Annotated in this window: 108 protein-coding genes, 2 tRNA genes and 4 rRNA genes (1 of these 114 cut by a window edge); 54 read left to right on the top strand and 60 right to left on the bottom strand. The window is 54.8% G+C overall.

Going from position 1 to position 113,917, the window contains the following annotated elements; all coding sequences use genetic code 11:
- The 3 genes in view from HB664_RS01170 to HB664_RS01160 are tightly spaced (at most 57 nt apart) and all read left to right on the top strand, a layout consistent with a single transcriptional unit that may run on beyond the window.
- Positions 1-214, top strand: partial view of a DUF1992 domain-containing protein gene (locus HB664_RS01170; RefSeq protein WP_219940282.1) — the 3' portion only. 155 nt of this gene lie to the left of the window's left edge; 214 of the gene's 369 nt are visible here — the last part of the coding sequence; its start codon lies off the left edge, out of view; the stop codon is at positions 212-214.
- Between the two features lie 2 nt (positions 215-216).
- Positions 217-642 carry a Zn(2+)-responsive transcriptional regulator gene (gene zntR, locus HB664_RS01165; RefSeq protein WP_029740638.1) on the top strand — a complete coding sequence of 142 codons (426 nt, stop codon included), beginning with the start codon at positions 217-219 and terminating at the stop codon, positions 640-642.
- Between the two features lie 57 nt (positions 643-699).
- Positions 700-915 carry an alternative ribosome-rescue factor A gene (locus HB664_RS01160; RefSeq protein WP_023333665.1) on the top strand — a complete coding sequence of 72 codons (216 nt, stop codon included), beginning with the start codon at positions 700-702 and terminating at the stop codon, positions 913-915.
- On the opposite strand, the gene mscL is transcribed toward HB664_RS01160, so the two are convergent.
- From mscL to def, 5 genes are all read right to left on the bottom strand, one after another.
- Positions 916-1,326 carry a large-conductance mechanosensitive channel protein MscL gene (gene mscL, locus HB664_RS01155; protein ID WP_023309449.1) on the bottom strand — a complete coding sequence of 137 codons (411 nt, stop codon included), beginning with the start codon at positions 1,324-1,326 and terminating at the stop codon, positions 916-918.
- Positions 1,327-1,472: 146 nt separating this feature from the next.
- Positions 1,473-2,849: a Trk system potassium transporter TrkA gene (gene trkA / locus HB664_RS01150; RefSeq protein WP_008503482.1), complete on the bottom strand. Its 1,377-nt coding sequence runs from the start codon at positions 2,847-2,849 to the stop codon at positions 1,473-1,475.
- Between the two features lie 22 nt (positions 2,850-2,871).
- Positions 2,872-4,158, bottom strand: coding sequence for a 16S rRNA (cytosine(967)-C(5))-methyltransferase RsmB (rsmB, locus tag HB664_RS01145; RefSeq protein WP_219940281.1), 1,287 nt, complete (start codon positions 4,156-4,158; stop codon positions 2,872-2,874).
- A 52-nt stretch (positions 4,159-4,210) separates the two neighbouring features.
- The gene (fmt, locus tag HB664_RS01140) at positions 4,211-5,158 is read right to left on the bottom strand and encodes a methionyl-tRNA formyltransferase (RefSeq protein WP_048977000.1); all 948 of its coding nucleotides are present in this window, start codon (positions 5,156-5,158) and stop codon (positions 4,211-4,213) included.
- 25 nt (positions 5,159-5,183) lie between these two features.
- The gene (gene def / locus HB664_RS01135; protein WP_006812188.1) at positions 5,184-5,693 is read right to left on the bottom strand and encodes a peptide deformylase; all 510 of its coding nucleotides are present in this window, start codon (positions 5,691-5,693) and stop codon (positions 5,184-5,186) included.
- A 127-nt stretch (positions 5,694-5,820) separates the two neighbouring features.
- Between def and dprA the strand changes: the two genes are divergently transcribed.
- The 6 genes from dprA to HB664_RS01105 are packed head-to-tail and all read left to right on the top strand — an operon-like array spanning position 5,821 to position 9,604.
- Complete coding sequence (gene dprA / locus HB664_RS01130; RefSeq protein ID WP_219940280.1) at positions 5,821-6,945, top strand: DNA-protecting protein DprA; 1,125 nt, start codon at positions 5,821-5,823, stop codon at positions 6,943-6,945.
- Positions 6,917-7,390 (top strand): DUF494 family protein Smg, encoded by a 474-nt coding sequence (gene smg / locus HB664_RS01125; protein WP_008503477.1) that lies wholly within the window; start codon positions 6,917-6,919, stop codon positions 7,388-7,390. Before dprA ends, smg begins: the two co-directional genes overlap by 29 nt.
- Positions 7,391-7,416: 26 nt before the next feature.
- A complete protein-coding gene (locus tag HB664_RS01120; RefSeq protein WP_023309445.1) occupies positions 7,417-7,971 on the top strand; it encodes a type I DNA topoisomerase in 555 nt (184 codons plus the stop codon).
- A complete protein-coding gene (gene tsaC / locus HB664_RS01115; RefSeq protein ID WP_033146781.1) occupies positions 7,964-8,536 on the top strand; it encodes an L-threonylcarbamoyladenylate synthase type 1 TsaC in 573 nt (190 codons plus the stop codon). The genes HB664_RS01120 and tsaC overlap by 8 nt, the downstream gene beginning before the upstream one ends.
- A gap of 4 nt (positions 8,537-8,540) precedes the next feature.
- Positions 8,541-9,359, top strand: coding sequence for a shikimate dehydrogenase (aroE, locus tag HB664_RS01110; RefSeq protein WP_033146780.1), 819 nt, complete (start codon positions 8,541-8,543; stop codon positions 9,357-9,359).
- A complete protein-coding gene (locus HB664_RS01105) occupies positions 9,356-9,604 on the top strand; it encodes a DUF1488 domain-containing protein (RefSeq protein WP_033146779.1) in 249 nt (82 codons plus the stop codon). The genes aroE and HB664_RS01105 overlap by 4 nt, the downstream gene beginning before the upstream one ends.
- Here the strand turns inward: HB664_RS01105 and HB664_RS01100 are convergent.
- A complete protein-coding gene (locus tag HB664_RS01100; RefSeq protein WP_219940279.1) occupies positions 9,580-10,134 on the bottom strand; it encodes a gamma carbonic anhydrase family protein in 555 nt (184 codons plus the stop codon). The two genes, HB664_RS01105 and HB664_RS01100, sit on opposite strands and share 25 nt — an antisense overlap.
- A 471-nt stretch (positions 10,135-10,605) precedes the next feature.
- On the opposite strand from HB664_RS01100, the gene HB664_RS01095 reads away from it, so the two are divergent.
- The 6 genes from HB664_RS01095 (at position 10,606) to rrf (HB664_RS01070) (ending at position 15,821) form a co-directional block, all read left to right on the top strand.
- Positions 10,606-12,143, top strand: a 16S ribosomal RNA gene (locus HB664_RS01095).
- Between the two features lie 85 nt (positions 12,144-12,228).
- Positions 12,229-12,304 (top strand) — tRNA-Glu (locus HB664_RS01090).
- A gap of 182 nt (positions 12,305-12,486) precedes the next feature.
- Positions 12,487-15,387: ribosomal RNA gene (locus HB664_RS01085) — 23S ribosomal RNA — on the top strand.
- Between the two features lie 69 nt (positions 15,388-15,456).
- Positions 15,457-15,572 (top strand): 5S ribosomal RNA (gene rrf, locus HB664_RS01080).
- Positions 15,573-15,586: 14 nt separating this feature from the next.
- Positions 15,587-15,662, top strand: a tRNA-Thr gene (locus tag HB664_RS01075).
- 43 nt (positions 15,663-15,705) lie between these two features.
- Positions 15,706-15,821, top strand: a 5S ribosomal RNA gene (gene rrf / locus HB664_RS01070).
- Together the 16S, 23S and 5S rRNA genes with 2 tRNA genes alongside form the textbook arrangement of a ribosomal RNA operon.
- A gap of 104 nt (positions 15,822-15,925) precedes the next feature.
- Here rrf (HB664_RS01070) and HB664_RS01065 read toward each other — a convergent pair.
- The 7 genes from HB664_RS01065 to HB664_RS01035 form a co-directional block, all read right to left on the bottom strand.
- A complete protein-coding gene (locus HB664_RS01065; RefSeq protein ID WP_219940278.1) occupies positions 15,926-16,684 on the bottom strand; it encodes an amino acid ABC transporter ATP-binding protein in 759 nt (252 codons plus the stop codon).
- Between the two features lie 7 nt (positions 16,685-16,691).
- Complete coding sequence (locus HB664_RS01060; protein ID WP_143347743.1) at positions 16,692-17,795, bottom strand: amino acid ABC transporter permease; 1,104 nt, start codon at positions 17,793-17,795, stop codon at positions 16,692-16,694.
- Between the two features lie 9 nt (positions 17,796-17,804).
- Positions 17,805-18,986: an amino acid ABC transporter permease gene (locus HB664_RS01055; RefSeq protein ID WP_032639774.1), complete on the bottom strand. Its 1,182-nt coding sequence runs from the start codon at positions 18,984-18,986 to the stop codon at positions 17,805-17,807.
- Positions 18,987-19,053: 67 nt separating this feature from the next.
- Positions 19,054-20,079, bottom strand: a complete 1,026-nt coding sequence (locus tag HB664_RS01050; protein WP_023333654.1) for an amino acid ABC transporter substrate-binding protein — start codon at positions 20,077-20,079, stop codon at positions 19,054-19,056.
- 473 nt (positions 20,080-20,552) lie between these two features.
- Positions 20,553-20,774, bottom strand: coding sequence for a lipoprotein (locus HB664_RS01045; protein WP_008502867.1), 222 nt, complete (start codon positions 20,772-20,774; stop codon positions 20,553-20,555).
- Between the two features lie 303 nt (positions 20,775-21,077).
- On the bottom strand, positions 21,078-24,191 hold the full coding sequence (locus HB664_RS01040; RefSeq protein ID WP_219940277.1) for an efflux RND transporter permease subunit: 3,114 nt from the start codon (positions 24,189-24,191) through the stop codon (positions 21,078-21,080).
- A gap of 11 nt (positions 24,192-24,202) precedes the next feature.
- Positions 24,203-25,342, bottom strand: coding sequence for an efflux RND transporter periplasmic adaptor subunit (locus HB664_RS01035; RefSeq protein WP_064673385.1), 1,140 nt, complete (start codon positions 25,340-25,342; stop codon positions 24,203-24,205).
- A gap of 385 nt (positions 25,343-25,727) precedes the next feature.
- Between HB664_RS01035 and envR the strand changes: the two genes are divergently transcribed.
- Positions 25,728-26,447 (top strand): acrEF/envCD operon transcriptional regulator, encoded by a 720-nt coding sequence (gene envR / locus HB664_RS01030; RefSeq protein WP_219940276.1) that lies wholly within the window; start codon positions 25,728-25,730, stop codon positions 26,445-26,447.
- Here the strand turns inward: envR and HB664_RS01025 are convergent.
- From HB664_RS01025 to HB664_RS00960, 14 genes are all read right to left on the bottom strand, one after another.
- The gene (locus tag HB664_RS01025; protein ID WP_047059008.1) at positions 26,363-28,444 is read right to left on the bottom strand and encodes a bifunctional diguanylate cyclase/phosphodiesterase; all 2,082 of its coding nucleotides are present in this window, start codon (positions 28,442-28,444) and stop codon (positions 26,363-26,365) included. The genes envR and HB664_RS01025 overlap by 85 nt on opposite strands.
- Before the next feature lie 139 nt (positions 28,445-28,583).
- Positions 28,584-28,748, bottom strand: a complete 165-nt coding sequence (locus HB664_RS01020) for a DUF2556 family protein (RefSeq protein WP_047059006.1) — start codon at positions 28,746-28,748, stop codon at positions 28,584-28,586.
- A gap of 177 nt (positions 28,749-28,925) precedes the next feature.
- Positions 28,926-29,222: a DNA-binding transcriptional regulator Fis gene (fis, locus tag HB664_RS01015; RefSeq protein WP_000462905.1), complete on the bottom strand. Its 297-nt coding sequence runs from the start codon at positions 29,220-29,222 to the stop codon at positions 28,926-28,928.
- A gap of 23 nt (positions 29,223-29,245) precedes the next feature.
- Entirely contained in the window at positions 29,246-30,211 is a 966-nt protein-coding gene (gene dusB, locus HB664_RS01010) for a tRNA dihydrouridine synthase DusB (protein ID WP_023309409.1), read from the bottom strand.
- A gap of 330 nt (positions 30,212-30,541) precedes the next feature.
- Positions 30,542-31,282 carry a carbonic anhydrase gene (locus HB664_RS01005; RefSeq protein WP_219940804.1) on the bottom strand — a complete coding sequence of 247 codons (741 nt, stop codon included), beginning with the start codon at positions 31,280-31,282 and terminating at the stop codon, positions 30,542-30,544.
- A gap of 128 nt (positions 31,283-31,410) precedes the next feature.
- A complete protein-coding gene (gene prmA, locus HB664_RS01000; protein ID WP_039260393.1) occupies positions 31,411-32,292 on the bottom strand; it encodes a 50S ribosomal protein L11 methyltransferase in 882 nt (293 codons plus the stop codon).
- 11 nt (positions 32,293-32,303) lie between these two features.
- A complete protein-coding gene (gene panF, locus HB664_RS00995; protein WP_143347745.1) occupies positions 32,304-33,755 on the bottom strand; it encodes a sodium/pantothenate symporter in 1,452 nt (483 codons plus the stop codon).
- Entirely contained in the window at positions 33,745-33,987 is a 243-nt protein-coding gene (locus tag HB664_RS00990) for a YhdT family protein (RefSeq protein ID WP_006178860.1), read from the bottom strand. Before HB664_RS00990 ends, panF begins: the two co-directional genes overlap by 11 nt.
- Before the next feature lie 108 nt (positions 33,988-34,095).
- Positions 34,096-35,445, bottom strand: a complete 1,350-nt coding sequence (gene accC / locus HB664_RS00985; RefSeq protein ID WP_023333644.1) for an acetyl-CoA carboxylase biotin carboxylase subunit — start codon at positions 35,443-35,445, stop codon at positions 34,096-34,098.
- A 10-nt stretch (positions 35,446-35,455) separates the two neighbouring features.
- On the bottom strand, positions 35,456-35,917 hold the full coding sequence (accB, locus tag HB664_RS00980; protein WP_010436174.1) for an acetyl-CoA carboxylase biotin carboxyl carrier protein: 462 nt from the start codon (positions 35,915-35,917) through the stop codon (positions 35,456-35,458).
- Between the two features lie 21 nt (positions 35,918-35,938).
- A complete protein-coding gene (gene aroQ / locus HB664_RS00975; RefSeq protein WP_023309405.1) occupies positions 35,939-36,391 on the bottom strand; it encodes a type II 3-dehydroquinate dehydratase in 453 nt (150 codons plus the stop codon).
- A 234-nt stretch (positions 36,392-36,625) separates the two neighbouring features.
- Entirely contained in the window at positions 36,626-37,225 is a 600-nt protein-coding gene (gene msrQ, locus HB664_RS00970; RefSeq protein ID WP_219940275.1) for a protein-methionine-sulfoxide reductase heme-binding subunit MsrQ, read from the bottom strand.
- Positions 37,226-38,227: a protein-methionine-sulfoxide reductase catalytic subunit MsrP gene (gene msrP / locus HB664_RS00965; protein WP_032659657.1), complete on the bottom strand. Its 1,002-nt coding sequence runs from the start codon at positions 38,225-38,227 to the stop codon at positions 37,226-37,228. It abuts the gene before it with no gap.
- A 77-nt stretch (positions 38,228-38,304) separates the two neighbouring features.
- Positions 38,305-39,279, bottom strand: coding sequence for an MDR family oxidoreductase (locus tag HB664_RS00960; RefSeq protein ID WP_032659658.1), 975 nt, complete (start codon positions 39,277-39,279; stop codon positions 38,305-38,307).
- 182 nt (positions 39,280-39,461) lie between these two features.
- Between HB664_RS00960 and csrD the strand changes: the two genes are divergently transcribed.
- From csrD to tldD, 8 genes are all read left to right on the top strand, one after another.
- Entirely contained in the window at positions 39,462-41,402 is a 1,941-nt protein-coding gene (gene csrD, locus HB664_RS00955) for an RNase E specificity factor CsrD (protein ID WP_048981162.1), read from the top strand.
- 282 nt (positions 41,403-41,684) lie between these two features.
- The gene (gene mreB, locus HB664_RS00950; protein WP_000913396.1) at positions 41,685-42,728 is read left to right on the top strand and encodes a rod shape-determining protein MreB; all 1,044 of its coding nucleotides are present in this window, start codon (positions 41,685-41,687) and stop codon (positions 42,726-42,728) included.
- 62 nt (positions 42,729-42,790) lie between these two features.
- Positions 42,791-43,807, top strand: coding sequence for a rod shape-determining protein MreC (mreC, locus tag HB664_RS00945; protein ID WP_033146767.1), 1,017 nt, complete (start codon positions 42,791-42,793; stop codon positions 43,805-43,807).
- The gene (gene mreD, locus HB664_RS00940; protein WP_023309399.1) at positions 43,807-44,295 is read left to right on the top strand and encodes a rod shape-determining protein MreD; all 489 of its coding nucleotides are present in this window, start codon (positions 43,807-43,809) and stop codon (positions 44,293-44,295) included. The genes mreC and mreD overlap by 1 nt, the downstream gene beginning before the upstream one ends.
- Before the next feature lie 9 nt (positions 44,296-44,304).
- Positions 44,305-44,898 carry a nucleoside triphosphate pyrophosphatase gene (locus tag HB664_RS00935; RefSeq protein ID WP_219940274.1) on the top strand — a complete coding sequence of 198 codons (594 nt, stop codon included), beginning with the start codon at positions 44,305-44,307 and terminating at the stop codon, positions 44,896-44,898.
- Positions 44,888-46,357: a ribonuclease G gene (gene rng / locus HB664_RS00930; RefSeq protein WP_010436156.1), complete on the top strand. Its 1,470-nt coding sequence runs from the start codon at positions 44,888-44,890 to the stop codon at positions 46,355-46,357. Before HB664_RS00935 ends, rng begins: the two co-directional genes overlap by 11 nt.
- A gap of 42 nt (positions 46,358-46,399) precedes the next feature.
- A complete protein-coding gene (gene yhdP / locus HB664_RS00925; RefSeq protein WP_219940273.1) occupies positions 46,400-50,203 on the top strand; it encodes an AsmA2 domain-containing protein YhdP in 3,804 nt (1,267 codons plus the stop codon).
- Positions 50,204-50,287: 84 nt separating this feature from the next.
- Positions 50,288-51,733 carry a metalloprotease TldD gene (gene tldD, locus HB664_RS00920; protein WP_029740073.1) on the top strand — a complete coding sequence of 482 codons (1,446 nt, stop codon included), beginning with the start codon at positions 50,288-50,290 and terminating at the stop codon, positions 51,731-51,733.
- 77 nt (positions 51,734-51,810) lie between these two features.
- Here the strand turns inward: tldD and aaeR are convergent, their stop codons facing one another.
- Complete coding sequence (gene aaeR, locus HB664_RS00915; RefSeq protein ID WP_023616809.1) at positions 51,811-52,737, bottom strand: HTH-type transcriptional activator AaeR; 927 nt, start codon at positions 52,735-52,737, stop codon at positions 51,811-51,813.
- Positions 52,738-52,916: 179 nt separating this feature from the next.
- Between aaeR and aaeX the strand changes: the two genes are divergently transcribed.
- The 5 genes from aaeX to HB664_RS00890 all read left to right on the top strand — a co-directional run bounded on the left by aaeX (position 52,917) and on the right by HB664_RS00890 (position 57,896).
- A complete protein-coding gene (gene aaeX, locus HB664_RS00910; protein ID WP_003860416.1) occupies positions 52,917-53,120 on the top strand; it encodes a p-hydroxybenzoic acid efflux pump operon protein AaeX in 204 nt (67 codons plus the stop codon).
- A gap of 7 nt (positions 53,121-53,127) precedes the next feature.
- Positions 53,128-54,060 carry a p-hydroxybenzoic acid efflux pump subunit AaeA gene (gene aaeA, locus HB664_RS00905; protein ID WP_023309394.1) on the top strand — a complete coding sequence of 311 codons (933 nt, stop codon included), beginning with the start codon at positions 53,128-53,130 and terminating at the stop codon, positions 54,058-54,060.
- Positions 54,061-54,065: 5 nt separating this feature from the next.
- A complete protein-coding gene (aaeB, locus tag HB664_RS00900) occupies positions 54,066-56,033 on the top strand; it encodes a p-hydroxybenzoic acid efflux pump subunit AaeB (protein WP_143346425.1) in 1,968 nt (655 codons plus the stop codon).
- Between the two features lie 90 nt (positions 56,034-56,123).
- On the top strand, positions 56,124-57,578 hold the full coding sequence (locus HB664_RS00895) for an NAD-dependent succinate-semialdehyde dehydrogenase (RefSeq protein ID WP_087823135.1): 1,455 nt from the start codon (positions 56,124-56,126) through the stop codon (positions 57,576-57,578).
- Positions 57,579-57,623: 45 nt separating this feature from the next.
- Positions 57,624-57,896 (top strand): barstar family protein, encoded by a 273-nt coding sequence (locus HB664_RS00890; protein ID WP_023309391.1) that lies wholly within the window; start codon positions 57,624-57,626, stop codon positions 57,894-57,896.
- Positions 57,897-57,957: 61 nt separating this feature from the next.
- Here the strand turns inward: HB664_RS00890 and yhcN (HB664_RS00885) are convergent, their stop codons facing one another.
- The 3 genes from yhcN (HB664_RS00885) to argR form a co-directional block, all read right to left on the bottom strand.
- Positions 57,958-58,224 carry a peroxide/acid stress response protein YhcN gene (gene yhcN / locus HB664_RS00885; protein ID WP_032659672.1) on the bottom strand — a complete coding sequence of 89 codons (267 nt, stop codon included), beginning with the start codon at positions 58,222-58,224 and terminating at the stop codon, positions 57,958-57,960.
- Between the two features lie 110 nt (positions 58,225-58,334).
- A complete protein-coding gene (yhcN, locus tag HB664_RS00880; RefSeq protein ID WP_023309389.1) occupies positions 58,335-58,598 on the bottom strand; it encodes a peroxide/acid stress response protein YhcN in 264 nt (87 codons plus the stop codon).
- 375 nt (positions 58,599-58,973) lie between these two features.
- Positions 58,974-59,444, bottom strand: a complete 471-nt coding sequence (gene argR / locus HB664_RS00875) for a transcriptional regulator ArgR (protein WP_023309388.1) — start codon at positions 59,442-59,444, stop codon at positions 58,974-58,976.
- A 397-nt stretch (positions 59,445-59,841) separates the two neighbouring features.
- Here argR and mdh point away from each other — a divergent pair, with 397 nt between their 5' ends.
- Entirely contained in the window at positions 59,842-60,780 is a 939-nt protein-coding gene (mdh, locus tag HB664_RS00870; protein ID WP_023309387.1) for a malate dehydrogenase, read from the top strand.
- Positions 60,781-60,837: 57 nt separating this feature from the next.
- Here the strand turns inward: mdh and degS are convergent, their stop codons facing one another.
- The 3 genes from degS to zapG all read right to left on the bottom strand — a co-directional run bounded on the left by degS (position 60,838) and on the right by zapG (position 63,934).
- Positions 60,838-61,905, bottom strand: coding sequence for an outer membrane-stress sensor serine endopeptidase DegS (degS, locus tag HB664_RS00865; protein WP_023309386.1), 1,068 nt, complete (start codon positions 61,903-61,905; stop codon positions 60,838-60,840).
- A gap of 91 nt (positions 61,906-61,996) precedes the next feature.
- The gene (gene degQ, locus HB664_RS00860) at positions 61,997-63,364 is read right to left on the bottom strand and encodes a serine endoprotease DegQ (protein ID WP_023309385.1); all 1,368 of its coding nucleotides are present in this window, start codon (positions 63,362-63,364) and stop codon (positions 61,997-61,999) included.
- Positions 63,365-63,535: 171 nt separating this feature from the next.
- Positions 63,536-63,934 carry a Z-ring associated protein ZapG gene (gene zapG / locus HB664_RS00855; RefSeq protein WP_008502832.1) on the bottom strand — a complete coding sequence of 133 codons (399 nt, stop codon included), beginning with the start codon at positions 63,932-63,934 and terminating at the stop codon, positions 63,536-63,538.
- Positions 63,935-64,123: 189 nt separating this feature from the next.
- Between zapG and zapE the strand changes: the two genes are divergently transcribed.
- The 3 genes from zapE to rpsI all read left to right on the top strand — a co-directional run bounded on the left by zapE (position 64,124) and on the right by rpsI (position 66,377).
- Positions 64,124-65,248, top strand: coding sequence for a cell division protein ZapE (gene zapE, locus HB664_RS00850; RefSeq protein WP_219940272.1), 1,125 nt, complete (start codon positions 64,124-64,126; stop codon positions 65,246-65,248).
- A 292-nt stretch (positions 65,249-65,540) separates the two neighbouring features.
- Positions 65,541-65,969, top strand: a complete 429-nt coding sequence (gene rplM / locus HB664_RS00845) for a 50S ribosomal protein L13 (protein ID WP_006178824.1) — start codon at positions 65,541-65,543, stop codon at positions 65,967-65,969.
- Positions 65,970-65,984: 15 nt separating this feature from the next.
- Entirely contained in the window at positions 65,985-66,377 is a 393-nt protein-coding gene (rpsI, locus tag HB664_RS00840) for a 30S ribosomal protein S9 (RefSeq protein ID WP_003860436.1), read from the top strand.
- Between the two features lie 10 nt (positions 66,378-66,387).
- Here rpsI and HB664_RS00835 read toward each other — a convergent pair whose 3' ends face one another.
- Complete coding sequence (locus tag HB664_RS00835; RefSeq protein ID WP_219940861.1) at positions 66,388-66,687, bottom strand: hypothetical protein; 300 nt, start codon at positions 66,685-66,687, stop codon at positions 66,388-66,390.
- Here HB664_RS00835 and sspA point away from each other — a divergent pair.
- Both sspA and sspB read left to right on the top strand, forming a co-directional pair.
- The gene (gene sspA, locus HB664_RS00830) at positions 66,686-67,324 is read left to right on the top strand and encodes a stringent starvation protein SspA (protein ID WP_014885418.1); all 639 of its coding nucleotides are present in this window, start codon (positions 66,686-66,688) and stop codon (positions 67,322-67,324) included. The two genes, HB664_RS00835 and sspA, sit on opposite strands and share 2 nt — an antisense overlap.
- A 5-nt stretch (positions 67,325-67,329) precedes the next feature.
- Positions 67,330-67,827, top strand: a complete 498-nt coding sequence (sspB, locus tag HB664_RS00825; protein WP_029740078.1) for a ClpXP protease specificity-enhancing factor — start codon at positions 67,330-67,332, stop codon at positions 67,825-67,827.
- A 30-nt stretch (positions 67,828-67,857) separates the two neighbouring features.
- On the opposite strand, the gene gltD is transcribed toward sspB, so the two are convergent.
- Together gltD and gltB are read right to left on the bottom strand one after the other, a co-directional pair.
- Positions 67,858-69,276, bottom strand: a complete 1,419-nt coding sequence (gltD, locus tag HB664_RS00820; RefSeq protein WP_023309377.1) for a glutamate synthase subunit GltD — start codon at positions 69,274-69,276, stop codon at positions 67,858-67,860.
- Positions 69,277-69,285: 9 nt separating this feature from the next.
- Positions 69,286-73,746: a glutamate synthase large subunit gene (gene gltB / locus HB664_RS00815; RefSeq protein ID WP_094934475.1), complete on the bottom strand. Its 4,461-nt coding sequence runs from the start codon at positions 73,744-73,746 to the stop codon at positions 69,286-69,288.
- 687 nt (positions 73,747-74,433) lie between these two features.
- Here gltB and HB664_RS00810 point away from each other — a divergent pair.
- Positions 74,434-75,375: a TIGR01212 family radical SAM protein gene (locus HB664_RS00810; protein WP_101744690.1), complete on the top strand. Its 942-nt coding sequence runs from the start codon at positions 74,434-74,436 to the stop codon at positions 75,373-75,375.
- Here the strand turns inward: HB664_RS00810 and HB664_RS00805 are convergent.
- Positions 75,355-76,857 carry a helicase HerA-like C-terminal domain-containing protein gene (locus HB664_RS00805; RefSeq protein WP_033146759.1) on the bottom strand — a complete coding sequence of 501 codons (1,503 nt, stop codon included), beginning with the start codon at positions 76,855-76,857 and terminating at the stop codon, positions 75,355-75,357. The two genes, HB664_RS00810 and HB664_RS00805, sit on opposite strands and share 21 nt — an antisense overlap.
- A 138-nt stretch (positions 76,858-76,995) precedes the next feature.
- On the opposite strand from HB664_RS00805, the gene HB664_RS00800 reads away from it, so the two are divergent.
- The gene (locus tag HB664_RS00800; RefSeq protein ID WP_045888044.1) at positions 76,996-78,642 is read left to right on the top strand and encodes a dihydroxyacetone kinase subunit DhaK; all 1,647 of its coding nucleotides are present in this window, start codon (positions 76,996-76,998) and stop codon (positions 78,640-78,642) included.
- 92 nt (positions 78,643-78,734) lie between these two features.
- Here HB664_RS00800 and HB664_RS00795 read toward each other — a convergent pair whose 3' ends face one another.
- The 5 genes from HB664_RS00795 to pepA form a co-directional block, all read right to left on the bottom strand.
- Positions 78,735-79,754, bottom strand: coding sequence for an NAD(P)-dependent alcohol dehydrogenase (locus tag HB664_RS00795; RefSeq protein ID WP_033146757.1), 1,020 nt, complete (start codon positions 79,752-79,754; stop codon positions 78,735-78,737).
- Positions 79,755-79,837: 83 nt separating this feature from the next.
- Complete coding sequence (locus HB664_RS00790) at positions 79,838-80,341, bottom strand: GNAT family N-acetyltransferase (RefSeq protein WP_039260409.1); 504 nt, start codon at positions 80,339-80,341, stop codon at positions 79,838-79,840.
- A 123-nt stretch (positions 80,342-80,464) separates the two neighbouring features.
- Entirely contained in the window at positions 80,465-83,320 is a 2,856-nt protein-coding gene (locus HB664_RS00785) for a valine--tRNA ligase (protein ID WP_033146755.1), read from the bottom strand.
- Positions 83,320-83,763, bottom strand: coding sequence for a DNA polymerase III subunit chi (holC, locus tag HB664_RS00780; RefSeq protein ID WP_008502815.1), 444 nt, complete (start codon positions 83,761-83,763; stop codon positions 83,320-83,322). The genes HB664_RS00785 and holC overlap by 1 nt, the downstream gene beginning before the upstream one ends.
- A gap of 86 nt (positions 83,764-83,849) precedes the next feature.
- Positions 83,850-85,361: a leucyl aminopeptidase gene (gene pepA, locus HB664_RS00775; protein ID WP_023309366.1), complete on the bottom strand. Its 1,512-nt coding sequence runs from the start codon at positions 85,359-85,361 to the stop codon at positions 83,850-83,852.
- Positions 85,362-85,627: 266 nt separating this feature from the next.
- On the opposite strand from pepA, the gene lptF reads away from it, so the two are divergent.
- The 5 genes from lptF to mtgA all read left to right on the top strand — a co-directional run bounded on the left by lptF (position 85,628) and on the right by mtgA (position 91,887).
- The gene (gene lptF / locus HB664_RS00770) at positions 85,628-86,728 is read left to right on the top strand and encodes an LPS export ABC transporter permease LptF (protein ID WP_024906345.1); all 1,101 of its coding nucleotides are present in this window, start codon (positions 85,628-85,630) and stop codon (positions 86,726-86,728) included.
- Complete coding sequence (gene lptG / locus HB664_RS00765) at positions 86,728-87,810, top strand: LPS export ABC transporter permease LptG (protein WP_219940271.1); 1,083 nt, start codon at positions 86,728-86,730, stop codon at positions 87,808-87,810. Before lptF ends, lptG begins: the two co-directional genes overlap by 1 nt.
- A 135-nt stretch (positions 87,811-87,945) precedes the next feature.
- On the top strand, positions 87,946-90,279 hold the full coding sequence (gene arcB / locus HB664_RS00760; protein ID WP_219940270.1) for an aerobic respiration two-component sensor histidine kinase ArcB: 2,334 nt from the start codon (positions 87,946-87,948) through the stop codon (positions 90,277-90,279).
- Between the two features lie 232 nt (positions 90,280-90,511).
- Entirely contained in the window at positions 90,512-91,165 is a 654-nt protein-coding gene (elbB, locus tag HB664_RS00755) for an isoprenoid biosynthesis glyoxalase ElbB (protein WP_033146753.1), read from the top strand.
- Positions 91,162-91,887, top strand: coding sequence for a monofunctional biosynthetic peptidoglycan transglycosylase (mtgA, locus tag HB664_RS00750; protein WP_219940269.1), 726 nt, complete (start codon positions 91,162-91,164; stop codon positions 91,885-91,887). The genes elbB and mtgA overlap by 4 nt, the downstream gene beginning before the upstream one ends.
- A 39-nt stretch (positions 91,888-91,926) precedes the next feature.
- Here the strand turns inward: mtgA and npr are convergent, their stop codons facing one another.
- The 11 genes from npr to HB664_RS00695 form a co-directional block, all read right to left on the bottom strand.
- Positions 91,927-92,199 carry a PTS phosphocarrier protein NPr gene (gene npr, locus HB664_RS00745; RefSeq protein ID WP_003861872.1) on the bottom strand — a complete coding sequence of 91 codons (273 nt, stop codon included), beginning with the start codon at positions 92,197-92,199 and terminating at the stop codon, positions 91,927-91,929.
- Positions 92,196-93,050 carry an RNase adapter RapZ gene (gene rapZ, locus HB664_RS00740; RefSeq protein ID WP_014885397.1) on the bottom strand — a complete coding sequence of 285 codons (855 nt, stop codon included), beginning with the start codon at positions 93,048-93,050 and terminating at the stop codon, positions 92,196-92,198. The genes npr and rapZ overlap by 4 nt, the downstream gene beginning before the upstream one ends.
- 45 nt (positions 93,051-93,095) lie before the next feature.
- Positions 93,096-93,587, bottom strand: coding sequence for a PTS IIA-like nitrogen regulatory protein PtsN (ptsN, locus tag HB664_RS00735; protein ID WP_008501443.1), 492 nt, complete (start codon positions 93,585-93,587; stop codon positions 93,096-93,098).
- Between the two features lie 82 nt (positions 93,588-93,669).
- Positions 93,670-93,957, bottom strand: a complete 288-nt coding sequence (gene hpf / locus HB664_RS00730) for a ribosome hibernation promoting factor (RefSeq protein ID WP_008501444.1) — start codon at positions 93,955-93,957, stop codon at positions 93,670-93,672.
- 22 nt (positions 93,958-93,979) lie between these two features.
- The gene (rpoN, locus tag HB664_RS00725) at positions 93,980-95,413 is read right to left on the bottom strand and encodes an RNA polymerase factor sigma-54 (RefSeq protein WP_032659700.1); all 1,434 of its coding nucleotides are present in this window, start codon (positions 95,411-95,413) and stop codon (positions 93,980-93,982) included.
- A 47-nt stretch (positions 95,414-95,460) separates the two neighbouring features.
- Positions 95,461-96,186, bottom strand: a complete 726-nt coding sequence (gene lptB / locus HB664_RS00720) for an LPS export ABC transporter ATP-binding protein (protein ID WP_033146751.1) — start codon at positions 96,184-96,186, stop codon at positions 95,461-95,463.
- 6 nt (positions 96,187-96,192) lie between these two features.
- Positions 96,193-96,747, bottom strand: coding sequence for a lipopolysaccharide ABC transporter substrate-binding protein LptA (gene lptA, locus HB664_RS00715; RefSeq protein WP_033146750.1), 555 nt, complete (start codon positions 96,745-96,747; stop codon positions 96,193-96,195).
- Positions 96,716-97,291: an LPS export ABC transporter periplasmic protein LptC gene (gene lptC / locus HB664_RS00710; protein WP_033146749.1), complete on the bottom strand. Its 576-nt coding sequence runs from the start codon at positions 97,289-97,291 to the stop codon at positions 96,716-96,718. The genes lptA and lptC overlap by 32 nt, the downstream gene beginning before the upstream one ends.
- Positions 97,288-97,854, bottom strand: a complete 567-nt coding sequence (gene kdsC, locus HB664_RS00705; RefSeq protein WP_023309356.1) for a 3-deoxy-manno-octulosonate-8-phosphatase KdsC — start codon at positions 97,852-97,854, stop codon at positions 97,288-97,290. Before kdsC ends, lptC begins: the two co-directional genes overlap by 4 nt.
- 14 nt (positions 97,855-97,868) lie before the next feature.
- Entirely contained in the window at positions 97,869-98,855 is a 987-nt protein-coding gene (gene kdsD, locus HB664_RS00700) for an arabinose-5-phosphate isomerase KdsD (protein WP_032659705.1), read from the bottom strand.
- Between the two features lie 13 nt (positions 98,856-98,868).
- Entirely contained in the window at positions 98,869-99,846 is a 978-nt protein-coding gene (locus tag HB664_RS00695; RefSeq protein WP_182382750.1) for a calcium/sodium antiporter, read from the bottom strand.
- 227 nt (positions 99,847-100,073) lie between these two features.
- On the opposite strand from HB664_RS00695, the gene mlaF reads away from it, so the two are divergent.
- The 7 genes from mlaF (at position 100,074) to murA (ending at position 104,867) form a co-directional block, all read left to right on the top strand.
- Positions 100,074-100,886 (top strand): phospholipid ABC transporter ATP-binding protein MlaF, encoded by an 813-nt coding sequence (gene mlaF / locus HB664_RS00690; RefSeq protein WP_024906354.1) that lies wholly within the window; start codon positions 100,074-100,076, stop codon positions 100,884-100,886.
- Between the two features lie 7 nt (positions 100,887-100,893).
- On the top strand, positions 100,894-101,676 hold the full coding sequence (gene mlaE, locus HB664_RS00685; RefSeq protein ID WP_010436044.1) for a lipid asymmetry maintenance ABC transporter permease subunit MlaE: 783 nt from the start codon (positions 100,894-100,896) through the stop codon (positions 101,674-101,676).
- Between the two features lie 4 nt (positions 101,677-101,680).
- The gene (mlaD, locus tag HB664_RS00680) at positions 101,681-102,229 is read left to right on the top strand and encodes an outer membrane lipid asymmetry maintenance protein MlaD (protein ID WP_033147081.1); all 549 of its coding nucleotides are present in this window, start codon (positions 101,681-101,683) and stop codon (positions 102,227-102,229) included.
- A gap of 18 nt (positions 102,230-102,247) precedes the next feature.
- The gene (gene mlaC, locus HB664_RS00675) at positions 102,248-102,883 is read left to right on the top strand and encodes a phospholipid-binding protein MlaC (RefSeq protein ID WP_033146748.1); all 636 of its coding nucleotides are present in this window, start codon (positions 102,248-102,250) and stop codon (positions 102,881-102,883) included.
- Complete coding sequence (mlaB, locus tag HB664_RS00670) at positions 102,883-103,176, top strand: lipid asymmetry maintenance protein MlaB (RefSeq protein WP_023309350.1); 294 nt, start codon at positions 102,883-102,885, stop codon at positions 103,174-103,176. The genes mlaC and mlaB overlap by 1 nt, the downstream gene beginning before the upstream one ends.
- A 126-nt stretch (positions 103,177-103,302) precedes the next feature.
- Positions 103,303-103,557, top strand: a complete 255-nt coding sequence (gene ibaG, locus HB664_RS00665; RefSeq protein ID WP_008501458.1) for a BolA family iron metabolism protein IbaG — start codon at positions 103,303-103,305, stop codon at positions 103,555-103,557.
- 50 nt (positions 103,558-103,607) lie between these two features.
- Positions 103,608-104,867: a UDP-N-acetylglucosamine 1-carboxyvinyltransferase gene (gene murA / locus HB664_RS00660; protein WP_023309349.1), complete on the top strand. Its 1,260-nt coding sequence runs from the start codon at positions 103,608-103,610 to the stop codon at positions 104,865-104,867.
- 60 nt (positions 104,868-104,927) lie between these two features.
- Here murA and sfsB read toward each other — a convergent pair whose 3' ends face one another.
- Together sfsB and ispB are read right to left on the bottom strand one after the other, a co-directional pair.
- Positions 104,928-105,215, bottom strand: a complete 288-nt coding sequence (gene sfsB / locus HB664_RS00655; RefSeq protein ID WP_023309348.1) for a DNA-binding transcriptional regulator SfsB — start codon at positions 105,213-105,215, stop codon at positions 104,928-104,930.
- A gap of 229 nt (positions 105,216-105,444) precedes the next feature.
- Complete coding sequence (ispB, locus tag HB664_RS00650) at positions 105,445-106,416, bottom strand: octaprenyl diphosphate synthase (RefSeq protein ID WP_024906360.1); 972 nt, start codon at positions 106,414-106,416, stop codon at positions 105,445-105,447.
- Between the two features lie 257 nt (positions 106,417-106,673).
- Here ispB and rplU point away from each other — a divergent pair, with 257 nt between their 5' ends.
- From rplU to cgtA, 4 genes are all read left to right on the top strand, one after another.
- Positions 106,674-106,985, top strand: coding sequence for a 50S ribosomal protein L21 (rplU, locus tag HB664_RS00645; RefSeq protein WP_003025032.1), 312 nt, complete (start codon positions 106,674-106,676; stop codon positions 106,983-106,985).
- Positions 106,986-107,004: 19 nt separating this feature from the next.
- Entirely contained in the window at positions 107,005-107,262 is a 258-nt protein-coding gene (rpmA, locus tag HB664_RS00640; RefSeq protein WP_004385076.1) for a 50S ribosomal protein L27, read from the top strand.
- Positions 107,263-107,358: 96 nt separating this feature from the next.
- Positions 107,359-108,324, top strand: coding sequence for a DMT family transporter (locus tag HB664_RS00635; RefSeq protein ID WP_023309346.1), 966 nt, complete (start codon positions 107,359-107,361; stop codon positions 108,322-108,324).
- A 15-nt stretch (positions 108,325-108,339) separates the two neighbouring features.
- Positions 108,340-109,515: an Obg family GTPase CgtA gene (gene cgtA / locus HB664_RS00630; RefSeq protein ID WP_023333597.1), complete on the top strand. Its 1,176-nt coding sequence runs from the start codon at positions 108,340-108,342 to the stop codon at positions 109,513-109,515.
- Between the two features lie 34 nt (positions 109,516-109,549).
- On the opposite strand, the gene pmrB is transcribed toward cgtA, so the two are convergent.
- Genes pmrB through dacB form a run of 3 tightly spaced genes read right to left on the bottom strand, consistent with a single transcriptional unit; the run spans position 109,550 to position 112,688 of the window.
- Entirely contained in the window at positions 109,550-110,593 is a 1,044-nt protein-coding gene (pmrB, locus tag HB664_RS00625) for a two-component system sensor histidine kinase PmrB (RefSeq protein WP_219940268.1), read from the bottom strand.
- Positions 110,590-111,252 carry a two-component system response regulator PmrA gene (gene pmrA / locus HB664_RS00620; protein WP_033146744.1) on the bottom strand — a complete coding sequence of 221 codons (663 nt, stop codon included), beginning with the start codon at positions 111,250-111,252 and terminating at the stop codon, positions 110,590-110,592. Before pmrA ends, pmrB begins: the two co-directional genes overlap by 4 nt.
- A 2-nt stretch (positions 111,253-111,254) precedes the next feature.
- On the bottom strand, positions 111,255-112,688 hold the full coding sequence (gene dacB, locus HB664_RS00615; protein ID WP_033146743.1) for a serine-type D-Ala-D-Ala carboxypeptidase: 1,434 nt from the start codon (positions 112,686-112,688) through the stop codon (positions 111,255-111,257).
- 228 nt (positions 112,689-112,916) lie between these two features.
- Here dacB and greA point away from each other — a divergent pair, with 228 nt between their 5' ends.
- Entirely contained in the window at positions 112,917-113,393 is a 477-nt protein-coding gene (gene greA / locus HB664_RS00610; protein WP_014171793.1) for a transcription elongation factor GreA, read from the top strand.
- Positions 113,394-113,544: 151 nt separating this feature from the next.
- Here greA and yhbY read toward each other — a convergent pair whose 3' ends face one another.
- A complete protein-coding gene (gene yhbY, locus HB664_RS00605; protein WP_003861814.1) occupies positions 113,545-113,838 on the bottom strand; it encodes a ribosome assembly RNA-binding protein YhbY in 294 nt (97 codons plus the stop codon).
- Between the last annotated feature and the right edge of the window lie 79 nt (positions 113,839-113,917).

The following is a 113,917-nucleotide window of genomic DNA, read 5'->3' as shown; positions in this document are numbered from 1 at the left end:
TGCGGGCTGTCTCCCCCCGGAGCTCGAACAGCGCAGAGAGGCTGTTGAACTGGCCGATCTTCTCAAAGGGATCCGCCATGACGATCCACGACATTCTGAACTTAGCCGCCGCCTCGCCCTGCTTGAACTCAAGCTGCGCCAGGCTGGGATGAACACTGATTTTCTGCGCGGTGAATACGGTGAAAGATTGATGCAGAAAATAAGCGAGGAGTAGTTATGTACCGCATCGGTGAACTTGCGAAGCTTGCGAACGTCACGCCGGATACTATCCGATATTACGAAAAGCAGCAGATGATCGATCATGAAGTTCGGACTGAAGGAGGCTTTCGCCTTTATACCGATAACGATCTGCAGCGCCTGCGGTTTATTCGTTATGCGCGTCAGCTCGGTTTTACACTGGATTCGATCCGTGAGTTATTATCGATCCGCATCGATCCGGAACATCACACCTGCCAGGAATCTAAAAGCATCGTGCAGGCCCGGCTGGATGAAGTTGAAGCGCGTATACAGGAACTGCAAACCATGCAGCGCTCTCTGCAAAGGCTGAATGATGCCTGCTGCGGTACGGCCCACAGCAGCATTTACTGTTCAATTCTCGAAGCCCTTGAACAGGGAGCGAGTGGAGAAACGCAGGGCTGTTGATTTTTAGTTCAACCGGGTCTAGACTCGCTTCGTCATAAACCCTGCTCTGGAGACGTTATGAGCCGCTATCAGCACACGAAAGGACAAATTAAGGACAATGCCATTGAGGCGTTACTTCACGACCCGTTATTCAGGCAGCGCGTTGAGAAGAATAAAAAAGGGAAAGGAAGTTATCTGCGTAAAGACAAACATGAAAAACGGGGTAACTGGGAGGCCAGTGGCAAGCAAGCGAATCGCTTATTTACCACTGGCCTTCCTGCTTTTATCTGTTGATTAGACGCGGTTATTTTGCTCTTTTAACAGATCGCGGATCTCACTCAACAGCACTTCTTCTTTCGTTGGCGCAGGTGCTGCAGCCGGCTCTTCTTTTTTACGGTTGAGCCTGTTGATCAGCTTGATGGCCATAAATATGGCAAACGCGACAATCACAAAATCAAATACGTTCTGAATAAATACGCCGTAGTGCATCACTACTGCCGGAACATCACCCTGCGCTTCACGCAACGTGAAAGCGAACTGTTTGAAATCAATGCCGCCGATTAACAACCCTAAAGGTGGCATGATAATGTCGGCCACTAATGATGAAACAATCTTGCCGAATGCCGCACCAATAATGACACCCACTGCCAAATCTACCACGTTCCCGCGCATCGCAAATTCGCGAAATTCTTTAATAAAACTCATTGTTCTCTCCTTGTGCCAGCTGACGAGTTTAAGTTTAACAAATGATTAGCCAATTGCCATTCGGGATAATTAAACATTATGAAAAATAAAAGGCACAGAAATGAAAAGGATAAAGTAAGGGTGCTCTTACTCGAGCACCCATTTCTTTAAAGGAAGAATGGACTTGGCTGGAATAAACGTTCGACGTCGGTAATAAACTTTTTATCGGTAAGGAACATAATAACGTGATCGCCTTGCTCAATTCGTAAATTATCATTGGCAATCATGACATCATTCCCGCGCACAACGGCGCCGATAATCGTGCCTGGCGGCAGTTTAATTTCGTCGATCGAACGGCCGACGACGCGCGACGTCGTTTCATCTCCATGAGCCACGGCTTCAATAGCTTCCGCTACGCCACGGCGAAGCGATGACACACCGACAATATCCGCTTTACGAACATGGCTCAGGAGAGCGGAAATTGTCGCCTGCTGAGGGGAAATGGCAATATCAATAACGCTGCCCTGAACCAGATCGACATACGCCTTACGCTGGATAAGCACCATGACTTTTTTAGCCCCCATGCGCTTCGCGAGCATGGCGGACATTATATTCGCCTCGTCGTCGTTGGTGACGGCAATAAAGAGATCAACCTGATCAATATGCTCTTCAGCCAGTAGCTCCTGATCCGACGCATCACCATAAAATACGATCGTATTTTGCAGTTTTTCCGCCAGTTCAGCAGCACGCTGTTGATCGCGCTCGATCAACTTCACGCTGTAATCTTTTTCCAGCCGATGTGCCAGACCGGCACCGATATTGCCACCGCCGACCAGCATAATGCGTTTATAGGGTTTTTCGAGACGCTGAAGTTCACTCATCACCGCACGAATATGCTGTGAGGCCGCAATAAAGAAGACCTCATCACCGGCTTCGACAATCGTGGAGCCTTGCGGGCGAATTGGCCTGTCGTGACGGAAAATCGCTGCGACGCGCGTATCGATATGCGGCATGTGCTCGCGCATGGTAGAAAGCGCATTGCCGATCAATGGTCCGCCGTAATAGGCCTTAACTACTGCCAGGCTCACTTTGCCCTCGGCAAAGTTCACTACCTGCAGGGCGCCCGGATATTCGATCAGGCGATAGATATTGTCGATAACCAGCTGTTCTGGCGCGATGAGGTGGTCAATGGGGACCGCTTCGGAATTAAACAGTTTTTCAGCATCGCGAACATAGTCCGGAGAGCGAATGCGCGCAATTCGGTTTGGCGTGTTGAAAAGCGAGTAGGCCACCTGACAGGCCACCATATTGGTTTCGTCAGAACTGGTTACCGCAACCAGCATGTCGGCATCGTCGGCGCCCGCTTCACGAAGAACACGGGGGTGCGAACCATGACCCTGTACCACGCGCAGGTCAAACTTGTCCTGTAAGACACGCAGACGATCGCCGTTGGTATCAACAATTGTGATGTCGTTGTTTTCGCCAACCAGGTTTTCCGCCAGCGTTCCGCCCACCTGTCCTGCACCCAGAATGATAATCTTCATATCTCGTGACCTGTTCTCAACATCACTCTTTGATTAGCTTAGCGTAAAAGAAGCCATCACCCTCTTCAGCACCCGGCAGGTTCTGCAGACCCGGGGATTCAGGCGTTCCCGTATCGCGCAGCGCGGCGTCCGGCGTACGTTTAAGGAAGGCCGTGATTTGCTGGCTGTTTTCTTCCGGCAGCACGGAGCAGGTTGCATAGACCAGCGTTCCACCAGGCTTAAGATGCGGCCAAATGGCGTCGAGAATGTCGGATTGCAGTTGGGCAAGTTCCTTAATATCACGATCGCGGCGTAGCCACTTGATGTCAGGATGACGACGAATAACACCGGTTGCAGAGCAGGGAGCATCCAGCAAAATGCGATCGAACTGGGTTTCACCACACCATTCTGCGGGTTTGCGTCCATCGCCCTGCTTAACCTGAGCCTTCATGCCGAGACGCTTGAGGTTGTCGTAGACGCGTGAGAGACGCTGTTCATCGACGTCCACTGCCATCACGCTGGCCTGCGGAGCCACTTCAAGAATATGCGTCGTTTTGCCCCCAGGCGCGGCGCAAAGATCGAGGATCTGCTCACCATTTTTGGGTTCAAGCCAGGTCATGCAACCCTGAGCCGAGGCATCCTGTACGGTTACCCAGCCTTCATCAAAACCGGGTAATGCATGTACCGGTGCCGGTGAGGCCAGACGTACAGCATCCGGATAGGCTTGATGCGGGAATCCACTCATTCCAGCTTCTTCAAGTAATGCCAGCCATGCGTCACGAGTGTGGTGATTACGATTCACGCGTAGCCACATTGGCGGGCGCTGGTTGTTGGCATCGGCAATCTCCTCCCACTGCTGTGGATAAGCTTTTTTCAGGCGCCTCAACAGCCAGTCCGGGTGCAGAAAACGTGCTTCGCTTTGGGCAAATTCAGCCAGAAGCTCTTCCTGCTGTCTCTGGAACTGACGCAGTACGCCGTTGATCAGACCTTTCAGCTGAGGGCGTTTAATCGCAACGGCGCCTTCAACCGTCTCAGCCAGCGCGGCATGAGGTGGGATGCGGGTATGAAGAAGCTGATAAAAACCCACAATAATCAAATAGTGTACGGTGCGCTGCTTGCCTGTCATTGGGCGTGACATCAGCTTGTTAATCAGCCACTCAAGCTGAGAAAGCGTGCGCAGAACGCCAAAGCAGAGCTCCTGAAGCAGGGCTTTGTCTTTATCCGATACTTTTTGTTGCAGGGGAGGCAGGACGTTACTTAGTGACTGGCCCTGCTCGATAACCTGCTCAACGGCCTGAGCCGCCATACTGCGTAGATTTTGTTTTTTCATAACCGTAAAAATAAAAATGCCCGGAAACACCGGGCCTTAAGGATAGATTTGCTCAGGCAAGACGATTGCCCGGAATAAACCATTCGCGACGGGAATTTAACAGATCCTGAGCGCTCATGGCCTTCTTACCAGCCGGTTGTAGCGATTCAAGATTGAGGATCCCTTGCCCAGTCGCCACCTGAATTCCGTTCTTGTTGGCGTCAACAATCGTACCGGGTTCAGCCGTGGTAGTACCGCTAATGACGGAAGCTTTCCAGACTTTCACCGGCTGCTCATCAATCTCCATCCAGCTCATTGGCCACGGATTAAAAGCGCGAATGCAGCGTTCAAGCTGCGCGGCTGACAGGGACCAGTCTATCCGCGCTTCTTCTTTGCTCAGTTTTTCGGCATAAGTCACCAGCGCGTCATCCTGAACTTCCGGTTTCGCCGTATTGTCAGCAAGCTGCTGGAGCGTCTCGATAAGCCCTTGTGGGCCAAGGTCTGCCAGTTTGTCATACAGCGTAGCGCTGGTATCGTCTGACGTTATGGGGCACGCCAGTTTATACAGCATATCGCCGGTGTCTAAACCTACGTCCATCTTCATAATGGTAACGCCCGTTTCGGCATCACCTGCCCACAGCGAGCGCTGGATAGGTGCAGCACCACGCCAGCGCGGAAGCAGAGACCCGTGCACGTTGATGCACCCCAGGCGAGGCATATCGAGCACAGCTTTCGGCAGAATTAAACCGTAAGCCACCACCACCATTACGTCGGCATTCAGGTCAGCAACCAGCTGCTGATTTTCCTGTGGGCGTAACGATGCGGGCTGGAAAACGGGTAGCCCATGCTCTTCTGCCAGCACCTTTACCGGGCTCGGCATCAGTTTTTTACCGCGACCTGCCGGACGGTCAGGCTGGGTAAAGACGCCAACAACCTGGTGACCAGAAGATAACAGCGCGTCAAGATGACGCGCTGCAAAATCAGGGGTTCCCGCGAAGATAATACGTAGTGTTTTAGACACGATGATCCTTGTATCCGGGGGGACGTTATGCGCGAGAACGCAAACGATCCAGTTTCTCTACTTTTTGACGAATACGCTGCTGTTTCAGCGGCGAGAGATAATCGATAAACAGTTTACCGACCAGGTGATCCATCTCATGCTGAATACAAATCGCCAGCAGGTCGTCTGCTTCCAGTTCGAACGGGTTACCGTCACGATCCAGCGCGCGAATTTTCACCTTTTCGGCACGCGGTACTAAAGCGCGCTGTTCAGGAATGGACAGACAGCCTTCCTCAATACCGGTTTCGCCACTCTTTTCGAGCAGCTCAGGGTTGATCAGCACCAGACGCTCATCGCGATTTTCGGAAACATCAATCACGATAATACGCTTATGAATATCCACCTGCGTCGCCGCCAGGCCAATACCTTCTTCGGCGTACATGGTATCGAACATATCATCAACGATACGCTGGATTTCTGCATTCACTTCTTTGACCGGTTCAGCGACGATGCGAAGGCGCTCGTCCGGAATATGTAACACTTGCAAAACTGCCATAAATTTCCAGAGTCGTGTTCAGGAGTTGATAAGAATACTCTCTCTATTCTAGACAAATCCCCCATCGATTGACAGCATCAGTGACCAATCGCAATGATTGCGGAGGCCGCTTATGGCAGGGGAAAGGATGACGTCTACCGAGATATGGCTACGGCTAATACACACAGGGTCTCTATGTGGTGATGTAATGCTGGAAGCGGCTGCGCGACTGCAGAAGCTGGAACACCTCAACGTGCTCGTGGTCAGAGAGGCCGGGCTGACAGCAAAGCAGGCTGAACGGTTCTTTGCACTCGATGAGAGCGAGCTGGAACGTAGTCTTGTGTGGCTTGAGCAGCCGGGACATCATTTATTAACGCCCAACCATCCCCTATATCCCCCTTTGCTCCGCACGATCCCTGATTATCCCGGGGCGTTATTCATAAAAGGTAATCCTGAGGCGCTTAATACCATTCAGCTGGCGGTGGTAGGTAGTCGTGCGCCGTCATGGTACGGCGAGCGATGGGGGAAAATCCTGTGCGAACAACTTTCTCAAAGCGGTTTCACGATCACCAGCGGGCTGGCCTGCGGTATTGACGGCGTAGCCCACAGCGCGGCGCTGTCAGTTAAGGGACGAAGCGTAGCGGTGCTGGGGAACGGTCTTTTTAGCATTTATCCGCGCCGGCATCAGGCACTGGCGATGCGGCTTATTGAATCTGACGGCGCGATAGTGTCTGAATTTCCGCTTTCCGCACAGCCCAGGCCGGCAAACTTTCCGCGTCGGAATCGGATTATCAGCGGGCTCAGCAAAGGTGTGCTGGTGGTTGAAGCGGCGCGCCGAAGCGGTTCGCTGGTCACGGCGCGATGCGCGCTCGAACAGGGAAGAGAAGTCTTCGCCTTGCCTGGACCGATAGGTAATCCCGGATGCGAGGGGCCCCACTGGCTGATTAAGCAAGGGGCAACGCCGGTAACGGAAGTAGGAGATATTCTTGAAAATTTGCAATATGGGTTGCAATGGCTGCAGGAAGATCCCGAAAAGCGACAATATTCATCAGATCAGGGAAAGGTGGCATTGCCATTTCCCAAGCTCCTGGCTAACGTAGGAGATGAGGTAACACCTGTTGACGTTGTCGCTGAACGTGCCGGCCAACCTGTGCCAGTAACGGTAGCACAGCTACTCGAACTGGAGTTAGCAGGGTGGATCGCAGCTGTACCCGGCGGCTATGTCCGATTAAGGAGGGCATGCCATGTTCGACGTACTGATGTATTTGTTTGAGACTTACATCCATAACGAAGCAGAAATGCGAGTGGATCAGGACAAATTGACACAGGATCTTACCGATGCGGGGTTTGAGCGGGAAGATATCTATAATGCGTTGATGTGGCTGGAAAAACTTGCTGATTATCAGGAAGGCCTCGCCGAACCGATGCAGCTTGCTTCTGACCCATTGTCAGTACGCATTTATACAGCGGAAGAGTGTGAAAGGCTGGACGCCAGCTGCCGGGGGTTCATCTTATTCCTTGAGCAGATTCAGGTGCTGAACCTCGAAACGAGAGAAATGGTGATAGAGCGCGTCATGGCGCTGGATACAGCAGAATTTGAACTGGAAGATCTCAAGTGGGTGATCCTGATGGTTCTGTTTAATATCCCGGGCTGTGAAAACGCCTATCAGCAAATGGAAGAATTACTCTTTGAAGTGAATGAAGGTATGCTGCACTAATTCAATGTGCAGCACCAAGAGTTGTTATGGCCAAATCAGCACTATTCACGGTGCATAAAAACGAGCCCTGCCCGCAGTGCGGGGCTGAACTTGTTATTCGGTCCGGGAAACACGGCCCGTTTCTCGGTTGTTCACACTATCCGGAATGTGATTATGTCCGTCCCCTGAAAAGCCAGGCGGATGGACATATCGTTAAAATTCTGGAGGGTCAGTATTGCCCACTCTGCGGTGGTGAATTAGCCCTGCGGCAGGGGCGATTCGGCATGTTTATTGGATGTAGCCGCTACCCGGAATGTGAGCATACGGAACAAATTGATAAGCCTGATGAAACGGCAATTGCGTGCCCTCAGTGTCAGCGCGGTCAGTTGGTACAGCGCCGTTCCCGTTATGGTAAGACTTTCCATTCGTGCGATCGCTACCCTGAATGCCAGTTCGTTATCAATTTTAAACCGGTAGCGGGAACCTGCCCTCATTGCAATTATCCGCTACTTATAGAGAAGAAAACCGCGCAAGGCATGAAACGCTTCTGCGCCAGTAAACAATGTGGAAAGCCGGTTACGGCGGATCAAAATAGTGAATAATAACCTGCCATCAGGCTCCATTGCGCATGCTGTGGACGTACTGAAAAAAGAAGAAGTCATCGCCTATCCAACTGAAGCTGTTTTTGGAGTCGGTTGCGATCCTGACAGCGAGACGGCCGTAAGCCGACTGCTTGCCTTAAAACAAAGACCCGTCGAGAAAGGGCTGATTTTGATCGCTGCGAATTATGAGCAGCTTAAACCCTATATCGATGACTCCATGCTGACGCCGGCGCAGCGCGAGACGATCTTCTCCGCGTGGCCTGGCCCGGTGACCTTCGTTTTCCCGGCGCAGCCGACTACGCCTCGCTGGTTAACCGGACGTTTTGATTCCCTCGCCGTTCGCGTAACTGACCATCCGCTGGTGGTTGAACTTTGCCTGGCATTTGGTAAACCGCTGGTCTCAACCAGCGCCAACCTGACCGGATTGCCACCTTGTCGGACAACCGAAGAAGTATTGGCGCAGTTCGGGAATGACTTCCCAGTCGCTGTCGGTGAAACGGGAGGGCGCCTGAATCCGTCTGAAATTCGCGACGCCTTGACCGGCGAACGTTTTCGCCAGGGGTAATCTCATGGAAACCTATGCTGTTTTTGGTAATCCGATTGCACACAGCAAGTCACCGTTGATCCATCAGCAATTTGCGAAGCAGCTGCAGATAAATCATCCCTATGGTCGCGTACTGGCCCCGGTGGATGCATTTATTCCAACGCTGGAGGCTTTTTTCGCCGCGGGCGGTAAAGGCGCGAATGTGACGGTTCCTTTTAAAGAGGAAGCCTTTGAACGTGCGGATGAACTGACCGAGCGCGCTTCACTGGCTGGTGCAGTCAATACCCTAAAACGGCTTGAGGATGGGCGCCTTTTGGGTGACAACACCGACGGAATTGGTTTACTTAGCGATCTGGAACGACTGTCGTTTATTAAGCCCGGGTTTCGGGTCCTGCTGATTGGTGCGGGTGGCGCATCGCGGGGAGTACTGTTGCCTCTGCTTTCACTGGACTGTGCGGTGACCATTACCAACAGAACCTTTTCCCGCGCGGAAGCGCTGGCGGCGTTGTTTGAGCATACCGGCAGCGTGAGCGCGGTAGCGCTTGACGATCTTGCCGATCGTGAGTTCGATCTTGTCATCAATGCCACGTCCAGCGGCATCAATGGCGAGATCCCGTTAATTCCTGCTTCTCTGGTCAGCGCGCATATGTACTTCTATGACATGTTTTATCAGAAAGGGAAAACGCCTTTCCTTAACTGGTGTGAACAACACGGCGCGAAGCAGTTAGCCGATGGACTGGGAATGCTGGTGGGTCAGGCCGCGCATGCGGTGCTGCTCTGGCATGGCGTGTTGCCTGCGGTCGAACCTGTCATTGAAAAGTTAAAGCAGGAGCTTTCGGCGTGAACCAGGCTATCCATTTCCCGGACAGAGAGAACTGGGATGAGACTAAACAAGCGGTCTGTTTTCCGGTGCTGGTGCAGGGGATGCAACTTACCTGTGCCATTCATGGGGAGACGCTGTTGCGCCGTTTTGGCGGTTCAGACCCGATAGCGATATTTTGTGAAAATCGCTGGGATCTGGAAGAGGAAGCCAGCGATTTAATCCGCGAACAGCAGGAAGACGATCAGGGCTGGGTTTGGTTGTCCTGATCCAAATAGTCATTCTTCCAGTTAACGTAGTTGTTCGCCGAGTATTTTAATCCTTCGATCTCCGCCTCCTTCAGGGGGCGGATCTGTTTTACCGGGCTTCCCAGATAGAGATAGCCACTCTCCAGCCGTTTGTTCTGCGGGACCAGGCTACCGGCACCAATCATTACGTCATCTTCTACTATGACGCCATCCAGCAAAATCGACCCCATGCCAACAAGTACGCGATTCCCGATAGTGCAGCCGTGAAGCATCACTTTATGGCCGACGGTAACCTCTTCTCCAATGATGAGGGGATTACCGTCCGGGTTATAGGAGGATTTGTGCGTGACATGCAGAACGCTACCGTCCTGAATATTGGTACGGGCGCCAATCGACACATAGTTAACATCTCCCCTGATGGCGACGAGGGGCCAGATGCTGACATCATCGGCCATTCGGACATCGCCGATCACCACGCTGCTGGCATCGATCATCACGCGATCGCCTTTTGGGGGGAACAGATCTTTATAAGGACGTAATACTGCGGGCATATCTACCTCTAACAATGAGCGCTATACAGAAGACTTTGATCATATTAATGGATCGCGGCAAGGCAAAATACGTCAATATTTAAGCAGATCGGGCGGGATTTCAGCGAAAAGCGCGGAAAATCAGCAGTCGGAAAAAAAGATCTAAAAAATACTTGTGCTAAAAAATGGGATCCCTATAATGCGCCTCCATCGACACGGCGGATGTGAATCACTTCACACAACAAGCGGTTCGGTTGAAGAGAAAAATTCTGAAATAACGGGTTGACTCTGAAAGAGGAAAGCGTAATATACGCCACCTCGCAACGGTGAGCGAAAGCCGCGTTGCACTGCTCTTTAACAATTTATCAGACAATCTGTGTGGGCACTCAAAGTGACATGGATTCTTAACGTCGCAAGACGAAAAATGAATACCAAGTCTCTGAGTGAACATACGTAATTCATTACGAAGTTTAATTCACGAGCATCAAACTTAAATTGAAGAGTTTGATCATGGCTCAGATTGAACGCTGGCGGCAGGCCTAACACATGCAAGTCGAGCGGTAGCACAGAGAGCTTGCTCTCGGGTGACGAGCGGCGGACGGGTGAGTAATGTCTGGGAAACTGCCTGATGGAGGGGGATAACTACTGGAAACGGTAGCTAATACCGCATAACGTCGCAAGACCAAAGAGGGGACCTTAGGGCCTCTTGCCATCAGATGTGCCCAGATGGGATTAGCTAGTAGGTGGGGTAACGGCTCACCTAGGCGACGATCCCTAGCTGGTCTGAGAGGATGACCAGCCACACTGGAACTGAGACACGGTCCAGACTCCTACGGGAGGCAGCAGTGGGGAATATTGCACAATGGGCGCAAGCCTGATGCAGCCATGCCGCGTGTATGAAGAAGGCCTTCGGGTTGTAAAGTACTTTCAGCGGGGAGGAAGGCGATAAGGTTAATAACCTTGTCGATTGACGTTACCCGCAGAAGAAGCACCGGCTAACTCCGTGCCAGCAGCCGCGGTAATACGGAGGGTGCAAGCGTTAATCGGAATTACTGGGCGTAAAGCGCACGCAGGCGGTCTGTCAAGTCGGATGTGAAATCCCCGGGCTCAACCTGGGAACTGCATTCGAAACTGGCAGGCTAGAGTCTTGTAGAGGGGGTAGAATTCCAGGTGTAGCGGTGAAATGCGTAGAGATCTGGAGGAATACCGGTGGCGAAGGCGGCCCCCTGGACAAAGACTGACGCTCAGGTGCGAAAGCGTGGGGAGCAAACAGGATTAGATACCCTGGTAGTCCACGCCGTAAACGATGTCGACTTGGAGGTTGTGCCCTTGAGGCGTGGCTTCCGGAGCTAACGCGTTAAGTCGACCGCCTGGGGAGTACGGCCGCAAGGTTAAAACTCAAATGAATTGACGGGGGCCCGCACAAGCGGTGGAGCATGTGGTTTAATTCGATGCAACGCGAAGAACCTTACCTACTCTTGACATCCAGAGAACTTTCCAGAGATGGATTGGTGCCTTCGGGAACTCTGAGACAGGTGCTGCATGGCTGTCGTCAGCTCGTGTTGTGAAATGTTGGGTTAAGTCCCGCAACGAGCGCAACCCTTATCCTTTGTTGCCAGCGGTTAGGCCGGGAACTCAAAGGAGACTGCCAGTGATAAACTGGAGGAAGGTGGGGATGACGTCAAGTCATCATGGCCCTTACGAGTAGGGCTACACACGTGCTACAATGGCGCATACAAAGAGAAGCGACCTCGCGAGAGCAAGCGGACCTCATAAAGTGCGTCGTAGTCCGGATTGGAGTCTGCAACTCGACTCCATGAAGTCGGAATCGCTAGTAATCGTAGATCAGAATGCTACGGTGAATACGTTCCCGGGCCTTGTACACACCGCCCGTCACACCATGGGAGTGGGTTGCAAAAGAAGTAGGTAGCTTAACCTTCGGGAGGGCGCTTACCACTTTGTGATTCATGACTGGGGTGAAGTCGTAACAAGGTAACCGTAGGGGAACCTGCGGTTGGATCACCTCCTTACCTTAAAGAACCTGCCTTTGTAGTGTCCACACAGATTGTCTGATGAAAAGTAAATAGCAAGGCGTCTTGCGATTGAGACTTCAGTGTCCCCTTCGTCTAGAGGCCCAGGACACCGCCCTTTCACGGCGGTAACAGGGGTTCGAATCCCCTAGGGGACGCCACTTGCTGGTTCGTGAGTGAAAGTCACCTGCCTCAGTATCTCAAAACTCATCTTCGGGTGACGTTTGAGATATTTGCTCTTTAAAAATCTGGATCAAGCTGAAAATTGAAACGACACACATGTTATGTGTGTTCGAGTCTCTCAAATTTTCGCAATCAGAAGTGAAACATCTTCGGGTTGTGAGGTTAAGCGACTAAGCGTACACGGTGGATGCCCTGGCAGTCAGAGGCGATGAAGGACGTGCTAATCTGCGAAAAGCGCCGGCGAGGTGATATGAACCTTTGACCCGGCGATGTCCGAATGGGGAAACCCAGTGCAATTCGTTGCACTATCGTTAACTGAATACATAGGTTAACGAGGCGAACCGGGGGAACTGAAACATCTAAGTACCCCGAGGAAAAGAAATCAACCGAGATTCCCCAGTAGCGGCGAGCGAACGGGGAGCAGCCCAGAGTCTGAATCAGCTTGTGTGTTAGTGGAAGCGTCTGGAAAGTCGCACGGTACAGGGTGACAGTCCCGTACACGAAAGCACACAGGCTGTGAACTCGAAGAGTAGGGCGGGACACGTGGTATCCTGTCTGAATATGGGGGACCATCCTCCAAGGCTAAATACTCCTGACTGACCGATAGTGAACCAGTACCGTGAGGGAAAGGCGAAAAGAACCCCGGCGAGGGGAGTGAAAAAGAACCTGAAACCGTGTACGTACAAGCAGTGGGAGCACCCTTGTGGTGTGACTGCGTACCTTTTGTATAATGGGTCAGCGACTTATATTCTGTAGCAAGGTTAACCGTATAGGGGAGCCGAAGGGAAACCGAGTCTTAACTGGGCGTTAAGTTGCAGGGTATAGACCCGAAACCCGGTGATCTAGCCATGGGCAGGTTGAAGGTTGGGTAACACTAACTGGAGGACCGAACCGACTAATGTTGAAAAATTAGCGGATGACTTGTGGCTGGGGTGAAAGGCCAATCAAACCGGGAGATAGCTGGTTCTCCCCGAAAGCTATTTAGGTAGCGCCTCGTGAACTCATCTTCGGGGGTAGAGCACTGTTTCGGCTAGGGGCCATCCCGGCTTACCAACCCGATGCAAACTACGAATACCGAAGAATGTTATCACGGGAGACACACGGCGGGTGCTAACGTCCGTCGTGAAGAGGGAAACAACCCAGACCGCCAGCTAAGGTCCCAAAGTCATGGTTAAGTGGGAAACGATGTGGGAAGGCACAGACAGCCAGGATGTTGGCTTAGAAGCAGCCATCATTTAAAGAAAGCGTAATAGCTCACTGGTCGAGTCGGCCTGCGCGGAAGATGTAACGGGGCTAAACCATGCACCGAAGCTGCGGCAGCGACGCTTAGGCGTTGTTGGGTAGGGGAGCGTTCTGTAAGCCGTTGAAGGTGTGCTGTGAGGCATGCTGGAGGTATCAGAAGTGCGAATGCTGACATAAGTAACGATAAAGCGGGTGAAAAGCCCGCTCGCCGGAAGACCAAGGGTTCCTGTCCAACGTTAATCGGGGCAGGGTGAGTCGACCCCTAAGGCGAGGCCGAAAGGCGTAGTCGATGGGAAACAGGTTAATATTCCTGTACTTGGTGTTACTGCGAAGGGGGACGGAGAAGGCTATGTTAGCCGGGCGACGGTTGTCCCGGTTTAAGCATGTAGGCGGAGGTTCCAGGTAAATCCGGTACCTTATTAACGCTGAGGTGTGATGACGAGGCACTACGGTGCTGAAGTAACAAATGCCCTGCTTCCAGGAAAAGCCTCTAAGCATCAGGTAACACGAAATCGTACCCCAAACCGACACAGGTGGTCAGGTAGAGAATACCAAGGCGCTTGAGAGAACTCGGGTGAAGGAACTAGGCAAAATGGTGCCGTAACTTCGGGAGAAGGCACGCTGATATGTAGGTGAAGCCCCTGCGGGTGGAGCTGAAATCAGTCGAAGATACCAGCTGGCTGCAACTGTTTATTAAAAACACAGCACTGTGCAAACACGAAAGTGGACGTATACGGTGTGACGCCTGCCCGGTGCCGGAAGGTTAATTGATGGGGTTAGCGGCAACGCGAAGCTCTTGATCGAAGCCCCGGTAAACGGCGGCCGTAACTATAACGGTCCTAAGGTAGCGAAATTCCTTGTCGGGTAAGTTCCGACCTGCACGAATGGCGTAATGATGGCCAGGCTGTCTCCACCCGAGACTCAGTGAAATTGAACTCGCTGTGAAGATGCAGTGTACCCGCGGCAAGACGGAAAGACCCCGTGAACCTTTACTATAGCTTGACACTGAACACTGGTCCTTGATGTGTAGGATAGGTGGGAGGCTTTGAAGCGTGGACGCCAGTCTGCGTGGAGCCAACCTTGAAATACCACCCTTTAATGGCTGGTGTTCTAACGTAGACCCGTGATCCGGGTTGCGGACAGTGTCTGGTGGGTAGTTTGACTGGGGCGGTCTCCTCCCAAAGAGTAACGGAGGAGCACGAAGGTTAGCTAATCCTGGTCGGACATCAGGAGGTTAGTGCAATGGCATAAGCTAGCTTGACTGCGAGAGTGACGGCTCGAGCAGGTGCGAAAGCAGGTCATAGTGATCCGGTGGTTCTGAATGGAAGGGCCATCGCTCAACGGATAAAAGGTACTCCGGGGATAACAGGCTGATACCGCCCAAGAGTTCATATCGACGGCGGTGTTTGGCACCTCGATGTCGGCTCATCACATCCTGGGGCTGAAGTAGGTCCCAAGGGTATGGCTGTTCGCCATTTAAAGTGGTACGCGAGCTGGGTTTAGAACGTCGTGAGACAGTTCGGTCCCTATCTGCCGTGGGCGCTGGAGAATTGAGGGGGGCTGCTCCTAGTACGAGAGGACCGGAGTGGACGCATCACTGGTGTTCGGGTTGTCATGCCAATGGCACTGCCCGGTAGCTAAATGCGGAAAAGATAAGTGCTGAAAGCATCTAAGCACGAAACTTGCCCCGAGATGAGTTCTCCCTGACCCTTTAAGGGTCCTGAAGGAACGTTGAAGACTACGACGTTGATAGGTCGGGTGTGTAAGCGCAGCGATGCGTTGAGCTAACCGATACTAATGAACCGTGAGGCTTAACCTTACAACGCCGAAGCTGTTTCGGCGAAGAGAGAGACACGATTTTCAGCCTGATACAGATTAACAGAATTTGCCTGGCGGCTTTAGCGCGGTGGTCCCACCTGACCCCATGCCGAACTCAGAAGTGAAACGCCGTAGCGCCGATGGTAGTGTGGGGTCTCCCCATGTGAGAGTAGGGAACTGCCAGGCATCAAATTTAGCGTGCTGATATGGCTCAGTTGGTAGAGCGCACCCTTGGTAAGGGTGAGGTCCCCAGTTCGACTCTGGGTATCAGCACCACTTTATACTTAGGTTAAAGTTCGGCAAGAAGTAAAAGAATTTGTCTGGCGGCTTTAGCGCGGTGGTCCCACCTGACCCCATGCCGAACTCAGAAGTGAAACGCCGTAGCGCCGATGGTAGTGTGGGGTCTCCCCATGTGAGAGTAGGGAACTGCCAGACATCAAATAAGTGAAAAGGCCATCCGAAAGGATGGCCTTTTTGCGTTTATGGGCGAAAAAAGGTAGGCCGGGTAAGGCGAAGCCTCCACCCGGCAGAGCAAACACCTAATGAATTACCTGTGACAGGAATGCTCGCGTACGTTCTGACTTCGGATGGGCAAAGAACTCATCCGGCGGCGCCTGTTCAACAATCTCGCCGCGGTCCATAAAGATCACCCGGTCGGCCACGGTTCGCGCAAACCCCATCTCATGCGTCACACAGAGCATGGTCATACCGGATTGTGCCAGCCCAATCATGGTGTCCAGAACCTCTTTCACCATTTCCGGATCGAGGGCAGATGTCGGTTCATCAAACAACATAATTTTCGGCTTCATACACAGCGAACGGGCGATAGCCACACGCTGCTGTTGGCCACCCGATATCTGGCCAGGGAACTTATTGGCATGCTCTGCGATACGTACGCGTTCCAGGTAGTGCATTGCCAACGCCTCCGCTTCCTTTTTCGGCATCTTTCGTACCCAAATCGGCGCAAGCGTACAGTTCTGCAGAACGGTCAGGTGCGGAAACAGATTAAAGTGCTGAAATACCATTCCTACTTCCTGACGTACGCGTTCGATATTGCGGATATCTTCATTCAGCTCGATACCATCAACCACAATGCGTCCTTGATGATGTTCTTCAAGATGATTAATACAGCGAATTGTTGTGGATTTTCCGGAGCCCGAAGGGCCGCAAAGGACGATGCGTTCTCCCTGCTTTACCTTAAGATTAATGTCCCTCAGGACATGAAATTGTCCGTACCATTTATTCACATTTTCCAGCGTAATCATCGCGTCGGCGGGTGTCATAGTTATTTGGCTCATAATTTCCTCAGTGCGGTGTACGCCCGGTGTTAAAGCGCTTTTCCAGATGCTGGCTGTAGCGCGACATGCTAAAACAAAAGATCCAGTAGATCAGGGCAGCAAAGACATATCCTTCGGTGGACATACCCAGCCAGACAGGGTCAACTGTTGCCTGTTGCACGCTGCTAAAGAGATCGAACAATCCGATAATGATCACCAGGCTGGTATCCTTGAAGAGGGCAATGATCGTGTTGACCAGACCCGGAATGACCAGCTTGAGTGCTTGTGGGAGAATGACCAGTCCCTGCGTTTTCCAGTAACCGAGAGCCAGTGATTCCGCCGCTTCGTACTGACCTTTAGGCAACGCTTGCAGACCACCACGTACAACTTCAGCGACATAGGCGGACTGGAAGAGAATCACCCCCACCAGGGCTCGGATCAGCTTGTCGATGGTTGTTCCCTCTGCCATAAACAGCGGCAGCATGACCGACGACATAAACAACACGGTGATAAGCGGTACGCCGCGCCAGAACTCAATGAAGATAACGGAGAGCACGCGGACGATCGGCATTTTTGAACGCCGTCCTAGGGCCAGTAAAATCCCCCACGGTAAAGCACCGGCTATCCCCACTGAAGCGATAATCAGCGTCAGCGTCAGCCCGCCCCACTGGCGTGTTTCAACGCGTTCCAGTCCCAGGAAACCGCCATACAACAGTACCCAGACAATAATCGGATAAACTACGGCCCAGGCAGCAATATAGCGTCCAAGATGTGGCAGCTTTTTCCAGAACATAGCCGCGACAGAGAGCAGGCCGATAACCAGCGCCAGATTTATCCGCCAGCGCTGTTCATGGGGATACAATCCATACATGAACTGGCCGAAGCGCTCATGAATAAACACCCAGCAGGCGCCGGCTTTTGTGCAGTCAGCTCGGGTTGAACCGACCCAGTTGGCCTGTAAAAACGCCCAGTTCAGCAGGGGAGGAATCAATTCCCACATGAGCCACAGGCAGACAATCGTCAGCAGGCTGTTACTCCAGTTGGAGAACAGATTCTTACGCGCCCACAGAATGAAACGTCCAACTGTCGAGTTGGCAGGGCGCGAGGAGTGCGACAGTATCGCTTTTGTCATCATAGATCCTTAGCGCTCGACCAGTGCTATACGGCGGTTATAAAGGTTCATCAGCAGTGAAATCACCAGGCTGATGATCAGATAGACAGACATCGTGATGGCGATGGTTTCAATGGCTTGTCCGGTCTGGTTAAGCACGGTTCCGGCGAAGAGTGACACCATATCCGGATAACCAATCGCAGCGGCCAGCGACGAGTTTTTGACAATATTGAGATACTGGCTGGTCAGGGGTGGAATGATGACCCGTAAAGCCTGCGGAATGATGACCTGGCGAAGCGTCACGGTATGGGGTAATCCCAGCGAGCGTGCCGCCTCATGCTGTCCATAAGGAACGGCCTGGATCCCTGCACGGATAATCTCTGCGATAAACGCGGACGTATAAATCGACAGCGCCAGCGTCAGGGCTGCCAACTCGGGAATTAATACCATCCCGCCCTGAAAGTTAAAGCCCCGCAGATGTGGAATATCCCAGTGCAAAGCGGCCCCGAACAGCCAGTGTGCAATTAGCGGCAGGCTAACGATCAGGACAACTGCCGTGGGCCAGGTTCTACGAAGCTGACCGGTTTTGATCTGATGCTTGCGGTTAAAACGGAATACCCCCGCAGAGAGCGCAAGCGCTATCACAATCGCGCCGATAAAAGCGTACAGCCCTTCACCCGGCTGAGGAGAAGGAATGGACAACCCACGGTTACTCAGGAAAAACAGCTCAAACGCGTCGACGGCCTGGCGGGGACCGGGAAGGTTACGCAGTACGGCGAAATACCAGAAGAAGATCTGCAGGAGCGGGGGGATATTGCGGAACGTCTCGATGTAAACAGTCGACAGTTTCCGCAGAAGCCAGTTTTCAGAAAGACGCGCCAGGCCAATAAAGAAGCCCAGTATCGACGCGAAGACGATACAAAGCGCCGATACCAATAGCGTATTCAGTAAACCGACCACGAACACGCGTCCGTACGTGTCACCTTCCTGGTAATCAATAAGGTGCTGAACAATACCAAACCCCGCGCTGCGATCTAAAAACGCGAAACCGGAAGTAATGCCGCGGTTATTCAGGTTGGTGATGGTGTTATGGATGAGATACACGGCGATGAGAACAACCGCAACAATAGCAATAATCTGGAATAGCCAGGCGCGGACCGCGGGATGAGAAAAGGATAGCGATCCTTTTACGGCTGAGCGGCGATGGGACATAAAGAAACCTCAGTAACCATGACTCTGGAGTGGGCACTGCCGGAGCAGTACCCGTTACAGCTATGACTTAACGTACTGGTGGTGCGTACTGAATACCGCCGTTGTTCCAGAGATTGTTCTGGCCGCGTTTGATCTTCAGCGGGCTTTCCGATCCCACATTGCGCTCAAAGATCTCAGAGTAGTTGCCCACCTGTTTGATGATGTTGTAAGCCCACTTGTTATCCAGCTTCAGATCCTTGCCGAAATCACCTTCTTTACCGAGCAGGTGCGCCATATCCGGGTTGGATGGCTTAGCGGCTTTCTCATCAACGTTTTTAGAGTTGATGCCCATCTCTTCTGCGTTCAGCATGGCAAACAGCGTCCAGCGAACAATGGAGAACCAGTCTTCATCACCACGACGAACGACGGGGCCGAGAGGCTCTTTGGAGATGACTTCAGGCAGGACAATCCACTCAGCCGGGTTGCTCAGCTTAATGCGTAAGGCATACAGCTGTGACTGGTCAGAGGCCAGCGTGTCGCAGCGGCCGGATTCCAGCGCTTTGGCCGATTCATCCGAGCGGTCGAATGTCACCGGGGTGTATTTCATGTTGTTTGCTTTGAAATAATCCGCGACGTTCAGCTCGGTATCGGTGCCCGCCTGGATACAAACGGTGGCGCCATCCAGTTCCTTAGCGCTTTTCAGGCCGGCTTTATTGTGGGTCAGGAAGCCGATGCCGTCATAATATGTCACGCCCGTAAATGACATCCCCATGCCTGCATCACGGGAGGAAGTCCAGGTGGTATTACGGGAGAGCATGTCGACCTCGCCGGACTGCAGCGCCGTAAAGCGTTCTTTCGCCGTCAGCGGGGTGTATTTTACTTTGCTGTCATCGCCAAAAACGGCGGCTGCAACGCCACGGCAGACATCCACATCAATACCGGTAAATTTGCCGTTCGCATCGGCATAAGAGAAGCCAGGCAAACCGTCACTGATACCACATTGAACAAAACCTTTCTTTTTAACGGCATCCAGTGTCGTTCCCGCATGGGCTTGACCGGCTACGGCAAACAACATGCCTGCAGCGGCCAGGCTGGCTATCATCGTCTTTTTCATAATGCATCCTGTGTGGCGAAATTTATCGTTATAGAGGCGTTTTTAAACGCTTTACCTGTCTGTGGCTTTGGCCAACGTTTATAAAGCAAACGTAATGCCAGTTTTGCGTTCGACAAAATAAGAGACGAGTGAACGCTTAATGCTGAGTGTAGACAGGCTTAAATAAAACGAGCGCCCCGAAACGGTGCGAAATTACAACCTGTGCCACAAATCGGAGCAAAAGTTGCGAGTTGGGTCAGGAAAAAGAAGAGATAGTTTTCAGCGTGAATATTGGCAGGGTATTCAATAATCTTAATGTGTGAAAATCATCACGATAGAATAAGTAATTTGAATGAATATGCGAAAAAGTTGTGACTGACTTCAGGCTTAGATTAATTTAGTGAATATTTACAGGGCTATTTTTTTACTTATTTGAAAATATTGCACTCATTAAAAGCAAAAGCGCGGCCAGAGCCGCGCTTTCTCAACAGATGTTACTTCGTGAGGGCAACAATACCCAGTGTTAAACCCGCTACTGCGGCAGCACCGCCGGCGATAGCACCCGCAGTCTCCCAGTTATCCTGGGTGGTGCCTTTCATACAGGTATTGGTATGAACCAGTCGGCCCTGGTCGTCGTAAACCGGTACACATGGAGAATCGTGCGCGCAACCAGCAAGCAGCGCAGCGAGAAGTGCAACGGAAATGAATCTTTTCATGATGTTACCTCAGTATTATTTCTCATCCGCTATAAAGCCAGGAGGGCTATTAACGAACTGGAGGTTATTTTACCACCGGGGTAAGTCCTCGTTACACGAGGAATAATCTCAAATTATGTAGTTTGTAAAAATCGTGGAGAAAAGTCGGTTTCAGGAGGAATTAATGGAGACATTATGGAGTTGCAAGAGACTGTTTTTACTTAATGCAAATCATCATATTCTTAATGCTTCCTTTATGTAAAACCTAATTGGTTGTTTAAGTTAAAAATAAAAAGGCACCAGAGGTGCCTTTTCAGGGAAACATTAACCTTTATGGTGCGTAAACCGTCGCCGAACAACCACAAAGAAAACGGGCACGAAGAAAATCGCCAGAAGCGTTGCGGAAAGCATTCCCCCCATAACGCCCGTACCGACGGCGTTTTGCGCGCCGCTCCCGGCCCCGGTGCTGATCACCAGCGGCATGACGCCAAGAATAAAGGCCAGAGACGTCATCAGGATCGGTCGAAGGCGCATCCTGGAAGCTTCCAGCGTGGCTTCAATAATGCCTTTGCCTTCTTTATCCATCAGGTCTTTAGCAAATTCGACGATCAGGATGGCGTTTTTCGCCGATAAACCAATCGTCGTCAGCAGGCCGACCTGGAAATAGACGTCATTGTTTAACCCGCGCAACGACGCTGCGAGAAGAGCCCCAATGACCCCAAGCGGCACAACCAGCATAACGGAGAACGGAATGGACCAGCTTTCATACAGCGCAGCCAGGCACAGGAACACCACGATCAGTGAAATGGCGTACAGGGCAGGCGCCTGGTTACCCGAGAGCCGCTCCTGATAAGACATCCCCGTCCAGTCATAGCCGATGCCGGAAGGCAGTTTTGCCGCGAGACTTTCCATCATAGCCATGGCCTCACCGGTGCTTTTACCCGGGGCTGATTCACCCAGGATCTCCATAGAGGGCATCCCGTTATAGCGTTCCAGACGAGGTGAACCATACACCCAGCGAGCGTTGCTGAAGGCGGAGAACGGGACCATTTCCCCATTCGCGCTGCGCACGTAAAGGTTGTTAATATCTCCCGGCAACATACGGAATTTTGCGTCGGCCTGTACGTAGACCTTTTTCACTCGGCCATGATCGATAAAGTCATTCACATAGGTGCCACCTAAGGCCGTCGAAATCGTCTGGTTGACGTCAGAAAGGCTGACGCCCAGCGCCTGCGCTTTCTCCTGATCGACATCCAGCTTGAACTGAGGCGTATCTTCAAGACCGTTAGGGCGCACGCGAACCAGCAGGTCAGGGTGCTCATGCACCATGCTGAGCAGTTGGTTACGCGCCTGCGTCAGCTGGGTATGCCCCAGGTTGGCCTGATCGATCAATTCAAAATCGAAGCCCGTGGCGGTACCCAGTTCGATAATTGCAGGCAGGTTAAACGGGAACACGAGGCCATCTGTAATTTGACTGAAGGCTTTTGTCGCGCGGCTCAAAATGGCTTCGACGCCGTTTTCCGCCCCCGGGCGCTCCTCCCAGGGCTTCAGGCTGACGAAGGCGATACCGGCGTTCTGACCCTGGCCGCTAAAGCTAAAGCCGTTTACGGTAAAGACGGATTCCACGTTCGCCTTTTCGTTGTTCAGATAGTAGTCCTGAACCTGATCGAGGACCTGCTGAGTACGCGTCTGGGTTGCACCCGCCGGGAGTTGAACCATCGTCATAAACACCCCCTGATCCTCTTCGGGCAGGAAGGAGGTAGGCAAGCGCAGGAAGAGCACCGCCATCCCTCCGACGATAATGACGTACACCGCCAGATAGCGCCCTGTCTTACGCAAAATACCGCTCACGCTGTTGCTGTAGTGATCCACGCTTTTATCAAAGAGCGCATTAAACCAGCCGAAGAAGCCGCCTTTCTTCTCATGATGGTCGCCGGATACGGGCTTAAGCAACGTTGCGCAGAGTGCGGGCGTCAGGATTAGCGCAACCAGTACGGACAACGCCATCGCGGAAACGATAGTCAGCGAGAACTGGCGATAGATCGCCCCCGTTGAGCCGCCAAAAAAGGCCATCGGAATAAAGACCGCCGAGAGCACCATGGCGATCCCCACCAGTGCACCCTGGATCTGCTCCATCGACTTCTGCGTGGCCTCTTTCGGCGGCAGTTTGTCTTCGACCATGACGCGTTCAACGTTCTCAACGACCACGATAGCGTCATCGACCAGCAGACCTATCGCCAGCACCATACCGAACATCGTCAGGGTGTTGATGGAGAAACCGAATGCCGCCAGAACCGCAAAGGTACCCAGCAGAACGACCGGCACCGCGATAGTCGGGATGAGCGTCGCCCGCAGGTTTTGCAGGAACAGGTACATGACCAGGAAGACGAGAATGATTGCTTCAAACAGGGTCTTCACCACTTCGTGAATGGAGATTTTCACAAAAGGGGTGGTGTCATAGGGATAGACAACTTTCAGCCCCTGCGGGAAGAACTGCTGCAGTTGCGCCAGCTTGCTCTTAATGGCTGCCGCGGTGTCCAGCGCATTTGCCCCGGTTGCCAGCTTAATCCCCAGGCCGGTTGCCGCCTGCCCGTTGATTTTAGTGACCATGTTGTAGTTTTCGCCACCCAGCTCAATACGAGCCACGTCCTTCAGATGAACCATCGAGCCGTCCTGATTCACCTTGAGCGTCACGCGGCCAAACTCTTCCGGTGATTTCAGGCGGGTTTGCGCGATGATCGAGGCATTCAGCTGTTGCCCGGGAATGGACGGCGTTCCGCCCAGCTGGCCTGCTGCTATCTGGTCGTTCTGCGTTTTCAGCTGGTTGATAATATCCTGCGGCGTCAGCTGGTATTTGTTCATCGCGTTGCTGTCGAGCCAGATGCGCATCGCATACTGAGCGCCAAACAGCTGAACGTCACCGACGCCAGACGTTCGGCTGATGGCATCTTTGACGTTCGAAGCGACATAGTCAGAGATGTCATTCTGCGTGAGATTTTTGTTGTCTGAAACAAAGCCGGCGACCAGCAGGAAGCTGCTGCTGGATTTCTCCACGCCAATCCCTTGCTGCTGAACCTCTTGCGGCAGCAGCGGCATGGCGAGCTGCAGCTTGTTCTGCACCTGTACCTGGGCGATGTCCGGATCGGTTCCTGACTCGAAGGTCAGGGTGATGGTGACATTACCCGCTGAATCGCTGGTGGAGGACATATACATCAGCTTATCGATACCGTTCATGTTCTGTTCGATAACCTGGGTCACGGTATCCTGCACCGTTTGAGCGTCCGCTCCCGGGTAAGTCGCGGATATCGCCACGGCGGGAGGAGCAATGGTCGGATACTGTGCGACGGGAAGTTTGAGAATGGCCAGCCCGCCTGCAATCATCAAAATGATGGCAAGTACCCAGGCGAAAACCGGTCTTTGAATAAAGAAATTAGCCATGTCGTCGTCCCTTAACCGGCTGGCGTCGTGGTGATATCAGGCGTGGCGACGACGGTTACCCCGGGTCTGACTTTCTGTAGCCCGCTGACAATCACGCGGTCACCGTTTTTCAGCCCTTCCGTCACCAGCCAGCGATCGCCAATTGCCTGAGGGGCCACGACGGTTCGCGGCTCAACCTGATTTTTATCATTCACCACCAGGACGGTTGCATCGCCTCGCGGTGTACGGGTCACGCCTTGCTGTGGTACCAGAATCGCCTCCGGCTGGGTGCCTTCATCAATGCGGGCGCGAACGAACATGCCGGGTAACAACAGATGCTGAGGGTTCCGGAAAATGGCGCGCAGGGTAATCGAGCCGGTACTTTCATCGACCGTGACGTCAGAGAACTGCAATGTGCCTTTTAGCGGGTAGGGCTGCCCGTTCTCCATCAGCAGCTCAACGTTGCTGGCGATATCACCTTTTTGCAGGCTTGTCTGTTTCAGGCGCATAAAATCATTACTGGACTGGGTGACATCAACATAAATCGGATCGAGAAGCTGGACCGTTGCCAGCGCTGCGGCTTGCCCGTTCGTCACCAGCGCCCCTTCGGTCACGCTGGATTTTCCGATACGACCATCAACCGGAGAGGTCACTTTGGTGTAGGCAAGGTTGATACGTGCGCTCTCAACACCCGCTTTTGCGGCAACCACGCTGGCATCTGCCTGCTGAGCCGTCGCCACGGCCTGGTCATACTCCTGCTTACTGACATACTGGGTGCCTACCAGAGGGAGATAACGTTTCACCGTCAGGTGCGCAATATTGGCCGCCGCCTGAGCCTTCGCCAGTTCGCCTTTCGCGCTGTCATAGGCTGCCTGATAGGGCGCAGGATCAATCTGGTAAAGTGACTCGCCCGCTTTTACATCGCTACCCTCCGCGAAGTTACGGCGCAGGATAATGCCGCTAACCTGAGGACGAACCTCCGCAACGCGAAATGCATCTGTTCTGCCCGGGAGTTCAGTGGTGACCGCCAGAGGCGCGCTTTTCACAATATGCACGCTGACCTGAGGCGCCTGCTGGTGTTGCTGTTGATTTTCCTGACCATCGCATCCAGTGAGCAGTACCGCGCAGACAATGAAACCGGATAAGGGCAAACGTCTGAAATGATTCGTCATTACTGTTCCTTTAAATACCCATTCACCGATATATGCCGCGAATCGGTAGCAGGGGCAGAGGGATAAAAATAAAATGTAGCTGCGTATAATAATGAGGGTATTTAATGTTTTTTAATTTATAAGTGCGAATGACCATGCTCGTAGAAAAAATCAGAATCAGACCGGGTCCATTCAGGGATATACTTCAGGCATGTTAATCAGGTAAATGAGTTTAATGTTTTTAATTATTCACTCCGACAATTTAATTGGAGCGATATATTTATATTGATTATAAATTAAGAGGGGTGACTTTTTTTGTGCAAAATTAAAACGGATTTTAGTGAATACTTACATTTGCATGAACGCAATATTACTTTTAAACCTTGTGAGTAACGAGTAGTTGCCTATGGCGCGTAAAAAGAAAGAAGAGGCTCAACAAACCCGGCATCAGCTGATTGAGGCGGCTATCGAACAGTTTGCGACGCGTGGCGTAGCCAGCACGACGCTGACGGATATCGCTGATGCTGCTAAGGTGACGCGCGGCGCGATCTACTGGCACTTCACCAGTAAATCTGAAATATTTAATGCCATCTGGGAACAGCAATTACCGCTTCGCGAGATTATTCACGACAGGCTTTCCCTTTCCGATAGTGACGATCCATTGTTAAAACTTCGTGAGCAATTTATTACCGCGCTGCAGTATATTGCCCATGAACCCCGGCAATGTGCGCTTTTACAAATTCTGTATCATAAGTGTGAATTTAGCAGTGATATGATTTCTGAACGTGAAATTAGAAAGCGTATCGGATTCAACGATGACACGCTACGCGCCACGCTGGAGACCTGTATTTCGCGAAACATCATTTCGCCACAGGTGAATGTTGATCTCACCTTGATTGTATTCCACGGTTTTTTTAGCGGAATAATTAAAAACTGGTTAATGAATAACGACAGTTTTAATCTTTATCAGCAGGCTCCCGCTCTGGTCGATAGCATACTGGCGACACTCCCGGTTATTCGCGTGTCGCCAGATGAGGGTGCTTATTGCTCAGCGCCGGGTAACATTTCCCCTCGGGCACAAAGTGCTTCTATGGTCTGCGCGCTGACGGGTTTACCTAACAGATAACCCTGAAGGGTGTTACAGCCCAGCTCGGTTAAAAAGGCTTGCTGCGCTTCGGTTTCCACACCTTCAGCCACAACTTTCAGGTTAAGTGTTTTAGCGAGAGCCACAATCGCAGAGACAATAGTGGCATCCTCGCTCTCGCCGCTGAGCTCTTGCACAAACGCCCTGTCGATTTTCAATTCACAGGCCGGTAAGCGCTTGAGGTACAGCAGGCTCGAATATCCGGTGCCAAAATCATCAATGGAGGCCTTCACCCCCGCATTCGTCAGCTCTGTCAGCACCCGTACGCTCTCATCCGGGTTGCTCATCGCCGTGGTTTCCGTCACTTCGAGGATCAACATTTCCGGTGGCACCTGGTGAAGTGCCAGGCAGTCGAGAACCGTTTTAACCAGCGAAGGTTGTTCAAACTGCAGTGTCGACAGGTTTACCGCCATTGACCAGCTTTGATGTCCCTGAAGATGCCATTCCCGCAGCTGGCGACAGGCTTCATTAATCACCCAGTTGCCAATCGGGACGATCAGCCCCGTTTTTTCCGCCAGCGGCAGAAAAAGGTCCGGCGTCAGTAACCCTTGCTTAGGATGCTGCCAGCGCAACAGCGCCTCGAATCCGAGGACCGGGCCCGCCGGGGCGTGAAATTTTGGCTGATACAGCAGGCGCAGCTCATTGCGATCGATCGCCATCCACAAATCGTTCATTAACTGGAGATGGGTCTGCGCCAGGGTGTTCATGGAGGGCTGGAAGAAGTGGTAACCGTTACGGCCCATATGCTTCGTGTGATACATCGCCGCGTCGGCGTTAAACATCAGCTCACGCTCGGTTTTGCCGTCGTGAGGATAAAGCGCGATGCCAATGCTGAGGGTCACCACCAGTTCATAGGGGCTAAGATTGAAGGGGCTATCGATCGCGCGCACCAGCGAATTCGCCAGCGATGCCGCGTCGTCCGGACCTTCTCCCTCTGCCAGCAGAACAAATTCATCACCGCCGATGCGTGCAAGGGTGAACTGGCCTTTCAGGAGAAGCAGCAGACGCTGCGTAACGGCGACCAGCAGCCTGTCACCGACATCATGGCCGTAGGCATCATTGATGGCTTTAAAGCCGTCAAGATCCATGAACATCAGGGCAAAGTGATTCCCTTCACGATCGGCTTTGCTGATGGCCTGATCGAGTCTGTCTTCCAGCAGGATACGGTTGGGCAGACGCGTCAGGGTATCGTGTAGCGCCAGCTGAGCGAGTTCCCGGTTAGCTTCTGCCAGCGACGAGGCCAGCAGGGCGGTGCGTGCCTGAAGGCGGGCATCCAGCATCGACACCAGCAGGGTGATCCCAAGAATTGAGAGCGCGACCACGCTGACCAGAACCGCCAGCCAGCTCCCGTTGATACCCTCATGGTGAACCATTGTGGACATCGGAAACTGCGCCGCTTTCATCCCGGCATAGTGCATGCCGGCAATGGCAATGCCCATCGTGATGGCGGCACCCATGCGCATCAGCACGACCTGCGCGGCTTCGCGACGCAGGCGGAAGGTCAGCCATAATGCCGCGAGCGAAGCGGCAAGCGCAATCACGATCGAAATGGCCACCCAGACCTTGTCCCAGATTATCCCGGGCATCACCTCCAGCGCCGCCATGCCGGTGTAATGCATGGCAACAATACCGCTTCCCATCACCAGCGCGCCGGGCAGCAGTCGACGCAGGCGTAGTTGCTCGCAGCTCACAAGCCATAGCGCAAATAGCGACGAACCCACGGCGATGACCATAGATAAAACCGTCAGGGTGGCGTTGTAGCTCATGCTCATGGAGAGATCCATCGCCAGCATGCCGATAAAATGCATGGCCCACACGCCAATCCCCATAGCAATACCGCCGCCAGCCAGCCAGACGCGGGCAGCGACGCCCTGACTCCCGGCGACGCGTGCAGCCATGTTCAGCGCGGTATACGCAGCAAGAATGGCAACAACAAAGGAGAGGACGACAAGGATAGGGTTGTATTGGCTGACCAGCATGGACGGTTCTACTCGAGTGTGGGGTTACGCTAGAGCGGTTGAGAAGGGCGAGACATTATCACCGTCAGGTAATGGCTCAAAGGGATTTAAATCCCCGTTTTTAGTGGGTAATAACGGGGTGATTTGCGCAATCGGGCGGTTAGTCGAGCTCTGAGCAGTTCACGAGTTTCAGCGGATTGACGGAGTTCATATTGCGACACTTATCGGTTTCGGTGCTCATCATTTCAATCCACTGCATCAGGAGTGCATCGAAAATGAGAACGGAGATTGCAAAAACAACCAGCCACCAGTATTTACGAATCATTGTGTCATTCCGCAGGAAGATCGCCACTAAGGTGGGGGAAATATACACGAAAAACCGGGGTTGAAAAGCAGGAGAGGCGAAGGTTTACAATGCGTTGACGGAGAAGCGCAGGTAATAAAAAAGGCGCTTCCCCATGCCGAAGAGCGCCTTTTTAAACAAGCATTTAACTGATTAGTATCAGTTCATGCCGTATTTTTTCAGTTTCTTACGCAGAGTACCACGGTTGATACCCATCATCAGCGCAGCGCGGGTTTGGTTACCGCGGGTGTATTGCATCACCATGTCCAACAGTGGCTGTTCAACTTCAGCCAGTACCAGCTCATACAGGTCATTAACATCCTGACCGTTCAGTTGAGCAAAATAGTTCTTCAGTGCCTGTTTAACCGAGTCACGCAGGGGCTTTTGAGTTACCTGGTCCTGAGAGTTAACGGTAGAAACGGTCAGTACGTCAGAATTTACGCGTTGTTCGAACATAGTTCTGTCAGCTCTTTATTTCATTACGCAAGATTTTCGAAGTATGCCTCCAACGCCTCCAGCTGTACGCTGGCATCCTCTATGGCGTTGAATGTGCGCCGAAACTGGTCATCTGGAGCGTGCTCCTGGAGATACCAGGAGACGTGTTTACGCGCAATTCGGTACCCTTTTGCCTGACCGTAGTGGTCATGCAGTTCCCGAACATGCGAACAAAGCAAGCGCTTAACCTCTGCCAGAGGCAGCGGGGCAAGCAGCTCCCCAGTGTCCAGATAATGCTGGATTTCCCGGAAGATCCAGGGTCTTCCCTGAGCTGCACGTCCTATCATCAGAGCATCAGCTCCCGTATAGTCGAGTACAGCCCTGGCTTTAAGCGGGTCAGTTATGTCGCCATTCGCGATAATCGGAATGGAAACTTTCTGCTTAACTGCCCGAATGCTGTCGTATTCAGCTTCACCGTTGAACAAACAGGCGCGAGTGCGTCCATGGATGGTCAGGGCCTGAATGCCACAGTCTTCGGCCAGTTGGGCAATCTCTACACAGTTACGGTGTTCCGGCGACCAACCCGTGCGAATCTTCAACGTAACAGGAACGTCCACCGCGCTGACAACCGCCGTCAGGATAGCTTTCACCTGGTCGGGGTATTGCAGAAGGGCTGAACCTGCAAGCTTGCGATTCACCTTTTTGGCCGGGCACCCCATATTGATATCAATAATCTGGGCACCACTTTCCACGTTAATCCGCGCGGCATCTGCCATCTCTTCAGGCACGCTTCCGGCAATTTGCACGGTGCGAATACCTGGTTCATCAACGTGCACCATCCGAAGGCGGGATTTATCGCTTTCCCAAACCTGCGGGTTAGACGACATCATCTCGGATACGGTTAAACCGGCTCCCATCTCATAGCACAGCGTCCTGAACGGCCGGTCTGTAATACCTGCCATTGGGGCTGCGATCAGGCGATTTCTAAGCTGGTGGTGTCCGATGCGCATGAGTTAAGAAATGACCATACTGTGACTGCAAGGCGGCGTATATTACGCATTTTTTGCACGAGATGAAAGGCCAAACTTTGAACAATCCACTGTTGTAGATCAAGGAATCGCCGCCCAATCTTCCCGTTAAAAATTATTCATTATTTAAATCATTAAGTTATATGGTAATGGTTATTTTATGGGCGCTTACAATTTCCCGTAACTTCTCATCATTTCTGAATAAATGCGTCGCTGAAGCGGGATAATCTGCTGTTTTTAACAGCAGATTTCCCTTCTTCTTTGCGATCTGCGTCGCATTTTAGAACATGATCGTCATGCGAAAAATGCCTGTTATTCGACCACGACGCGCCCATGCAGCGACTGTACCGGACGGTTATTATCGTGATGCATTGTCCGGGTGAATCTGGCAAGTTGTTCTGCATAAACCGTCAGGGGCTGTTTAAGTACAATCCAGGTAACGCCTTCTGAACACGGTGGAGTGGTCAGTGAACCGCTAAAGCGCCAGTACGTTTTATTTTTTGGCAGCAGTTTGTTCAGGTTGAGATCCTGTTTGATGGAGACGTTCTGCTCGGCCTGCTGAGGCATAACGCGCCACAGTTTTTCAAGCTCCGGGTTTGCGGCCCCTTTATCAAACATGACCGCCACCACCGTCAGTTCCCCACTGGCATTTTTATGAACCAGATGCATTTCCATCGCGTACCTCTTGCCATGTACGGTGTTTTCGCTCGGCGCGTGGAAATGGAACTGCTGTAACGTCCAGGTTTGCTTATCGAGAGTAAGGGTATCGCGGGTGTTCGCCTGTTCACCTGCCTGAATGGTATGGCCATTGTTCGTCAGTGTAACAGGGCCATCAACGTAGTGGGTTTGTAGCGGGGAGAGATGGGCGTTAGTGGTCGAATCAATATTAACAGGAGACTGGTTCATACCGCTTTGACAGGTCTTGTATGCCTCGTCCATCTCGCCCCAGTGTTGCGGTGAACCTTCCCCTTCATAGCTCCAGTGTGATGCAAATGCTGAAGCCGAAATCATGCTCAGCGCCAGCAGCGCTGCCTTGCCTGTAACGTGTGTCATCATATTCTTCCGGTGAATTTTTGTAATACAAATCAACATGATTTGTAGGGTTATTTTACCGAAGAATGAACGGGGGAGAGAGGATTATCAGAGGGTGAGAGGCGTGGTCAGATGACCACGCCAGATTCTTATTTTTTACGGCCGGTGATGCGGCACCACTCTTCTTTTTCCACCACCGGGTCGAGGGCAAAGAGATCGGCGTAGGCTTCACACACGCTGTCGGCCTGGCTTGCCAGGATACCGGAAAGCCCCAGCAGACCGCCCTCAACGGGCAGCACGCTGATTAACGGGGCCAGTTCGCGCAGTGGGCCCGCCAGAATGTTTGCGACCACCACATCGGCTTTCATGGCTTCTGGCTGAGCATCCGGCAGATACAGCTCCAGACGATCGGAGACGCCGTTACGCTCGGCATTATCGCGGCTGGCCTGAATCGCCTGCGGATCGATATCGATCCCGATGGCTTTTGCCGCGCCCAGCTTCAGGGCCGCAATCGCGAGGATCCCGGATCCACAGCCGAAGTCGATCACTGTCTTACCGTCCAGATCCAGACCATCCAGCCACTGCAGGCACAGAGACGTGGTTGGGTGAGTACCGGTACCAAACGCCAGACCCGGGTCGAGCATCACGTTCACTGCGCTTTCATCAGGGACATCGCGCCAGCTCGGGCAGATCCACAGACGTTTGCCGAACTGCATCGGGTGGAAGTTATCCATCCACTCGCGTTCCCAGTCTTTGTCTTCCAGCTGTTCGATTTTATGCACGAAACCCGCGCCCAACAGAGGATGATTCTCCAGAATCGCGACAACCTCTTTCATATCGGTTTCGGCATCAAACAGGCCAATAACGTCGGTATCACCCCACAGGCGGGTTTCGCCCGGCAGCGGCTCAAAGACCGGCGTGTCATGCGTGTCCTGGAAGGTGATAGAGACCGAACCGGCCTCCATCAGCGCATCGCTCAGCTCTTCGGCGTTCGCGCCGGTTGTGTTCAGTTTTAGTTGGATCCACGGCATGGCAAAACTCTTTATTTATCAGTAGAAATCATAGCGGGTTGTGGGACGGGCTGACCGAAACGGTTCCCCACCACAAACGCCAGTAAACTTAGCAGTAACGAAGGCACAATTGGATGGAAGCCCAGGTACTGAATCTTAAACGTTGCGAGGACGGCGTAAAGCACGCCGCCTACAATCATCGCGCTCAGCGCACCGGCGGCATTCGCGCGCTCCCAGTAGAGCCCTAACACCAGCGGCCACAGGAATACCGCTTCAAGCCCACCAAATGCCAGCAGGTTCAGCCAGATGATCATCTCTGGCGGGCGCCACGCGGCTAACAGCAGCAATGCCCCTAACACCAAAGTAATAACGGCCGACATGCGCTTCAGGCGCCGTTCATTCTCTGCCTGCTCAGGACGCAGGTTCAGATAGAGATCTTTTATGATCGTAGCGGAACTTTGCAGCAGCTGAGCGTTGATGGTCGACATAATGGCGGCCATCGGTGCGGCGAGGAAGATCCCGGCGGCAAATGGCGGCAGTACTTTAACCATCAGGGTTGGGATAACCAGATCGGGTACGGTAAGGTCAGGAATAACTGCCCGACCTAACGCGCCCGCCAGGTGCATACCAAACATCAGGATTGCGACAACGATAGTGCCGATAATGATACCTCTGTGCACGGCTTTGCTGTCTTTGTAAGAGATACAGCGCACGGCGGTATGCGGCAGGCCAATCACCCCAAAGCACACCAACACCCAGAACGAGGTCATAAAGGTTGGCGAAAGGATGTCATCCGCGCCCTGCGGCGAAACCAGTTTTGGATCGATCGTCTCGAGCGTTTCAACCGCATGGCTCAGGCCGCCCGCGGCGTGGACGATGCCGACCAGCAGGACAATAGTGCCGATAAGCATAACCATGCCCTGCATCGTATCGTTCAGCACGCTGGCGCGGAATCCGCCAAACGCGGTATACAGCGCAATGCTGACTCCGAAGATGATCAAGCCTGTCTCGTAGGGAATACCCGCTGCCGTTTCCAGCAGGCGTGCCCCGCCGATAAACTGTACCGTCATTGCGCCAATAAAGGCCACCAGCAGGCTTAAGCTGGCCAGCCATACCAGTAAACGGCTCTGATAGCGGGCAAACAGCATATCGTTGAGCGTCACGGCATTATAACGGCGCGCCAGAATGGCAAATTTTTTACCCAGTATGCCCAGAGAGAGCCAGACGGCAGGAAGCTGGATCATCGCCAGCAGCACCCAGCCTAACCCGTATTTATAGGCTGCTCCGGGTCCGCCGATAAACGAACTGGCGCTGATGTAGGTCGCGGTCAGCGTCATGGCCAGCACGACGCCGCCCATCGAGCGGCTACCCAGAAAATACTCGTTCAGGAAGGTGCCCGTCGTTCTTTTACGCATGGCGTAAACGGATAAACCAAACACCACTAGCAAGTAAGCGATAAGCGGCAGAATGACTTCAAGCTGCATCATCGTCCTCCAGCGGAATATCGCGATAAATGAATTTCACCATTGCCCAGCAGAGCAGGATGAAGACCAGCGGGACCAGCAGACACGCCATTTCGAACCAGTGCGGCAGGCCGGTGATGCCAATAGCGGAGTCAGGTAAGTAAGCAGTTACTAACCATGCTGCGAGATAGAGAAGGGTCAGCCACAGCGCCCAGCGCGCTTCTTTATGGGCCTGAACAAAACGTTTGTCCATTTTTTGTCCCTTGTGGATGAAGAAAGCGGGGATTGTACATGATGAGGCTTTCCAGGCCCCAGAAATAAAAAAGGCCGGATAATCCGGCCTTTTAGCAACACAGGTCTCTTACTTCTCGTTCAGACCGAGTTTTTTCTCCAGATAGTGGATGTTGGTTCCACCATTCTGGAAGTGCTCGTCGCTCATGATACGCATCTGCAGATCAACGTTGGTTTTGATACCGTCGATGATCAGCTCCTGCAGGGCGTTTTTCATGCGGGCAATCGCCACGTCACGGTTTTCGCCGTAGCAGATAAGCTTGCCGATCATTGAGTCATAGTACGGCGGTACGGTGTAACCGGCGTAGATATGAGACTCCCAGCGCACACCAAAGCCACCCGGCGCGTGGAAACGCGTGATTTTACCCGGGCTTGGCAGGAAGGTGTTCGGGTCTTCGGCGTTGATACGGCACTCTACCGCATGGCCTTTCACCACAACTTCTTCCTGCTTGATGGACAGCGGCTGGCCTGCAGCGATACGCAGCTGTTCTTTGATCAGGTCAACGCCGGTGATCATTTCGGTAACCGGGTGTTCAACCTGAATACGGGTGTTCATTTCGATGAAATAGAACTCGCCGTTCTCGAACAGGAACTCAAAGGTACCTGCACCGCGATAGCCGATATCGACACACGCTTTGGAGCAACGCTCGCCGATGTAGCGACGCAGTTCCGGGGTAATGCCCGGTGCTGGTGCTTCTTCGACTACTTTCTGGTGACGACGCTGCATGGAGCAGTCACGTTCTGCCAGATAGATCGCGTTACCCTGACCGTCAGCCAGCACCTGAATTTCGATGTGGCGTGGGTTTTCCAGGTATTTTTCCATGTACACCATGTCATTGCTGAAAGCGGCTTTCGCTTCTGCTTTGGTCATGGAGATGGACTGCGCCAGTTCAGCATCGCTGCGCACAACGCGCATACCGCGACCGCCGCCGCCGCCGGACGCCTTGATGATAACCGGATAGCCAATGCGTTTAGCATGAGCACGGTTAGCATCCATGTCGTCGGTCAGAGGGCCGTCAGAGCCTGGTACGGTTGGAACACCGGCTTTTTTCATCGCGGTGATTGCAGACACTTTGTCGCCCATCAGGCGGATGGTGTCGGCTTTCGGGCCGATGAAGATGAAGCCAGAGCGTTCAACCTGCTCAGCAAAGTTGGCGTTCTCAGAGAGGAAGCCGTAACCCGGATGAATTGCCACCGCGCCGGTGATTTCAGCGGCGCTGATGATAGCCGGGATGTTCAGATAGCTTTTTACGGACGGAGCCGGGCCAATACAGACCGTCTCATCCGCCAGCAATACGTGTTTTAAATCGCGATCCGCGCTTGAGTGCACAGCGACGGTCTTGATGCCCAGTTCTTTACAGGCACGAAGAATACGCAGTGCGATCTCGCCGCGGTTGGCGATAACAATTTTATCCAGCATGTACGCCTCGTTACTCGATGACGACCAGCGGCTCGTCAAATTCAACCGGCTGACCACTTTCGACCAGAATCGCTTTAACAGTACCTGATTTGTCTGCTTCGATCTGGTTCATCATTTTCATCGCTTCAACGATGCACAGGGTATCGCCTACGTTGACTTTCTGACCCACTTCGATGAACGCCTTCGCGTCCGGGCTCGGGGTGCGGTAGAAAGTACCAACCATTGGGGAACGTACGATGTGACCACTGATTTCTGCTGCAGCGGCAGGTGCGGCTTCAGCTGCTGGCGCAACGGCTGCGGAGAGCGCAGGCTGCTGCACTGGCGCAGCATAAGCTTGCTGCATTACCGGGAAGCTAGCGGCTGGGGCTGCACGGCTGATGCGTACAGACTCTTCGCCTTCAGAAATTTCCAGTTCGGAGATGCCTGATTCTTCAACCAGCTCGATCAGTTTTTTAATCTTACGAATATCCATGAGTGGGTTCCGTACTCTTGTTTAGTGTGATTGTGACAAGCGTTTTACCGCTGTCTGTAAAGCGTATGAATAGCCGTCTGCGCCCAGTCCACAGATAACGCCAGCAGCGATATCCGACAGATACGAATGGTGACGGAACGGCTCTCGGGCGTGCACATTACTCAGGTGGATCTCGATAAACGGGATACTCACCGCAAGCAGTGCGTCGCGGATAGCAACACTGGTGTGCGTAAACGCGGCCGGATTGATCAGGATATAGTCCACATTGTCTTTAGCCTGATGAATACGGTCGATGAGTGCGTACTCCGCATTCGACTGAAAATGATCCAAATCCACATTCAGTGAGGCTGCTTCCGTTCCCAGACGGTTAACAATTTCACTCAATGTTAGCGTGCCGTACTTCTCTGGCTCACGGGTGCCGAGCATGTTCAGGTTCGGTCCGTTCAAAACTAAGATATGGAACTTATCAGTCATAATGCCGCTATCTCCTGCGATTTTCGGGTAAAAAACAAAATATACCTTCGAAACGCAAATGTCACCTTTTCAGAGGCTTAAAACCGCTGTCAGGCGAACCAAGGTCGCACATTATAACGATTTCGTAGCATTTAGCAGCTAAATACTGGTCTTATCAGGGAAGATTATCAACCGCTATCCGAAAAAGATTTGCGGTTGACGGGTAATCTGCGGGAAAACGCACAGTTTCGCGAACTATCGCAACCACTGGCGGAACTTCTTGTAACGCCATGCCAAAAGCGCCACGGCCGCCAGTGCATAAAGGATTGGCTGCGGCGAGAGGATCTTCACCGACCAAAGGTAATGAAGGGGAGTGAGGATCGCGACAAGATAGACGAAGTTGTGAAGAAGCTGCCAGCGCCTGCCCAGTTTTCGCTGCGCATATTGCGTGGATGTCAGCGCTAACGCCAGTAAAACCACCCAGCTCACGATACCCAGCGTCAGATAAGGACGTGTCACCAGTTCGCGGCCAAGCAGCGCCAGATTGTTAATTCCCAGTTCCAGCAGGGCGTAGCTGGTGAGGTGCAGCGTCGCCCAGGCAAAACACCATAGCCCTAACAGCCGACGGGTGCGTATCAATAAGGGCTGTTTAGCGTAGCGCGCCAGCGGCGAGACGAGCAAGGTGGCCAGCAAAAATTTCAGAGCCATCCGACCGGTAAAATGCTGGATATCCTTTGCAGGATCTGCGCTAAAGAGCCCCTGGCTGGCGGCCCAGAACAGCCATATAAAAGGAAGCAGCCCGGCCAGGTGCAGCAGCACTTTCAGCCAGGTAATCTGTTTTGCCGTTAAACGCACTCAGAAGTTCTCCCGTAAGTTGAGGCCACGGTAAAGCGAGGCCACTTCATCCGCATAGCCGTTAAACAGCAGCGTCGGCTGGCGCTTTACGTCCAGCGCACCGCCGGAACCGATAAACCGCTCGGTTGCCTGCGACCAGCGCGGATGATCCACGTGCGGGTTCACGTTGGCGAAGAAGCCGTATTCGTCCGGGGCCGCCAGATTCCAGGTGGTTGGCGGACGTTCGCGGGTAAGCTTAATGCTGACGATAGATTTAATCCCTTTGAAACCATATTTCCACGGTACGGTTAAACGGATAGGGGCGCCGTTCTGCGGCGGAAGCGCTTTGCCATAAACGCCAACGGTCAGCAGGGTGAGGGGGTGCATAGCTTCGTCGAGACGTAGCCCTTCCACATACGGATATTCAAGCCCGCCGCCGATGAACCGATCTTTCTGCCCGGGCATCTCGTCCGGCGCATAGCGCGTCTGGAAAGCGACATATTTTGCATTGCTGGTGGGCTCAACCATCGCCAGCAGTTTATGCAGCGGGAAGCCGACCCAGGGCACCACCATCGACCAGGCTTCCACGCAGCGCATGCGGTAGATGCGCTCTTCGAGCGGGAAACGGGTGGTGAGATCGTGGTGGTCCAGCGTCAGGGGTTTCGCCACTTCGCCATCAATTTTCAGCGTCCACGGATCGGTTTTGAGGCTTCCCGCGTTGGCGGCAGGATCGGCCTTATCGAGACCAAATTCGTAGAAGTTGTTGTAGCCGGTAACTTTATCTTCCGGCGTGAGCGTCAGCTTGTTTTGCCATTCGGCCGGTTTCGTAAAGGTGAGCGGGGCGCCGGATGGGGCTTTTGGCCGATCGTTGCCTTTAAACCAGTCGAGCAGGTCGGCGTGTGCCGCGGGAGAGAGCGTCAGGGCTGTGGCGCTGATGCCAAGCATTTTCAGGATCTGGCGGCGCTGTAACATAAAGACAGACTCAGACGTTACGTCGGCTTCCGTCAGTTTTCGGTTTTTCATGGCATCCTCCGTCATGCGTTTTTCTAAGCATGACGGAGGAGAGGGATTCGCGCGAATATGTCACGAAAATTTGAAGATTAGGCGATTTTCACCAGCGCGCGGCCGTGGAATTGGTTGTCCATGATCTTACTGGCGTATTCCGGCGCCTGGCTGAGGGTTATCTCCGTTGCGCTCTGGGTATAGAAAGATTCCGGCAGATCGCGCACCAGCCGTTCCCAGGCTTCATGACGACGGGCCGGCGGGGTCATTACGGAATCCACACCCTGCAGGCGTACGTTACGCAGAATAAATGGCATCACGGTGGTTGGCAGGGCAAATCCGCCCGCCAGACCGCAGGCTGCCACGCAGCCGCCGTAGTTCATCTGCGCCAGGACTTTTGCCAGCACCTTATCACCGACGGTATCCACCGCCCCTGCCCAAACCTGTTTTTCCAGCGGACGGGTTTCGGCAAATTCGTCGCGGCTGAGAATGCGGCTGGCGCCGAGCTGGCGCAGATAGTCATGGGTGCTTTCTCGGCCGGAAACCGCAGCGACCTGATAGCCCAGCTTGTGGAGCAGCGTGACTGCCGTGCTGCCCACGCCTCCGCTCGCGCCGGTGACGACAATTTCCCCTGACTCAGGGCGAATACCCGCATCTTCCAGCGCCATCACGCACAGCATGGCGGTAAAGCCTGCCGTGCCGACGATCATCGCCTTGCGGCCATCCATGCCTTTCGGCACAGGCACCAGCCAGTCGCCCTTCACGCGCGCCTGCGTTGCCAGCCCGCCCCAGTGATTTTCACCCACGCCCCAGCCTGTGAGCAGCACATGCTGGCCCGGATGGAAGCGCGGATCCTCGCTGGTATGAACCCGCCCAGCGAAATCGATCCCCGGCACCATAGGGAAATTTCGGATGATTTTACCCTTACCGGTTATAGCCAGCGCATCTTTATAATTTAAACTGGACCAGTCAATGTCGACGGTTACGTCGCCTTCCGGCAGGCGACTCTCTTCAACCGCCTGCACTGAGGCAAGCGTTTTGCCGTCCTGCTGTTCTAAGATCAAAGCCTGCATACGGGGTCCTCACGACTCAGATGATTGGAAAATAATTTCTGAAGACTATACTCGCTCAGGGAAACGCAGTGCCGATTTAACGCAATAAATTGCCAGATACGCCCGATTTGGTAGTATGCCGCATTTGAAATGCAAGTTAGCGCTTACTCGCTACCCCATCAACCCACGGAGTAATCTCAAGGATGCGATTAACGACGAAGTTCTCAGCTTTTATCACCTTGCTGACGGGGCTTACCATTTTTGTCACGCTTCTGGGCTGTTCCCTGAGTTTTTACACCGCCATTCAGGACAAGCTGGTCAACCGGGTACAGTCTGTTGCCTCGGTGATTGATACGCGTCTGCTGACGACGCCCCTACCGGCGCTCTCCCGTGAGCTTGATGAGTTGATGGTACCTGTTGATATCGTTCAGATCGACATTCTGCAGGGAAAGCATCGTGTTTTAAGCCATGAACGACCGGGAAGCTATCGCCCCGCGGGCGTGGTAAGCCAGTATCGGGAAGTGACGGTGCATTCCCTTAAAAATCCGGGGATGACCATACACATGGTCTACCTCGATCCGATGGCCAGCTATTTCCGTTCCATGATGACCACCGCACCGCTCACCGTCGCCGTTGCGTTTATCGTCCTGCTGATCTTTCTCGCGGTCCGCTGGCTGCGCCGCCAGCTCTCTGGTCAGGAGCTGCTGGAGATGCGATCCGTACGTATCCTGAACGGTGAACGCGGCCCGCAGGTGCGTGGCTCTGTTCACGAGTGGCCGTCACGCGCCAGCAGCGCGCTCGATACCCTGCTCTCCGAAATCCAGTTTGCCAGCGATCAGCGCAGCCGTATGGATACGCTGATCCGCTCTTATGCGGCGCAGGATAATAAAACTGGCCTTAACAACCGTCTTTTCTTTGATAATCAGCTCGCCACGCTGCTCGACGATTCAGAAAAAGTGGGGACACACGGGGTGGTGATGATGATTCGCCTGCCCGATTTCGATCTCCTGCGCGACACCTGGGGACAGCGTGCCGCGGAAGAAAACCTCTTTACGCTGATCAACCTGCTCTCCACCTTTATTATGCGCTACCCGGGCGCGCTGCTGGCCCGCTATCACCGCAGCGACTTTGCCGTGCTGTTGCCTCATCGTACGCTGAAGGAATCCGAAAGCATCGCCAGCCAGCTGCTGAAGGCGGTAGATGCGCTGCCGCAGAGCAAAATGCTCGACAGGGACGATATGGTCCACATGGGGATCTGCGCCTGGCGTGGCGGACAATCGACTGAACAGGTGATGGAGCACGCAGAAGCCGCTACCCGCAACGCCGTGTTGCAGGGGGCCAACGGATGGGCGGTTTATGATGACTCGCTGCCGGAAAAAGGGCGCGGCAACGTGCGCTGGCGCACGCTGATTGAGCAAATGCTCAGCCGCGGCGGGCCACGTATTTATCAAAAACCCGCGGTCATGAAAAACGGCAACGTTCATCACCGTGAACTGATGTGTCGTATTTTTGACGGTACCGAAGAGGTCATCTCTGCGGAATATCTGCCGATGGTGCTGCAATTTGGCCTGTCCGAAGAGTATGACCGCCAGCAAATTACCCGGCTGATTCCGTTTTTATCCTTCTGGCCTGAAGAAAACCTGGCGTTACAGGTCACCGTGGAGTCGTTAATACGCCCACGTTTTCAGCGCTGGCTACGTGATACGCTAATGCAATGCGAAAAATCGCAACGTAAACACATTATTTTTGAACTTGCTGAGGCCGATGTAGGTCAACACATCAGCCGGTTACGTCCGGTGGTACGTTTGATCAATGCGCTCGGTGCACGTATCGCTGTGACGCAGGCAGGTTTAACGCTGGTCAGCACCAACTGGATCAAGGAACTGGATGTGGAGTTATTAAAGCTACATCCGGGGCTGGTAAGGAATATTGAGAAGCGTACGGAAAACCAGCTGCTGGTACAGAGTCTGGTAGAAGCGTGCAAGGGTACGCGAACACAAGTATTCGCCACGGGCGTGCGCTCCAGAAGCGAATGGCAGATGTTAACAGCGCGCGGCGTGATGGGCGGTCAGGGGGATTTTTTTGCTGCCTCTCAACCGCTTGACACCAACGTGAAAAAATATTTGCAAAGATACTCTGTTTGACCTGCCGTTTACGCTGTTTTCACGTAGAATATCGCGCCTGTAGCTTTGAGTATGTCGAGCAAAAAGCCAGTGAACGACCTGTAACGGGTTACAAACGTCAGTGGGGAACGCTACTGTTTACTCAGCCCTGAGGGAATCAGGGGATGATTTTGTAACATCAGGAAACGTACTGCACAAATTTTCACCGTTGCAGATGATTTTTGCGCCTTGTCGCTGCTGCGTGTGGTTGGTAAAGTAAGCGGATTTTGTTTTCCGCCCCAGCTTTCAGGATTATCCCTTAGTATGTTGAAAAAATTTCGTGGCATGTTTTCCAATGACCTGTCCATTGACCTGGGTACTGCGAATACCCTTATTTATGTAAAAGGACAAGGCATCGTATTGAATGAGCCTTCCGTTGTGGCCATTCGTCAGGATCGTGCAGGCTCGCCGAAAAGCGTGGCTGCAGTGGGTCATGACGCGAAGCAGATGCTGGGTCGTACCCCTGGCAACATCGCCGCCATTCGCCCAATGAAAGACGGCGTTATCGCCGACTTCTTCGTGACTGAAAAAATGCTTCAGCACTTCATCAAGCAGGTTCACAGCAACAGCTTCATGCGTCCAAGCCCGCGTGTTCTGGTGTGTGTGCCGGTTGGTGCAACCCAGGTAGAGCGTCGCGCAATCCGTGAATCTGCCCAGGGTGCAGGTGCACGCGAAGTGTTCCTGATTGAAGAGCCAATGGCTGCAGCCATCGGTGCGGGTCTGCCTGTTTCCGAAGCTACCGGTTCTATGGTGGTGGATATCGGTGGTGGTACCACGGAAGTGGCCGTTATCTCTCTGAACGGCGTGGTGTACTCCTCTTCCGTACGTATCGGCGGTGACCGCTTCGATGAAGCCATCATTAATTATGTGCGCCGTAACTACGGCTCTCTGATCGGTGAAGCCACCGCAGAGCGTATCAAACACGAAATCGGCTCTGCGTATCCGGGCGATGAAGTGCGTGAGATCGAAGTACGTGGCCGTAACCTGGCTGAAGGTGTTCCACGCGGTTTCACCCTGAACTCCAACGAAATTCTGGAAGCTCTGCAGGAACCACTGACGGGCATCGTGAGCGCGGTAATGGTTGCGCTGGAACAGTGCCCACCAGAGCTGGCGTCCGATATCTCCGAGCGCGGTATGGTTCTGACCGGTGGTGGTGCGCTGCTGCGTAACCTCGACCGCCTGTTAATGGAAGAGACAGGTATTCCTGTCGTAGTTGCAGAAGATCCACTGACTTGCGTCGCCCGTGGTGGTGGCAAGGCGCTGGAAATGATCGACATGCACGGCGGCGATTTGTTCAGCGAAGAGTAGTCGAGTTTGAGAGGGTAGCAATTTGCTACCCTTTCTCTCTGACGCGAGAATACGCATAGCCTATGAAGCCAATTTTTAGCCGTGGCCCATCGCTACAGTTTCGCCTTATTCTGGCGGTTCTGGTTGCGCTTGGGGTCATTATTGCCGATAGCCGCCTCGGTACGTTCAGCCAGATCAGAACGTACATGGATACCGCCGTCAGTCCTTTCTACTTTGTTTCAAATGGTCCCCGTGAACTGCTCGACTCCGTTTCTCAAACGCTGTCTTCGCGTGACCAACTCGAACTCGAAAACCGGGCATTACGTCAGGAACTGCTGCTGAAAAACAGCGAACTGCTGATGCTGGGGCAATACAAGCAGGAAAACGCGCGTCTGCGTGAGCTGCTCGGCTCGCCGCTGCGTCAGGATGAGCAGAAAATGGTCACGCAGGTGATCTCCACCGTGAACGACCCCTACAGCGATCAGGTTGTGATCGACAAAGGGAGCGTGAACGGGGTGTATGAAGGTCAGCCTGTTATCAGCGATAAAGGCGTTGTGGGCCAGGTTGTTGCCGTGGCTAAACTGACCAGCCGCGTGCTGCTGATTTGCGATGCCACGCATGCGCTGCCGATCCAGGTTCTGCGCAACGACATCCGCGTGATTGCGGCCGGTAACGGCTGTACGGACGACCTGCAGCTGGAACACCTGCCTGCTAACACGGATATTCGCGTGGGCGACGTGCTGGTGACGTCCGGCCTGGGTGGACGCTTCCCTGAAGGCTATCCGGTTGCGGTGGTCTCTTCGGTCAAGCTGGATACCCAGCGTGCCTATACCGTGATTCAGGCCCGTCCAACCGCCGGTTTGCAGCGTCTGCGCTATCTGCTGCTGCTGTGGGGCGCCGATCGTAACGGTTCTAATCCGATGACGCCTGAAGAGGTGCATCGCGTGGCGAACGAGCGCCTGATGCAGATGATGCCGCAGGTTCTCCCACCTGCGGATTCCATGGGGCCGCCTGCGCCAGTACCGGCGCCGGCAACCGGGTTAACGCAGCCGCTGCCGGATGCGCCGCCACCGCCTAAACTCTCTTCGGGAGGGCAGTAGTGGCAAGCTATCGTAGCCAGGGACGCTGGGTCATCTGGCTCTCGTTTCTCATTGCACTGTTACTGCAAGTGATGCCCTGGCCGGATGACATTCTCGTTTTCCGGCCAAACTGGGTATTGCTCATTTTACTCTACTGGATCCTTGCCCTGCCGCATCGCGTAAATGTCGGCACAGGTTTCGTGATGGGTGCCATACTGGATCTCATTAGCGGCTCTACGCTTGGCGTGCGCGCCTTGTCCATGAGCATTATTGCGTACCTCGTCGCACTCAAATTCCAGCTCTTTCGTAACCTTGCGCTCTGGCAACAGGCCCTGGTGGTGATGCTATTGTCGCTCGCTGCGGATATCGTTGTTTTCTGGGCAGAGTTTTTAGTAATCAACGTCTCTTTCCGACCGGAAGTGTTCTGGAGTAGTGTAGTAAACGGTGTGCTCTGGCCTTGGTTATTCCTGCTGATGCGTAAGGTTCGCCAGCAGTTTGCTGTGCAATAAAAGGTTTCTATGACGTCTTTGTATCTCGCTTCCGGCTCCCCGCGCCGTCAGGAACTCCTGACGCAGCTAGGCGTCTCTTTTGAACGCATCGTTACCGGCATTGAAGAAAAACGTGCTGAGGGCGAAAGCGCTCAACAGTACGTGTCTCGCCTGGCGCGCGAGAAAGCGCAGGCGGGCGTGGCCAGTGTGCCACGCGATCTTCCCGTGCTGGGAGCAGATACCATCGTTATTCTGAACGGTGAAGTGCTTGAGAAACCGCGCGACGCCGATCATGCGGCGCGCATGCTGCACAAAATGTCCGGACAAACGCATCAGGTGATGACGGCCGTCGCGCTGGCTGACCACCAGCACGTGCTGGATTGCCTGGTGGTGACCGAAGTGACGTTCAGAGTACTTACCGACGACGACATCGCCGCTTATATTGCCAGCGGTGAACCAATGGATAAAGCAGGTGCATACGGTATTCAGGGGCTGGGTGGCTGTTTTGTCAGGAAGATTAATGGCAGCTATCACGCCGTAGTCGGCTTACCGCTGGTGGAAACGTATGAGTTGCTGAGCAATTTTAACTCACTGCGTGAGGGAAGGGATAATTATGACGGCTGAATTGTTGGTAAACGTAACGCCATCGGAAACCCGTGTGGCCTATATTGATGGTGGCATTCTTCAGGAAATTCATATTGAGCGTGAAGCGCGGCGCGGAATAGTAGGCAATATCTACAAAGGTCGTGTCAGTCGTGTACTACCGGGTATGCAGGCGGCTTTTGTAGATATTGGACTGGATAAGGCGGCGTTTTTACATGCCTCCGATATCATGCCGCACACCGAGTGCGTCGCGGGCGAAGAGCAAAAACAGTTTGCCGTGCGCGATATTTCTGAACTGGTGCGTCAGGGACAGGATCTGATGGTGCAGGTGGTGAAAGACCCCCTCGGTACCAAAGGCGCCCGTCTGACCACCGACATCACCTTACCTTCCCGCTATCTGGTCTTTATGCCCGGCGCGTCGCACGTGGGCGTTTCGCAGCGTATTGAGAGCGAAACCGAGCGCGAGCGTCTGAAGAAAGTGGTCAGCGCCTACTGCGATGAACAGGGTGGGTTTATCATCCGTACCGCTGCGGAAGGGATCAGCGAAGAAGACCTGGCGTCGGATGCGGCTTATCTGAAGCGCGTCTGGACCAAGGTGATGGAGCGTAAAAAACGCAACCAGACCCGCTACCAGCTCTACGGTGAACTGGCCCTTGCTCAGCGCGTTCTGCGCGACTTTGCTGATGCCCAGCTCGACCGCATTCGCGTGGACTCGCGTCTGACCTATGAAGCGCTGCTGGAGTTTACCGCCGAATATATCCCGGAGATGCCTGGCCTGCTGGAGCATTATTCAGGGCGTCAGCCGATCTTCGATCTCTATGATGTCGAAAACGAGATCCAGCGCGCGCTGGAGCGTAAGGTTGAGCTGAAGTCAGGCGGCTATCTGATCATCGATCAGACCGAAGCGATGACCACCGTCGATATCAACACCGGCGCGTTTGTCGGCCATCGCAACCTCGATGACACCATCTTCAACACCAACATCGAAGCCACGCAGGCGATTGCGCGCCAGCTTCGTCTGCGCAATCTGGGCGGCATTATCATCATCGACTTTATCGATATGAGTAATGAAGACCATCGTCGCCGCGTGCTGCACTCGCTTGAGCAGGCGCTGAGCAAAGACCGCGTGAAAACCAGCATCAACGGCTTCTCGCAGCTGGGGCTGGTGGAAATGACGCGTAAGCGTACCCGCGAGAGCGTTGAGCATGTGCTGTGTAATGAATGCCCAACCTGCCATGGGCGCGGAACGGTAAAGACGGTTGAGACCGTCTGCTATGAAATTATGCGCGAAATCGTCCGTGTTCATCATGCCTACGACTCCGATCGTTTTCTGGTCTATGCTTCCCCTGCGGTGGCTGAAGCGCTGAAAGGCGAAGAGTCACACGCGCTGGCGGAAGTGGAAATCTTTGTCGGCAAACAGGTAAAAGTACAAATTGAACCGCTCTATAACCAGGAGCAGTTTGACGTCGTGATGATGTAAGACGCAGTACGCTGCGTGACGAAAGCTGACAAGGAGAGATGCGTGAGGCGATTGCCGGGGATTTTATTGCTTACAGGGGCAACGCTGGTCGTGATTGTCGCGTTGCTCGTGAGCGGGCTACGCCTCGTATTACCGCATCTGGACAGCTGGCGTCCACAGCTGCTGGCTAAAATTGAATCCACCACCGGCGTGCCGGTGAACGTAAGCCAGATTAGCGCTAACTGGCAGAATTTTGGCCCGACGCTCGATGTCCGGGATATCAACGCCAGCCTCAAAGATGGCGGCCACCTGAAAATCAAACGCGTGACCCTGGCGCTGGACGTCTGGCAAAGCCTGCTGCATCTGCGCTGGCAGTTTCGCGATCTCACCTTTTATCAACTCCAGTTCCTGACCAATACGCCTCTGTCCGGCGGCGATAGCGGTCAGGGTCTGGAAGCCAACCGCTTCAGCGATCTTTTCCTCCGTCAGTTCGATCACTTCGATCTGCGCGACAGCGAAGTGAGCTTCATTACCCTCTCCGGCCAGCGCGCCGAACTGGCGATCCCCCAGCTGACATGGCTCAACGGTAAAGAACGTCACCGCGCCGAGGGGCAGGTCAATCTCTCAAGCCTGAACGGCCAGCACGGCGTGATGCAGGTGCGGATGGATCTGCGGGACGATGACGGCCTGTTAAACAACGGCAAAGTCTGGCTGCAGGCCGACGATGTTGACGTGAAGCCGTGGCTGGGCGACTGGCTCCAGCAAAATATGCAGCTGGAGACTGCCCGCTTCAGCCTTGAAGGCTGGCTGACCCTGACCAAAGGTGAATTTGCCAGCGGCGATATCTGGCTCAAGCAGGGGGGCGCCAGCTGGAAAGGCGAAAAACAGCAGCATCAGCTTTCCGTCGATAACCTCACCGCGCACGTGACGCAGGAAAAAGAGGGCTGGCAGTTTGCCATTCCGGATACGCGCATCACCATGGACGGCAAGCCGTGGCCGCGCGGTGCGCTGACGCTGGCCTGGATGCCGGAGCAGGACGTCGGCGGCACGGCCAGTAAACGCAGCGACGAGCTGCGCATCCGCGCCAGCAACCTCGATTTGGCTGCCATTGAAGGCCTGCGCTCGATGGCGGCAAAACTCTCTCCGGATCTGGGCGAGATCTGGCTGGCAACGCAGCCGAGCGGGAAAATAGACGCTCTGGCTCTGGATATCCCGCTCCAGGCGACGGAAAAAACCCGCTTCCAGGCAACATGGAAAGATCTTGCCTGGAAGCAGTGGAAGCTGCTGCCGGGGGCGGAGCACTTTAGCGGCAAGCTGGAAGGCAGCGTGGAAAACGGCAGGCTAACGGTTGATATGCACGATGCCAAAATGCCTTACGAGACGGTCTTCCGCGCGCCGCTGGAAATCGAACAGGGCAGCGCGGTGCTTAACTGGCTCCGTAACGACAAGGGTTTCCAGCTTGATGGCCGCCATATCGATGTGAAAGCCAAAGCGGTGCACGCGCGCGGCGATTTCCGCTATCTGCAGCCTGAAGGCGATGAGCCGTGGCTGGGCATTCTGGCCGGGATCAGCACCGATGACGGCTCTCAGGCCTGGCGCTACTTCCCGGAAAACCTGATGGGAAAAGCCCTGGTGGACTATCTCAGCGGCGCGATTCAGGGCGGTCAGGCGGACAATGCCACGCTGGTGTACGGCGGTAACCCGCATCTTTTCCCGTACAAACATAATGAAGGCCAGTTCCAGGTGCTGGTGCCGCTGCATAACGCGACATTTGCGTTCCAGCCCGGCTGGCCCGCGCTGAAAGATCTGGATATCGAGCTCAACTTCCTCAATGACGGACTATGGATGAAGTCCGACAGCGTGGCGCTGGGCGGCGTGACGGCCAGCAACCTGACGGCCAACATCCCGGATTACTCCAAAGAGAAGCTGCTGATTGATGCCGACATCAATGGCCCGGGCAAAGCGGTGGGGCCGTACTTTGAGGAGACGCCCCTGAAAGATTCGCTGGCGGCGACGCTCCAGCAGCTACAGCTTGATGGCGATGTGAATGCTCGCTTACATCTTGATATCCCGCTGGACGGCGAGATGACCACCGCCAAAGGCGACGTCCGCCTTAAGAACAACAGCCTGTTCATCAAACCCCTTGAGAGCACGCTGAAAAATCTCAGCGGGCAGTTCAGCTTTGACAACGGAAACCTGAAGAGCGAGCCGCTTACGGCCAGCTGGTTTAATCAGCCCGTTAATATCGACTTCACGACCACCGAGGGTGAAAAGGCTTATCAGGTAGCCGTCAATCTGGACGGTAACTGGCAGCCAGCGCGCATGGAGGTCCTGCCGAAGCCCATTGAGGCGTCAGTGCAGGGCGCAGTCGCCTGGCAGGGTAAAGTGGCAATCGACCTGCCATATCACGCGGGTGCTCAGTATAAGGTCGACATCACGGGCGATCTGAAAAACCTTCAGAGCCAGCTACCTGCGCCGCTGGATAAACAGGCCGGACAGCCGCTGCCGGTAAAGCTGAACGTCGATGGCAACCTGAACAGCTTCGCGCTGACCGGAAGCGCGGGCGGGACAAACCACTTCAACAGCCGCTGGCTGCTTAACCGCAAGCTCACCCTCGACAAAGCCATCTGGACAACGGATAGCCGCTCCACGCCGCCTCTGCCGGAGCAGTCGGGCATTGAGCTGAATCTCCCGCCGATGGACGGTGCAGAGTGGCTGGCGCTGTTCCAGAAAGGCGTTGGGCAAAACGTTGATGAAACCGCCCAGTTCCCGCAAGCCATTACCGTACGCACGCCGTCACTGATGCTGGGCGGGCAGCAGTGGAACAACCTGAGCCTGGTTTCACAGCCTGGCGCTAACGGCACGAAGGTGGAGGCCCAGGGAAGGGAGATCAACGGCACGCTGACCATGCGCAATCACGCGCCGTGGCAGGCGGCGATCCGCTACCTCTACTACAACCCGGCAAGCGCCGCGAGCGGGAAAGATAAACCGGCAGAAGCGTCGCCGCTGAGCAATGTCTCCCGCGTCGATTTTAGCGGCTGGCCCGATCTCCAGCTGCGCTGCGCGGAGTGCTGGCTGTGGGGGCAGAAATATGGCCGTATCGACGGTGATTTCACTATTCAGGCCAACACGCTTACGCTCTCCGGTGGCCTGGTTGATACCGGTTTTGGCCGCATGACGGCCGCAGGGGAATGGGTGAATAACCCGGGCGAGCAGCGAACTTCCCTGAAGGGCGACATTAAAGGCAACAAGCTGGATGCGGCAGCCAATTTTTTTGGAATCAGCACGCCGCTGCGCGGCTCGTCGTTTGACGTCGATTACGATCTTCACTGGCGTGACGCCCCGTGGAAGCCGAATGAAGCCTCGCTGAACGGCATTCTGAAAACCCGCTTCGGCAAAGGTGAAATTGCTGACGTGAGCACGGGGCGCGCCGGTCAGATCCTGCGCCTGCTGAGTTTTGATGCGCTGCTGCGCAAGCTGCGCTTCGATTTCAGCGATACCTTCAGCGAAGGTTTCTACTACGATTCCATCCGCAGCACGGCGTGGATCAAGGACGGCGTTCTGCATACGGACGACACGCTGGTGGATGGCCTGGAAGCGGATATCGCCATGAAAGGCTCCGTTAACCTCGTGCGTCGCGAGCTGGATATGGAAGCCGTGGTGGCGCCGGAAATTTCCGCGAGCGTGGGCGTGGCGGCGGCCTTTGTGGTGAACCCGATTGTCGGTGCGGCGGTGTTTGCCGCCAGCAAAGTGCTGGGTCCGCTGTGGAGTAAAGTCTCCATTCTGCGCTACCGCATTACCGGTCCGGTCGATAAACCGCAGATTAACGAGGTGCTGCGCCAGCCGCGCAAAGATGCACAGCAATGATTTGACGTGGGCAGGTAATTGCCTCACTCTCAATAAATACGATCTTTATACCGCCACGGGCGGCAACGAACGAGTAGCAATACGATGAGTCTGAACCTGGTAAGTGAACATTTGCTCGCAGCGAACGGCCTGAGCCATCAGGACCTGTTCTCCATTCTTGGTCAACTGACCGAACGCCGCCTCGACTACGGCGACCTTTATTTCCAGTCGAGCTATCACGAATCCTGGGTTTTAGAAGACAGCATCATCAAAGATGGCTCCTACAACATTGACCAGGGCGTCGGCGTCCGTGCCGTCAGCGGCGAGAAAACCGGTTTCGCCTATGCCGATCAGATTAGCCTCACCGCACTCGAGCAGAGCGCGCAGGCCGCACGTACCATTGTGCGTGATACCGGTGATGGTCGCGTGAAAACTCTGGGAGAAGTGCAGCACTCAGCGCTTTATACCAGCATCGATCCGCTGCAGAGCATGAGCCGTGAAGAGAAGCTGGATATCCTGCGTCGCGTGGACAAAGTCGCCCGCGCGGCGGATAAACGCGTGCAGGAAGTTTCAGCCAGCCTGAGCGGCGTGTATGAGTTGATTCTGGTTGCGGCAACGGACGGTACCCTTGCGGCAGACGTTCGCCCGCTGGTGCGCCTCTCTATCAGCGTGCAGGTCGATGACGACGGCAAACGCGAACGCGGCTCAAGCGGCGGCGGCGGTCGTTTCGGCTATGACTGGTTCCTGGGCGACGTTGATGGTGAAGCACGCGCCGACGCGTGGGCGAAAGAAGCCGTGCGCATGGCGCTGGTGAATCTGAATGCCGTCGCGGCGCCGGCGGGTTCATTCCCGGTGGTGCTGGGCGCCGGCTGGCCGGGCGTACTGTTACACGAAGCCGTAGGCCACGGCCTGGAAGGCGACTTTAACCGTCGCGGGACGTCCGTGTTCAGCGGTCAGATCGGGCAGCTTGTCTCCTCTGAGCTGTGCACCGTGGTGGATGACGGCACCATGCGCGATCGTCGCGGCTCGGTGGCTATCGACGATGAAGGTACGCCAGGGCAGTACAATGTGCTGATCGAAAACGGCGTGCTGAAAGGCTACATGCAGGACAAACTCAACGCGCGCCTGATGGGCGTCGCGCCGACGGGCAACGGACGCCGTGAATCTTACGCGCATCTGCCGATGCCGCGCATGACCAACACGTACATGCTGCCGGGCAAATCGACGCCGCAGGAGATTATCGAATCCGTCGATTACGGTATCTTTGCGCCAAACTTTGGCGGCGGCCAGGTGGACATCACCTCCGGTAAGTTTGTTTTCTCCACGTCAGAAGCGTATCTGATCGAGAAAGGTAAAGTGACCAAAGCGGTGAAGGGGGCGACGCTGATTGGCTCCGGTATTGAAGCCATGCAGCAGATTTCCATGGTCGGTAACGATCTGAAGCTGGATAACGGCGTGGGCGTCTGCGGTAAAGAGGGCCAGAGCCTGCCGGTTGGCGTGGGCCAGCCAACGCTGAAGGTGGACAACCTAACGGTGGGCGGCACGGCGTAATTTCCTGACCCTCTCCCCAAAGGGGAGAGGGTACTGCTCCACGCTGTCTTTTCTCCCGCGTCCTTATGGAAAAAGGCCTACTCTTTCCTTCTCCCCCGCATCCCCTGAAACAGCTCCGCCACGTCCACAAAATACTCGGTCAGATAGTTAATACACACCTGAACCTTGAGCGGGAGTTTGTCTTTTTCGGTATACAGGGCGTACACCGGGCGCGGATCGGACTGGTAGCGCGGGAAGAGGATCTCCAGCACGCCGCTGTTGATCTCGTTGATCACCCACATTAACGGCACGTAGGCGATCCCGGCGCCGGCCACCAGCCAGCGTGAAATCGTCATCGGATCGTTAGTGACAAACCGCCCTTCCGGCAGCAGTTTGGTAGAAATCCCTTCCGGGGCAATCAGCTCAAATTCATTATCGGGCCGCACGCTGTACTCCAGCCACGAGTGGTTGGTGAGATCGGCGGGCTTCTCCGGAACGCCGTACTGCGCCAGATAGCTTTTCGAGGCGCAGACGACCATCGGCATGCTGCCCAGCCGTCGCGAGAACAGGCTGGAATCCTGCAACGCGCCGACGCGGATCACCACGTCCAGCCCGTCGGCAATCAGATCCGGCGCCGGGATACCCGTCACCAGATTGACCGTAAGACCGGGGTACTCTTTCAGCATATCCGCCGTCATGGCAGCGAGAACATTTTGTGCCATAGTTGAAGAACACCCGATGCGCAGCGTGCCGATGGGGGTGTTGTTGAAGGCATAGAGCTGTTCGTGAACATCCTGCACTTCAAGCAGCATACGGCGACAGCCCTGATAGTAAATTTTACCCGCTTCGGTCAGCCCAATGCTGCGGGTACTGCGGTTGAGCAGCTTGACCTGAAGCTCATCTTCCAGTTTGGACACCGTCTGGCTGATGGATGAGACGCTCATCTGAAGCTGGCGTGCAGCGGCGGTAAAAGAGCCCAGCTCAACCACTTTGGCGAAGACCGACATGCGTTTTAAACGTTCCATTGTTCACTCTGGCTTAAAAGTGATTTAGATCACATATTATAGATAACAGCATAACAGTTACGTTAATATATTATTAATTACATAACGGCTGCGCCATTCTCGCCCGGCGTTTCTTGCTCTCCTGCGGTGGCGTGCGCTAAAAAATTCTGAAGCCTGCACTCTCTCTTATCAAGGTCAACATGAGTCTGTTTCCCGTTATCGTGGTGTTCGGTCTGTCGTTCCCACCGATATTTTTCGAGCTTCTTTTATCACTGGCGATCTTCTGGCTGGTGCGCAAGGTGCTGGTCCCTACCGGGATCTACGATTTCGTCTGGCACCCTGCATTGTTCAATACCGCGCTGTATTGCTGCCTGTTTTATCTGATATCGCGCATGTTTGTCTGAGGTTGATGTGAAAACGCTAACAAGAAAAATCTCCCGCACCGCCATCACGATGGCGCTGGTTATCCTCGCCTTCATCGCTATTTTCCGCGCCTGGGTTTATTACACCGAATCACCGTGGACGCGTGATGCACGCTTCAGCGCCGATGTGGTGGCAATAGCCCCTGACGTGGCCGGTCTTATCACAGCGGTCAACGTCCACGATAACCAGCTGGTGAAGAAAGATCAGGTCCTGTTCACCATCGACCAGCCTCGTTACCAGAAAGCGCTGGAAGAGGCGGAAGCGGACGTGGCCTATTACCAGGCGCTGGCTGCGGAGAAACGCCGCGAGGCAGGGCGCCGTAACCAGCTGGGCGTTCAGGCAATGTCCCGTGAAGAGATTGACCAGTCCAACAACGTGCTGCAAACCGTGCTGCACCAGCTGGCGAAAGCGCAGGCAACGCGCGATCTGGCGAAGCTCGATCTCGAGCGCACCGTGATCCGCGCGCCGTCCGATGGCTGGGTGACCAACCTTAACGTCTATGCCGGGGAATTCATTACCCGTGGCTCTACCGCCGTGGCGCTGGTTAAACAGAACTCCTTCTACGTGCTCGCCTATATGGAAGAGACCAAGCTGGAAGGCGTGCGCCCAGGTTACCGGGCGGAAATCACGCCGCTCGGCAGCAACCGCGTCTTTAAAGGCACCGTCGACAGCGTTGCTGCAGGGGTGACTAACTCCAGCAGTTCTAACGATGCCAAAGGGATGGCGACGGTCGATTCCAACCTGGAGTGGGTGCGTCTGGCCCAGCGCGTGCCGGTACGTATTCATCTGGATGAACAGCAGGGAAATCTGTGGCCTGCGGGTACCACGGCGACGGTGGTGATCACCGGTGAAAAGGACCGGGATGCCAGCCAGGACTCGTTCTTCCGTAAAATTGCCCACCGCCTGCGCGAGTTTGGTTAATCGTCATGGGTATCTTTTCCATCGCCAGCCAGCACATTCGCTTCGCCGTGAAGCTGGCGTGCGCCATCGTGCTGGCGCTGTTTGTTGGCTTTCACTTCCAGCTTGAAACCCCTCGCTGGGCAGTGCTGACGGCTGCGATTGTCGCGGCGGGCCCTGCCTTTGCCGCGGGCGGGGAGCCCTATTCTGGCGCGATCCGCTATCGCGGGATGCTGCGTATCATCGGGACGTTTATCGGCTGTTTCGCGGCGCTGACCATTATTATTTTGATGATCCGCACCCCGCTGCTGATGCTGATGGTGTGCTGTATCTGGGCGGGTTTCTGCACCTGGCTCTCGTCTCTGGTGAAAGTGGAGAACTCCTACGCCTGGGGACTGGCGGGCTATACCGCGCTGATTATTGTCATCACTATCCAAAGTGAACCGCTGCTCGCCCCGCAGTTTGCGGTTGAGCGCTGCAGCGAGATTGTGATTGGTATTGTCAGCGCGATCGTCGCTGACCTGCTTTTCTCCCCGCGCTCCATCAAGCAGGAAGTCGACCGTGAGCTTGACGCGCTGATCGTTGCCCAGTATCAGCTGATGCAGCTGTGCATTAAGCATGGCGATAGCGAAGAGGTGGATAAAGCCTGGAGCGGGCTGGTACGTCGTACGCAGGCGCTGGAAGGAATGCGCAGCAACCTTAATATGGAGTCGTCGCGCTGGGCCCGCGCGAATCGACGCCTTAAAGCCCTTAACACCGTCTCTCTGACGCTGATTACCCAAGCCTGTGAAACTTATCTGATTCAGAACACCCGGCCGGAAGCGGTCACCGATACGTTCCGCGAACTGTTTGCCGAGCCGGTGGAAACCGTACAGGACGTGCATAAGCAGCTTAAGCGCATGCGCCGGGTGATTGCCTGGACCGGGGAGCGCGACACGCCGGTAACCATCTACACCTGGGTCGGCGCCGCGACACGCTATCTGCTTCTGAAGCGCGGCGTGATCGGTAACACCAAAATCAGCGCGGCGGAAGAAGAGGTGTTGCAGGGTGAAGTGGTGATCAAGGCGGAATCCGCCGAGCGCCATCACGCCATGGTCAATTTCTGGCGTACGACGCTTGCCTGCATGCTCGGCACGCTGTTCTGGCTGTGGACGGGCTGGACGTCCGGCAGCGGCGCGATGGTGATGATTGCCGTTGTGACCGCACTGGCGATGCGTCTGCCTAATCCGCGTATGGTCGCCATTGATTTCCTTTACGGCACGATTGCCGCGTTGCCGGTAGGCGCGCTCTATTTCCTGGTCATCATCCCGTCGACGCAACAGAGTATGCTGCTGCTCTGTATTAGCCTGGCGGTAATGGCGTTCTTTATCGGCATTGAAGTGCAAAAGCGGCGTCTGGGATCGCTGGGGGCGCTGGCGAGTACGATTAACATCATCGTGCTCGATAACCCGATGACCTTCCATTTCAGCCAGTTCCTCGACAGCGCGTTAGGCCAGCTGGTGGGCTGCTTCCTGGCCATGATGGTGATACTGCTGGTGCGGGATAACTCGCAGGCAAGAACGGGCCGCGTGCTGCTGAACCAGTTCGTGTCGGCTGCCGTGTCATCTTTGACAACCAATACCGCGCGCCGTAAAGAGAACCACCTGCCCGCGCTCTACCAGCAGCTGTTTTTGCTGCTGAACAAGTTCCCGGGCGATATCGCGAAGTTCCGCCTGGCGTTAACCATGATCATTGCGCACCAGCGTTTGCGTAACGCGCCCGTGCCGATCAACGACGATTTGTCGGCATACCACCGCCAGCTGCGTCGTACCGCCGATCACGTGCTTTCTGCCAGCAGCGATGACAAACGGCGTCGCTACTTTACGCAGCTGCTTGAAGAGCTCGATACCTATCAGGAAAAGCTCAAGCACTGGGAGGCGCCGCCTCAGGTGACCGAGCCGGTGGGACGGCTGGTGTTTATGCTGCATCGCTACCAGAATGCCCTCACGGATAACTGACTGAAGTAAAAAAACCGACGCCAAAAGCGTCGGTTTTTTTGTGGCTATACTTATTCCAGCACGTTCTTACATTTCAGAAAGGGAGAACACATGACGACCCAGGCGCTTCAGGACCACATCCTTTTTCAGACCGGTTATCTGGTCAACGGAATCTGGAAAACGCTGGATACAACCTTTGATGTGCTGAATCCCGCGACAGGCGAGGTCATTGCTAAAGTCGCAAAAGCGGGTAAAGCGCAAACCGAAGACGCTATTGCAGCGGCTACCCAGGCCTTCCCGGCATGGCGTGCCAAAACCGCGAAAGAACGCTCGGCGATTCTCTACCGCTGGTACGAACTGATTATTGAGAATAAAAGCTGGCTCGGGCGGTTGATGACCACCGAACAGGGCAAACCCCTGAAAGAAGCGGAGGGAGAAGTCGAGTACGCCGCCAGCTTTATCCAGTGGTTTGCCGAAGAGGCCAAACGCGCGAACGGAGAAATTATTCCGCCGATAAAACCCGGCTCACGCATTCTGGCGACCCGTGAACCTATTGGTGTGGTCGCGGCGATTACGCCGTGGAACTTCCCGATGGCCATGCTCACCCGCAAGTTAGGCCCGGCGCTGGCAGCAGGATGCACCGGGGTCATTAAACCGGCCAATAACACGCCGCTCAGCGCATTTGCGCTGCTTACGCTGGCGAAACAGGCCGGTGTGCCCGACGGTGTTCTCAACACCGTCGCCGGGAATACGCATGAAATCAGCGATGCGATCATGGCAAGCCGCGACGTGCGTAAAATCTCCTTTACCGGCTCAACCTCCGTCGGCAAAACGCTGGTGCGTAACGCCGCAGAAACCATGAAAAAAGTCTCGATGGAGCTGGGGGGGAATGCCCCGTATATCGTTTTTGAGGATGCGGACATCGACGCAGCGGTTAAGGGCGCGATCGCCAACAAGTTCCGCAATGCCGGACAGGTCTGCGTCAGCGTGAACCGTTTTTATATTCAGGAAACCGTCTACGACAAATTTGTGAATAAACTCGCCGATGCGGTGAAGGCGCTGAAGGTGGGTAATGGTCTCGAAGAGGGGGTGGTCGTCGGGCCGCTGATTGAACCTTCGGCGGTCAACAAGGTGCGTGAGCATGTCGACGACGCCGTTGCCCGGGGCGCAACCGTACTGGCTGGGGGTAAGCCCCATCCGCTTGGCGGAAATTTCTGGATGCCAACCGTGCTGGGCGACTGCCATGAAGGTATGAAGCTGGCAGAAGAAGAGACGTTTGGCCCGGTGGCGGCGTGCTTCCGTTTCACCTCGGAAGATGAAGTCATCCAGCGCGCCAACAACACGCCCTATGGGCTGGCGGCTTACTTCTACACCCAGAATCTCTCACGGGTCTTCCGCGTTTCACAGGCCATCGAGAGCGGGATGATCGGCATCAACGAGTGCGCCGTCTCCACGGAGCTTGGGCCCTTTGGCGGCGTAAAAGAGTCAGGTCTTGGACGAGAGGGCTCCGTGCTGGGACTGGAAGAGTATCTGGAAGTTAAAACCCTGCATATTGGGGGATTATAATAGACAGGGCGGCATCTGCCGCTCGCCTGGACTGGGTGGCTGGCAATGAAAACCTATACGTTTGATTTTGACGAGATCGACAGTCAGGAAGACTTCTACCGTGAATTTATCCGGGCGTTTGATCTTGAACGGGAAAGCGTGACGAATCTGGATACGCTGTGGGACGTGGTCACCGGCAGTCAGTTGCCGCTACCGCTGGAAATTGAGTTCATCCATTTGCCCGATAAGCTGCGAAGACGTTTTGGCGCGCTGATCTTGCTGTTCGATGAAGCGGAAGAAGAGCTTGAAGGGCAGCTGCGCTTTAACGCGCGGCATTGAATGAAAAAAGCCCCTGACCATAAGGCCAGGGGCAAGTCGTATGATGAGATACGACGAGGGTTTATTTATACAGTTCTGCCGTTGCATGCCAGTGGTCACCCTGATTCAGTTCGGTGACGCGATAGCTGCTGGCGCCTGCTTTTTCAGCTTTGGCGGCAAGTTCGTGACGAATATCCATCGGTGAACCGGTGACAGACGTTACGGAGACGCTGCCCATACGCTGTAGATTTTGTGCCTGGTCGGCATTTACCTGCTGTACGGCTGCGCTCGCGCCGAAAGAGAGAACGGATGCCAGACCGAGGGTTGCGATGATCAATTTGGTTTTCATAGTCTTTACTCCTGAATAGGGTTTTTACTCAACGGCGAGAAGGGTTGAACCGCTATTTTTATGCCTGGTGCCGTTGAGTGGAGATTTACGTCTTCAGTTATTACTAAAACTTATTTGTACAGCTCAGCGGTGGCGTGCCAGTGGTCACCGGAACGCGCTTCGATGATGCGATAGGATGACGCACCCTGTTCTTCCGCTTTTTTGTTCAGCATCTCATGCATGTCCATTGGCGATGTGCCGACCGCACCGACAGAAACCGTACCGATGGCCTGACGGGATTGCGCCTGGTCAGCATTGATAGAGTCAGCTGCGAAAGCACCGAATGACAGGACGGACAGGACGCTGAGCGCCGCTACAGTTGATTTGATTTTCATGATTTTTACCTCGTCGAATTTTTTAGTGGGGTCTTGTTTCGTGACCCTCATCACAAAATCAAGTATACACTAATAACGGTAAAAATTAATACCAGACTAATGGTTTCTATTGTTATTACGTGTTAACCAGTCTTTTTTTTATAACCAAATCGCATAATATTGGGCGTTTTTTGTTCATTTTAGTTGGTTATATCTAATAAAATCATATGGATATCAGCTTTTGATTTTTTGTGCGATTTTTTGATTTAGCATTCACCAGATGAATGTTAATAGGTGGTAAAAAGCACTATTTGTCAAAGTGAAGGGCAGTAGAAAAGAGGGGAGAACGCAGCAGAAGCAGAACGATCCCCGCAGCGGCGCTACGGGGAGAGGGGATTAGAGTTCCTGTTCGAACAGTACCAGAATGGCTTCGTGGAGATCTTTCACGGAGAAACCGCTAGCCGGTGTGGTAAAGATGGTGTCATCGCCGGCGATAGTCCCGAGGATACCTTCCGTTTTACCCAGCGAGTCCAGCATGCGGGCAATGAGCTGCGCGGCACCCGGGCTTGTGTGGATCACCACGACGGCGTCGTTATGATCGATATCCAGAACCAGGTTTTTGAGCGGGCTGGAGGTGGTCGGCACGCCAAGTTCTGCCGGCAGGCAATAGACCATCTCCATCTTGGCGTTACGCGTACGCACCGCGCCAAATTTCGTTAACATGCGGGAGACTTTCGACTGGTTGATGTTATCGAAGCCTTGTTCCTGCAGCGCCTGAACAATTTCTCCCTGAGAACTGAATTTCTCTTCTTTGAGTAGCGCCTTAAACGCCTTTACTAATTCTTCTTGCTTAGACGAGCTTCGCATAAGTCACCCGGAATATGACGATAGAAACAACATTATTATGCATGTGGATGAATTTTTATGCAAATTATCTACTCAGCGCCAGGCTGAAATAATGTTATGAAAGGGAGTGATTTTATCAGATTTCGTTATCAGAAAACATGCCTGGGTCACGCCGCGCAAATAAGCTTAAAAGTAAATTAAATGTTATCAAAATGATGTTGTTTTGGTGGCGGGGCAGGGTGTATTGTAACCACCTCTTAATGCGTTGCCCTCTGTCGTCAGATAGTCTTCTGGTGAGAGATAAAGTCGCGTGACCTCAAATTCTTTAGCTACGAAAATTGTAATTATTTACTTGCTGAATTATGGTCGCCGCAACGGATTTACAGATACTTAAGTTAACCATAATAAGGAGTTTAGGATGAAAGTCGCAGTCCTCGGCGCTGCTGGTGGTATCGGCCAGGCGCTTGCCCTACTACTGAAAACCCAACTGCCTTCAGGCTCAGAACTCTCCCTGTACGATATTGCTCCGGTAACCCCAGGTGTGGCGGTTGACCTGAGCCACATCCCGACTGCTGTAAAAATCAAAGGCTTCTCCGGTGAAGATGCACGTCCTGCGCTGCAGGGTGCCGACGTGGTGCTGATTTCTGCAGGCGTGGCGCGTAAGCCAGGCATGGATCGTTCAGACCTGTTCAACGTCAACGCGGGCATCGTGAAAAACCTGGTGCAGCAGATTGCAGAAATCTGCCCGAAAGCATGCATCGGGATCATCACTAACCCGGTGAACACCACCGTGGCTATCGCGGCAGAAGTGCTGAAGAAAGCGGGTGTTTACGACAAAAACAAACTGTTCGGCGTAACCACGCTGGATATCATCCGTTCCAACACCTTTGTTGCTGAGCTGAAAGGCAAGCAGCCAACAGAAGTAGAAGTACCGGTAATCGGCGGTCACTCTGGCGTCACCATCCTGCCTCTGCTGTCGCAGATCCCAGGCGTGAGCTTCACCGAGCAGGAAGTGGCTGACCTGACTAAACGCATCCAGAACGCGGGCACCGAAGTGGTGGAAGCGAAGGCGGGTGGCGGCTCTGCAACCCTGTCTATGGGCCAGGCGGCTGCGCGTTTTGGTCTGTCACTGGTTCGCGCTCTGCAGGGCGAGAAAGGCGTTGTTGAATGCGCTTACGTTGAAGGCGATGGTGAACACGCTCGCTTCTTCTCTCAGCCGCTGCTGCTGGGTAAAAACGGTATCGAAGAGCGTAAATCCATTGGTACGCTGAGCGCGTTTGAACAACACGCGATGGAAGGCATGCTGGATACGCTGAAGAAAGATATCACCCTGGGCGAAGAGTTCGTTAACAAGTAATACGAACCGTCTCCCGGTAAAAAAAACGGAGCTTATCGCTCCGTTTTTTTATGCCTGTCAGTTAGTGGCCGGGTATTCCTGAATCGTCACGTGCAGCGTCAGTTTCTTATCGTTGCGCATGACCTCAACAGGGATGATAGAACCCGGGCGAATTTCTGCCACCTGATCCATCGTCTCCAGCGCAGAGACCGCTGGCGTGCCGTTGACCGACACAATGACATCGTTTACCTGAATCCCCGCGTTAGCCGCCGGACCACCCGGTGCCACCTCGTTAACCACGATGCCCTGAATCTGATCGATACCGCCGCCCTGGGTATGCATCGGTGCAATTTCGCGCCCGCCGATACCGATATAGCCGCGGATCACGCGTCCGTCGCGGATCAGTTTATCCATGATTTTGGTCGCCAGCTGGAACGGAATGGCGAAGCCGATCCCTTCCGGCGTCTCACCGTCGTTACTCTTATCGAACGAGAGGGTGTTGATGCCCATCAGCTCGCCCAGCGAGTTGACCAGCGCCCCGCCGGAGTTACCGTGGTTGATGGAGGCATCGGTTTGCAGGAAGTTCTGCCGCCCGGAGGGGTTCAAACCGATACGACCGGTCGCGCTGATAATCCCCTGGGTGATGGTCTGGCCCAGGTTGTAAGGGTTACCGATAGCCAGTACGACGTCACCAATATGCGGGGTACGTTTACGGTTGATCGGGATGACCGGCAAACCGCCCGTGGCATTAATTTTCAGAACGGCCAGGTCGGTCAGACTGTCAGACCCAACGAGTAACGCCTCAAACACGCGGCCATCCTGCAGGGCGACGATGATCTGGTCGGCATCGTTAATCACGTGCTTGTTGGTAATAATGTAGCCGCGCTCGTCCATGATCACGCCGGAGCCGAGGGTACGGATCTCCAGCTGGTTATGGGCTGAGGTATTCAGACCACGGTTATAGACGTTAACCACGGCAGGTGCGGCACGGCGGACGGCCTGGTTATAGGTGGCCGGCGTTTCATCCGTGCTATCGAACTGGGGAGCCGACAGTTTATTGAACTGACGTAAAGACGGCAGCGCCAGCAGCAGCAGGCCAGCGACAATCAAACCGATGACAGTAGAACGTAAGAGCTTTAAAAGCATGATGCGCGTGTCGTTAAAAAAGGAACGATTTGCAGCATAACATGAGTTATCCGGACATCACACGCAGCGGTGATGTCCGGGTCGCAAATGCTTAGCGCAACAGAATATAGATAGACTCATTGCCACGCATGACCTGCAGGGCAATAACCGCTGGTTTGCTTTCCAGCACCTTGCGCAGTTCGGCAATAGACTGCACGCGGTTGCGGTTGACACCGATAATCACGTCATCCTGATGCAATCCGGCCTGTGCGGCAGGGCTGCTCTTCTCGACGGTGTCGATGCTAATGCCTTTCGTACCGTCTTTCAGCTGCCCGTCGCTCAACGTAGCCCCCTGTAGCGCCGGGGCGATAAGCTCCGCGCTGGCCGAGGAAGAGGTGCTCTTATCCAGCGTCACTTCAACGTCAAGCGGCTTACCGTCACGTATCAGGCCCAGCTTCACTTTGGCGCCTGGTTCCGTTGTGGCAATCCGCGAACGCAGTTCTGCAAAGCTATTCAGCGGTTTGTCGTTCAGGCTGACGATCACATCTCCCGATTTCACGCCCGCTTTTGCCGAGCCGGAGTTTGGCAGCACTTCACTGACAAACGCCCCGCGCTGTACGTTGATATTGAACGCTTTTGCGATATCCGCGCTCATCTCCATACCTTTAATACCCAGCAGCCCGCGTTTGATTTCACCGAACTGGATCAGCTGCTGCGCCAGGGTTTTGGCCATATTGCTGGGGATAGCAAAACCGATCCCGATGCTGCCGCCGCCCGGGGCCAGAATCGCCGTGTTAATCCCAATCAGCTCGCCGTTAAGGTTGAGCAACGCTCCGCCGGAGTTACCCCGGTTGATTGAGGCATCGGTCTGGATAAAGTTTTCCAGCCCTTCCAGATTGAGGCCGCTGCGCCCGAGCGCCGAGACGATCCCGGAGGTGGCGGTCTGCCCTAAGCCAAAGGGGTTGCCTACGGCGACGGCAAAATCGCCGACGCGCAGTTTGTCGGAATCCGCGATGGCAATCTGGGTCAGGTTGCTCGGATTTTGCACCTGCAGCAGCGCGATGTCGCTCTGGTCATCGCCGCCGATCAGTTTGGCATCAAATTCACGGCCATCGTTCAGCTGGACGCTGATCTTATCGGCCTGGCTGATGACATGGTTGTTGGTCAGGATATAGCCTTTTGCCGCATCAATAATGACGCCAGAACCCAGGCCTTCAAAAGGCTGAGCCTGCTGGTCGGGAGACTCATCGCCAAAATATTTTTTCAGTTCTTCAGGGACGCGTTGGCTTTGTACTGCGGTGCCCTCAACCTGAACGCTGACGACCGCCGGCAACACTTTTTCCAGCATAGGCGCGAGGCTTGGAATGGCCGCCTGGCCAGGCACCTGGGAGGGAATGGCGGCAAATACAGGAACGGACGCCGAGAGAGATAACCCGACACTTAACGCGATAGCGCTCAACAGCTGGTTTTTTTTCTTCATCGATGTTGACTCTCGTAACCTGGAATAAAGGAAAAACGGCCCCAAAAACACGTTGATGTTATTGAATTTTAAACCGCTGAACAATGAGGTATGTAACTAAATGATAGCTGGGGTCATCAGGAAAGGACGGGCGCAATCGCTGCGCCCGTAAAATAAATTCAGGTTGTGCGATTAATCGCGTTTTACACCGCCGCGCAGCAGGCCGGACGCGCCATCGGAATAGTCGCGAGGCATCTGAACGGGCGCCTGATCGTTACCGGCTTCAGAGTCAGCCAGACGGTTGCGGAACGGGTTGGTTTCCGCGGTCATTTCCGGCAGCAGGCTGCTGGAGCTTTTTGCCATATGTTGGTACAGCTGACGATAGTCGGTTGCCATGTTGTCCAGCAGCTCGGCGCTACGGGCAAAGTGGCTGACCAGCTCTTCACGATACTCTTCCAGCTCGGCTTTGTTCTTTTCCAGTTCGTACTGCAGTGACTGCTGCTGACGCAATTTGCGATTACCGAAACGCATGGCCACAGCACCGATGACAATGCCGACGACTAAACCGATTAGCGCATATTCCCAGGTCATGAATTTCTCCCGTTGTCTTGTTGTTCCGTAGGGTGTTGGCTCGGCTCCTGCCTGTGCCTGATAATGCCACTATAACCGCTATTTCTGCAGAAGTGGAATCCTGACGTATCATCGCGTAGTGTAGAACGGCCTTTTTTTCATCAGTCACGTCTGCTGGTGAGCGTTAATTGAAGGAATAACAATAAGATTATGCAAAACCTGTCCCCTGCATCGCGATATCAACTGGCCCTTAACGAGGGCACTCATCAGCCTGATGAGGTTCAACGTGAGGCGGTAAACCGTCTGGAGATGATTTATCAGGAGCTCACGGCAAAACCCGCTGAAGTCGAACAGAACGGTGGGCTAAAGGCGGCGTTTGGGCGGTTGCTCGGTAAAAAAGCGCCACAGGCTCACGCGCCGGTGCGCGGTTTATATATGTGGGGCGGGGTCGGTCGCGGAAAAACCTGGCTGATGGACCTGTTTTATCTAAGCCTGCCTGGCGCACGTAAGCAGCGTCTGCACTTCCATCGTTTTATGCTGCGGGTGCATGAAGAGTTGACCGCACTGCAGGGCAAAAGCGATCCGCTGGAGATTGTGGCCGACAGGTTCAAGGCGGAAACGGACGTGCTCTGCTTCGACGAGTTTTTTGTGTCCGACATCACCGATGCCATGCTGTTAGGCGGCCTGATGAAAGCGCTATTTGCCCGCGGGATCACGCTGGTGGCCACGTCGAATATCCCGCCGGATGAGCTCTATCGTAACGGCCTGCAGCGCGCACGCTTCCTGCCCGCCATCGATGCCATCAAGCAGCACTGCGATATCATGAACGTCGATGCCGGTGTCGATTATCGTCTGCGCACGCTGACCCAGGCGCACCTGTGGCTTTCGCCGTTAAATGCAGAGACCACCCGCGAGATGGATACACTCTGGCTGGCGCTGGCGGGAGCAAAACGCGAGCACGCCCCGGAACTCGAGATTAACCATCGACCGCTGCCCACACTCGGCGTCGAAAACCAAACGCTGGCGGTCTCCTTTACGACGCTCTGCGTGGATGCCCGCAGCCAGCACGACTACATTGCGCTTTCGCGTCTGTTCCACACCGTGATGGTGCTGGACGTGCCGGTGATGACGCGGCTGATGGAGAGCGAAGCACGGCGCTTCATTGCGCTGGTGGACGAGTTTTATGAGCGCCACGTCAAGCTGGTGATCAGCGCCGAGGTACCTTTATATGAGATTTACCAGGGCGAGCGGCTGAAGTTCGAGTTCCAGCGCTGCCTGTCGCGCCTGCAGGAAATGCAAAGCGAAGAATATCTGAAGCTGGAGCATATGCCGTAACAAATGCCACCCTCTCCCGTGGGAGAGGGGCTGGGGGTGAGGGCACCAGAACGCACAATACCCACCCCCGAAAAACCCATTCCAAAACGCATTTAAGGGTCGATCTTTGACCTCAACTTCTCTATAATCTTGCGACCCCACGTTACGAGAAGGTTTTTTTCCCAAAACTTTCTATGTGTCGGCATGTGCTATTCGAAGGGGTAGGTTTGCCGGACTTTGTCGTGTGAGCCTCAACTGACTAAACGTTTGGGTGTTCACCAACGTGTAACTTATTTATTTGGGTAAGCTTTTAATGAAAACTTTTACAGCTAAACCAGAAACCGTACAGCGCGACTGGTATGTTGTTGACGCGACCGGTAAAACTCTGGGCCGTCTGGCTACTGAACTGGCTCGTCGCCTGCGCGGTAAGCATAAAGCGGAATACACTCCGCACGTTGATACCGGTGATTACATCATCGTTCTGAACGCTGATAAAGTTGCTGTAACCGGCAACAAGCGTACTGACAAAGTGTACTATCACCACACCGGCCACATCGGTGGTATCAAAGAAGCGACCTTTGAAGAGATGATTGCCCGCCGTCCTGAGCGTGTGATTGAAATCGCGGTTAAAGGCATGCTGCCAAAAGGCCCGCTGGGTCGTGCTATGTTCCGTAAACTGAAAGTTTACGCAGGCAACGAGCACAACCACGCGGCACAGCAACCGCAAGTTCTTGACATCTAATCGGGATTATAGGCAATGGCTGAAAATCAATACTACGGCACTGGTCGCCGCAAAAGTTCCGCAGCTCGCGTTTTCATCAAACCGGGCAGTGGTAAAATCGTAATCAACCAGCGTTCTCTGGAACAATACTTCGGTCGCGAAACTGCCCGCATGGTAGTTCGCCAGCCGCTGGAACTGGTTGATATGGTAGAAAAACTGGATCTGTACATCACCGTTAAAGGTGGTGGTATCTCCGGTCAGGCAGGTGCGATCCGTCACGGTATCACCCGCGCTCTGATGGAGTACGACGAATCCCTGCGTTCTGAACTGCGTAAAGCTGGCTTCGTTACTCGTGACGCGCGTCAGGTTGAACGTAAGAAAGTGGGTCTGCGTAAAGCACGTCGTCGTCCACAGTTCTCCAAACGTTAATCCATTCTGCTTACGCAGAACGATTGGCGAAAAACCCGCTTCGGCGGGTTTTTTTATGGATAATGCGCAGGTTATCCACAATATCCATGCATATATCTTCTCTTTTTCCACATTTCCAGAATCCCCTCACCACAAAGCCATCAAAATCTGGTAAACTATCATCCAATTTTCTGCCCAAATATCGGTGAATACTCGATTTTTGTTCGTTTCTTGAACAATGTGTTTTCTCTGGGATGGGCGATACAACATCTGGCTGGCCCCAGTTGGGCTGGTAGCAGTAAAAATTCTGAATATACCTGGAGGTTTTCATGGCTGTCGCTGCCAACAAACGTTCGGTAATGACGCTGTTTTCTGGTCCTACTGACATTTATAGCCATCAGGTTCGTATCGTGCTGGCCGAGAAGGGTGTCAGTTTTGAGATCGAGCATGTGGAAAAGGATAACCCGCCTCAGGATCTGATCGATCTCAACCCGAGCCAAAGCGTACCGACGCTGGTGGATCGCGAGCTGACCCTGTGGGAATCCCGTATCATTATGGAATATCTGGATGAGCGTTTCCCGCATCCGCCACTGATGCCTGTTTACCCTGTCGCGCGTGGTGAAAGCCGCCTGTACATGCAGCGTATCGAAAAAGACTGGTACTCGCTGATGAACGTGATTACCAGCGGTTCCGCTTCTGAAGCTGACGCTGCACGTAAGCAACTGCGTGAAGAGCTGCTGGCAATCGCCCCTGTGTTTGGTCAGAAGCCGTTCTTCCTGAGCGATGAGTTCAGCCTGGTGGATTGCTACCTGGCACCGCTGCTGTGGCGTCTGCCGACCCTGGGCGTAGAGTTCAGCGGTCCTGGCGCGAAAGAGCTGAAGGGCTATATGACTCGCGTATTTGAACGCGACTCTTTCCTGGCATCTTTAACTGAACCGGAACGTGAAATGCGTCTCGGCCGAGGCTAATGACTGTGGAAATGTCACAACTTACTCCACGCCGTCCGTATCTGCTGCGCGCCTTCTATGAATGGCTGCTGGATAACCAGCTCACGCCGCACCTGGTTGTGGATGTGACGTTGCCGGGCGTGCTGGTTCCAATGGAATACGCGCGTGACGGACAAATCGTACTGAACATTGCGCCGCGTGCGGTGGGTAACCTGGAGCTGGCAAACGATGAAGTGCGCTTCAACGCGCGTTTCGGCGGCGTGCCGCGTCAGGTTTCCGTACCTCTGGCAGCCGTGCTGGCTATCTACGCGCGTGAAAACGGTGCGGGTACCATGTTCGAGCCGGAAGCGGCGTATGATGAAGATGTTGCCAGCCTGAATGATGACAACGCATCCGATGAGCGCGAAAGCGACACGGTGATGTCACTTATCGATGGTGATAAACCCGATCGTCACGACGACAATGACCCTGATGACGATCCGCCTCCGCGCGGTGGCCGTCCGGCACTTCGCGTCGTGAAATAAAAAAACAGGCCCAATCGGGCCTGTTTTTTTTTACACTTCCAGGTAGTTCAGGATCCCGTCAGCCGCTTTACGACCTTCGGCAATCGCCGTTACCACCAGGTCAGAACCGCGAACAATATCGCCACCGGCGAAGATTTTCGGGTTGCTGGTCTGGAATGCGTTGTCGCTGCCTTCTGGCGCAATCACGCGGCCCTGCGAATCCAGCTCAACGCTGTGCTTCGCCAGCCATTCCATGCTGTGAGGACGGAAACCGAACGCCATCACCACGGCATCGGCCGGGATCACGTGCTCAGAACCGGCTACGATCTCGGCGCGACGACGGCCTTTCGCATCCGGTGCGCCCATCTCAGTGCGCGCCATCTTCACGCCGCTCACTTTACCGTTGGCATTCACTTCAATACCCAGAGGCTGGATGTTGAACTGGAACTCCACGCCCTCTTCACGCGCGTTTTTCACTTCGCGTTTAGAGCCCGGCATGTTCTCTTCGTCACGACGGTAGGCGCAGATCACGTGTGCCGCATTCTGACGAATGGAGGTACGCACGCAGTCCATCGCGGTATCACCGCCGCCCAGCACAACCACGCGTTTGCCTTCCATGCTGACGAACGGCTCATCGGCGGTTTCACCGTAGCCCATGATCTGCTTGGTGTTGGCAATCAGGAACGGCAGCGCGTCGTACACGCCCGGCGCGTCTTCGTTCTCCAGACCGCCGCGCATGGACTGATAGGTGCCCACGCCAAGGAACACGGCGTCGTAATCCTTCAGCAGGTCGTCGAGCTGCACGTCGCGGCCCACTTCCACGTTCAGTTTGAACTCAATGCCCATGCCGGTGAAGATTTCACGGCGACGGGTCATGACCTCTTTTTCCAGCTTGAAGGCAGGGATACCGAAGGTCAGCAGACCGCCGATTTCCGGATGGCGGTCAAAGACCACCGCCTTCACGCCGTTGCGGGTCAGCACGTCCGCACAGGCCAGGCCCGCCGGGCCCGCGCCGATGATTGCCACGCGCTTGTCGGTTTGCTTCACGCCGGTCATATCCGGACGCCAGCCCATCTCGAACGCTTTATCATTGATATAGCGCTCAATGTTGCCGATGGTCACCGCGCCGAACTCGTCGTTCAGCGTACAGGAGCCTTCGCACAGACGGTCCTGAGGACACACGCGGCCGCACACTTCCGGCAGGGTGTTGGTCTGGTGAGACAGCTCGGCTGCTTCAAAAATACGTCCTTCGTTAGCCAGCTTCAGCCAGTTCGGGATGTAGTTGTGTACCGGACATTTCCATTCGCAGTAAGGGTTACCGCAGGACAGGCAGCGGTCTGCCTGTGCCTTGGCCTGGCCTTCTGAAAACGGCTCGTAGATTTCAACAAATTCAATTTTGCGGATCTTCAGCGGTTTCTTTGGCGGATCAACACGCTGCAGGTCGATAAACTGGTATACGTTCTGGCTCATCTGAATTCCTTACTGCGCCTGCACGCGCAGCTCTGCTGCGCTACGACTACGGTGACCCAACAGGGCTTTAACATCGCTGGACTTCGGCTTAACCAGCGCGAATTTCGCAGAGAACGCTGGCCAGTTCGCCAGGATCTCTTCGCCGCGCGAAGAACCGGTATGCTGCACGTGTTCGGTAATCAAACCGCGCAGGTGTTCTTCATGGATAGCCAGCGTATCAACGTCCAGCACTTCCACCAGCTCCGGGTTCACGCGTTTGCGGAACTCACCGTCTTCATCCAGGACGTACGCAAAACCGCCCGTCATGCCCGCGCCGAAGTTCACGCCGGTTTTACCCAGAACGCAAACAATCCCGCCCGTCATGTATTCACAACCGTTATCGCCAATGCCTTCCACCACGGTGATAGCACCGGAGTTACGCACCGCAAAACGCTCGCCCGCACGGCCTGCTGCAAACAGACGACCTCCGGTCGCGCCGTACAGGCAGGTGTTACCGATGATGCTGGCTTCATGGCTGCGGAAGGCTGAGCCGACCGGAGGACGCACCGCCAGCAGACCGCCCGCCATGCCTTTACCGACGTAGTCGTTGGCATCGCCGGTCAGGTACAGCTCAACGCCGCCTGCGTTCCATACGCCGAAGCTCTGACCCGCGGTACCGCTGAAGTGCGCGGTAATCGGATCCGCTGCCAGCCCCTGGTCACCGTGCGTCTGCGCGATATAACCGGAGAGGGAGGCGCCCACGGAGCGGTCGGTGTTGCGGATATCAAACCAGAACGTTTTGCTCTGCTTGTCGTCCACGTACGGTTTCGCCTGCTGCAGCAGCTGCGCGTTCAGCACGCCGTTATCGAACGGCGGGTTGTTCTCGGTGCAGTAGACCGCTTTGCCAGGGTGCGGCTGCGCGGTTTCCAGCAGCTTAGACAGCTCAAGCTTCTGTTGCTTCGCGGTGAAGCCTTCCAGCTCTTTCAGCAGGTCAGTGCGGCCAATCAGGTCCACCAGACGCTTCACGCCCAGCTGCGCCATCAGCTCGCGGGTTTCGCGGGCGATGAAGTCAAAGTAGTTGGTCACTTTGAACGGCAGACCGTGATAGTGGTTCTTACGCAGCTTCTCGTCCTGGGTAGCCACGCCGGTTGCGCAGTTGTTCAGGTGGCAAATACGCAGGTATTTACAGCCGAGCGCAACCATTGGGCCGGTACCGAAGCCGAAGCTTTCCGCGCCGAGGATCGCCGCTTTGATGATGTCGAGGCCGGTTTTCAGGCCACCGTCCACCTGCAGACGGATCTTGTGACGCAGGCCGTTCGCCACCAGCGCCTGCTGGGTTTCCACCAGGCCAAGCTCCCACGGGCAGCCCGCATATTTCACGGAGGAGAGCGGGCTTGCGCCGGTGCCGCCGTCATAGCCGGCGATGGTGATGAGATCCGCATAGGCTTTCGCCACGCCAGTAGCGATGGTGCCGACGCCCGGTTCGGAAACCAGCTTCACGGAGATCATCGCCTTCGGGTTGACCTGCTTCAGGTCGAAAATCAGCTGCGCTAAGTCCTCGATAGAGTAGATATCGTGGTGCGGCGGCGGGGAGATCAGCGTCACGCCCGGCACGGAATAGCGCAGTTTGGCGATGTACGGGGTAACTTTATCACCCGGCAGCTGGCCGCCTTCGCCCGGTTTAGCACCCTGAGCGACTTTAATCTGGATTACGTCGGCGTTGACCAGGTACGCAGGCGTCACGCCAAAGCGACCGGATGCCACCTGCTTGATACGGGACACTTTGTTGGTGCCGTAACGCGCCGGGTCTTCACCGCCTTCGCCGGAGTTGGAGTTACCGCCGATGCTGTTCATGGCTTCCGCCAGCGCTTCGTGGGCTTCCGGGCTCAGCGCGCCGATGGACATCGCCGCGGTATCGAAGCGTTTGAACAGTTCGGATGCAGGCTCAACGTCGTCAATGCTGACCGCTTCATCGCCCGGATTGAGGGCAATGAGGTCGCGCAGCGTTGCCGCCGGACGGTTGTTTACCAGCTCAGCGTACTGCTGGTAATCGCTGTATTCACCGCTCTGAACCGCCTGCTGCAGCGTGCGCACCACGTCCGGGTTATAGGCATGATACTCGCCGCCATGAACGTATTTCAGCAGACCGCCCTGATCCAGCGGCTTACGTGCCAGCCAGGCGCGTTTGGACAGGTTCACCAGATCCTGCTGGAAGTCAGCAAAACCGGCACCGCCGATGCGGCTGACCACGCCCTGGAAGCAGAGGTTGGCGACCTCGTCATGCAGGCCGACTGCTTCAAACAGCTTCGAACAGCGGTAGGAGGCAATGGTCGAGATGCCCATTTTGGACATGATCTTGTACAGGCCTTTGTTGATGCCGTTACGGTAGTTCAGCATCACCGCGCGGTAATCTTTGTCGATCGCGCGGGTATCCACCAGGCGTGCCAGCGTTTCGTAGGCCAGATACGGGTAGATCGCCGTCGCGCCGAAGCCTAACAGCACGGCAAAGTGGTGCGGGTCGCGGGCGCTGGCGGTTTCAACAATGATGTTGGCGTCGCAGCGCAGGCTCTTGTCGACCAGACGCGTCTGGATAGCGCCAACTGCCATCGGGGCAGGAACCGGCAGACGGTTTTTCGCAATATTGCGGTCGGACAGCACCAGCAGAACGGTACCGTTACGCACCATCTGTTCGGCTTTGTCACACAGCGCATTCACCGTCTCTTCGAGGCTCGCTTCGGTCACGTCGAAGGTAATATCGAGCGTGTCGGCGCGGTAGTGCTCCTCTTTCATGGTGGTGAGCTGTTTGAAATCGGAGTACAGCAGGATCGGCGATTTAAAGGTCAGACGGTGCGCCTGGCCTTCGGCCTCGCAGAAGACGTTCATCTCGCGACCGATGCTGGTAGCCAGCGACATCACGTGCGCTTCGCGCAGCGGGTCGATCGGCGGGTTGGTCACCTGCGCGAACTGCTGGCGGAAGTAATCGTAAATGATGCGCGGCTGGCTGGAGAGTACGGCAAACGGGGTGTCATCACCCATGGAGCCGACCGCTTCCTGGCCGTTTTCACCGAGTACACGAATAACAGAGTCCAGCTCTTCCGCGCTGTAGTTAAACTGTTTCTGGAAGCTTGCAAGCGTATCGTCGTCCAGTTCGCGGCGACCCACTTCTTCATCCGATAAATCTTCGAACGGCACGAGGCGACGGACGTTTTTCTCCATCCACTCTTTGTACGGATGGCGGCTTTTCAGGTCGTGATCGGTTTCGGCAGAGTGCAGAATGCGCCCGCCGCGGGTGTCGATCACCATCAGCTCGCCCGGGCCGACGCGGCCTTTCTCGACCACTTCGTCAGGCTGGTAATCCCAGATACCGACTTCAGAGGCGCAGGTGATGAGCTTGTCTTTGGTGATAACGTAGCGCGCCGGACGCAGACCGTTACGGTCCAGGTTACAGGCGGCGAAGCGGCCGTCGGACATGACGATGCCCGCCGGGCCGTCCCACGGCTCCATGTGCATGGAGTTAAAGTCGAAGAACGCGCGCAGCTCAGGGTCCATATCCGGGTTGTTCTGCCAGGCCGGTGGCACGAGCAGACGCATGGCGCGCACGATGTCCATCCCGCCCGCCAGCAGCAGTTCCAGCATGTTATCCATGGAGCTGGAGTCAGAGCCGGTTTCGTTCACGAACGGCGCGGCATCGTGCAGATCGGGGATCAGCGGCGTCTGGAACTTATAGGTACGGGCGCGGGCCCACTGGCGGTTACCGGTGATGGTGTTGATCTCGCCGTTGTGCGCCAGGTAGCGGAACGGCTGAGCCAGCGGCCAGCGTGGAACGGTGTTGGTGGAGAAGCGCTGGTGGAACAGGCAAATGGCCGATTCCAGACGCAGGTCCGCCAGGTCCAGGTAGAAGCGCGGCAGGTCAGCCGGCATACACAGACCCTTATAGATGTTCACCAGGTTAGAGAGGCTACAAACGTAGAACTCTTTATCGTCCTGGAGACGTTTTTCAATGCGGCGGCGGGCGATAAACAGACGGCGTTCCATATCACGCGGACGCCAGCCCGCAGGCGCGTTGACGAAAATCTGTTCAATGCGAGGCAGCGAGGAGAGGGCGATTTCACCGAGCACCCCTTCGTTGGTTGGCACATTGCGCCAGCCGACAATCGACAGGGTTTCACGCTGAAGTTCTTCTTCGACGATGCGGCGTGAGGCAGCAGCCTTTTCAGGATCCTGATTCAGGAACAGCATGCCGACAGCGTAGTTTTTGGCTAAACGCCAGCCGCGCTCTTCCGCCACGATGCGGAAGAAACGATCCGGTTTTTGCAGCAGCAGGCCGCAACCGTCGCCGGTTTTACCATCGGCAAGAATAGCGCCACGGTGCTGCATTCGGGCCAGTGCGTGAATAGCAGTACGCACTACCTTGTGGCTAGGTTCGCCTTCTATGTGGGCGATCAGGCCGAAACCACAGTTATCCTTCTCAAGGGATTTATCGTACAACATATCAGTGAACCTCCCCAGGCTCGTCGGGCTTCCCACTGAACTTTACCGTGGCGCACAGGCACAGAAAGAGCATGGCGACGGGGTTTGCGTTTCATACGCGGACCTCGCATTCGCCCTCTTTTTCATCCTTTCGCGCAGGTAAACAAGTTTGAGGACTTGCTTCAGAGGGAATCTCAATTACTGCATAAATATGATGAGCAGGCCGCTCATCCAGAAAGCTTCCAGCGGATTTCCAACTTATCGGGAATTGGTACACAGGTCAAATGGCAATCTTATTTATACAAAAATGTGCTAAAGAGCGTTTATGTCTTTGAAAGTAAATGTTATTTAACTATTTTTACATTGAATGTATGCCCTGGCAGGACGCAGCGGAGTGTGATCTGACTCACTATATGAAAGCGGTATTATCAATGTAGCGTGCTGAATAGCAGTTTTATAGCAGAATAATAATCTGGTATCGGCTGCAAACCCGCATAAACCCACTGTTTTTCAGTGGTGGCGCTATAAATGAAAAAAACAATCAGAACATAAGGAAAAGTAATCACGAATGGCGTGAATGAAATTGCAGTAATCCTGAGTATTTATTCATATAGATAAAGGCCGTCCGGGACGATTGATCCAGGTCATCGCCGACAGAGGCTAAAAGTGGCAGGCTTGTCCCCTTTCTCCGGGACGGTCTATCAGATTATGCAGTTACAGAAATTAGTCAATATGTTTGGTGGGGATCTTTTGCAGCGGTACGGGCAAAAGGTTCATAAGCTGACGCTGCACGGCGGGTTTAGCTGCCCGAATCGCGATGGCACCATCGGGCGCGGCGGCTGCACCTTCTGTAACGTTGCGTCCTTTGCTGACGAAGCCCAGCAGCATAAATCTATCGCTGAACAGCTTGCCCATCAGGCGAGCCTGGTGAACCGCGCGAAGCAGTATCTGGCCTATTTTCAGGCCTACACCAGCACGTGGGCGGAGGTGCAGGTGCTGCGCTCTATGTATCAGCAGGCCGTCAGCCAGGCTAACATCGTTGGGCTGTGCGTGGGCACGCGCCCGGACTGCGTACCGGACGCGGTGCTGGACCTGCTCAGCGAGTACAAAGAACAAGGCTACGAGATCTGGCTGGAGCTGGGCTTGCAGACCGCGCACGACAAAACCCTGCACCGTATTAACCGTGGCCATGATTTCGCCTGCTACCAGCGCACCACGCGCCTGGCCCGCGAGCGTGGGCTGAAGGTCTGCTCGCATCTGATTGTCGGCTTGCCGGGTGAAGGGCAGCAGCACGGCCTGGAGACGCTGGAAAAGGTGGTTGAGACCGGCGTGGACGGCATTAAGCTGCACCCGCTGCATATCGTTACGGGAAGCATTATGGCGAAAGCCTGGGAAGCCGGACGGTTAAGCGGTATTGAGCTTGAGGACTATACGGTGACGGCGGGGGAGATGATTCGCCACACCCCGCCGGAAATTGTTTACCACCGCATCTCCGCCAGCGCCCGCCGTCCAACGCTTCTGGCACCGCTATGGTGTGAGAACCGCTGGACGGGGATGGTGGAAATCGACCGCTATCTGCAGGAGAACGGCGTACAGGGCTCAGCGCTTGGTCGTCCGTGGGTTCCCCGTCTACCGGCGACGGCCGCCTAACAGACTTCCCAGCATGCCGCGCACTATCTGATTGGTGACCTGCCGCGCCGCGCTTTTCGCCATGGTCTGTACCACGCCGTCGCGCTTGCCGCCGCGCGGCCCGGTGCTGCCGAACAGGATGTCTTTGAGCCCCCCGAGAATACCGTCATCCACGGCGACGGACTGTCCTTTAGCGGCAGGCGCATCCTGCGACTCCGTTGTCGCCTGCACCCCTTTTTGCAGCATCTCGAACGCGGACTCGCGATCAACCTCGTCTTCGTACTTTCCGTAAACCGGAGAGTGGTTAATCAGGCCGTTACGTTCATCGTCGGTAACGGGCCCCATGCGCGAGCAGGGCGCGATCACCATGGCGCGTTCCACCACGGACGGGCTGCCCTTCGCATCCAGGAACGAGATCAGCGCTTCACCGGTGCCTAACGCCTGAATCGCCGCTTCGGTATCAAAGGCAGGGTTGGCGCGCATGGTCTGCGCGGCGGCTTTCACCGCTTTCTGATCCTTCGGCGTAAAGGCGCGCAGGGCGTGCTGCACGCGGTTACCGAGCTGGCCGAGAACGTTATCCGGAATGTCCGACGGGTTTTGCGAGACAAACCAGACGCCAACGCCTTTGGAGCGGATCAGGCGAATGACCTGTTCAATCTTATCCAGCAAGACCTGCGGCGCGTCGTTAAACAGAAGGTGCGCTTCGTCGAAGAAGAAGACCAGCTTCGGTTTTTCCAGATCGCCCGCTTCGGGTAACTGTTCGTACAGTTCGGAGAGCATCCACAGCAGGCTGGCGGCGTAGAGCTTTGGCATCTGGTAGAGCTTCTCGGAGCTCAGAATGTTGATGATGCCTTTGCCGCTGCTGTCGGTGCGCATCCAGTCTTTGATATCCAGCATCGGCTCGCCGAAGAAGTGCTCGGCGCCCTGTTGCTCCAGCGTCAGTAACCCGCGCTGAATGGCACCCACCGAGGCGCTGCTGATATTGCCGTACTGGTTCTGGAAGGATTTGGCGTTATCGCCGATGTACTGGGTAATGGCGCGCAGATCTTTGAAATCAAGCAGCAGCAGCCCCTGATCGTCGGCAATGCGGAAGATAATATTCAGCACGCCGGACTGCACGTCGTTGAGGTTAAGCAGACGGGCCAGCAGCAGCGGGCCGAGATCGGAGACGGTAGCGCGCACCGGGTGGCCTTTCTCACCAAAGATATCCCACACTACCACCGGATTGTTATGCGGCGTCCAGTCCGTGATGCCAATATTCTTCAGCCGTTCGAGCAGTTTCTCAGAGGCCGTACCTTCCTGAGCCACACCGGTTAAATCGCCTTTCACGTCAGCCATAAAGACCGGTACGCCAATCTCCGAAAGCGACTCCGCCAGCTTTTGCAGGGTGACGGTTTTCCCCGTCCCGGTCGCTCCGGTGATGAGACCGTGGCGGTTCGCCATCGAGGGCAGTAAATACAGCTCTTTTTCCAGCGTCCTGGCAATTAACAATGGTGTACTCATGATGCGCTTCCTCTCTTTGTCCTGGGGGGAGTATAGGCAATCTGGCCGCAATTTGGTTGAGTAAATTCCTGACTTTGCGGCGCATTATCCAGCGCGGACTATGCTTTTGCATACGGTTCACAAAAATAGTGGGAAACGATGTCCAGATTCTTCTTTAACGATCGCAAACAGCTGGTCAACGATGCCATTGAAGGCATACTGCTTTCTGCGCCACACGCAAACCTCGTCAAACTTGATATCGATCCGGCCATCAGGATCGTCGCACGCGGCGACTGGGACAAAAGCCGCGTGGCGGTGATCTCCGGCGGCGGCTCAGGCCACGAACCCGCGCACGCCGGGTTTGTTGGCAAAGGGATGCTGACGGCGGCAGTGTGTGGCGATCTGTTTGCCTCGCCGAGCGTGGATGCGGTGCTGAACGCCATTGTGGCGGTCACGGGCGATCGCGGCTGTCTGCTGATCGTCAAAAACTACACCGGCGATCGCCTGAACTTTGGTCTGGCGGCAGAAAAGGCCAAACGCTACGGCCTGAAGGTGGAGATGGCGATCGTGGCGGACGATATCGCGCTGCCGGATAACAAACAGCCGCGCGGTATTGCCGGTACGGCACTGGTGCACAAGATTGCGGGCTATGCGGCGGAGCACGGTAAATCGCTAAGCGAGGTGCGGGATATTGCGCAACAGGCCTGCGATAACCTCTGGAGCCTGGGCGTTGCGATGCAAACGTGCAACCTGCCGGGCAGCGACGAGGAAGAGGGGCGCATTAAGCAGGGCCATGTCGAGCTGGGGCTGGGCATTCACGGCGAGCCCGGTGCTTCCGTCGTGGATACGCAGAACAGTAAAGCCATTATCGACACGCTGGTGACGCCGTTACGCGCGCAGGCGGGAGAAGGGCGGTTTGCGGTATTGATTAACAATCTCGGCGGCGTATCGGCGCTGGAGATGGCGCTGCTGACCAAAGAGCTGGCGCATTCGGCGCTGAAAGAGGAGATCGCGTACCTGATAGGCCCCGCGCCGCTGGTGAGCGCGCTGGACATGAAGGGCTTTTCGCTCACGCTGCTGAAGCTTAATGACTTCTTTGAAAAGGCGATTCACGCCGAGGTCGAAACGCTGGGCTGGCAGAAGCCCGTGGCGTTTGCGCCACTGCGCACCGTGGCGCATACCGCCATTCACGATCGCGTGGAATACACTCCGTCGGACAATCTGCGGGTGGGCGAGTATGTCTCCTCGGTGACGAAAACGCTGCTCCAGCTGGAAAACCGACTGAACGCGCTGGATGCCAAAGTGGGCGACGGCGATACCGGCTCCACTTTTGCGCAAGGGGCGCGGGATATTGCGCAGCGTCTGGAGGATCGCAAGCTCCCGCTTGATAACGTATCGACGCTGCTGTTGCTGGTGGGCGAGCGGCTGGCGACGGTGATGGGCGGATCGAGCGGGGTGCTGATGTCGATCTTCTTCACCGCGGCCGGGCAAAAGCTTCACGATGGTCAGCCGCTGCCCGAGGCATTGCTCAGCGGGCTGGCGCAGATGAAGCAGTACGGTGGGGCAGATCTAGGCGATCGTACCCTGATCGACGCACTGCAGCCGGCGCTTGAAGCATTGAAGAATGGCGATCTTCAGGCAGCGGCGAAGGCAGCACAGCACGGTGCCGAAGCAACGGCGAAAATGGCGAAAGCCGGTGCGGGGCGCTCGTCGTATGTGAATAAAGAGAATCTGGATGGGGTAATGGATCCCGGTGCGGTCGCGGTGGCTGAGGTGTTTAAGGCCATGGTAGATGCAAAACGGTAACGACCGTTACCGTTTTTAGTGTGTGCGCCCTCTCCCTGTGGGAGAGGGTTGGGGTGAGGGCATCAGGCCGCACATTCCCCGCCAATGTCACATCAAAAATCCGCTTTCAACACCACGCGGTAGCGGGCTTTGCCGTCACGCACGTGCTGGATCGCTTCGTTGATTTTCGACATCGGATACAGTTCGGTGGTCGGCGCCACTTTGGTGCGTCCGGCAAACTTCATCAGCTTGCGCAACTCAAACGGCGTACCGGTCGCGGAGCCTGACACGCTGCGATCCCCGCCGATCAGGGTAAACGCCGGAACCGGCAGCGGCTTCATCACGGCACCTACGGTGTGGAAGTTACCGCCGTAGGCCAGCGCCTCAAAGTACGGCTGCCAGTTGAGATCGACGTTAACGGTGTTGATGATCAGGTCAAACTGCCCAGCCAGCGCGTTCAGCGCGTCAGGATCGCGGCTGTTCACCACTTTATCCGCACCCATCGCCAGCACTTCTTTCTCTTTCGCCGGGTTGGAGCTGAACGCCGTGACTTCACAGCCCATCGCGTGCAGCAGCTTGATGGCGATATGCCCCAGGCCGCCAATACCAATGACGCCCACGCGGCTGGTGGCGGTGATGTGGTGCATCAGCAGAGGTTTGAAGACGGTGATACCGCCGCACAGCAGCGGACCTGCGGATTCGATATCAATGCTGTCCGGCAGCGGGATCACCCATTGCCAGTCGGCGCGCAGTTTGTCGGCAAAACCGCCCTTGTTCAGAATAGTGGGAACGGCGCCCTCGAGGCAGTTGATCTGATTGCCGCTGATACAGGCGTCACAGTGACCACAGCTGCGTGCCGTCCAGCCAATGCCCACGCGTTGGCCTACCTTCAGCCCTTTGTCCTGCGCGGCGCTACCGAGCGCCACGACGCGGCCAATGACTTCGTGCCCGGCAACCAGCGGATAGCTCGAGAAGCCCCATTCGTTATCGATCATCGAGAGATCCGAGTGGCAGATCCCGCAGTAATCAACCTGTACTTCGACGTCTTCTGCTTTTAGTTCGCCCGCATCGTACTCGTACAGCTCAAGTTCTGCACCCGCCTGCGGTGCGGCGTAGCTTTTTATCTTCGACATCGTGTTTCCCCCGTTGTGGTGTGAACTGAGAGTGTAGAGCATTCAGTTTACAGCCGCTTAACAGAAGAGGGCAGGAACGAAACTTACAGACTTTTCAGCATCCTGACTTCGCAATCAACGTGGCCGGTACAGCCCAGCGGCGCATCGATATGCTCAAAGCCCAGATGTTCATACAGGCCGATGGCCTCTTTGAGGAAAGCGGTGGTTTCCAGGTAGCAGCGGGTAAAACCCTGCTTGCGCGCGTGGTCCAGCGCCATCAGCGCCAGCTTTTTCGCCAGCCCTTGCCCGCGCGCCGTTGGCAGAAAATACATTTTCTGCAGCTCACAGATATCCGGCTCGCTGCAGCTGAGGGGCGCCACGCCGCCGCCGCCCACAACCTGACCGTTCTGCTCGATTACCCAGTAGGCATGCCCTGGCTGGCTGTAGAGCTGGTAAAGCTCGTCCAGGTTCGGGTCGGCAACCGTGTAGCCTTTGTCAGCCGTCAGGCCATATTCGGCAGAAACGGTGCGGATAACGGCGGCGATTGCCGGGTTATCCTGCTCAGCGATCCGGCGCATCGTCGTCGCGACGGGGGTAATCACGCTCATAGCATTACTCATTACAAAAATTGACACATAACTGCTGTTAATAGCACCGCAGAAAGGGGAGTGCAAGCGAGGAGTTTTCAGGAAGGATACCCCTTACGCCCTGAAGCGTAAGGGGTAAAAGCATTACAGGGCTGCGATAACCGCCTGCTGCTCGATCAGCTTGGTCTTCGCATCGGCGAAGGCAACCAGACGCTCGCGCTCTTTCGCGATGACCGCTTCCGGCGCGCGGGCGACAAAGCCTTCGTTCGCCAGCTTGCTTTCGATTTTGCCAATTTCCACGTCGACTTTTGCCACTTCTTTCGCCAGACGAGCCAGCTCGGCGTCTTTGTCGATCAGGCCCGCCATCGGGATCAGCAGCTCGGCGCCGTCGATGATTTTGGTCACGGAAACCGGACCTTTGTCATCCGCAGGCAGCACGGTGATGCTTTCCAGACGCGCCATGGTTTTCAGGAAGGTGTTGTTCTCGGCGACGCGACGAACGGCAGCCTCGCTGCAGCCACGCAGCAGCAGCTCCAGCGGTTTGCCTGGGGCGATGTTCATTTCAGCACGGATGTTACGTACCGCAACGATCGCCTGTTTCAGCCACTCGGTATCCGCGGACGCCGCTTCATCAACCTTGGCCGCATCGAATTCCGGGAACGGCTGCAGCATGATGGTATCGGCGTTGATGCCTGCAATCACCTTCACGCGCTGCCAGATGGTTTCGGTGATGAATGGAATGACCGGATGCGCCAGGCGCAGCAGACCTTCCAGAACGGTAATCAGCGTGTTGCGCGTGCCGCGCAGCTCCGCCTCAGTGCCGCCGTTCATCACCGGCTTCGCCAGCTCCAGATACCAGTCGCAGAACTGGTTCCAGGTGAATTCATACAGAATGCCCGCCGCGATATCGAAGCGGTAGCTGTCCAGCGCCTCGCGGAACGCTTTCACCGTCTGGTTGAATTCCGCCAGGATCCAGCGGTCTGCCAGAGACAGCGTCATCTCGCCGCCGTTGAAGCCGCAATCCTGATCTTCGGTATTCATCAGCACGAAACGGCTGGCGTTCCACAGTTTGTTACAGAAGTTACGGTAACCTTCCAGACGCTTCATGTCCCAGTTGATGTCACGACCGGTTGAGGCCAGTGCCGCCAGGGTGAAGCGCAGGGCGTCGGTACCGTGAGACTCGATCCCGTTCGGGAACTGCTTCTCGGTGCGCTTGCGGATTTTCTCAGCCAGCTGCGGCTGCATCATGTTGCCGGTACGTTTTTCCAGCAGATCTTCCAGAGAGATACCGTCAACCATATCCAGCGGGTCAATCACGTTCCCCTTGGACTTGGACATCTTCTGGCCTTCGTCGTCGCGGATCAGACCGGTCATGTAGACGGTATGGAACGGAACCTGCGGCTTGCCGTCTTCGTCTTTGATGAAGTGCATGGTCATCATGATCATGCGGGCAATCCAGAAGAAGATAATGTCGAAGCCGGAGACCATCACGCTGGTTGGGTGGAACTGACGCAGCGCGTCGGTGTTTTCTGGCCAGCCGAGGGTGGAGAAGGTCCACAGCGCGGAGGAGAACCAGGTGTCCAGCACGTCTTCGTCCTGACGCAGCGCAATGTCCGCGCTCAGGTTGTTTTCCTGACGCACTTCGTCTTCGCTACGGCCAACGTAAACGTTGCCTTCGTTGTCGTACCACGCCGGAATACGGTGACCCCACCACAGCTGACGAGAGATACACCAGTCCTGAATGTCGCGCATCCAAGAGAAGTACATGTTTTCGTACTGCTTCGGCACGAACTGAATGCTGCCGTTTTCAACCGCTTCGACAGCCGGTTTCGCCAGCACGTCGGCACGCACGTACCACTGGTCGGTCAGCATTGGCTCGATAACCACGCCGCCACGGTCGCCGTACGGCACGGTCAGATCGTGAGGTTTGATCTCTTCCAGCAGGCCGAGCGCGTCAACGGCAGCCACGATGGCTTTACGCGCGGCAAAACGCTCCAGCTTCTGGAACTCAGCCGGGATGTCGCTGGAGTAAACGTCGGATTCGTTGCCTTTGGTGTCGTACACTTCTGCGCTTTCGCGGATATCACCGTCGAAGGTCAGAATGTTGATCATCGGCAGGGCGTGACGACGGCCGACTTCATAGTCGTTGAAGTCGTGCGCCGGGGTGATTTTTACGCAGCCGGTGCCTTTTTCCATGTCGGCGTGTTCGTCGCCCACAATCGGAATACGGCGGTTTACCAGCGGCAGCACCACGAATTTGCCGATCAGATCTTTATAACGCGGATCTTCCGGGTTAACGGCCACGCCGGTATCGCCCAGCAGGGTTTCCGGACGGGTCGTTGCAACCACCAGGTAATCTTTACCGTCGGCGGTTTTTGCGCCATCGGCCAGCGGATAGCGGATGTGCCACATGGAGCCTTTAGACTCGCGGTTTTCCACTTCCAGGTCAGAGATGGCGGTGCGCAGTTTTGGATCCCAGTTTACCAGGCGTTTGCCGCGGTAAATCAGGTCTTCTTTGTACAGGCGGACGAAGACTTCTTTAACGGCGTTGGACAGGCCTTCGTCCATGGTGAAGCGCTCGCGCTCCCAGTCCACGGAGTTGCCGAGACGGCGCATCTGACGGGTAATGGTGCCGCCGGATTCCGCCTTCCACTGCCAGATTTTGTCGATGAACGCGTCGCGACCGTAGTCGTGGCGGGTTTTTCCTTCTTCAGCGGCAATTTTACGCTCAACCACCATCTGGGTCGCGATACCCGCGTGGTCAGTCCCCGCCTGCCACAGGGTGTTTTTACCCTGCATACGCTGGTAGCGGATCATGGTGTCCATGATGGTCTGCTGGAAAGCATGACCCATATGCAAACTGCCGGTGACGTTCGGCGGCGGGATCATGATGCAGAAGGACTCTTTGCTTTCGTCGCCGTTAGGCTTGAAATAGCCCTGCTGTTCCCAGTGCTCGTAAAGCGGCTGTTCGATATCGCGTGGGTTATATGTCTTTTCCATTATTTCCAGGTTGCCGTATTCAGGTTAAAACCAGCCAGGCGGTACGCTTTATAGCGTTCGCGCGCCAGTTGTTTTAAAGATTCTTCGTAAGGGACAAAGTCTACCACTTCTGTGAAAGCGGTGGCAAAATCTGCAAAATCTATCCGCAGGCTAATCAGAATATCGCGCGCGCTGCTGTTGCGCTTTTGCGGCCAGGCAATTTCAACCGGTGCACCGCCGCGCGGGCCTTCGCCCGACAGATTATGCGGCACAAAACTCTCCGGGGGGCGCGCCCACAGCGCTTCATCCAGGCGAATCGCCTGCTGTTCATCTTCACAGGCAATCAGAACGCGTTTACCTGCGCGCCAACGTTCTGCGGCAATTTCACACACCAGCTGTTCTACGGCGCTGAGGCCATCCTGATGGGTGTCGTTGTCCAGAAGGTAGAACGTTGCATTCTTCATATATGGGGCTTCTTGTGCTCACTTTAAATGCTTAAGCCGGGTGGCGGCTTCGCCTTACCCGGCCTACGGTTTACTGCCGTTTTGACTTACTCGTCGCCGTTAAAACCTGCGCGGTTCAGCAGGAACTGCGACAGCAGCGCCACTGGACGGCCGGTTGCGCCTTTGGCTTTACCGGATCGCCATGCGGTGCCCGCGATATCCAGGTGTGCCCAGTTGTACTTGCGGGTGAAGCGTGCCAGGAAGCAGCCCGCGGTGATCGCCCCGCCAGGACGTCCGCCAATGTTCGCCATATCCGCAAAGTTAGACTCAAGCTGATCCTGATACTCGTCACCCAGCGGCAGACGCCATGCGCGGTCCCCGGCCTGCTCTGAGGCACCAATAAGCTCGTGCGCCAGAGGATTGTGGTTCGACATCAGGCCGGTGATATGGTGACCCAGCGCAATCACACAGGCTCCGGTGAGGGTAGCGACGTCAATCACCGCTTCCGGCTCGAAGCGCTCAACATAGGTCAGCACGTCACACAGCACCAGACGGCCTTCGGCGTCGGTGTTCAGCACTTCAACGGTCTGGCCGGACATGGTGGTCAGAACGTCACCCGGACGATAGGCGCGCCCGCCAGGCATGTTTTCGCAGCCCGCCAGTACGCCGATCACGTTGATAGGCAACTGCAGTTCCGCGACCATGCGCATCACGCCGTAAACCGCCGCCGCACCGCACATGTCGTACTTCATCTCATCCATGCCTTCGGCAGGCTTGATGGAGATACCGCCGGAGTCGAAGGTCAGGCCTTTACCGACGAGCACAATCGGGCGCGCGTCTTCGGACGGATTGCCTTTGTACTCGATGACGGACATCAGGGATTCGTTCTGCGAGCCGTTACCGACCGCCAGGTAAGAGTGCATCCCCAACTCTTTCATCTGCTGTTCGCCGATGACGCGGGTAATGACGTTTTTGCTGTAGGCGTCGGCCAGCTGACGCGCCTGAGAGGCCAGGTATGCCGCGTTACAGATGTTAGGCGGCATGTTGCCGAGATCTTTGGCCGCTTTAATGCCGGCCGCGATCGCCAGACCGTGCTGGATCGCGCGTTCGCCGCTGGTCAGCTCGCGACGGGTTGGCACGTTAAAGACCATTTTACGCAGCGGACGACGCGGCTCGCTTTTATTGGTCTTCAGCTGATCGAAGCTGTACAGGCTCTCTTTTGCCGTTTCAACCGCCTGACGCACTTTCCAGTAGGTGTTACGCCCTTTAACGTGCAGCTCCGTCAGGAAGCATACGGCTTCCATTGAGCCAGTATCATTCAGCGTATTGATTGTTTTCTGAATCACCTGCTTATACTGACGTTCATCCAGCTCGCGTTCTTTGCCGCAGCCAATCAGCAGAATACGTTCTGACAGTACGTTCGGAACATGGTGCAGTAACAGCGTCTGCCCAGGTTTGCCTTCCAGTTCGCCACGGCGCAGCAGGGCGCTAATATAGCCGTCACTGATTTTATCGAGTTGCTCGGCGATCGGGGAGAGTCGGCGTGGTTCAAAGACGCCCACAACGATGCAGGCACTCCGCTGTTTCTCCGGGCTACCGCTTTTTACACTGAACTCCATGCACTACGCTCCTGAATCTTAAAGACAACGGCGGCAGCTACGGATAGAATTGAAACCTTTCGTAACTCATGTCCGCTGTTGTGGTGACTTCGTGTTAATCTTACGTTACTACGGTTTCGACACGTCAGAAAAAGTCCTGAAGCGTGAATCCGCCGGATGTTTTAATCTTAGCGATGATTTCGACGACTCAAGAGAATAAATGACGTTTAAGCCATGAAACAAGCGATTTTCCAGCAAAGAGACGGGTTTTTACGGGCGTATTTAAAGTGATAATCATAAGATATCTGGTGCGGGAGACGCTCAAAAGCCAACTGGCGATCCTCTTCATCCTGCTGCTGATTTTTTTCTGTCAGAAGCTGGTTAAGATCCTCGGTGCGGCCGTTGACGGCGAAATTCCAACAAATCTGGTGCTTTCCCTGCTTGGTTTAGGGATCCCGGAAATGGCGCAGCTCATCCTGCCGCTAAGTCTTTTCCTTGGCCTGCTCATGACGCTTGGGAAACTCTACACCGAGAGTGAAATCACGGTGATGCATGCCTGTGGCCTGAGCAAAGCGGTACTGGTGAAAGCGGCCATGATACTGGCGCTGTTCACGGGTATTGTCGCGGCGGTGAATGTGATGTGGGCGGGTCCCATGTCTTCCCGTCATCAGGACGAAGTGCTGGCCGAAGCGAAAGCCAACCCCGGCATGGCAGCCTTAGCCCAGGGGCAGTTCCAGCAGGCGACCGACGGCAACTCCGTGCTCTTCATTGAGAGCGTTGACGGCAGTAAATTCAACGACGTATTCCTGGCGCAGTTACGTCCCAAAGGTAACGCGCGTCCTTCCGTGGTGGTTGCAGACTCCGGCCAGCTTGCTCAGCGCAAAGATGGTTCTCAGATCGTGACGCTGAACAAAGGCACCCGTTTCGAAGGCACCGCCATGCTGCGCGACTTCCGTATTACGGATTTCCAGAACTATCAGGCCATTATCGGCCATCAGGCGGTGGCGCTCGATCCAACGGATACCGAGCAAATGGACATGCGTACCCTGTGGAATACCGATACCGACAGAGCGCGTGCTGAGTTCCACTGGCGTATTACGCTTGTCTTCACCGTGTTTATGATGGCGCTGATTGTCGTTCCGCTGAGCGTGGTGAACCCACGCCAGGGCCGCGTGCTCTCTATGCTGCCGGCGATGCTGCTTTACCTGATCTATTTCCTGCTGCAAACCTCGATTCGTTCTAACGGCGCGAAGGGTAAGCTGGACCCTATGGTCTGGACATGGTTCGTCAACAGCCTGTACATCTTACTGGCGCTGGGATTAAACCTGTGGGATACGGTGCCTGTGCGCCGCATACGTGCCCGATTCTCGCGTAAAGGAGCCATCTAATGCAGGCGTTTGGCGTTCTTGATCGCTATATCGGTAAAACCATTTTTACCACCATCATGATGACGTTGTTCATGCTGGTGTCGCTCTCCGGCATTATCAAATTTGTCGATCAGCTGAAAAAAGCCGGGCAGGGGAGCTATGACGCGATGGGCGCGGGGATGTATACCCTGCTCAGCGTGCCGAAAGATGTGCAGATCTTCTTCCCGATGGCGGCCCTGCTGGGCGCGCTGCTGGGGCTGGGGATGCTGGCGCAGCGCAGTGAGCTGGTCGTTATGCAGGCCTCGGGCTTTACCCGCATGCAGGTTGCGCTGTCGGTAATGAAAACCGCGATCCCACTGGTGCTGTTGACCATGGCGATTGGCGAGTGGGTCGCGCCGCAGGGTGAACAGATGGCGCGTAACTACCGTGCGCAGGCCATGTACGGCGGCTCGCTGCTCTCGACCCAACAAGGTTTATGGGCGAAAGACGGTAAAAACTTCGTCTACATCGAACGGGTGAAGGGGAATGATGAACTGGGTGTGGTGAGCATCTATGCTTTCGATGACCAGCGCCGTCTGGAGTCAGTCCGCCACGCCTCTTCGGCGAAATTTGACGCCGAACATAAACAGTGGCGTTTGTCCCAGGTTGATGAATCTAACCTGACCGATCCGAAACAGATCGCCGGTTCTCAGACGGTAACCGGTACGTGGAAGACCAACCTGACGCCTGACAAGCTCGGTGTTGTGGCGCTGGATCCTGACGCGCTCTCCATCAGCGGTTTGCACAACTATGTGAAATACCTGAAGTCGAGCGGGCAGGACGCAGGACGTTATCAGCTCAACATGTGGAGCAAGATCTTCCAGCCGATGTCCGTGGCGGTGATGATGCTGATGGCGCTGTCGTTTATCTTCGGCCCGTTACGCAGCGTGCCGATGGGCGTGCGCGTCGTGACCGGTATCAGTTTCGGCTTTGTGTTCTACGTGCTCGATCAGATCTTCGGTCCGTTGACGCTGGTTTATGGCATTCCGCCGATAATTGGTGCGCTGCTGCCAAGCGCCAGTTTCCTCCTGATCAGCCTCTGGCTGCTGTTGAAACGCTCCTGATTGACCTCTCCTCGCTTCCGGTTAACCGGGAGCGAGGCTAATCTCCTGTTTCACCCCGCACTTTTTCTCACAACCTTCAACGCCTCGCCCTGAATTTGAGTATTATTGAGCGATAAAGTCGTGAAGGGATCCTCTATGAAGCAAATTCGAATGCTTGCCCAGTATTACGTCGACCTGATGATGAAGCTTGGGCTGGTGCGTTTCTCCATGCTGCTTGCGCTGGCGCTGGTCGTTCTGGCCATTGTCGTGCAAATGGCCGTCACCATGGTTCTGCATGGTCAGGTCGAGAGTATCGACGTCATCCGCTCCATCTTCTTTGGCTTGCTCATTACGCCCTGGGCGGTCTATTTCCTTTCCGTGGTGGTTGAACAGCTGGAAGAGTCCCGTCAGCGTCTGTCAAAACTGGTCGATAAACTGGAAGAGATGCGCGAGCGCGACCTGAAGCTCAACGTCCAGCTTAAAGACAACATTGCGCAGCTGAATCAGGAGATCTCCGATCGTGAGAAGGCGGAAGCCGAGCGTCAGGCCACGCTGGAGCAGCTTAAAATCGAAATGAAAGAGCGCGAGGTCACACAGATCCAGCTTGAGCAGCAATCCTCTTTCCTGCGGTCGTTCCTTGATGCTTCGCCGGATCTGGTGTTTTACCGTAATGAAGATAAAGAGTTTTCCGGCTGTAACCGGGCGATGGAGCTGCTCACCGGGAAAAGCGAGAAGCAGCTGATTAACCTGAAGCCGCAGGACGTTTACTCTGAAGAGGCGGCGGCTAAGGTCATGGAGACGGACGAAAAAGTATTCCGCCATAACGTCTCGCTGACCTATGAACAGTGGCTGGATTACCCGGACGGACGCAAAGCCTGCTTTGAGATCCGTAAGGTGCCCTACTATGACCGCGTGGGGAAACGCCACGGCCTGATGGGCTTTGGCCGCGATATCACCGAGCGTAAGCGCTACCAGGACGCTCTGGAGCGCGCCAGCCGCGACAAGACTACCTTTATCTCCACCATCAGCCACGAGCTGCGTACGCCGCTTAATGGCATTGTCGGGCTGAGCCGTATTCTGCTGGATACCGACCTGACCGCAGAGCAGGAAAAATACCTCAAGACTATCCATGTCTCAGCGGTCACGCTGGGTAATATCTTCAACGATATTATTGATATGGATAAGATGGAGCGCCGTAAAGTTCAGCTTGATAATCAGCCGGTTGATTTCACCAGCTTCCTTGCCGACCTCGAAAATCTCTCAGGCCTGCAGGCGCAGCAGAAGGGACTGAGCTTTGTCATGGATCCCACCCTGCCGCTGCCGCATAAAGTGGTGACCGACGGCACGCGTCTGCGTCAGATCCTGTGGAATCTCATCAGCAACGCGGTGAAATTTACCCAGAAGGGGCAGGTGGCGGTGCGCATCCGCTTTGACGAAGGCGATATGCTGCACTTCGAGGTGGAAGACTCCGGGATGGGTATTCCGCAGGAGGAGCAGGACAAAATTTTCGCGATGTACTACCAGGTGAAGGACAGCAACGGCGGGAAGCCAGCTACCGGAACAGGCATTGGCCTGGCGGTCTCTAAACGGCTGGCGAAGAGCATGGGTGGCGATATCACCGTTGTCAGCCAGCCGGGCAAAGGGTCAACCTTCACGCTGACGGTCCATGCGCCGGCGGTGGCGGAAGAGGTTGAAGACACCTTTGAAAACGACGACATGCCGCTGCCCGCGCTGCACGTTCTGCTGGTGGAAGACATTGAGCTGAACGTGATTGTGGCGCGCTCGGTGCTGGAAAAACTGGGCAATAGCGTGGATGTCGCGATGACCGGTAAGGCCGCGCTGGAGATGTTTAAACCGGGCGAATACGATCTTGTTCTGCTCGATATCCAGCTGCCGGATATGACCGGGCTGGATATCTCTCGTGAGCTGACGCGTCAGTACGCGGCCGACGAGCTGCCGCCGCTGGTGGCGCTGACGGCGAACGTGCTGAAAGACAAAAAAGAGTATCTCGATGCCGGTATGGACGATGTACTCAGCAAGCCGCTGGCGGTGCCTGCTCTGACCGCCATGATTAAGAAGTTCTGGGATACCCGTGATGAAGAGGAGAGCACCATGACGTCTGTTGATAGCGCAAAAGCCCAAACGATACTCGATACCGCGATGCTGGAGCAGTACATCGATCTGGTGGGCCCGAAACTGATTACCGATGGTCTGGCGGTGTTCGAAAAAATGATGCCGGGCTATCTGAGCGTGCTGGAATCAAACCTGACCGCCCGGGACCAGAAGGGCATCGTCGAAGAAGGACATAAAATTAAAGGTGCGGCCGGCTCGGTCGGCTTACGCCATCTGCAGCAGCTGGGTCAACAGATTCAGTCGCCTGATTTACCTGCATGGGAAGATAACGTGGGTGATTGGGTTGAAGAGATGAAACAAGAGTGGCAAAACGATGTGGCGGTGCTTAAAGCCTGGGTCGACGCCAGAAAAAAATGACCCCGGATTAACCGGGGTGCGCGAATACTGCGCCAACACCAGGGAAATCGTGGCTGCGCCTGTTTTATAAAGTTATTTTCGAAAGGGCGCTGCCTGAAAAATTTAGGCCGCACGCAGATAAGATAGCAAATCTTAAATGGTTTGTTACATGAATCAGTGAAATGTGTGAAGCATAGCGTTTTAATCAAAATTATTAATGTGCTTCAGCAAGTTGCAGAAAAGGATTGTCATGATGAAAAAGATTGGTGTCGTGCTGAGCGGATGCGGTGTTTACGATGGTTCTGAAATACATGAAGCCGTAATCACGCTGCTGGCCCTGGCTAAGCAGGGAGCAGAGGTTATTTGTTTTGCGCCGGACAAAAATCAGGCGGATGTGATTAATCATCTGACCGGCGAGCCGATGGCAGAAAACCGCAATGTACTGATTGAAGCCGCGCGTATTGCGCGAGGTGATATCCATCCTCTTATTCAGGCAGACCCTACAGAGCTTGATGCGCTCATTGTGCCGGGTGGGTTTGGCGCGGCCAAAAATCTGAGTACCTTTGCTGCGCAGGGAGCGGAGTGTCAGATCGATCCTCATCTTAAAGCGCTGTCGCAGGCCATGCACGCGGCAGGAAAACCGCAGGGCTTTATCTGCATCGCGCCGGCAATGGTGCCCAGGATTTTTGATTTCCCGCTGCGCCTGACTATCGGGACGGATATTGATACCGCAGAGATCGTCGAGGAAATGGGGGGCGAACACGTTCCGTGCCCGGTTGATGACATTGTGGTTGATGAAGATAACAAAATTGTCACCACGCCAGCGTATATGCTGGCGAACAATATCGCTGAGGCGGCCTCAGGTATTGAAAAGCTGGTGGCCCGCGTGCTGGTGCTGACTGAATGAGGCGCAAATTTGCCGCAGGCGCAGGGGTGAAACGTTTTCTCTTGCGCATCGTACTTGTGCTAGCGGTATTCTGGGGGGGCGGGCTGGCTTTATTCAGCATTATGCCGGTACCGTTCTCTGCCGTTATGGTTGAGCGCCAGCTTAGCGCGTGGTTCAGCGGCGATTTCGGCTACGTTGCCCACTCTGACTGGGTGAGCATGGACGAGATCTCCCCGTTCATGGGGCTGGCGGTCATCGCGGCGGAGGACCAGAAATTCCCGGAGCACTGGGGGTTCGACGTGGCGGCCATTGAGAAGGCGCTAGCCCATAACGAACGCCATGAAAATCGCGTGCGCGGGGCATCAACCTTGTCGCAGCAGACGGCCAAAAATCTGTTTCTGTGGGATGGTCGAAGCTGGGTGCGAAAAGGGCTGGAAGCGGGGTTGACCCTGGGAATGGAAACGGTCTGGAGCAAAAAACGCATTCTGACCGTCTATCTGAACGTCGCTGAGTTTGGCGACGGTATATTTGGCGTGGAAGCTGCCGCACAGCGATATTTTAATAAGCCAGCCAGCCGTCTGAGCATGTCAGAAGCGGCGCTATTGGCCGCTGTGTTACCGAACCCTATCCGCTTTAAGGCCATTGCCCCATCAGGGTACGTGCGAAGCCGTCAGGCGTGGATTATGCGCCAGATGAATCAGCTGGGTGGAGAGGAGTTTATGCAGCGTAATAATCTTATGTAGAGCGGGTAAGCGCAGCGCTACCCGCCTGAATAGCAGACCTTAATCTTCGTCGAACCCTGCGTTAAACAGGGCAATCACCGCCGCCAGCGCTTCCTCTTCCTGAGGGCCGGTGGCTTCTACTTCAATCTGGCGCCCTTTGGCGGAATCCAGCATCAGCAGCGCAATCACGCTGTTCGCCTCCGCTTCGGTGCCTTCGTCATTCCGCAGCAGAACCTCTGCATCGAAACCCTGCATCAGCTCAAACAACTTCATCGCCGGGCGTGCATGCATACCCAGCTTGTTGGTGATCTCAACGGTTTGTTTTACGGTCATGTTTTACGTTTTTCCAGCGTGCGATGACGGGACTGAACGTTCTTACCGCGCGAGCGGAAATAGTCGGCCAGCTGTTCGGCGATGTAAACCGAACGATGTTTACCGCCGGTACAACCAATCGCCACCGTCAGGTAGCTACGATTGTTTGTCTCCAGCATAGGTAACCATAGCTCAAGGTAGCTTCGCGTCTGGTAGATAAAATTGTGTACTTCTGTGTGCCGGTCGAGGAACGCCGCCACCGGCTTATCCAGACCGGTCATTGGACGCAGTTTTGGATCCCAGTGCGGGTTCGGCAGGAAGCGCACGTCGAAAACGTAATCCGCATCAATCGGAATACCGTGCTTAAAGCCGAAGGATTCGAACACCATCGTCAGTTCGCGCTCGCGTTTACCCAACAGCCGGGTACGCAGCATTTCCGCCAGCTCGTGAACGGACATCTCAGAGGTGTCGACAATCAGGTCGGCACGAGAACGCAGCGGCTCCAGCAGGTCGCTCTCTTCATCGATAGCGCTCTCCAGAGAGAGGTTCTTGCTGGATAGCGGGTGCAAACGACGGGTATCGCTGTAGCGGCGGATCAGCGTATTGCGGTCTGCATCGAGGAACAGCAGCTGAGGCGAGAACGCGTCAGGCAGGTTGCTCATGGCCTGTTCGAAGATCTCTGGCGATTCAGGCATGTTACGAACGTCGATACTGACGGCGGCAGAGGTTTGTCTCTCCGCCAGCGTGCGGGCCAGATCGGGTAACAACACGACCGGCAGGTTATCGACGCAGTAAAAACCCATGTCTTCCAGGGCGCGCAGAGCAACGGATTTCCCCGACCCTGAACGGCCACTGACAATCATCAGCACCATGTTCCGTTTCTCCTCAGGACAACAGATGTGAAGGCCATCTCCTGGTTATGCATCATCCTGATTGCCTTCTGCTTCAGTGATAATTTGATAGAGCTCTTCATCACTTTGGGCCGAGCGCAGTCGACGGCAAATGGTTTTATCGGCCAGACGTTTTGCGACCAGCGACAGCGTATGCAGATGGGTTTTCGTCTGGTCGGCAGGTACCAGCAGCGCGAAGAGGAGATCGACGGGCTGGTTATCAATGGCATCGAAGGCGATGGGTGTTTCAAGCTGCACAAACACACCAACGGCACGCAGGGTATCCTCTTCCAGTTTGCCGTGCGGGATCGCGATGCCGTTGCCGATACCGGTACTGCCCATTTTTTCACGGGTCAGAATCGCTTCGAACACCACCTGCGGCGGCAGGCCCAGCTGTTTGGCAGCCAGTTCACTGATGATCTCCAGCGCACGTTTTTTGCTCTGGCAGTGAACCGCACTGCGGGTACATTCCTGGTTAAGGACATTGCTCAGTTGAAGAGCGGAATCGTTGTTCATCATAATTTCACCTAAGCGCTAACTGTACAAATGGCCTGTTGTGTTTCACAACAGGCCGTCTTGCACCCGTTAACTGCCCGGACAATTAGTGTTGTTTCAGTTTATCTTTATGTTTATTGAGCTGTCGTGCAAGCTTATCAATCAAGCCGTCGATAGCAGCGTACATGTCTTGCCCTTCCGCACTGGCATGCAGTTCACCCCCGTTAACATGCAGGGTGGCATCCGAGATATGAGTCACTTTCTCCACTTTCAACACAATATAGACCTGATTGATCCTTTCGAAATACTGCTCGAGTTTTGCAAACTTCGCGTTCACGAAGTCGCGTAAAGCCTCAGTAATTTCGACGTTTTGTCCAGTGATGTTGAGCTGCATAGTGTCTTCCTTATCGGTTGTGTCAGACCAGCTGTTTACGCTGGTTGGACGGCGGAATGGATAAAGACTCTCGATACTTCGCAACAGTACGACGTGCCACCATAATACCCTGATCGGACAGCATGGTGGTTAACTTACTGTCGCTTAGTGGCTTCGCGGGGTTCTCCGCGGCGATCAACTTCTTCACCAGGGCACGAATGGCCGTTGACGACGCTTCGCCGCCGCCCTCGGTATTCACATGGCTGGAGAAGAAATACTTAAGCTCAAATATACCGCGTGGACTGTGCAGATACTTCTGCGTGGTGACACGGGAAATGGTTGATTCATGCATCTCGACGGCCTGGGCGATATCCGCCAGTACCATCGGTTTCATATACTCTTCGCCCTGCTCAAAGAACGCCTGCTGCTGTTCGACAATACAGCGGCTGACGCGCAGCAGCGTATCATTTCGGCTTTCCAGACTTTTGATCAGCCATCGCGCTTCCTGAAGATTGCTACGAATATATTGATTGTCGGAGTCGTTACGCGCGCTGGTGCACATGGAGGCATACTGCTGGTTGATTTGCAGGCGAGGGATGCTGTCTGAATTCAGTTCAACGACCCAGCGGTCATTGTGTTTTCTCACCAGCACGTCCGGGATGACGTACTCGGGCTCGCTGGTCTGGATCGACTGTCCCGGGCGCGGATCGAGTGACTGGATCAGATTCACCGCTTCTTTCAGCACCTCTTCCTTCAGGCGCGTGACGCGCATCAGGCTGCGGAAATCGTGGTTGGCCAACAGATCCAGATGATCGCTGATGATTAAGCGCGCCTCGTCGAGCCATGGCGTCTCTTTGCTGAACTGAGAAAGCTGGATCAGCAGGCAGTCGCGCAGATCTTTTGCGGCCACGCCTACCGGATCGAAACGCTGGATGCGCTTCAGAACGGCTTCGACTTCCTCAAGCTCAATCTCGTCGTCGCCCATGCTTTCCAGGATATCGTCCAGCGTGACGGTCAAATAGCCGGTGTCGTCAACGGCATCGACAATTGAGGTGGCAATCGCGCGGTCGGTATCGGAGAAGGGGGTGAGTTCCACCTGCCACATCAGGTAATCCTGCAGCGACTGGGTGGTCTCTCCCTGATAGACCGGTAGCTCATCATCCTGGTAGTCTGCACGCGTACCGGAAGGAGTTCCGGCGGTGTAGATTTCATCCCAGCTGGCATCCAGCGGTAGCTCGTCGGGCATCTCTTTTTGTTCGAGTGCATCCGCGGTGTCGAGCGCTTCTGTATCCTGTGACTGCTGAGTATCTACCTCGTCATGAAGATCGGTTTGTTCCAGCAGGGGGTTGCTGTCCAGCGCCTGCTGGAGCTCCTGCTGAAGTTCTAACGTGGACAGTTGCAACAGGCGAATTGCCTGCTGTAGCTGCGGCGTCATTGCCAGTTGTTGGCTGAGCCTTAATTGCAAACCTTGCTTCATGTTCAGAGCATTTTTCTCCGGTTCGGCGTTACGTTACCTCTACCCTATCAGAGTCTGAAGTCTTCCCCAAGATAGACGCGCTTAACATGATCGTCTTCGAGGATCTGCTGCGGCGTACCGTGGGCGATCAGATTGCCCTGGCTGACAATATACGCGCGTTCACACACGGCCAGCGTTTCACGGACGTTGTGGTCGGTGATCAGTACGCCAAGCCCGCTGTCACGCAGGTGTTCAATGATGCGTTTAATGTCGATAACCGAGATCGGGTCAACGCCGGCAAACGGTTCATCCAGAAGGATAAATTTCGGGTTTGCGGCCAGCGCACGTGCAATCTCAACACGACGGCGTTCACCCCCGGAGAGTGCCTGACCGAGGCTGTCGCGCAGATGCTCAATGTGGAACTCTTCCATCAATTCGTTGGCACGATCCTGACGCTGTTCGCTGGTCAGATCGTTACGAATTTCCAGGACCGCCATCAGGTTATCGTAAACGCTAAGACGACGGAAAATGGAGGCTTCCTGCGGCAGGTAGCCGATCCCGCGACGCGCGCGCGCGTGCAGCGGCAGAAGGCTGATGTCTTCATCGTCAATGATAATGTTGCCGGCATCGCGCGGCACAATGCCAACGACCATGTAGAAGGTGGTGGTTTTACCCGCACCGTTAGGGCCAAGCAGCCCTACAATTTCGCCGGAGTTGACGGTCAGACTGACATCTTCTACGACACGGCGGCCCTTGTAGGCCTTCGCGAGATTTTTTGCAGTTAATGTTGCCATAACGAATTAGTTACTCTTCTTCTGTGCCGGGGCCTGGCCTTTGCCTTTGTCCTGCAGCTGCGACGGAACCAGGACGGTCGTGACGCGTTTGCCTTTCTCGCTGGAGGCCTGCATTTTTTGCTCTTTCACCAGATAGGTGATCTGGTCGCCGGTAATGTTGCTGTCCAGCTGTTCCAGATACGCGTTTCCGGTCAGGATGACCAGGTCCTTCGCCAGCTCATAGTGCATATGCGAGGCGCGGCCTTTCACCGGCTTGCCGTTATCCTGCATCTGGTAGAAGGTGGCCGGGTTGCCGTAACCATCAATGATCTCTTTGCCCTGCTCGCCACCCGGACGGGTCACGACCACTTTGTCGGCGTTAATTTTGATGGTGCCCTGAGTCATGACGACGTTACCCGTGAAGGTGACGACGTTGCCCTGCATATCGAGAGACTGGGTATCAGACTCGATATGGATCGGTTGGTCGGTATCGCCCGTTACAGCAAGCGCGGGGAGACTGGTCGCCAGCATCGCGCTGGCGATAATTACTTTAAGGCTGAGTTTGTTTGTTTTGAATTTCATAGGAGGTTCTAACCTTTTCAATCAGCTCGGCGTTCTTGCTGCGTAAGTTCCCGCGCATTCTCAAACCGCTGGAATTAAATGTTGTGCCATACAGTGTGACCAGATCCTGCGAGGTCACGTCCTGGGTTACCAGGTTAATTTGGGCATTATCCGTCGTAATTTTTCGCAGTTGCGAGTCAGCGGTCAGGGCGTTGACTTCAACGTGGCCATACAGATAAAGCATACGGTCATTTGTCAGTTTTGCCCGATCTGACTTAATTGACCACGTCGGCACTTTGTCCTTATCAAATGTGGTCATGACAGGTTGGGTAAACCACGAAATACCGTCATCTGAAAAATATTCAACATGCTGGGCAATCAGGCGATAGTTCAGCGCGCCTTCCGGGCTGTAGACCACGGTGTCGCTGTGATCGCTTTTATAGGTTGGATCGTTATTGTTGACCACTTCCGTTTGCGGATCGTCGCGATCGGCAAGGTTCACGCCAATCAATACCAGTGCGACAAGCGAAAGCAAAATGATAATCCAGCGTCTGGTTTTACTCATATCGATTGCCCTTTGGCCTCATCAAGCTTGCCCTGCGCCAGCAAAAGCAGATCGCAGACTTCACGTACGGCACCACGGCCCCCGTTGATGTGGGTAACGTAGTCAGCGCGCGGGATCAGCAGCGGATGCGCATCGGCAACGGCGATGCTCAGCCCGACTTCAGCCATCACGGGCCAGTCAATCAGATCGTCCCCGACGTAGGCTACGTTTTCCGGCGCGATAGCCAGTTTACCCAGTAAATCCTTAAACGCCGCCATCTTATCGGATTGACCCTGATACAGATGGGTAATTCCTAAGGTTTCACAGCGGTCTTCTACCAGTTTAGCTTTTCGCCCGGTGATAATAGCCACCTCAATACCCGAGGTGAGCGCGCAGCGGATACCGTAGCCGTCGCGAACGTTAAACGCTTTCAGCTCTTCACCATTATTGCCCATGTAAATCAGGCCATCGGAAAGTACGCCATCCACGTCCAGGATGAGCAGACGAATGTTTTCCGCCTTTGCCATCATCTGGGTACTGACCGGTCCATAACAGGTTGCAAGGGATGCACCCGCATTACTCATTGTCTTATCCTTCATTACACTACGCCTGCGCGCAGCAGATCATGCATATGTACCACACCCAGCAACTGGTCGCCATCGGCAACCATCACTGAGGTAATGTGGCGGGACTGCATCAGGTTCAGCACATCCACGGCCAGCGTACCCGGACGGACGCGGATACCGCCCGGCGTCATCACATCGGCAATGCCGAGCGTGCGGACATCTACACCCATGTCGAACACGCGGCGCAGGTCGCCATCGGTGAAGATCCCCTGAATTTTCATCAGATCGTCGCACACGACCGTCATACCCAGATTCTTACGGGTGATTTCCAGCAGCGCATCACGCAGGGAGGCTTCTTTACTGACGTGAGGGATCTCATCCCCGGTGTGCATAATATCGTTTACCCGAAGCAGAAGCTTGCGCCCCAGCGCGCCGCCCGGGTGGGAAAGCGCGAAATCTTCCGGCGTAAAACCGCGGGCTTCGAGCAGCGCGACGGCAAGCGCATCACCCATCACCAGTGCGGCGGTGGTGCTGGACGTCGGCGCCAGGCCGAGCGGACAGGCCTCCTTGGGCACTTTCACGCACAGGTGAATATCGGCTGCCCGCGCCATGCTGCTTTCCGGACGGCTGGTCATGCAAATAAGCGGCACCTGCAGTCGCTTCAGTACCGGGATCAGCGCCAGAATTTCATTGGACTCCCCGGAGTTGGACAGCGCGATGACGATATCCTGCGGCGTGACCATACCCAGGTCACCGTGCGCGGCTTCCCCCGGATGTACAAAGAAGGAAGAGGTTCCGGTACTGGCAAACGTTGCCGCCATTTTGCGTCCAATGTGGCCGGACTTACCCATCCCCATCACCACGACTTTGCCGGCACAGTAGAACATCTTCTCACATGCCAGACTAAAATCCTGATTAATGTACCGATCTAACTGCGCCAGACCTTCACGTTCAATCTCCAGAACCTCTTTGCCTGCTTTCTGAAAGTCAAAACCCGGCTGCAATTCTATTTGCGACATAATGCGTTTCCGTTTACCCAGAGAGAAGAGGCGAGAGCCAGTACAGCATCGCCATCCATACGATAAATCCACCCGTCAGCAGCGCGCCTGCGCCTTTGCCGATCTGTCGTTGCCGCCGCCAGCAGAGCAGGGCAAATATCACGCTGACCAATAACATCACGCCGTAGTCGCGTGAGAACGCCAGGGGATTAAAGGGCCCTGGCGTAATCAGGGCCGGCAGGCCCATCACAATGGCGATATTAAATATGTTGGAACCGATGATATTACCAATGGCAATGTCATCCTCACCTTTCCGTGCCCCCGCAATGGCCGTGGCCAGCTCCGGCAGGCTGGTGCCGATGGCAATCACCGTCAGGCCAATGGTCAGTTCACTGATGGCGAAATAGTTCGCCAGCACGGTCGCGTTATCCACGACCATGCGCGTTGCCATCGGCATGATGATCAGCGCAATGCCAAGCCAGAGGAGGGCAACAGGCAGCGTACCTTCTCGCGGCAGTTCGGCGACCTGCTCCCGCGTGAGGCTATCCTGACCCTGCTTCTCAGCCAGACGGGCGATTTTAACACTATACAGCAGCCAGATGACGGCCAGCGCCAGCAGGAAAATGCCGTCGCTGTAGCTCAGAACACCATCGTAAAATACGCAGCCTGCCAGCAGGCTTACGATTAACATTAGCGGCAATTCACGGCGCAGAACATCAGAATGCACGCGAAATGGATGGAGCAGTGCGGCCAGGCCCAAAATCAAGAGTATATTGACGATGTTGGAGCCAATCGCGGTACCTACTGCCAGGTCTAACTGACCATGCAGCGATGCCGAGACAGAGACGATGATTTCAGGAAGTGACGTTCCAACACTCACCACGGTCATCCCGATGACGACAGGCGGTACGCCCGTCAGGCGACACAGGATAGATGCGGCAAACACTAAACGGTCAGCACTGTAGACCACCAAAAGTAAACCAATTATTAACAGTGCTGTTGCTAAAAGCATCAAAAGTCCTTTCTTCAGGTATACTCGTCGGTCCATCGCACGGGAATGGCTGGACTGCATACAGTCTGAGGCGTAACGAATTCCTAATTTTGACTTTATGCGCCGGAAAAGTAAAACAAATGCCAGCTTTCGCTAACCTCAACGGCTATTATTCTGTAAAAATGCGGAGTTGAGGGCTGATTCAGGCGGCATGCCTTAACGTGAGCAGGGTAATAAAGGAACCATAAATGAGCCAAACGATGGCGAATTTAGTCGATGTTCGCGGCGTGAGTTTTTCTCGCGCCAACAGATTGATATTTGATGATATTTCGTTGACCGTACCGCGTGGCAAAATCACTGCCATCATGGGGCCGTCCGGGATCGGTAAAACGACCCTGCTGCGCCTTATTGGTGGGCAGATCCCACCTGATAGCGGTGAAATCCTCTTTGATGGCGAAAACATCCCGGAGATGTCACGCTCGCGTCTGTATACTGTCCGCAAACGCATGAGCATGCTCTTTCAGTCGGGAGCCTTGTTCACCGACATGAATGTCTTTGATAACGTGGCCTATCCGCTGCGTGAGCATACCAGCCTGCCGCCAGAACTGCTGAAAAGCACGGTGATGATGAAGCTTGAGGCCGTCGGTTTGCGGGGCGCCGCAAAGCTGATGCCTTCGGAGCTGTCCGGCGGGATGGCGCGCCGCGCCGCGCTGGCACGCGCCATTGCATTAGAACCTGATTTAATCATGTTCGACGAACCGTTTGTTGGACAGGATCCCATCACGATGGGCGTGCTGGTGAAGCTCATCTCTGAACTGAACAGCGCGCTTGGCGTCACCTGCATTGTGGTATCTCACGATGTACCGGAAGTATTGAGCATTGCCGATTACGCCTATATTGTGGCGGACAAAAAGATCGTCGCACACGGTAGCGCTCAGGCGCTGCAGGAAAATTGCGATCCGCGCGTGCGGCAGTTCCTTGACGGTATTGCCGATGGCCCTGTGCCGTTCCGCTACCCGGCGGGCGACTATCGTGACGATTTACTGGGAATAGGGAGTTAAGCCACTCATGCTGTTAAATGCGTTGGCCGCTCTCGGACACCGTGGCATAAAAACCATCAGGACGTTCGGGCGTGCCGGATTGATGTTATTCAACGCGCTGGTCGGCAAGCCGGAATTCCGTAAGCACGCACCGCTGCTGGTGCGGCAGCTTTATAATGTCGGCGTGCTGTCGATGCTCATCATCATTGTCTCCGGTCTGTTTATCGGTATGGTGCTTGGGCTGCAGGGCTATCTGGTTCTGACAACCTACAGTGCGGAAACCAGCCTCGGGATGCTGGTGGCGCTCTCGCTGCTGCGCGAGCTGGGGCCGGTTGTGGCGGCGCTGCTGTTCGCCGGGCGCGCGGGGTCGGCATTAACGGCTGAAATTGGCCTGATGCGTGCGACCGAGCAGCTCTCCAGCATGGAGATGATGGCGGTCGATCCGCTGCGTCGCGTGATCTCGCCGCGTTTCTGGGCTGGGGTGATCTCTTTACCGTTACTGACTATTCTGTTTGTCGCCGTGGGTATCTGGGGCGGTTCGCTGGTTGGTGTGCACTGGAAAGGCATTGATGCCGGTTTCTTCTGGTCCGCGATGCAGGACGCCATCGACCTGCGAATGGATCTGGTTAACTGCCTGATTAAAAGCGTGGTATTTGCCATTACGGTCACCTGGATTGCATTGTTCAATGGTTACGATGCCATCCCGACGTCGGCGGGCATTAGCCGCGCAACTACACGTACAGTCGTACATTCGTCGCTGGCCGTACTGGGTCTGGATTTTGTGCTCACCGCACTGATGTTTGGGAATTGAGTTCATGCAAACGAGAAAAAATGAAATTTGGGTCGGTGTATTCCTGCTGCTGGCGCTGCTGGCCGCGCTGTTTATCTGCCTGAGAGCGGCGGATATCACGTCTGTACGCACCGAGCCGACGTACCGCATCTATGCCACCTTCGATAACATCGGCGGGCTGAAGGCGCGTTCACCGGTCCGCATCGGCGGCGTGGTGATCGGACGCGTATCTGACATTACGCTGGATGAGAAAACCTATCTGCCCCGCGTCGCGATGGATATCGAAGAGCGTTACAACCATATCCCGGACACCAGTTCCCTTTCTATCCGTACTTCCGGCCTGCTGGGCGAACAATATCTGGCGCTTAACGTTGGCTTTGAAGATCCCGAGCTGGGAACGACTATCCTTAAAGACGGTAGCGTCATTCAGGATACGAAATCCGCGATGGTTCTGGAGGATATGATTGGTCAGTTCCTTTACAACAGTAAAGGGGATGAGAAAAAATCCGACGCTGCCCCTGCGCAGAGCGAAGATCATACCGACGTCGCACCGACGCCAGGTGCTGCGAATTAATATCAGGAGAAGTCATTCATGTTTAAACGACTGTTAATGGTTGCCATGCTGGTCATCGCCCCTCTAACCGCCGCCCACGCTGCGGATCAGAGTAACCCGTACAAACTGATGGACGAAGCGGCGAAGAAGACATTCGACCGTCTTAAAAACGAACAGCCTAAAATTCGTGCTAATCCTGATTATCTGCGTGACGTCGTTGACCAGGAGCTGCTGCCGTACGTGCAGATTAAATATGCGGGTGCGCTGGTGCTGGGACGTTATTACAAAGACGCGACCCCTGCGCAGCGTGATGCCTACTTTGCCGCGTTTCGTGAATACCTGAAACAGGCTTATGGCCAGGCGCTGGCGATGTACCACGGCCAGACCTATCAGATTGCGCCTGAGCAGCCGCTGGGCGATGCGACCATCGTCCCTATCCGTGTGACGATCATCGATCCTAACGGTCGTCCGCCGGTTCGTCTGGATTTCCAGTGGCGTAAAAACAGCCAGACCGGTCACTGGCAGGCGTATGACATGATTGCCGAAGGGGTAAGCATGATCACCACCAAACAGAACGAATGGAGCGACCTGCTGCGCACCAAAGGCATTGATGGCCTGACCGCTCAGCTGCAGTCTATCTCTCGCCAGAAAATTACTCTGGATGAGAAGAAGTAATGTCACAGCAACTCAGCTGGTCGCGTGAAGGCGAGACATTAAAGCTGTCCGGTGAACTGGATCAGGATCTGCTGAACCCACTGTGGGACAAACGCCACGAAGCGATGCAGGGCGTGACGCTTATCGACTTAACCGACGTCACGCGGGTAGATACGGCAGGTGTTGCGCTGCTTGCCCATCTGATTGCCGTGGGGAAAAAGCAGGGGACAAGCGTCACGCTTCACGGCGCGAGCGATAATGTCGTGACCCTTGCGCAGCTCTACAATCTCCCTCAGGACGTACTGCCTCGTTAATATTTTCAGTGCGTTACTTCCGAAAGCCCTGACTGTTTCATCGTCGGGGCTTTTTGCTTGTTTAAGACAACGCCACTTTGCTCTAAGATGTTGGGCTTGTTTTCACTATCAGATGATTAAGAGCCCATGGAAAATCATGAAATCCAGACAGTGCTGATGAATGCACTCTCCCTTCAGGAAGCCCACGTCACTGGCGATGGCAGTCACTTCCAGGTTATTGCTGTGGGTGAGATGTTCGACGGTATGAGCCGCGTGAAGAAACAGCAGGCTGTGTACGCGCCGCTGATGGAATATATTGCGGATAACCGCATCCACGCCCTGTCGATTAAAGCGTTCACCCCGCAAGAGTGGGCACGCGATCGCAAACTAAACGGTTTTTGAGCTGAGGGCGACAGGCCCGCAGCACGGTTGAATTTATAAGAGAGCACACAATGGATAAATTTCGTGTACAGGGACCAACGCGTCTCCAGGGCGAAGTCACAATTTCTGGCGCTAAAAACGCCGCGCTGCCAATCCTCTTTGCTGCGCTGCTGGCTGAAGAGCCGGTAGAAATTCAGAACGTACCGAAGCTGAAAGATATCGACACCACCATGAAGCTGCTCACCCAGCTGGGCACGAAAGTTGAGCGTAACGGTTCCGTCTGGATTGACGCCAGCAAGGTGAATAACTTCTCAGCCCCTTACGATCTGGTGAAAACCATGCGTGCATCCATCTGGGCGCTTGGCCCGCTGGTGGCGCGTTTTGGTCAGGGTCAGGTCTCTCTGCCGGGCGGTTGCGCCATCGGTGCGCGTCCGGTTGACCTGCACATCTTCGGTCTGGAAAAACTGGGCGCCGAGATCAAGCTGGAAGAAGGTTACGTTAAAGCGTCCGTTAATGGTCGTCTGAAAGGCGCGCACATCGTCATGGACAAAGTGAGCGTGGGCGCAACGGTCACCATTATGTCTGCGGCGACGCTGGCAGAAGGTACCACCATCATCGAAAACGCCGCGCGCGAACCGGAGATTGTGGATACCGCCAACTTCCTCGTGGCGCTGGGGGCGAAGATTTCCGGTCAGGGTACCGACCGTATCACCATCGAAGGCGTTGAGCGTCTGGGCGGTGGTGTCTATCGCGTTCTGCCGGACCGTATCGAAACCGGTACCTTCCTGGTCGCTGCGGCGATTTCTGGCGGGAAGATTGTTTGTCGCAACGCGCAGCCAGATACCCTGGATGCGGTGCTGGCGAAACTGCGCGATGCGGGTGCGGATATCGAAATCGGTGAAGACTGGATCAGCCTCGATATGCACGGTCAGCGTCCAAAAGCGGTCAATGTGCGTACGGCGCCGCATCCGGCGTTCCCTACGGACATGCAGGCACAGTTCACCCTGTTGAACCTGGTTGCCGAAGGCACTGGCTTCATCACAGAAACCATTTTCGAGAACCGCTTTATGCACGTACCGGAGCTGATCCGTATGGGCGCGCATGCTGAGATCGAAAGTAATACCGTGATTTGCCACGGCGTTGAGAAACTGTCAGGTGCTCAGGTGATGGCAACCGATCTGCGTGCGTCTGCAAGCCTGGTGCTGGCGGGTTGTATCGCGGAAGGTACAACGATCGTGGATCGTATCTATCACATCGATCGTGGTTATGAGCGTATCGAAGATAAACTGCGCGCGCTGGGTGCCAACATCGAGCGTGTGAAGGGCGAGTAATCGTTCCGGCAGCCCCCTGCCAGCAATGACCGGGGGGTTGCTGTTCCTGTCAAAAATGCGTTATTCCTGCGGTTCTCTTTTTACCTTTCTCTGGCGAATCATGCGCGATCTGTCGATAAATTCATGGGTAATGGGATCGTGATAGCGCGAAGGCCAAATTACCCACGGATGCGTATCCAGCGCCGTCGCGATAATTAATTCTCCCTTGGGCCAGGGGCGGGTGAGGGCGTTTGCCAGAGTGGAAGAACTCAGTCCATGGCGGCGGGACTCTGCTGCCAGTGAAGTGCCTCTTTTGCGCAGCGCGGCAATAATATCAGCCGTGTGCCAGTCGATAAATTTCGTATCCATAACGCCGTCCTTAAGTTCGGATTCACCTACGCCGTTTCTTCTGAAACGACGCGGTTACTATACCCATTTCAACTTCTTGTTCTAAAAAGTTCGCGTTACTTGAAGGGATATTCAGAATAAGACACGGCTTTATTCATGCGGTCTCTAAACCGATGAATTTACATGAACACGGAATTTACAGGTGTGTACTGGAATCTCCCCGCTATCGCTGCGGGGAGAAACAAGGGGATTAACGGTCGCGCTGAACGGCGATGTGGGCAAGACCAATCAGTGCCTCGCGCCACGGACTGTCTGGAATGACCTGAAGCGCTTCGATGGCTTTGTCGGCTTCTTCTTCCGCGCGCTGACGCGTCCATTCCAGCGATCCGCAGATAGCCATAGTTTCCAGTACAGGTTCCAGAAGATGGCGGCCATTTCCCTGCTCAATCGCTTCACGGATCATTTTCGCCTGGTCGGCTGTTCCGTTGCGCATAGCATGAAGCAGCGGCAGGGTGGGTTTACCTTCGTTCAGGTCATCGCCCACGTTTTTACCGAGCGTCTCGCCGTCCGCACTGTAGTCCAGCAAATCATCAATCAGCTGGAAGGCCGTACCCAGATAGCGGCCATAGTCCTGCAGGCCTTTTTCCTGGGCTTCAGTACAGTCGGCCAGAATGCCGGAACACTGGGCAGCCGCTTCAAACAGGCGCGCCGTTTTGCTGTAGATGACGCGCATGTAGTTTTCTTCGGTGATATCAGGGTCGTTGACGTTCATCAGCTGCAGCACTTCGCCTTCAGCAATGACGTTTACGGCTTCGGACATCACTTCCAGCACTTTCAGGGAGCCCAGGCTGGTCATCATCTGGAAGGCGCGGGTATAGATAAAATCCCCCACCAGGACGCTGGCTGCGTTTCCGAAAGCGGCGTTTGCCGTGGCTTTGCCACGACGCATATCCGATTCATCCACAACATCGTCATGCAGAAGCGTCGCCGTGTGAATAAATTCGATGAGCGCTGCGATAGTGATGTGAGCATTTCCCTGATAGCCAACGGCTCTGGCAGCCAGAATGGCAATCATCGGACGAATGCGTTTACCGCCGCCGCTGACGATGTAATAGCCCAACTGATTGATCAGCTGAACGTCAGAGTTGAGTTGCTCCAGGATTGCTGCATTCACACCCGCCATATCTTGCGCGGTTAACTCGTTGATTTTTTCTAAATTCATCGCAAAAGCCGGGCTTTTTATCCTGTTGATCCCATCTTCAATGGGGTAACGAAGGGTTTCGGTTTATCAATAGTAGTGCTGATTGTACTGAAAAAACGGCACAGATAAACGTTACCGTACGTGTTGTGTTTTTTTTCTTCATGTATTGACGGTAGCACTTGTCAAAGGCTCGCGTTTTGCGTAATATTCGCGCCCTATTGTGAATATTTATAGCGCACTCTGATTCATACGAGGACGTGCGCGGAAGCGGAGTTTATATGTACGCGGTTTTCCAAAGTGGTGGTAAACAACACCGAGTAAGCGAAGGTCAGACCGTTCGCCTGGAAAAGCTGGACATCGCAACTGGCGAATCTGTTGAGTTCGCAGAAGTTCTGATGATCGCAAACGGTGAAGAAGTCAAAATCGGCGTTCCTTTCGTTGATGGCGGCGTTATCAAAGCTGAAGTTGTTGCACACGGTCGTGGCGAGAAAGTTAAAATCGTTAAGTTTCGTCGTCGTAAGCACTACCGTAAGCAGCAGGGCCACCGTCAGTGGTTCACTGATGTGAAAATTACTGGCATCAGCGCCTAAGACCTGAGGAGAGATTTAAATGGCACATAAAAAGGCTGGCGGCTCCACACGTAACGGTCGCGATTCAGAAGCTAAACGCCTTGGCGTTAAGCGTTTCGGTGGCGAATCCGTTCTGGCGGGTAGCATCATCGTTCGTCAACGTGGTACCAAATTCCACGCTGGCAACAACGTAGGTTGCGGTCGTGACCACACTCTGTTTGCTAAAGCAGACGGTAAAGTGAAATTTGAAGTTAAAGGCCCGAACAACCGTAAATACATCAGCATCGTTGCTGAGTAAGGTTTTCTCGGTCCGGTAACGGATTAAAGCCCCGCAACCTGTTGCGGGGCTTTTTACATTGGAAACCCGGTAATTTTTTCTGTAGGGAAAACGGGCATGAAGCAGCAGGCCGGCATTGGTATTCTTTTGGCGCTCACTACCGCAATGTGCTGGGGTGCGCTGCCAATTGCAATGAAGCAGGTACTGGAAGTGATGGAGCCGCCTACGGTGGTCTTTTATCGCTTTCTGATGGCAAGCATCGGCCTCGGGGCCATTCTGGCTATCAAAGGTAAGCTTCCACCCTTGCGGCTCTTCCGCAAACCGCGCTGGCTGGTATTGCTGGCTATCGCGACGGGCGGTCTGTTCGGTAACTTCATCCTGTTCAGCTCTTCCCTGCAATATCTCAGCCCCACGGCGTCGCAGGTGATAGGTCAGCTTTCACCGGTGGGCATGATGGTCGCCAGCGTCTTTATCCTCAAGGAGAAAATGCGCGGTACGCAGATTATCGGGGCGAGCATGCTGCTGTGCGGTCTGGTGATGTTCTTCAACACCAGTCTGATTGAGATTTTCACCCGCCTGACGGATTACACATGGGGTGTAATTTTCGGTGTGGGGGCGGCAACGGTCTGGGTGAGCTATGGCGTCGCGCAAAAGGTGTTATTGCGTCGTCTTGCCTCACAGCAGATCCTCTTTTTGCTGTACACTTTGTGTACAATAGCATTGCTGCCATTAGCCAAGCCGGGTGTGATTTCCCAGCTTAGCGACTGGCAACTGGCGTGCCTCATTTTTTGTGGGCTGAACACGCTGGTCGGTTATGGCGCGCTGGCCGAAGCGATGGCGCGCTGGCAGGCGGCACAGGTGAGCGCGTTAATTACGCTTACTCCGCTGTTTACGCTGTTATTTTCAGATTTGTTATCAATGGCCTGGCCCGATGTCTTCGTCAGACCGATGCTCAACCTGTTGGGTTATCTCGGTGCGTTTGTCGTGGTTGCGGGCGCGATGTATTCCGCCATTGGTCATCGTCTTTGGGGACGTTGGCGCAAAAATGAAGCGGTTGTAGTAGTCCCCCGCTCAGGCGAATGAGTTACGGAGAGTAAAATGAAGTTTGTTGATGAAGCGACGATCCTGGTCGTGGCTGGTGATGGCGGCAATGGTTGCGTGAGCTTCCGCCGTGAAAAGTATATCCCACGTGGTGGTCCTGACGGCGGCGACGGTGGGGATGGTGGTGACGTGTGGCTGGAGGCGGATGAGAACCTCAACACGCTGATCGACTACCGTTTCGAAAAATCCTTCCGCGCTGAACGTGGCCAGAACGGCCAGAGCCGTGACTGTACCGGGAAACGCGGTAAAGACGTCACCATTAAAGTTCCGGTCGGTACGCGTGTGATTGACCAGGGAACCGGTGAAACCATGGGTGACATGACCAAACACGGTCAGCGCCTGATGGTGGCTAAAGGCGGCTGGCACGGTCTGGGTAACAGCCGTTTCAAATCCTCCGTTAACCGTACTCCGCGTCAGAAAACGATGGGTACGCCGGGCGATAAGCGCGATCTGCAGCTGGAGCTGATGCTTCTGGCAGACGTGGGCATGCTGGGTATGCCAAACGCCGGTAAATCGACGTTCATTCGCGCGGTTTCTGCGGCGAAACCAAAAGTGGCGGACTATCCGTTTACCACGCTGGTACCAAGCCTGGGCGTTGTCCGTATGGATAACGAGAAGAGCTTTGTGGTTGCCGATATTCCGGGTCTGATTGAAGGCGCTGCGGAAGGCGCGGGTCTGGGTATTCGCTTCCTGAAACACCTTGAGCGTTGCCGCGTGCTGCTGCACCTTATCGATATCGATCCTATCGACGGTTCCGATCCGGTTGAAAACGCCCGCATCATCATCGGTGAGTTGGAAAAATACAGCGAAAAACTGGCGAATAAACCACGCTGGCTGGTCTTCAACAAGATCGACCTGATGGACAAAGCCGAAGCGGAAGCGAAAGCTAAAGCGATTGCTGAAGCAATGGGTTGGGAAGATAAATACTACCTGATCTCTGCGGCAAGCCAGGTTGGCGTGAAAGATCTGTGCTGGGATGTGATGACCTTCATCATTGAGAACCCAATTGTTCAGGCGGAAGAAGCGAAACAGCCTGAAAAAGTCGAATTCATGTGGGATGACTACCACCGCCAGCAGCTCGAAGAGCTGGAAGCGGAAGAGGATGATGAAGACTGGGACGATGACTGGGATGAAGACGACGAAGAAGGCGTCGAGTTCATCTACAAGCACTAATATCTGTCCAAAGCCCCCATTATGGGGGCTTTTTTTATTCCAGCGTTGCGGGCAGCCAGCAGCTGGCGATCAAACCACCTTCAGCGCCATTCTCAAGCGTCAACCTGCCGTGGTGGAGCTGCACGATGCGCTGCACGATACTCAGGCCCAGACCGCTGCCACCGTAGCGCTGGTCAAGACGGCGGAATGGCTCGGTAATTGACTGTCGGTGCGCGTCATCAATACCGGGCCCCTGATCGATCACGCTGATCTGCGTCCCCCCGTCCACCCCGGTTAATGTCACTGTAATCGTTGTCCCTGCCGGGCTGTAGCGCCCGGCATTCTCCAGCAGGTTGCGCAGCATCAGACGCAGGAGCACGGCGTCTCCCTGAACCGTAAGCGCGCTTTTAGCGGGCCAAATCACCGTATGCTCTTTGGCTTCATGGCCCAGACCGAGAGGTTCAATGATATTTTCCGTCCAGCTCGCGGTTTCGTAGTGGCCGCTGGCCATTGCCTGTCCGGCACGGGCCAGCATCAGCAGTTGCTCAACGGTATGCATGAGCTGATCGATACGGCTAATTAACGTCGCGGCCTGTGATGCGCCTGACTGCGCCATAAGCTCCAGATGAAGCCGGATACCGGCAAGGGGCGTTCGAAGCTCGTGCGCGGCGTCAGCGGTGAAGAGACGCTCCTGCTGAATGGTATTGTCCAGCCGGGCGAGCAGCTGATTCAGGGAGGTTGTCACCGCGCCGATTTCTTCCATGTCGGAATACATAGGAAGCGGAGTTAAGTTATCTGCCGAACGGTTAGCCAGGCTATCACGCAGTTTATTCAGCGGTCGGGTTATCCAGGTGACTGCCCAGAAAGAGAAAAACAGCGTAAAGCCTACCATCACCAGAGAAGGGACGAGAAGGGAAGCAATCGCCTCGCGGATCTCTTTTTCGACATGGTTATTACGGGCTTTTGCCGACAGCGTTTCATTCACCAGAAAACCTATCTGCTCGCGGCTTTCATGCCATAGCCAGATGACGCTTATCAGCTGGAAAAATAAGAGAATGACCGCCAACAGCACCATTAAACGCCGACGCATGCTGTTCATTTCTGGCTCTCAAGGCGATAGCCAACGCCACGGACGGTTTTGATTCTGTCCTTGCCGAGCTTGCGACGCAGGTTATGGATGTGAACTTCCAGGGTATTTGACCCAGGATCGTCCTGCCAGGAGTAGATATCCTGCTGGAGCGTCTCTCTGTGCACCGTTTGTCCGCTGCGCATGATCAGACGCGTAAGCAGGGCGAACTCTTTTGGCGTCACCTCTACCGCCTGGTCCCGGCGCAGTACCTGCTGGGTTTGCAGATTCAGCGTAATATCGCCGTCGGTGAGTAAGTTATCGCTATGGCCCTGATAGCGGCGAATCAACGCCCGCACACGCGCCTGCAGCTCCGCAAGCGCAAAAGGCTTCACCAGGTAATCATCTGCGCCTGCATCGAGGCCGGTGATGCGATCCTCAATGGCATCGCGTGCCGTCAGGATCAACACCGGGTTGGCGATACCGCGGCGTCGCCACTGGCTGAGCAGCGTGGCGCCGTCTTTATCAGGCAAGCCCAAATCGAGGATCACCAGACTGTATTCGCCGCTCTGGATCAGGGCGTCCGCCTCCGCTGCGGTGCCAGCACAGTCGAGGGCATACCCTTCATTGGCCAGCCCCAGCGCCAGCCCTTCCTGCAATAACAGATCGTCTTCAACTATGAGTAGTTTCATCGCTAGTTATTCTGGTAGATGTCCTTATAAAGCCTGCTTTCGAAGCGAACAAGCGGAATACGGCGATTGCGCTGGTCGGTCGGTTCGACGGCATAGCCGGAAAGATACTGCACGAATGCCATGCGTTGTCCGCTGGCGGTAGTGATGAAGCCTGCAAGGTTGTAAACCCCCTGCAGCGAGCCTGTCTTAGCGGATACTTTGCCATCCACGCCGGCAGCGTGAAGCCCGGCGCGATACTGCAGCGAACCGTCATGCCCGGCCAGCGGCAGCATTGAAATAAAGTTTAGCTCAGTGTCATGCTGTGCAATGTACTGAAGCACCTGCATCATCGTGGCCGGAGAGATCAAATTATGACGCGATAATCCTGAGCCATCGACGGCGATGGTATTACCCAGCTCGATCCCGGCCTGCTGGCGCAGGATCTGACGAACGGCGTCTGAACCCGCGCGCCAGGTTCCCGGCACGCCGAAACGCGCGTGGCCAATCATGCGGAACACGGTGTCGGCAATCATGTTGTCCGACTTTTTCAGCATGATTCGCAGTAAATCGTGCAGCGGAGGAGACTGTTTGCTGGCGATGACCGTGCCGGGCTGGTTGACCTGCGTCTGGCGAAGCAGCGTGCCGGTGTAGGTTATGCCCGCTTGTTTCAGCTCATCTTTCAGAATGGCACCCGCGTAGCTTGCACCATCCTGTATCGCAAAAGCCAGCGGCAGCGGATCGGCGCGCTGCGTCAGGCAGCCAGTAAGCGTGAAGCGGTTAAGATCGCCCGGCACGACGTCCAGCTCACAATATTGCGCATCCGGGGAGCCTTTCGCCAGCGTGCGGACCTGGCTAAACATTGTGACCGGGTAGTAGGACGCGATGCGGATAAACGCTAAATCATCTGGCTTTGGCGCGCTGTAAAGCGAAACCGAGAAGCAGTTACGGTCAACAATCGCGGCGGCGGGCGGGGCGCTGAAACATTGGGTCATGTCGTTCCACGGCCAGCCTGGGGCTTTATCGTGGCTGGCAAAGATGGACGTGTCGATCAGTACATTGCCATCAATTTTCTGCACGCCAGATTTTTTCAGTACCGCAACCATATTGCGGATATCCTGGCGCTTAAAGGTCGGATCGCCGCCAAAACGGGCGATAAGATCGCCTTTCAGTGCGCCACCCTCGACGTTACCTTTGGTCTCGAGTGTGGTCGTAAAACGGAAGTCAGGCCCGAGCTGGAGCAGGGCGGCGAGGGCAGTGATCACCTTTTGGGTACTGGCAGGCAGCGCCATCTGTTGACTGTGATAGTCAATCTCGGGAGCCTGTGCGCCAACCTTCTGCACCATCAGGGCAAGGTTCGCGCCTGCGGGGAGCTGATTAATGTACTCATCAACATTCGCGGCCTGGGCGGTGAACGTTATACTGGTAGTCAATCCGATGATAAATCTGGAAAATCGCATAATCTCGCGCTAACAACCCGAAAACAAACCGTCATACTACGGTGCATGGCACTGCAAAGTAAACGATGACCCATAGTGAACTTCGCGGTAAAATGCATATCAAATTGAAAAATTGCTGCTGACCTGGGGCATTGCTCCCGGGTCGGTTTTCTTTTTGCTTCTTGCCCGCTTAGGGGGGCAGGAGCAGGGAACACTGCTCCCAACAGGAATGTTTAAGAGGTATAACAAATGCAAGCTATTCCGATGACCTTACGTGGTGCCGAAAAACTGCGCGAAGAGCTGGATTTCCTGAAATCCGTGCGTCGTCCTGAAATCATCGCCGCTATCGCGGATGCGCGCGAGCATGGCGACCTGAAAGAGAACGCTGAATACCACGCCGCGCGTGAGCAGCAGGGCTTCTGCGAAGGGCGTATTAAAGATATCGAAGCAAAACTGTCCAATGCACAGGTTATCGATATCACCAAAATGCCTAACAACGGGCGTGTGATCTTTGGTTCTACCGTTACCGTCCTGAACCTGGACAACGACGAAGAGCAGACCTATCGCATCGTGGGTGATGATGAAGCAGACTTCAAACAGAACCTGATTTCAGTGAACTCCCCGATTGCTCGCGGCCTGATTGGCAAAGAGCAGGACGATGTTGTCACCATTCGCACCCCTGGCGGTGAAGTGGAATACGAAATTATTAAGGTTGAATACCTGTAATTCGCTTCTCTACTAAGATGTTGATACATTGTAAAGAAAAGAAAAAGGCCGCATAGCGGCCTTTTATCAACTCAAGGAGCATGGCATTTTGCTCGCCTGCTGACAGAAATCCCTCGTTTCACACAGAAAATGTGTTTGATTCAGGATATCCTTAGCGTGGCAGCGAGATTTTACGCTCTTTAGATGGGCGGTAGAGCACCAGCGTTTTACCGATGACCTGTACATTACAGGCGCCGGTTTCGCGCACGATGGCTTCCACGATCAGGTTTTTAGTGTCTCTGTCTTCAGAGGCGATTTTCACCTTGATCAGCTCGTGGTGTTCCAGCGCTTGTTCAATCTCGGCAAGCACCCCTTCGGTCAAACCATTGTTGCCAAGCATGACTACAGGCTTGAGCGGATGTGCCAGACCTTTAAGGTGCTGTTTTTGTTTAGTACTCAGATTCATCGTATATTTTTGCTTACGTTGGGATTGAAAACGGTTCATTCTACCGCCATCTCCCTTATATCGCCAAATAGCTGCGTAG

The organism is Enterobacter sp. DNB-S2, from assembly GCF_019443845.1.
GTDB classification, from domain to species: Bacteria; Pseudomonadota; Gammaproteobacteria; order Enterobacterales; family Enterobacteriaceae; genus Enterobacter; species Enterobacter asburiae_B.
The sequence above is the reverse complement of the archived record's forward strand: the minus strand, read 5'-3'. Positions and strand labels throughout refer to the sequence as shown.

What these genes read in the sequence shown, in the direction of transcription:
- zntR (WP_029740638.1), top strand. Translation starts at nt 217, where the DNA reads ATGTACCGCATCGGTGAACTTGCGAAGCTTGCGAACGTCACGCCGGAT.
- HB664_RS01160 (WP_023333665.1), top strand. Translation starts at nt 700, where the DNA reads ATGAGCCGCTATCAGCACACGAAAGGACAAATTAAGGACAATGCCATT.
- mscL (WP_023309449.1), bottom strand. Translation starts at nt 1,326, where the DNA reads ATGAGTTTTATTAAAGAATTTCGCGAATTTGCGATGCGCGGGAACGTG.
- trkA (WP_008503482.1), bottom strand. Translation starts at nt 2,849, where the DNA reads ATGAAGATTATCATTCTGGGTGCAGGACAGGTGGGCGGAACGCTGGCG.
- rsmB (WP_219940281.1), bottom strand. Translation starts at nt 4,158, where the DNA reads ATGAAAAAACAAAATCTACGCAGTATGGCGGCTCAGGCCGTTGAGCAG.
- def (WP_006812188.1), bottom strand. Translation starts at nt 5,693, where the DNA reads ATGGCAGTTTTGCAAGTGTTACATATTCCGGACGAGCGCCTTCGCATC.
- dprA (WP_219940280.1), top strand. Translation starts at nt 5,821, where the DNA reads ATGACGTCTACCGAGATATGGCTACGGCTAATACACACAGGGTCTCTA.
- smg (WP_008503477.1), top strand. Translation starts at nt 6,917, where the DNA reads ATGTTCGACGTACTGATGTATTTGTTTGAGACTTACATCCATAACGAA.
- HB664_RS01120 (WP_023309445.1), top strand. Translation starts at nt 7,417, where the DNA reads ATGGCCAAATCAGCACTATTCACGGTGCATAAAAACGAGCCCTGCCCG.
- aroE (WP_033146780.1), top strand. Translation starts at nt 8,541, where the DNA reads ATGGAAACCTATGCTGTTTTTGGTAATCCGATTGCACACAGCAAGTCA.
- HB664_RS01100 (WP_219940279.1), bottom strand. Translation starts at nt 10,134, where the DNA reads ATGCCCGCAGTATTACGTCCTTATAAAGATCTGTTCCCCCCAAAAGGC.
- HB664_RS01065 (WP_219940278.1), bottom strand. Translation starts at nt 16,684, where the DNA reads ATGAGCCAAATAACTATGACACCCGCCGACGCGATGATTACGCTGGAA.
- HB664_RS01060 (WP_143347743.1), bottom strand. Translation starts at nt 17,795, where the DNA reads ATGACAAAAGCGATACTGTCGCACTCCTCGCGCCCTGCCAACTCGACA.
- HB664_RS01055 (WP_032639774.1), bottom strand. Translation starts at nt 18,986, where the DNA reads ATGTCCCATCGCCGCTCAGCCGTAAAAGGATCGCTATCCTTTTCTCAT.
- HB664_RS01050 (WP_023333654.1), bottom strand. Translation starts at nt 20,079, where the DNA reads ATGAAAAAGACGATGATAGCCAGCCTGGCCGCTGCAGGCATGTTGTTT.
- HB664_RS01045 (WP_008502867.1), bottom strand. Translation starts at nt 20,774, where the DNA reads ATGAAAAGATTCATTTCCGTTGCACTTCTCGCTGCGCTGCTTGCTGGT.
- HB664_RS01040 (WP_219940277.1), bottom strand. Translation starts at nt 24,191, where the DNA reads ATGGCTAATTTCTTTATTCAAAGACCGGTTTTCGCCTGGGTACTTGCC.
- HB664_RS01035 (WP_064673385.1), bottom strand. Translation starts at nt 25,342, where the DNA reads ATGACGAATCATTTCAGACGTTTGCCCTTATCCGGTTTCATTGTCTGC.
- envR (WP_219940276.1), top strand. Translation starts at nt 25,728, where the DNA reads ATGGCGCGTAAAAAGAAAGAAGAGGCTCAACAAACCCGGCATCAGCTG.
- HB664_RS01025 (WP_047059008.1), bottom strand. Translation starts at nt 28,444, where the DNA reads ATGCTGGTCAGCCAATACAACCCTATCCTTGTCGTCCTCTCCTTTGTT.
- HB664_RS01020 (WP_047059006.1), bottom strand. Translation starts at nt 28,748, where the DNA reads ATGATTCGTAAATACTGGTGGCTGGTTGTTTTTGCAATCTCCGTTCTC.
- fis (WP_000462905.1), bottom strand. Translation starts at nt 29,222, where the DNA reads ATGTTCGAACAACGCGTAAATTCTGACGTACTGACCGTTTCTACCGTT.
- dusB (WP_023309409.1), bottom strand. Translation starts at nt 30,211, where the DNA reads ATGCGCATCGGACACCACCAGCTTAGAAATCGCCTGATCGCAGCCCCA.
- HB664_RS01005 (WP_219940804.1), bottom strand. Translation starts at nt 31,282, where the DNA reads ATGACACACGTTACAGGCAAGGCAGCGCTGCTGGCGCTGAGCATGATT.
- prmA (WP_039260393.1), bottom strand. Translation starts at nt 32,292, where the DNA reads ATGCCGTGGATCCAACTAAAACTGAACACAACCGGCGCGAACGCCGAA.
- panF (WP_143347745.1), bottom strand. Translation starts at nt 33,755, where the DNA reads ATGCAGCTTGAAGTCATTCTGCCGCTTATCGCTTACTTGCTAGTGGTG.
- HB664_RS00990 (WP_006178860.1), bottom strand. Translation starts at nt 33,987, where the DNA reads ATGGACAAACGTTTTGTTCAGGCCCATAAAGAAGCGCGCTGGGCGCTG.
- accC (WP_023333644.1), bottom strand. Translation starts at nt 35,445, where the DNA reads ATGCTGGATAAAATTGTTATCGCCAACCGCGGCGAGATCGCACTGCGT.
- accB (WP_010436174.1), bottom strand. Translation starts at nt 35,917, where the DNA reads ATGGATATTCGTAAGATTAAAAAACTGATCGAGCTGGTTGAAGAATCA.
- aroQ (WP_023309405.1), bottom strand. Translation starts at nt 36,391, where the DNA reads ATGACTGATAAGTTCCATATCTTAGTTTTGAACGGACCGAACCTGAAC.
- msrP (WP_032659657.1), bottom strand. Translation starts at nt 38,227, where the DNA reads ATGAAAAACCGAAAACTGACGGAAGCCGACGTAACGTCTGAGTCTGTC.
- HB664_RS00960 (WP_032659658.1), bottom strand. Translation starts at nt 39,279, where the DNA reads ATGCAGGCTTTGATCTTAGAACAGCAGGACGGCAAAACGCTTGCCTCA.
- csrD (WP_048981162.1), top strand. Translation starts at nt 39,462, where the DNA reads ATGCGATTAACGACGAAGTTCTCAGCTTTTATCACCTTGCTGACGGGG.
- mreB (WP_000913396.1), top strand. Translation starts at nt 41,685, where the DNA reads ATGTTGAAAAAATTTCGTGGCATGTTTTCCAATGACCTGTCCATTGAC.
- mreC (WP_033146767.1), top strand. Translation starts at nt 42,791, where the DNA reads ATGAAGCCAATTTTTAGCCGTGGCCCATCGCTACAGTTTCGCCTTATT.
- HB664_RS00935 (WP_219940274.1), top strand. Translation starts at nt 44,305, where the DNA reads ATGACGTCTTTGTATCTCGCTTCCGGCTCCCCGCGCCGTCAGGAACTC.
- rng (WP_010436156.1), top strand. Translation starts at nt 44,888, where the DNA reads ATGACGGCTGAATTGTTGGTAAACGTAACGCCATCGGAAACCCGTGTG.
- tldD (WP_029740073.1), top strand. Translation starts at nt 50,288, where the DNA reads ATGAGTCTGAACCTGGTAAGTGAACATTTGCTCGCAGCGAACGGCCTG.
- aaeR (WP_023616809.1), bottom strand. Translation starts at nt 52,737, where the DNA reads ATGGAACGTTTAAAACGCATGTCGGTCTTCGCCAAAGTGGTTGAGCTG.
- aaeX (WP_003860416.1), top strand. Translation starts at nt 52,917, where the DNA reads ATGAGTCTGTTTCCCGTTATCGTGGTGTTCGGTCTGTCGTTCCCACCG.
- aaeB (WP_143346425.1), top strand. Translation starts at nt 54,066, where the DNA reads ATGGGTATCTTTTCCATCGCCAGCCAGCACATTCGCTTCGCCGTGAAG.
- HB664_RS00895 (WP_087823135.1), top strand. Translation starts at nt 56,124, where the DNA reads ATGACGACCCAGGCGCTTCAGGACCACATCCTTTTTCAGACCGGTTAT.
- HB664_RS00890 (WP_023309391.1), top strand. Translation starts at nt 57,624, where the DNA reads ATGAAAACCTATACGTTTGATTTTGACGAGATCGACAGTCAGGAAGAC.
- yhcN (WP_032659672.1), bottom strand. Translation starts at nt 58,224, where the DNA reads ATGAAAACCAAATTGATCATCGCAACCCTCGGTCTGGCATCCGTTCTC.
- yhcN (WP_023309389.1), bottom strand. Translation starts at nt 58,598, where the DNA reads ATGAAAATCAAATCAACTGTAGCGGCGCTCAGCGTCCTGTCCGTCCTG.
- argR (WP_023309388.1), bottom strand. Translation starts at nt 59,444, where the DNA reads ATGCGAAGCTCGTCTAAGCAAGAAGAATTAGTAAAGGCGTTTAAGGCG.
- mdh (WP_023309387.1), top strand. Translation starts at nt 59,842, where the DNA reads ATGAAAGTCGCAGTCCTCGGCGCTGCTGGTGGTATCGGCCAGGCGCTT.
- degS (WP_023309386.1), bottom strand. Translation starts at nt 61,905, where the DNA reads ATGCTTTTAAAGCTCTTACGTTCTACTGTCATCGGTTTGATTGTCGCT.
- degQ (WP_023309385.1), bottom strand. Translation starts at nt 63,364, where the DNA reads ATGAAGAAAAAAAACCAGCTGTTGAGCGCTATCGCGTTAAGTGTCGGG.
- zapG (WP_008502832.1), bottom strand. Translation starts at nt 63,934, where the DNA reads ATGACCTGGGAATATGCGCTAATCGGTTTAGTCGTCGGCATTGTCATC.
- zapE (WP_219940272.1), top strand. Translation starts at nt 64,124, where the DNA reads ATGCAAAACCTGTCCCCTGCATCGCGATATCAACTGGCCCTTAACGAG.
- rplM (WP_006178824.1), top strand. Translation starts at nt 65,541, where the DNA reads ATGAAAACTTTTACAGCTAAACCAGAAACCGTACAGCGCGACTGGTAT.
- rpsI (WP_003860436.1), top strand. Translation starts at nt 65,985, where the DNA reads ATGGCTGAAAATCAATACTACGGCACTGGTCGCCGCAAAAGTTCCGCA.
- sspA (WP_014885418.1), top strand. Translation starts at nt 66,686, where the DNA reads ATGGCTGTCGCTGCCAACAAACGTTCGGTAATGACGCTGTTTTCTGGT.
- HB664_RS00835 (WP_219940861.1), bottom strand. Translation starts at nt 66,687, where the DNA reads ATGAAAACCTCCAGGTATATTCAGAATTTTTACTGCTACCAGCCCAAC.
- gltD (WP_023309377.1), bottom strand. Translation starts at nt 69,276, where the DNA reads ATGAGCCAGAACGTATACCAGTTTATCGACCTGCAGCGTGTTGATCCG.
- gltB (WP_094934475.1), bottom strand. Translation starts at nt 73,746, where the DNA reads ATGTTGTACGATAAATCCCTTGAGAAGGATAACTGTGGTTTCGGCCTG.
- HB664_RS00810 (WP_101744690.1), top strand. Translation starts at nt 74,434, where the DNA reads ATGCAGTTACAGAAATTAGTCAATATGTTTGGTGGGGATCTTTTGCAG.
- HB664_RS00805 (WP_033146759.1), bottom strand. Translation starts at nt 76,857, where the DNA reads ATGAGTACACCATTGTTAATTGCCAGGACGCTGGAAAAAGAGCTGTAT.
- HB664_RS00800 (WP_045888044.1), top strand. Translation starts at nt 76,996, where the DNA reads ATGTCCAGATTCTTCTTTAACGATCGCAAACAGCTGGTCAACGATGCC.
- HB664_RS00795 (WP_033146757.1), bottom strand. Translation starts at nt 79,754, where the DNA reads ATGTCGAAGATAAAAAGCTACGCCGCACCGCAGGCGGGTGCAGAACTT.
- HB664_RS00790 (WP_039260409.1), bottom strand. Translation starts at nt 80,341, where the DNA reads ATGAGCGTGATTACCCCCGTCGCGACGACGATGCGCCGGATCGCTGAG.
- HB664_RS00785 (WP_033146755.1), bottom strand. Translation starts at nt 83,320, where the DNA reads ATGGAAAAGACATATAACCCACGCGATATCGAACAGCCGCTTTACGAG.
- holC (WP_008502815.1), bottom strand. Translation starts at nt 83,763, where the DNA reads ATGAAGAATGCAACGTTCTACCTTCTGGACAACGACACCCATCAGGAT.
- pepA (WP_023309366.1), bottom strand. Translation starts at nt 85,361, where the DNA reads ATGGAGTTCAGTGTAAAAAGCGGTAGCCCGGAGAAACAGCGGAGTGCC.
- lptG (WP_219940271.1), top strand. Translation starts at nt 86,728, where the DNA reads ATGCAGGCGTTTGGCGTTCTTGATCGCTATATCGGTAAAACCATTTTT.
- arcB (WP_219940270.1), top strand. Translation starts at nt 87,946, where the DNA reads ATGAAGCAAATTCGAATGCTTGCCCAGTATTACGTCGACCTGATGATG.
- elbB (WP_033146753.1), top strand. Translation starts at nt 90,512, where the DNA reads ATGAAAAAGATTGGTGTCGTGCTGAGCGGATGCGGTGTTTACGATGGT.
- mtgA (WP_219940269.1), top strand. Translation starts at nt 91,162, where the DNA reads ATGAGGCGCAAATTTGCCGCAGGCGCAGGGGTGAAACGTTTTCTCTTG.
- npr (WP_003861872.1), bottom strand. Translation starts at nt 92,199, where the DNA reads ATGACCGTAAAACAAACCGTTGAGATCACCAACAAGCTGGGTATGCAT.
- rapZ (WP_014885397.1), bottom strand. Translation starts at nt 93,050, where the DNA reads ATGGTGCTGATGATTGTCAGTGGCCGTTCAGGGTCGGGGAAATCCGTT.
- ptsN (WP_008501443.1), bottom strand. Translation starts at nt 93,587, where the DNA reads ATGATGAACAACGATTCCGCTCTTCAACTGAGCAATGTCCTTAACCAG.
- hpf (WP_008501444.1), bottom strand. Translation starts at nt 93,957, where the DNA reads ATGCAGCTCAACATCACTGGACAAAACGTCGAAATTACTGAGGCTTTA.
- rpoN (WP_032659700.1), bottom strand. Translation starts at nt 95,413, where the DNA reads ATGAAGCAAGGTTTGCAATTAAGGCTCAGCCAACAACTGGCAATGACG.
- lptB (WP_033146751.1), bottom strand. Translation starts at nt 96,186, where the DNA reads ATGGCAACATTAACTGCAAAAAATCTCGCGAAGGCCTACAAGGGCCGC.
- lptA (WP_033146750.1), bottom strand. Translation starts at nt 96,747, where the DNA reads ATGAAATTCAAAACAAACAAACTCAGCCTTAAAGTAATTATCGCCAGC.
- lptC (WP_033146749.1), bottom strand. Translation starts at nt 97,291, where the DNA reads ATGAGTAAAACCAGACGCTGGATTATCATTTTGCTTTCGCTTGTCGCA.
- kdsC (WP_023309356.1), bottom strand. Translation starts at nt 97,854, where the DNA reads ATGAGTAATGCGGGTGCATCCCTTGCAACCTGTTATGGACCGGTCAGT.
- kdsD (WP_032659705.1), bottom strand. Translation starts at nt 98,855, where the DNA reads ATGTCGCAAATAGAATTGCAGCCGGGTTTTGACTTTCAGAAAGCAGGC.
- HB664_RS00695 (WP_182382750.1), bottom strand. Translation starts at nt 99,846, where the DNA reads ATGCTTTTAGCAACAGCACTGTTAATAATTGGTTTACTTTTGGTGGTC.
- mlaF (WP_024906354.1), top strand. Translation starts at nt 100,074, where the DNA reads ATGAGCCAAACGATGGCGAATTTAGTCGATGTTCGCGGCGTGAGTTTT.
- mlaE (WP_010436044.1), top strand. Translation starts at nt 100,894, where the DNA reads ATGCTGTTAAATGCGTTGGCCGCTCTCGGACACCGTGGCATAAAAACC.
- mlaD (WP_033147081.1), top strand. Translation starts at nt 101,681, where the DNA reads ATGCAAACGAGAAAAAATGAAATTTGGGTCGGTGTATTCCTGCTGCTG.
- mlaC (WP_033146748.1), top strand. Translation starts at nt 102,248, where the DNA reads ATGTTTAAACGACTGTTAATGGTTGCCATGCTGGTCATCGCCCCTCTA.
- mlaB (WP_023309350.1), top strand. Translation starts at nt 102,883, where the DNA reads ATGTCACAGCAACTCAGCTGGTCGCGTGAAGGCGAGACATTAAAGCTG.
- ibaG (WP_008501458.1), top strand. Translation starts at nt 103,303, where the DNA reads ATGGAAAATCATGAAATCCAGACAGTGCTGATGAATGCACTCTCCCTT.
- murA (WP_023309349.1), top strand. Translation starts at nt 103,608, where the DNA reads ATGGATAAATTTCGTGTACAGGGACCAACGCGTCTCCAGGGCGAAGTC.
- sfsB (WP_023309348.1), bottom strand. Translation starts at nt 105,215, where the DNA reads ATGGATACGAAATTTATCGACTGGCACACGGCTGATATTATTGCCGCG.
- ispB (WP_024906360.1), bottom strand. Translation starts at nt 106,416, where the DNA reads ATGAATTTAGAAAAAATCAACGAGTTAACCGCGCAAGATATGGCGGGT.
- rplU (WP_003025032.1), top strand. Translation starts at nt 106,674, where the DNA reads ATGTACGCGGTTTTCCAAAGTGGTGGTAAACAACACCGAGTAAGCGAA.
- rpmA (WP_004385076.1), top strand. Translation starts at nt 107,005, where the DNA reads ATGGCACATAAAAAGGCTGGCGGCTCCACACGTAACGGTCGCGATTCA.
- HB664_RS00635 (WP_023309346.1), top strand. Translation starts at nt 107,359, where the DNA reads ATGAAGCAGCAGGCCGGCATTGGTATTCTTTTGGCGCTCACTACCGCA.
- cgtA (WP_023333597.1), top strand. Translation starts at nt 108,340, where the DNA reads ATGAAGTTTGTTGATGAAGCGACGATCCTGGTCGTGGCTGGTGATGGC.
- pmrB (WP_219940268.1), bottom strand. Translation starts at nt 110,593, where the DNA reads ATGAACAGCATGCGTCGGCGTTTAATGGTGCTGTTGGCGGTCATTCTC.
- pmrA (WP_033146744.1), bottom strand. Translation starts at nt 111,252, where the DNA reads ATGAAACTACTCATAGTTGAAGACGATCTGTTATTGCAGGAAGGGCTG.
- dacB (WP_033146743.1), bottom strand. Translation starts at nt 112,688, where the DNA reads ATGCGATTTTCCAGATTTATCATCGGATTGACTACCAGTATAACGTTC.
- greA (WP_014171793.1), top strand. Translation starts at nt 112,917, where the DNA reads ATGCAAGCTATTCCGATGACCTTACGTGGTGCCGAAAAACTGCGCGAA.
- yhbY (WP_003861814.1), bottom strand. Translation starts at nt 113,838, where the DNA reads ATGAATCTGAGTACTAAACAAAAACAGCACCTTAAAGGTCTGGCACAT.